This is a genomic window from Georgenia sp. M64 (genome assembly GCF_038049925.1).
Taxonomy (GTDB): Bacteria; Actinomycetota; Actinomycetes; order Actinomycetales; family Actinomycetaceae; genus Georgenia.
In genome coordinates, this window is sequence record NZ_CP145809.1 from 2985332 (window position 1) to 3099977 (window position 114646).

98 protein-coding genes (2 of these 98 cut by a window edge) are annotated in these 114646 nt (G+C 74.4%); 42 read left to right on the forward strand and 56 right to left on the reverse strand.

The genetic code is table 11. The features are described 5' to 3' along the window. The 3 genes in view from AAEM63_RS13385 to AAEM63_RS13395 are tightly spaced (at most 14 nt apart) and all read left to right on the forward strand, a layout consistent with a single transcriptional unit that may run on beyond the window. Window positions 1-1112, forward strand: the final stretch of a protein-coding gene (locus AAEM63_RS13385; protein ID WP_341358741.1) for a DMSO/selenate family reductase complex A subunit. Its footprint begins 1327 nt before the window's first position; 1112 of the gene's 2439 nt are visible here — the last part of the coding sequence; its start codon lies off the left edge, out of view; the stop codon is at window positions 1110-1112. Between the two features lie 14 nt (window positions 1113-1126). After that, complete coding sequence (locus AAEM63_RS13390; protein WP_341358742.1) at window positions 1127-1744, forward strand: DMSO/selenate family reductase complex B subunit; 618 nt, start codon at window positions 1127-1129, stop codon at window positions 1742-1744. Window position 1745: 1 nt separating this feature from the next. Next, window positions 1746-2666, forward strand: coding sequence for a DmsC/YnfH family molybdoenzyme membrane anchor subunit (locus AAEM63_RS13395; RefSeq protein ID WP_341358743.1), 921 nt, complete (start codon window positions 1746-1748; stop codon window positions 2664-2666). Window positions 2667-2796: 130 nt separating this feature from the next. Here AAEM63_RS13395 and AAEM63_RS13400 read toward each other — a convergent pair whose 3' ends face one another. Beyond that, window positions 2797-3264, reverse strand: coding sequence for a molybdenum cofactor biosynthesis protein MoaE (locus tag AAEM63_RS13400; RefSeq protein ID WP_341358744.1), 468 nt, complete (start codon window positions 3262-3264; stop codon window positions 2797-2799). Continuing rightward, window positions 3261-3551: a DUF6457 domain-containing protein gene (locus tag AAEM63_RS13405; protein ID WP_341358745.1), complete on the reverse strand. Its 291-nt coding sequence runs from the start codon at window positions 3549-3551 to the stop codon at window positions 3261-3263. Before AAEM63_RS13405 ends, AAEM63_RS13400 begins: the two co-directional genes overlap by 4 nt. Before the next feature lie 212 nt (window positions 3552-3763). Here AAEM63_RS13405 and AAEM63_RS13410 point away from each other — a divergent pair, with 212 nt between their 5' ends. Genes AAEM63_RS13410 through AAEM63_RS13420 form a run of 3 tightly spaced genes read left to right on the forward strand, consistent with a single transcriptional unit; the run spans window position 3764 to window position 6256 of the window. Further along, window positions 3764-4492, forward strand: a complete 729-nt coding sequence (locus AAEM63_RS13410; protein WP_341358746.1) for a molecular chaperone TorD family protein — start codon at window positions 3764-3766, stop codon at window positions 4490-4492. A 4-nt stretch (window positions 4493-4496) separates the two neighbouring features. Beyond that, window positions 4497-5732: a 4Fe-4S dicluster domain-containing protein gene (locus tag AAEM63_RS13415; RefSeq protein WP_341358747.1), complete on the forward strand. Its 1236-nt coding sequence runs from the start codon at window positions 4497-4499 to the stop codon at window positions 5730-5732. Further along, the gene (locus AAEM63_RS13420) at window positions 5723-6256 is read left to right on the forward strand and encodes an ester cyclase (protein ID WP_341358748.1); all 534 of its coding nucleotides are present in this window, start codon (window positions 5723-5725) and stop codon (window positions 6254-6256) included. The genes AAEM63_RS13415 and AAEM63_RS13420 overlap by 10 nt, the downstream gene beginning before the upstream one ends. 50 nt (window positions 6257-6306) lie before the next feature. Here AAEM63_RS13420 and AAEM63_RS13425 read toward each other — a convergent pair whose 3' ends face one another. The 6 genes from AAEM63_RS13425 to AAEM63_RS13450 form a co-directional block, all read right to left on the reverse strand. Next, complete coding sequence (locus tag AAEM63_RS13425) at window positions 6307-6909, reverse strand: hypothetical protein (RefSeq protein ID WP_341358749.1); 603 nt, start codon at window positions 6907-6909, stop codon at window positions 6307-6309. 44 nt (window positions 6910-6953) lie between these two features. Next, window positions 6954-7763: a DUF4097 family beta strand repeat-containing protein gene (locus AAEM63_RS13430; RefSeq protein ID WP_341358750.1), complete on the reverse strand. Its 810-nt coding sequence runs from the start codon at window positions 7761-7763 to the stop codon at window positions 6954-6956. Between the two features lie 254 nt (window positions 7764-8017). Next, window positions 8018-9010, reverse strand: a complete 993-nt coding sequence (locus AAEM63_RS13435; protein ID WP_341358751.1) for a zinc-binding dehydrogenase — start codon at window positions 9008-9010, stop codon at window positions 8018-8020. Between the two features lie 336 nt (window positions 9011-9346). Further along, window positions 9347-9667, reverse strand: a complete 321-nt coding sequence (gene rsrA, locus AAEM63_RS13440; RefSeq protein WP_341358752.1) for a mycothiol system anti-sigma-R factor — start codon at window positions 9665-9667, stop codon at window positions 9347-9349. Then, on the reverse strand, window positions 9664-10290 hold the full coding sequence (locus tag AAEM63_RS13445; RefSeq protein WP_123920030.1) for a sigma-70 family RNA polymerase sigma factor: 627 nt from the start codon (window positions 10288-10290) through the stop codon (window positions 9664-9666). Before AAEM63_RS13445 ends, rsrA begins: the two co-directional genes overlap by 4 nt. A 237-nt stretch (window positions 10291-10527) precedes the next feature. After that, window positions 10528-12033 (reverse strand): DUF222 domain-containing protein, encoded by a 1506-nt coding sequence (locus AAEM63_RS13450; RefSeq protein WP_341358753.1) that lies wholly within the window; start codon window positions 12031-12033, stop codon window positions 10528-10530. 252 nt (window positions 12034-12285) lie between these two features. On the opposite strand from AAEM63_RS13450, the gene AAEM63_RS13455 reads away from it, so the two are divergent. The 6 genes from AAEM63_RS13455 to AAEM63_RS13480 all read left to right on the forward strand — a co-directional run bounded on the left by AAEM63_RS13455 (window position 12286) and on the right by AAEM63_RS13480 (window position 20474). Then, window positions 12286-12783, forward strand: coding sequence for a DoxX family protein (locus tag AAEM63_RS13455; protein ID WP_341358754.1), 498 nt, complete (start codon window positions 12286-12288; stop codon window positions 12781-12783). Window positions 12784-12878: 95 nt separating this feature from the next. Next, entirely contained in the window at window positions 12879-14213 is a 1335-nt protein-coding gene (gene aroA, locus AAEM63_RS13460; RefSeq protein WP_341358755.1) for a 3-phosphoshikimate 1-carboxyvinyltransferase, read from the forward strand. 10 nt (window positions 14214-14223) lie between these two features. Next, window positions 14224-15255 (forward strand): ribosome small subunit-dependent GTPase A, encoded by a 1032-nt coding sequence (gene rsgA, locus AAEM63_RS13465; protein WP_341358756.1) that lies wholly within the window; start codon window positions 14224-14226, stop codon window positions 15253-15255. A gap of 36 nt (window positions 15256-15291) precedes the next feature. Further along, a complete protein-coding gene (gene hisN, locus AAEM63_RS13470) occupies window positions 15292-16095 on the forward strand; it encodes a histidinol-phosphatase (RefSeq protein ID WP_341358757.1) in 804 nt (267 codons plus the stop codon). Between the two features lie 75 nt (window positions 16096-16170). Beyond that, window positions 16171-17376 carry an exonuclease SbcCD subunit D C-terminal domain-containing protein gene (locus AAEM63_RS13475; protein WP_341358758.1) on the forward strand — a complete coding sequence of 402 codons (1206 nt, stop codon included), beginning with the start codon at window positions 16171-16173 and terminating at the stop codon, window positions 17374-17376. Next, window positions 17376-20474 (forward strand): SMC family ATPase, encoded by a 3099-nt coding sequence (locus AAEM63_RS13480; protein ID WP_341358759.1) that lies wholly within the window; start codon window positions 17376-17378, stop codon window positions 20472-20474. Before AAEM63_RS13475 ends, AAEM63_RS13480 begins: the two co-directional genes overlap by 1 nt. Here AAEM63_RS13480 and AAEM63_RS13485 read toward each other — a convergent pair. The 3 genes from AAEM63_RS13485 to AAEM63_RS13495 are packed head-to-tail and all read right to left on the reverse strand — an operon-like array spanning window position 20471 to window position 23113. Beyond that, window positions 20471-20956 (reverse strand): hypothetical protein, encoded by a 486-nt coding sequence (locus AAEM63_RS13485; RefSeq protein ID WP_341358760.1) that lies wholly within the window; start codon window positions 20954-20956, stop codon window positions 20471-20473. The two genes, AAEM63_RS13480 and AAEM63_RS13485, sit on opposite strands and share 4 nt — an antisense overlap. Before the next feature lie 25 nt (window positions 20957-20981). Beyond that, window positions 20982-22406 carry a hypothetical protein gene (locus AAEM63_RS13490; RefSeq protein ID WP_341358761.1) on the reverse strand — a complete coding sequence of 475 codons (1425 nt, stop codon included), beginning with the start codon at window positions 22404-22406 and terminating at the stop codon, window positions 20982-20984. Then, on the reverse strand, window positions 22403-23113 hold the full coding sequence (locus tag AAEM63_RS13495) for a hypothetical protein (RefSeq protein ID WP_341358762.1): 711 nt from the start codon (window positions 23111-23113) through the stop codon (window positions 22403-22405). The genes AAEM63_RS13490 and AAEM63_RS13495 overlap by 4 nt, the downstream gene beginning before the upstream one ends. Window positions 23114-23235: 122 nt before the next feature. On the opposite strand from AAEM63_RS13495, the gene AAEM63_RS13500 reads away from it, so the two are divergent. After that, a complete protein-coding gene (locus AAEM63_RS13500; RefSeq protein ID WP_341358763.1) occupies window positions 23236-23484 on the forward strand; it encodes a helix-turn-helix domain-containing protein in 249 nt (82 codons plus the stop codon). Here the strand turns inward: AAEM63_RS13500 and AAEM63_RS13505 are convergent. Then, window positions 23441-23965: a hypothetical protein gene (locus AAEM63_RS13505; RefSeq protein WP_341358764.1), complete on the reverse strand. Its 525-nt coding sequence runs from the start codon at window positions 23963-23965 to the stop codon at window positions 23441-23443. The two genes, AAEM63_RS13500 and AAEM63_RS13505, sit on opposite strands and share 44 nt — an antisense overlap. 341 nt (window positions 23966-24306) lie before the next feature. Here AAEM63_RS13505 and AAEM63_RS13510 point away from each other — a divergent pair, with 341 nt between their 5' ends. Together AAEM63_RS13510 and AAEM63_RS13515 are read left to right on the forward strand one after the other, a co-directional pair. Then, entirely contained in the window at window positions 24307-25320 is a 1014-nt protein-coding gene (locus tag AAEM63_RS13510; protein ID WP_341358765.1) for a hypothetical protein, read from the forward strand. Continuing rightward, window positions 25317-25835 (forward strand): Rv3235 family protein, encoded by a 519-nt coding sequence (locus AAEM63_RS13515; RefSeq protein ID WP_341358766.1) that lies wholly within the window; start codon window positions 25317-25319, stop codon window positions 25833-25835. Before AAEM63_RS13510 ends, AAEM63_RS13515 begins: the two co-directional genes overlap by 4 nt. A 61-nt stretch (window positions 25836-25896) precedes the next feature. Here the strand turns inward: AAEM63_RS13515 and AAEM63_RS13520 are convergent, their stop codons facing one another. The 5 genes from AAEM63_RS13520 to AAEM63_RS13540 all read right to left on the reverse strand — a co-directional run bounded on the left by AAEM63_RS13520 (window position 25897) and on the right by AAEM63_RS13540 (window position 33419). Beyond that, window positions 25897-26514 carry an FMN reductase gene (locus tag AAEM63_RS13520; protein ID WP_341358767.1) on the reverse strand — a complete coding sequence of 206 codons (618 nt, stop codon included), beginning with the start codon at window positions 26512-26514 and terminating at the stop codon, window positions 25897-25899. 28 nt (window positions 26515-26542) lie between these two features. Then, window positions 26543-27730, reverse strand: coding sequence for an LLM class flavin-dependent oxidoreductase (locus tag AAEM63_RS13525; protein ID WP_341358768.1), 1188 nt, complete (start codon window positions 27728-27730; stop codon window positions 26543-26545). Window positions 27731-27863: 133 nt separating this feature from the next. Next, on the reverse strand, window positions 27864-30716 hold the full coding sequence (gene secA, locus AAEM63_RS13530; protein WP_341358769.1) for a preprotein translocase subunit SecA: 2853 nt from the start codon (window positions 30714-30716) through the stop codon (window positions 27864-27866). Window positions 30717-30930: 214 nt separating this feature from the next. Then, window positions 30931-32295: a crosslink repair DNA glycosylase YcaQ family protein gene (locus AAEM63_RS13535; RefSeq protein ID WP_341358770.1), complete on the reverse strand. Its 1365-nt coding sequence runs from the start codon at window positions 32293-32295 to the stop codon at window positions 30931-30933. A gap of 38 nt (window positions 32296-32333) precedes the next feature. Continuing rightward, window positions 32334-33419 (reverse strand): LacI family DNA-binding transcriptional regulator, encoded by a 1086-nt coding sequence (locus AAEM63_RS13540; protein ID WP_341358771.1) that lies wholly within the window; start codon window positions 33417-33419, stop codon window positions 32334-32336. Between the two features lie 330 nt (window positions 33420-33749). On the opposite strand from AAEM63_RS13540, the gene AAEM63_RS13545 reads away from it, so the two are divergent. Continuing rightward, window positions 33750-37655, forward strand: coding sequence for a carbohydrate binding domain-containing protein (locus AAEM63_RS13545; protein WP_341358772.1), 3906 nt, complete (start codon window positions 33750-33752; stop codon window positions 37653-37655). A gap of 56 nt (window positions 37656-37711) precedes the next feature. Here the strand turns inward: AAEM63_RS13545 and AAEM63_RS13550 are convergent, their stop codons facing one another. From AAEM63_RS13550 to mtrA, 7 genes are all read right to left on the reverse strand, one after another. Further along, window positions 37712-38338 (reverse strand): UdgX family uracil-DNA binding protein, encoded by a 627-nt coding sequence (locus AAEM63_RS13550; protein WP_341358773.1) that lies wholly within the window; start codon window positions 38336-38338, stop codon window positions 37712-37714. Beyond that, a complete protein-coding gene (locus AAEM63_RS13555) occupies window positions 38335-39318 on the reverse strand; it encodes a DUF72 domain-containing protein (RefSeq protein ID WP_341358774.1) in 984 nt (327 codons plus the stop codon). The genes AAEM63_RS13550 and AAEM63_RS13555 overlap by 4 nt, the downstream gene beginning before the upstream one ends. A 187-nt stretch (window positions 39319-39505) precedes the next feature. Beyond that, the gene (raiA, locus tag AAEM63_RS13560) at window positions 39506-40165 is read right to left on the reverse strand and encodes a ribosome-associated translation inhibitor RaiA (RefSeq protein ID WP_341358775.1); all 660 of its coding nucleotides are present in this window, start codon (window positions 40163-40165) and stop codon (window positions 39506-39508) included. 166 nt (window positions 40166-40331) lie between these two features. After that, the gene (locus AAEM63_RS13565) at window positions 40332-41162 is read right to left on the reverse strand and encodes a phosphoribosyltransferase family protein (protein ID WP_341358776.1); all 831 of its coding nucleotides are present in this window, start codon (window positions 41160-41162) and stop codon (window positions 40332-40334) included. A 56-nt stretch (window positions 41163-41218) separates the two neighbouring features. Beyond that, a complete protein-coding gene (locus AAEM63_RS13570) occupies window positions 41219-42910 on the reverse strand; it encodes an LpqB family beta-propeller domain-containing protein (RefSeq protein ID WP_341358777.1) in 1692 nt (563 codons plus the stop codon). Then, complete coding sequence (gene mtrB, locus AAEM63_RS13575) at window positions 42907-44667, reverse strand: MtrAB system histidine kinase MtrB (RefSeq protein ID WP_341358778.1); 1761 nt, start codon at window positions 44665-44667, stop codon at window positions 42907-42909. Before mtrB ends, AAEM63_RS13570 begins: the two co-directional genes overlap by 4 nt. Further along, on the reverse strand, window positions 44664-45347 hold the full coding sequence (mtrA, locus tag AAEM63_RS13580) for an MtrAB system response regulator MtrA (RefSeq protein ID WP_341358779.1): 684 nt from the start codon (window positions 45345-45347) through the stop codon (window positions 44664-44666). The genes mtrB and mtrA overlap by 4 nt, the downstream gene beginning before the upstream one ends. Window positions 45348-45472: 125 nt before the next feature. Between mtrA and AAEM63_RS13585 the strand changes: the two genes are divergently transcribed. The 7 genes from AAEM63_RS13585 (at window position 45473) to AAEM63_RS13615 (ending at window position 52700) form a co-directional block, all read left to right on the forward strand. Further along, window positions 45473-46849 carry a glycerophosphoryl diester phosphodiesterase membrane domain-containing protein gene (locus AAEM63_RS13585; protein ID WP_341358780.1) on the forward strand — a complete coding sequence of 459 codons (1377 nt, stop codon included), beginning with the start codon at window positions 45473-45475 and terminating at the stop codon, window positions 46847-46849. Continuing rightward, entirely contained in the window at window positions 46846-47571 is a 726-nt protein-coding gene (locus AAEM63_RS13590; protein WP_341358781.1) for a DUF4129 domain-containing protein, read from the forward strand. Before AAEM63_RS13585 ends, AAEM63_RS13590 begins: the two co-directional genes overlap by 4 nt. Continuing rightward, on the forward strand, window positions 47568-48749 hold the full coding sequence (locus tag AAEM63_RS13595) for a DUF4350 domain-containing protein (protein WP_341358782.1): 1182 nt from the start codon (window positions 47568-47570) through the stop codon (window positions 48747-48749). Before AAEM63_RS13590 ends, AAEM63_RS13595 begins: the two co-directional genes overlap by 4 nt. Then, a complete protein-coding gene (locus AAEM63_RS13600) occupies window positions 48746-49858 on the forward strand; it encodes a MoxR family ATPase (RefSeq protein WP_341358783.1) in 1113 nt (370 codons plus the stop codon). Before AAEM63_RS13595 ends, AAEM63_RS13600 begins: the two co-directional genes overlap by 4 nt. After that, window positions 49858-51147: a DUF58 domain-containing protein gene (locus AAEM63_RS13605; RefSeq protein ID WP_341358784.1), complete on the forward strand. Its 1290-nt coding sequence runs from the start codon at window positions 49858-49860 to the stop codon at window positions 51145-51147. Before AAEM63_RS13600 ends, AAEM63_RS13605 begins: the two co-directional genes overlap by 1 nt. A 16-nt stretch (window positions 51148-51163) precedes the next feature. Continuing rightward, a complete protein-coding gene (locus AAEM63_RS13610; protein ID WP_341358785.1) occupies window positions 51164-51541 on the forward strand; it encodes an RNA-binding S4 domain-containing protein in 378 nt (125 codons plus the stop codon). 187 nt (window positions 51542-51728) lie between these two features. After that, window positions 51729-52700, forward strand: coding sequence for a polysaccharide deacetylase family protein (locus AAEM63_RS13615; RefSeq protein WP_341358786.1), 972 nt, complete (start codon window positions 51729-51731; stop codon window positions 52698-52700). Between the two features lie 4 nt (window positions 52701-52704). Here the strand turns inward: AAEM63_RS13615 and AAEM63_RS13620 are convergent, their stop codons facing one another. Next, complete coding sequence (locus tag AAEM63_RS13620) at window positions 52705-53700, reverse strand: stage II sporulation protein M (protein ID WP_341358787.1); 996 nt, start codon at window positions 53698-53700, stop codon at window positions 52705-52707. Between the two features lie 19 nt (window positions 53701-53719). Between AAEM63_RS13620 and AAEM63_RS13625 the strand changes: the two genes are divergently transcribed. Further along, window positions 53720-54589, forward strand: a complete 870-nt coding sequence (locus AAEM63_RS13625; RefSeq protein WP_341358788.1) for an RDD family protein — start codon at window positions 53720-53722, stop codon at window positions 54587-54589. A gap of 22 nt (window positions 54590-54611) precedes the next feature. On the opposite strand, the gene AAEM63_RS13630 is transcribed toward AAEM63_RS13625, so the two are convergent. Beyond that, window positions 54612-55127 (reverse strand): isochorismatase family protein, encoded by a 516-nt coding sequence (locus AAEM63_RS13630; protein ID WP_341358789.1) that lies wholly within the window; start codon window positions 55125-55127, stop codon window positions 54612-54614. A gap of 349 nt (window positions 55128-55476) precedes the next feature. Here AAEM63_RS13630 and AAEM63_RS13635 point away from each other — a divergent pair, with 349 nt between their 5' ends. After that, window positions 55477-56391, forward strand: coding sequence for a ChbG/HpnK family deacetylase (locus tag AAEM63_RS13635; protein ID WP_341358790.1), 915 nt, complete (start codon window positions 55477-55479; stop codon window positions 56389-56391). A gap of 59 nt (window positions 56392-56450) precedes the next feature. Here the strand turns inward: AAEM63_RS13635 and AAEM63_RS13640 are convergent, their stop codons facing one another. The 6 genes from AAEM63_RS13640 to aceA all read right to left on the reverse strand — a co-directional run bounded on the left by AAEM63_RS13640 (window position 56451) and on the right by aceA (window position 64012). Next, window positions 56451-57659 carry an ABC transporter permease gene (locus AAEM63_RS13640; protein WP_341358791.1) on the reverse strand — a complete coding sequence of 403 codons (1209 nt, stop codon included), beginning with the start codon at window positions 57657-57659 and terminating at the stop codon, window positions 56451-56453. Continuing rightward, window positions 57656-58570 (reverse strand): ATP-binding cassette domain-containing protein, encoded by a 915-nt coding sequence (locus AAEM63_RS13645; RefSeq protein WP_341358792.1) that lies wholly within the window; start codon window positions 58568-58570, stop codon window positions 57656-57658. Before AAEM63_RS13645 ends, AAEM63_RS13640 begins: the two co-directional genes overlap by 4 nt. Before the next feature lie 126 nt (window positions 58571-58696). Further along, window positions 58697-59407 (reverse strand): response regulator transcription factor, encoded by a 711-nt coding sequence (locus tag AAEM63_RS13650; RefSeq protein WP_341358793.1) that lies wholly within the window; start codon window positions 59405-59407, stop codon window positions 58697-58699. After that, a complete protein-coding gene (locus AAEM63_RS13655; protein WP_341358794.1) occupies window positions 59404-60825 on the reverse strand; it encodes a sensor histidine kinase in 1422 nt (473 codons plus the stop codon). The genes AAEM63_RS13650 and AAEM63_RS13655 overlap by 4 nt, the downstream gene beginning before the upstream one ends. Before the next feature lie 100 nt (window positions 60826-60925). Further along, window positions 60926-62668: a malate synthase A gene (gene aceB / locus AAEM63_RS13660; RefSeq protein WP_341358795.1), complete on the reverse strand. Its 1743-nt coding sequence runs from the start codon at window positions 62666-62668 to the stop codon at window positions 60926-60928. A 27-nt stretch (window positions 62669-62695) separates the two neighbouring features. Continuing rightward, a complete protein-coding gene (gene aceA / locus AAEM63_RS13665) occupies window positions 62696-64012 on the reverse strand; it encodes an isocitrate lyase (RefSeq protein WP_341358796.1) in 1317 nt (438 codons plus the stop codon). Window positions 64013-64140: 128 nt separating this feature from the next. Between aceA and AAEM63_RS13670 the strand changes: the two genes are divergently transcribed. Then, window positions 64141-65598, forward strand: coding sequence for a helix-turn-helix domain-containing protein (locus tag AAEM63_RS13670; protein WP_341358797.1), 1458 nt, complete (start codon window positions 64141-64143; stop codon window positions 65596-65598). A 90-nt stretch (window positions 65599-65688) separates the two neighbouring features. Here the strand turns inward: AAEM63_RS13670 and AAEM63_RS13675 are convergent, their stop codons facing one another. Continuing rightward, window positions 65689-65991: a helix-turn-helix transcriptional regulator gene (locus AAEM63_RS13675; RefSeq protein WP_341358798.1), complete on the reverse strand. Its 303-nt coding sequence runs from the start codon at window positions 65989-65991 to the stop codon at window positions 65689-65691. Window positions 65992-66466: 475 nt separating this feature from the next. Continuing rightward, on the reverse strand, window positions 66467-67747 hold the full coding sequence (locus AAEM63_RS13680) for an IS256 family transposase (RefSeq protein ID WP_341358468.1): 1281 nt from the start codon (window positions 67745-67747) through the stop codon (window positions 66467-66469). A 314-nt stretch (window positions 67748-68061) separates the two neighbouring features. Here AAEM63_RS13680 and AAEM63_RS13685 point away from each other — a divergent pair, with 314 nt between their 5' ends. Continuing rightward, window positions 68062-68646 carry a DUF1349 domain-containing protein gene (locus tag AAEM63_RS13685; protein ID WP_341358799.1) on the forward strand — a complete coding sequence of 195 codons (585 nt, stop codon included), beginning with the start codon at window positions 68062-68064 and terminating at the stop codon, window positions 68644-68646. A 53-nt stretch (window positions 68647-68699) separates the two neighbouring features. Here the strand turns inward: AAEM63_RS13685 and AAEM63_RS13690 are convergent, their stop codons facing one another. From AAEM63_RS13690 to AAEM63_RS13700, 3 genes are read right to left on the reverse strand one after another with little or no spacing between them, the layout of a single operon-like run. Then, window positions 68700-71399, reverse strand: coding sequence for a multicopper oxidase domain-containing protein (locus tag AAEM63_RS13690; protein WP_341358800.1), 2700 nt, complete (start codon window positions 71397-71399; stop codon window positions 68700-68702). Continuing rightward, window positions 71396-72571 (reverse strand): hypothetical protein, encoded by a 1176-nt coding sequence (locus AAEM63_RS13695; protein WP_341358801.1) that lies wholly within the window; start codon window positions 72569-72571, stop codon window positions 71396-71398. Before AAEM63_RS13695 ends, AAEM63_RS13690 begins: the two co-directional genes overlap by 4 nt. Next, window positions 72568-73386, reverse strand: coding sequence for a helix-turn-helix domain-containing protein (locus tag AAEM63_RS13700; protein ID WP_341358802.1), 819 nt, complete (start codon window positions 73384-73386; stop codon window positions 72568-72570). The genes AAEM63_RS13695 and AAEM63_RS13700 overlap by 4 nt, the downstream gene beginning before the upstream one ends. Before the next feature lie 509 nt (window positions 73387-73895). Here AAEM63_RS13700 and AAEM63_RS13705 point away from each other — a divergent pair. The 4 genes from AAEM63_RS13705 to AAEM63_RS13720 all read left to right on the forward strand — a co-directional run bounded on the left by AAEM63_RS13705 (window position 73896) and on the right by AAEM63_RS13720 (window position 78270). Next, window positions 73896-75092 (forward strand): glycine betaine/L-proline ABC transporter ATP-binding protein, encoded by a 1197-nt coding sequence (locus AAEM63_RS13705; protein WP_341358803.1) that lies wholly within the window; start codon window positions 73896-73898, stop codon window positions 75090-75092. Continuing rightward, on the forward strand, window positions 75089-75949 hold the full coding sequence (locus AAEM63_RS13710) for an ABC transporter permease subunit (RefSeq protein WP_341358804.1): 861 nt from the start codon (window positions 75089-75091) through the stop codon (window positions 75947-75949). Before AAEM63_RS13705 ends, AAEM63_RS13710 begins: the two co-directional genes overlap by 4 nt. Window positions 75950-76070: 121 nt before the next feature. Then, window positions 76071-76988 carry a glycine betaine ABC transporter substrate-binding protein gene (locus AAEM63_RS13715; protein WP_341358805.1) on the forward strand — a complete coding sequence of 306 codons (918 nt, stop codon included), beginning with the start codon at window positions 76071-76073 and terminating at the stop codon, window positions 76986-76988. A gap of 325 nt (window positions 76989-77313) precedes the next feature. Next, window positions 77314-78270 (forward strand): type IV toxin-antitoxin system AbiEi family antitoxin domain-containing protein, encoded by a 957-nt coding sequence (locus tag AAEM63_RS13720; protein WP_341358806.1) that lies wholly within the window; start codon window positions 77314-77316, stop codon window positions 78268-78270. Window positions 78271-78373: 103 nt separating this feature from the next. On the opposite strand, the gene AAEM63_RS13725 is transcribed toward AAEM63_RS13720, so the two are convergent. Continuing rightward, window positions 78374-78589, reverse strand: coding sequence for a hypothetical protein (locus tag AAEM63_RS13725; RefSeq protein WP_341358807.1), 216 nt, complete (start codon window positions 78587-78589; stop codon window positions 78374-78376). Between the two features lie 108 nt (window positions 78590-78697). After that, on the reverse strand, window positions 78698-79108 hold the full coding sequence (locus AAEM63_RS13730; protein ID WP_341358808.1) for a DUF3499 domain-containing protein: 411 nt from the start codon (window positions 79106-79108) through the stop codon (window positions 78698-78700). Window positions 79109-79171: 63 nt separating this feature from the next. Here AAEM63_RS13730 and AAEM63_RS13735 point away from each other — a divergent pair, with 63 nt between their 5' ends. Beyond that, window positions 79172-79633 carry a metallopeptidase family protein gene (locus tag AAEM63_RS13735; RefSeq protein WP_341358809.1) on the forward strand — a complete coding sequence of 154 codons (462 nt, stop codon included), beginning with the start codon at window positions 79172-79174 and terminating at the stop codon, window positions 79631-79633. Between the two features lie 94 nt (window positions 79634-79727). Here AAEM63_RS13735 and AAEM63_RS13740 read toward each other — a convergent pair whose 3' ends face one another. From AAEM63_RS13740 to AAEM63_RS13755, 4 genes are all read right to left on the reverse strand, one after another. Continuing rightward, a complete protein-coding gene (locus tag AAEM63_RS13740; RefSeq protein WP_341358810.1) occupies window positions 79728-80831 on the reverse strand; it encodes an iron-containing alcohol dehydrogenase in 1104 nt (367 codons plus the stop codon). Window positions 80832-80881: 50 nt separating this feature from the next. Then, a complete protein-coding gene (locus AAEM63_RS13745) occupies window positions 80882-82768 on the reverse strand; it encodes a DUF5719 family protein (RefSeq protein ID WP_341358811.1) in 1887 nt (628 codons plus the stop codon). Beyond that, complete coding sequence (locus AAEM63_RS13750) at window positions 82768-86310, reverse strand: glycosyltransferase (protein WP_341358812.1); 3543 nt, start codon at window positions 86308-86310, stop codon at window positions 82768-82770. The genes AAEM63_RS13745 and AAEM63_RS13750 overlap by 1 nt, the downstream gene beginning before the upstream one ends. A gap of 64 nt (window positions 86311-86374) precedes the next feature. After that, window positions 86375-86620 (reverse strand): WhiB family transcriptional regulator, encoded by a 246-nt coding sequence (locus AAEM63_RS13755; RefSeq protein ID WP_341361379.1) that lies wholly within the window; start codon window positions 86618-86620, stop codon window positions 86375-86377. 560 nt (window positions 86621-87180) lie between these two features. On the opposite strand from AAEM63_RS13755, the gene AAEM63_RS13760 reads away from it, so the two are divergent. Then, entirely contained in the window at window positions 87181-88065 is an 885-nt protein-coding gene (locus tag AAEM63_RS13760) for a TIGR03089 family protein (RefSeq protein WP_341358813.1), read from the forward strand. On the opposite strand, the gene AAEM63_RS13765 is transcribed toward AAEM63_RS13760, so the two are convergent. The 5 genes from AAEM63_RS13765 to AAEM63_RS13785 form a co-directional block, all read right to left on the reverse strand. Beyond that, window positions 88062-88649 carry a hypothetical protein gene (locus AAEM63_RS13765; protein WP_341358814.1) on the reverse strand — a complete coding sequence of 196 codons (588 nt, stop codon included), beginning with the start codon at window positions 88647-88649 and terminating at the stop codon, window positions 88062-88064. The genes AAEM63_RS13760 and AAEM63_RS13765 overlap by 4 nt on opposite strands. Continuing rightward, window positions 88646-89422 (reverse strand): hypothetical protein, encoded by a 777-nt coding sequence (locus AAEM63_RS13770; protein WP_341358815.1) that lies wholly within the window; start codon window positions 89420-89422, stop codon window positions 88646-88648. Before AAEM63_RS13770 ends, AAEM63_RS13765 begins: the two co-directional genes overlap by 4 nt. After that, window positions 89416-90630 carry a gamma-glutamylcyclotransferase family protein gene (locus tag AAEM63_RS13775; RefSeq protein ID WP_341358816.1) on the reverse strand — a complete coding sequence of 405 codons (1215 nt, stop codon included), beginning with the start codon at window positions 90628-90630 and terminating at the stop codon, window positions 89416-89418. Before AAEM63_RS13775 ends, AAEM63_RS13770 begins: the two co-directional genes overlap by 7 nt. A 125-nt stretch (window positions 90631-90755) precedes the next feature. Next, complete coding sequence (locus tag AAEM63_RS13780) at window positions 90756-91727, reverse strand: GDP-mannose 4,6-dehydratase (RefSeq protein ID WP_341358817.1); 972 nt, start codon at window positions 91725-91727, stop codon at window positions 90756-90758. Then, window positions 91724-92710, reverse strand: coding sequence for a GDP-mannose 4,6-dehydratase (locus tag AAEM63_RS13785; protein ID WP_341358818.1), 987 nt, complete (start codon window positions 92708-92710; stop codon window positions 91724-91726). The genes AAEM63_RS13780 and AAEM63_RS13785 overlap by 4 nt, the downstream gene beginning before the upstream one ends. A gap of 101 nt (window positions 92711-92811) precedes the next feature. Between AAEM63_RS13785 and AAEM63_RS13790 the strand changes: the two genes are divergently transcribed. After that, complete coding sequence (locus AAEM63_RS13790; RefSeq protein WP_341358819.1) at window positions 92812-93897, forward strand: glycosyltransferase family 4 protein; 1086 nt, start codon at window positions 92812-92814, stop codon at window positions 93895-93897. Between the two features lie 106 nt (window positions 93898-94003). Continuing rightward, window positions 94004-94873, forward strand: a complete 870-nt coding sequence (gene rfbA / locus AAEM63_RS13795; protein WP_341358820.1) for a glucose-1-phosphate thymidylyltransferase RfbA — start codon at window positions 94004-94006, stop codon at window positions 94871-94873. 98 nt (window positions 94874-94971) lie between these two features. Here the strand turns inward: rfbA and rfbD are convergent, their stop codons facing one another. Then, window positions 94972-95820, reverse strand: coding sequence for a dTDP-4-dehydrorhamnose reductase (rfbD, locus tag AAEM63_RS13800; protein WP_341358821.1), 849 nt, complete (start codon window positions 95818-95820; stop codon window positions 94972-94974). Between the two features lie 177 nt (window positions 95821-95997). Here rfbD and AAEM63_RS13805 point away from each other — a divergent pair, with 177 nt between their 5' ends. The 4 genes from AAEM63_RS13805 to AAEM63_RS13820 all read left to right on the forward strand — a co-directional run bounded on the left by AAEM63_RS13805 (window position 95998) and on the right by AAEM63_RS13820 (window position 101111). Then, window positions 95998-97920 carry a SpoIID/LytB domain-containing protein gene (locus tag AAEM63_RS13805; RefSeq protein ID WP_341358822.1) on the forward strand — a complete coding sequence of 641 codons (1923 nt, stop codon included), beginning with the start codon at window positions 95998-96000 and terminating at the stop codon, window positions 97918-97920. Window positions 97921-98052: 132 nt separating this feature from the next. Beyond that, a complete protein-coding gene (gene rfbC, locus AAEM63_RS13810; protein WP_341358823.1) occupies window positions 98053-98670 on the forward strand; it encodes a dTDP-4-dehydrorhamnose 3,5-epimerase in 618 nt (205 codons plus the stop codon). Continuing rightward, entirely contained in the window at window positions 98667-99599 is a 933-nt protein-coding gene (locus AAEM63_RS13815) for a glycosyltransferase family 2 protein (protein WP_341358824.1), read from the forward strand. Before rfbC ends, AAEM63_RS13815 begins: the two co-directional genes overlap by 4 nt. 120 nt (window positions 99600-99719) lie before the next feature. Further along, complete coding sequence (locus AAEM63_RS13820) at window positions 99720-101111, forward strand: polysaccharide deacetylase family protein (protein WP_341358825.1); 1392 nt, start codon at window positions 99720-99722, stop codon at window positions 101109-101111. Between the two features lie 35 nt (window positions 101112-101146). Here the strand turns inward: AAEM63_RS13820 and AAEM63_RS13825 are convergent, their stop codons facing one another. From AAEM63_RS13825 to AAEM63_RS13835, 3 genes are read right to left on the reverse strand one after another with little or no spacing between them, the layout of a single operon-like run. After that, window positions 101147-102109 carry a lysylphosphatidylglycerol synthase domain-containing protein gene (locus tag AAEM63_RS13825; protein WP_341358826.1) on the reverse strand — a complete coding sequence of 321 codons (963 nt, stop codon included), beginning with the start codon at window positions 102107-102109 and terminating at the stop codon, window positions 101147-101149. Beyond that, the gene (locus AAEM63_RS13830; RefSeq protein ID WP_341358827.1) at window positions 102109-103263 is read right to left on the reverse strand and encodes a glycosyltransferase; all 1155 of its coding nucleotides are present in this window, start codon (window positions 103261-103263) and stop codon (window positions 102109-102111) included. Before AAEM63_RS13830 ends, AAEM63_RS13825 begins: the two co-directional genes overlap by 1 nt. Next, a complete protein-coding gene (locus AAEM63_RS13835) occupies window positions 103260-104405 on the reverse strand; it encodes a glycosyltransferase family 2 protein (RefSeq protein WP_341358828.1) in 1146 nt (381 codons plus the stop codon). The genes AAEM63_RS13830 and AAEM63_RS13835 overlap by 4 nt, the downstream gene beginning before the upstream one ends. 170 nt (window positions 104406-104575) lie before the next feature. Between AAEM63_RS13835 and AAEM63_RS13840 the strand changes: the two genes are divergently transcribed. From AAEM63_RS13840 to AAEM63_RS13850, 3 genes are all read left to right on the forward strand, one after another. Then, complete coding sequence (locus AAEM63_RS13840) at window positions 104576-106201, forward strand: DUF2142 domain-containing protein (protein ID WP_341358829.1); 1626 nt, start codon at window positions 104576-104578, stop codon at window positions 106199-106201. A 135-nt stretch (window positions 106202-106336) separates the two neighbouring features. Beyond that, window positions 106337-108388, forward strand: coding sequence for an acyltransferase family protein (locus AAEM63_RS13845; protein ID WP_341358830.1), 2052 nt, complete (start codon window positions 106337-106339; stop codon window positions 108386-108388). 67 nt (window positions 108389-108455) lie between these two features. Beyond that, window positions 108456-109919, forward strand: a complete 1464-nt coding sequence (locus AAEM63_RS13850) for a hypothetical protein (RefSeq protein WP_341358831.1) — start codon at window positions 108456-108458, stop codon at window positions 109917-109919. Between the two features lie 49 nt (window positions 109920-109968). On the opposite strand, the gene AAEM63_RS13855 is transcribed toward AAEM63_RS13850, so the two are convergent. The 4 genes in view from AAEM63_RS13855 to AAEM63_RS13870 are tightly spaced (at most 12 nt apart) and all read right to left on the reverse strand, a layout consistent with a single transcriptional unit that may run on beyond the window. Further along, window positions 109969-112020, reverse strand: coding sequence for a glycoside hydrolase family 99-like domain-containing protein (locus tag AAEM63_RS13855; protein ID WP_341358832.1), 2052 nt, complete (start codon window positions 112018-112020; stop codon window positions 109969-109971). Window positions 112021-112032: 12 nt separating this feature from the next. Then, window positions 112033-112857 carry a rhamnan synthesis F family protein gene (locus AAEM63_RS13860; RefSeq protein ID WP_341358833.1) on the reverse strand — a complete coding sequence of 275 codons (825 nt, stop codon included), beginning with the start codon at window positions 112855-112857 and terminating at the stop codon, window positions 112033-112035. Beyond that, the gene (locus AAEM63_RS13865; protein WP_341358834.1) at window positions 112854-114218 is read right to left on the reverse strand and encodes a class I SAM-dependent methyltransferase; all 1365 of its coding nucleotides are present in this window, start codon (window positions 114216-114218) and stop codon (window positions 112854-112856) included. The genes AAEM63_RS13860 and AAEM63_RS13865 overlap by 4 nt, the downstream gene beginning before the upstream one ends. Beyond that, window positions 114215-114646: the 3' portion of an ABC transporter ATP-binding protein gene (locus AAEM63_RS13870; RefSeq protein WP_341358835.1), read on the reverse strand. It continues 831 nt past the right edge of the window; 432 of the gene's 1263 nt are visible here — the last part of the coding sequence; its start codon lies beyond the right edge, outside the window; it ends in the stop codon at window positions 114215-114217. The genes AAEM63_RS13865 and AAEM63_RS13870 overlap by 4 nt, the downstream gene beginning before the upstream one ends.

Genomic DNA, 114646 nt, shown 5'->3' on the forward strand with positions numbered 1-114646 from the left:
TCTCGTGGACCGATGCCATCGATCACGGCCCGGAGATGACGGCACTGAACGCCGGCGTCCGGGGCAAGGAGAAGCTCGACGTCGGCATCAAGCTTATCGTCAACAACGCGTCCAACACCCTGATCAACCAGCACTCCGACTCAAACCGGACGGCCGAGCTGCTGAAGGACGAGTCAAAGTGCGAGTTCATCGTCGTGATCGACAACCAGATGACCGCGTCCGCCAAGTTCGCGGACATCCTCTTGCCGGACACCACCAACGTGGAGCAGGCCGACGTCATCCCCAACGGCTACGCGGGTGAGATGGGCTACCTCATCATGGCCGACAAGGTCATCGAGCCCCTCTTCGACTCCCGGACCGGGTACGACATGTGCACCGACATCGCGAGGCGTCTCGGGGTCGAGGATCAGTTCACCGAGGGCCGCACCCAGGAGGAGTGGATCACCCACCTTCTTGACCTCACCCGCGTGGACGTGCCCGACCTCCCCAGCGAGCGGGAACTTTGGGAGATCGGCGTCTACAGGCAGATCAACCCGAACGGCACGACCGTTGCGATGAAGGACTTCCGTGAAGACCCAGAGGCGAACCCTCTCGGGACGCCCTCGGGGAAGATCGAGATCTTCTCGGAACCACTCTGGCAGATGGCGCAGGAGTGGGAGCTTCCCGAAGGGGACCGGATCACCGCCCTGCCCGAGCACGTTGCGACGTGGGAGGGCGCCGAGGAGGCCCGCGGCAACGCCGACCACCCGCTCCAGTGCATCGGCCACCACTACAAGTCCCGCACGCACTCCTCCTACGGCAACGTTCCCTGGCTCCAGGAGGCTCATCCCCAGGTGGTGTGGATCAACCCGGCCGACGCGAAAGCTCGAGGAATCATGAACGACGACGTCGTTCACGTCCTCAACGACCGCGGACGGATCCAGCTTCTCGCGCGTGTGACGCCGCGAATCGCACCGGGCGTCGTCTCGGTGCCACAAGGCGCCTGGTACCGCCCGGACGGCAACGGACTCGACACGGGCGGAAACGTCAACACCCTGACCAGCTGGCGCCCGTCCCCGCTCGCCAAGGGCAACGCCCAGCACACCACGCTCGTCAACATCGTCAAGGCCTGAGGAAGGAGATCATCATGGCAACCCAGCTCGGTTTCCTCTTCGACCAGACGCTGTGCACCGGCTGCAAGGCCTGCCAGATCGCGTGCAAGGACAAGAACGACCTGCCCGTCGGAGTGACCTGGCGCCGCGTCGCGGAGTACAGCGGCGGCACCTGGCAGCAGGACGGGGACACGTTCGTCCCCAACGTCTTCGCGTACTACACCTCGATCTCGTGCAACCACTGCGAGAACCCGGTGTGCGTGGAGGTCTGCCCCACCACAGCCATGCACAAGGACGAGAACGGCATCGTCACCGTCGACGAGGACAAGTGCGTCGGGTGTCGCTACTGCGAGTGGGCGTGCCCCTACTCGGCGCCGCAGTTCAACCCCGAGACCGGGCACATGTCCAAGTGCGACATGTGCGCCGACTACCGCGCGGACGGTCAGGACCCGGCGTGCGTCGCGGCCTGCCCGTCCCGGGCCCTGGCCTGGGGCCCGATCGACGAGCTGCGCGCCGAGCACGGCACCCTCGCCGGCGTCGAGCCCCTGCCCGACCCGTCGATCACCCGCCCCAACCTCGTCATCACCCCGCACCGCGACGCCCAGCCCAGCGGGGCCGGCACCGGCGCCCTGGCCAACCCCGAGGAGCTGTGACGTGAACACCCACGAGCTGCCCATGATGGTCTTCACCCTCTTCGCCCAGATGAGCGTCGGCGCCTTCGTCGTCCTCGGCGTCGTCCAGATGGTCGCCGCCCGCCGCTACGGCCGCGAAGCCGTCGACAGGATCACCGACCCCGTCCTCTACGCCATCGGACCGGTGATGGTCCTCGGGCTCGTGGCGTCCATGTTCCACATGAACGACGTCGGCAACACGCTCAACGTCCTGCGGCACGTCGCCACCTCGTGGCTCAGCCGGGAGATCATCTTCGGGGCGGGCTTCGCGGCCCTGGGGTTCCTCTTCGCCGCGGCGCAGTGGTTCAAGTGGGGCACCTTCCGCCAGCGCCAGGGCCTCGCGGCCCTCACCGCCCTCGTCGGCCTGGTGCTGGTGTGGTCGATGTCGATGATCTACTACTCGCTCGTCGCCGTCCCGGCGTGGCACTCCTGGACCACCCCGGCGCAGTTCTTCACGACGGCTCTGCTCCTCGGGGCGCTGGCCGTCGGTGCCGCCCTCATGGGCACGCTCATGGTGCGACGCCGCCGGAGCGGAGCGACCAGGGCCGACCTCGCCGACAGCTCCCTCATCGCCGGGACGCTCAAGGGCATCGGGATCGCTGCGGTCGTCCTGCTCGGGGCGGAGTTCCTCATCATCCCGCTGCACATCGCCAACCTCGCCGGGGCCGGCGGGGCCGCGGGCACCTCGGCCGAGGTGTTCACCGGTGCATGGTTCGTCGCGCGCCTCGTGCTGGTCTTCCTCGGGGCGGGCCTGCTCGCGGTCCTGCTCTTCCGCTACGCCTCCCCCGACGCCCGACCCCGCACGCTCGCGGTGCTGGCCACCGCCGCGTTCGCGCTCGTGCTCGCCGGCGAGCTCATCGGCCGGTCGCAGTTCTACGACTCCATGACCCGCATCGGCATGTAGGCGAGAGGTACCGGGGCGCCGTGACGACGCCCCGGTACGCGGCACTCCGCGTCCTGGGTGCGGACGCGCGTACCCGACTGCTCGGGTGCCGGCACCGGGCCCGCGTGCCCGCCAGCGTGCGGGGGCGCCGTCAGGCGCTGCCCGTCCACTCGTGCTCGCCGCCGTCGAAGACCTGCCGCTTCCACACCGGGAGCCGCCGCTTGACCTCCTCGACCAGCTCCGCCGTGGCCGCGAACGCCTCCGCGCGGTGGGCCGCGGAGACGGCGGCCGCGAGCGCGACGTCACCCACGCGCAGCACCCCGACCCGGTGCACGACGGCGACCGCGTCGACGGGGAACCGGGTCGCCACGTCGGCGGCGACCTCGGCCACGAGGGCGGCTGCGCTGGGGTGCGCGACGTACTCGATCTCGGTGACCGCACGACCGCCGTCGTGGTTGCGCACGACCCCGCCGAAGGTGACCACGGCCCCCGCCGCGGCGTCCTCGACGGCGTCGGCGCACTCGGCCACGGTCGTCAGCCCCTCGCGCACGTCCGCGAGGGCGACGCGGTGACCGGGCTCGGTCAGGCGGTCCGGGACCGCCGCACCCTCGAAGGTCACGCCGGCGCCCCGGCGTCCGGCCAGGACTCGACGAGCCGGCTCACCGCCGCGATGCGCTCGCCGACGGCCGGCGCGGCCGGTCCCGGCGCGCTCGCCCCGGCGAGGCCGACGAGGAACGCCGTCAGCGGCGCCCCCGGGCGGCTGGGGCCGTGCGCCACGTCGCTGATGAGCCGGAGCAGCGCGGCGGAGTTGGCGTCCATCACCGACCGGTCGACCTCGAGCTCGGCGCACACGGCGTCGAGCCAGCGGTTCATCGCGGCCATCTTCTCGGTCTCGTCGCCCCTCAAGGTGCTCCTCCCACGGGTCCGTCCGCGCCGTCGCGACGGGCGTGCGGCCATGGTGGCACACCCGTCGTGGGCCCTTCGTCACCCCGCGACGGAGACCCACGCCTCGCCTCGCGGGAGCGCCGCTGGGGCGAAAGGCCCACAGGGCGTCCGAAGGTCCGGGGCACCATGAGGAGTGCGCCCGGTTCCGGACGCAGCCACCGGAGGGAATGGTCATGACCGCCGCCATCGAGCCCGTGCAGCCGCTGCCACCCGCGAGCCCCGACACCACGGTCGAGACGAGCGTCGACCGCCTCCTCGAGGACCGGAGCCTCCTCGCCGTCACGCTCGACCACTACGCCGCGGCGTTCACCACCCTCTCCCGGCTGCTGCTCACCGCACCGACGGCGTACGTCCTCGCCCGGGTGCGCGACCCCGAGCTGCTCGATGAGTGGCCGCTGCTCATGGACCCGGACTGCCGCCGGGGTACCGCACTGCTCGCCGAGTCGGCCCTGGCCGGGGAGAAGCAGGACATCGTCCACCGGGACTACAACCGGCTCTTCGTCGGCCCCGAGCGCATGAAGGCCCCGCCCTACGAGTCGGTGCACCGCTCCGAGGAGCACCTGCTCTTCGAGGCCGAGACCATGGAGGTCCGGGCCGCCTACGCCGCGTTCGGGCTCGCGGCGCCGCGCCTGAACAAGGAGCCGGACGACCACATCGGCCTCGAGCTCAGCTTCGCCGCCGCCCTGTGCGAACGCGCGATGGACGCGCTGGAGTCCCGGCGCGACGACCAGCTCCGCCGTCTGCTGGGCGGCCTCGTGTCGTTCCTCTCGGACCACCTGCTCGTGTGGGCCCCGCGGTGCCTCACCCAGGTGGCGAACGCGTCCACCACCTTCTTCTACCAGGGCGTCGCCGCCCTCGGGCTCGGCACCCTGACCTCCGCCCGGGCGACGTTCCTCGCCTGAGCCGGTGACGCTCCGGTCGCTCCAGGTCTGGCTCTCCCACCAGCCCGAGCCCGTCGACCTCGTCCTGGTGTGCGCCGAGCACCCGGGACGAGACGTACCTGGGGATACGGGCGCGGCCGGCCGGCCCGACGCGGCTGCCGGGGCGGGGGCCCTCGTGCGGCTGCCGGGGTGTGCCGCCACCGTGGCGCCGTACGAGCTCGTCGAGCTGCTCGACCTCGGGGCGCGCCGGGTGCGGGTCTGCCTCGACGGCTGCGCCGACCCCGCCCGCGCGCTCGAGCACCTCGGACCCGTCGTCGCCGTCGTCGCCGCCGGGACGCCGGGACGCCTCGTCCTCACGGGCGCCCGCACGTCTGACGACCCGGTCGACACCTCGGCCGGGGACCGGGACGCCCAGACCGACACGTCGAACCAGGACGAACACGCCGTCACGCCAAGGGGCACCGCCACGGTCGTGCCCGGGCGGGCGACCCTGGATCTGCCCGACCGTCCTGGCACCAGAGGTCGTCCCGTCCGACCGTCCCGCGGCAGGCACCCACGCCGGGTCCTCGACGCCGCGCACATGCCGGTCTCCCGTCGCGGGCTCCTCGGACTGGGACCCGGCGCCGGGCGGGGGCTCCCCCCGGACACCGTCGCGCCGGGACGGCTCGCCGCGGCGGTGGCAGCCGTCGTCCCCACCGGCACCGACGGTCTGGAGGGGTACCCGGCGCCGGCGAGCCGACTGAGCGCGCGCGGGTGCACGGCCTGCGGCGTCTGCGTCCAGGCCTGCCAGGCCGGGGCGCTGGCGTGGCGTGAGTCCGGCACCGAACCCGTCCTGGGCACGCTCGAGCAGCTCACGGCGGCGTGCGACGGGTGCCTGCGCTGCGTCACCCTGTGCCCGGCCGGTGCCCTGACGGAGGCGGGGCACCGGAGCTGGGCGGATGTCCTGTCGGGCGTGCCCGTGCCGGTCGTCACCCTCGCCACCGCGCGGTGCCGACGCTGCGGCTCCCGCTTCCCCACGACGTCGGGTGGCGCCTGGTGCCCGGTGTGCGACTTCCGGCGGCGCCACCCCTTCGGGAGCGTGCCGGCCCCCGGGCGCCCGGCGGCCGCCGGCGGCCCGGGCGACGGCCTGCCGCCTGACCCGTCTGAGCAGGCCGGCGCCGGAGGACCTGCGTCCCTTGCCCGCGCCGGACCGTGGGGCGAGCCTTCTGTGAGGGCCGCGCTCCGCCCGCGGCCGGGACGGGAGGGTCTGCCATGCCGCTGAGCGAGGCCGATCTGCGGAGCACCGCCCTGGCGGTCTTCCGGGCCTGGAACGACCACGACGTCGACGCCGTCCTCGGGTACCTGGCCGGTGACGTCCTGTGGGACTGGCCGGTCAACGTGGGCCTGTACGGCAAGGACGCGGTGCGTGAGGAGCTCACCGACACCTTCACCGGCTTCCCCGACATCCACTTCCCGGTCGAGGACATCGAGCTCTTCACCCGGCTCGAGCCACCGGCCGTGATGGCGACATGGACGGCGACCGGCACGCTGAGCGGCCACCTCGAGATGGGTCTGCCGGTCACCGGCCGGTCCTTCCACATCCGCGGCACCACGCTCATGCGGCTCCGTGACGAGGCCGTGGGCGAGTGGACGACGACGTTCGACACCTTCGCCCTGCTCCAGCAGCTGGGCGTGATGCCCGAGACCGACGAGCTGCGTTTCCGCGCCGGTGTGCTCACGACGATCCTCACCGACCGGGCGCGCACGATCATCACCGCCCGGGTCAGGAGGGCACGTCGGCGCTGAGCCCGGACGATCGCCGGGGCCTCACACGAGGCCGGCCGGCCCCTGCGACGTCACGCGTCGGGACCGAGGACGGCGCGCTGGTAGTCCCGTCCGCTCTCGACGGAGAGCACGGCCAGGACCAGGCTGCCGAGGGCCCGCGTGACCACCGACGCACCGTCGCGAGCGAGCCGTCCTGCGGCGTCGGGAAGGGCGGGGAGCAGACGGCCGGCGATGAGCTCCTGCTCGCGCGCTCTCAGCGACCGCCCGCCGGCGGTGTCGCCTGCCGCCCAGGCGGCCGCCTCGTCGTGACAGGTCGCGGCGATCTGCCGGGCGCCCGCAGCGAGGCCGGGCACGTCGTCACCGAGCAGGTGGTGGTCGTCGGTGAGCGTCGCCAGGTCGGAGTCCAGGGACCGTCGTCGCGCCCCGCGGGCGTGCACGTCCAGGCGCATGAGGTCGCCGGCGAAGATCTCGGCGTCACCACCGAGCCAGCGTGCGGCGAGGCGGAGCTCGGTCGCGAGCTCTCCTGAGCGCAACCGTTCCGCCAGCCTCACCCCGGGGGGGTCGAGGATCTCGGCGACGACGTCCCAGGAGCCGGCCCGGTCGCGCGCCGCCTGCGCCACCTGCGCGTGGAAGGAGGCGACGGTGTCATCACCGATGCCCTCCACCGGAGCCACACGCCCGTCCGCGCCCGCGCCCGTCGGCCCCGTCACGCCGCCACTCACGCGGAGGTCCCCAGGGCGCCACGGACGACGTCGAGCGAACCGGCGACGGAGCGCGTGGTAAGGAAGCACACCGCGCCGTCGCCCCGGTCCTCGACCGTCGTGGGAGTGAGCCCGCCGGGCCTGCGGTCGACGCCGTCGACCCGCACCTGACCCGTGACCGTCCGCGCCGTCATCGACAGCCCCGTCCCGGCCGGGAGCTGCACCCGCATGGCGCCCGAGACCGTGGCGAGATCGGCCATTGCCGAGTGCGCCGTCGTCGTGACGGAGATGTTGCCCGCCACCGAGGTGATCTCGGTGCGCGGGAGCTCCCCGGTGACGTCGGTGCGCGCGGCGGCCGTCGAGACGCGGACCGGGCCGACGTGGTCGCTGACCTCCATGGTGCCCGACGCCGAGCGGAGGGTGGCGGCCCCGCGGCACCGGAGCACCCGGAGGGCGGCGGAGGCGGTCATGAGCGTGAGGTCCTCGGCGACGTCGGAGACCGTCGCGTCGGCGGTGGCCGTCGCCACGTGGACGGTGGTTCCGCGCGGGACGTGCACGGTGAGGCGGGCGACGTCGGAGGAGCTGTACGAGCCCAGGCGTCGGGCCCAGCCGTCCCACCCGAGAGTGGGGTAGCCGATGCTCAGGCGGGTCCCCTCCACCGAGATCTCGAGCGGGTTGCCGGTCACCTCGGCGACCTCGACGTGCACGTGGTCACTGTCGTGGCCGTGGACCGACACGCTTCCGGCGACGAGCTGGACCCGTAGTGCGTCCACCCCCTCGACGTCGTGCCGTGCCGGTCCGGGGACGATCCACGAGCGCGTAGCCATGGCGCCACGGTAACGCGCTCCGAGGCTGCCCGGAGCGGCACACAGAGGTCCCGGAGCGGCATGCAGTGGTCCCGTGGGGGCATGCAGTGGTCCCGTGGCGGCATGCAGCGGTCGCGGGCGGCTCGGAGCCACCGAGGGTGCGGGTACCGCCGAACACGGCGCCCCCGCGCCCCGGCGGGCCGCCGGGGCGCGGGGGCGTCGGGGGCGACGCCCTCGATCCGCGGCAAGGAGCCGGGGAGTCAGGGCCGCGCTGATCAGGGCTGCGGCTCGGACTCGCCGACGACGTCCACGACCAGCTTGCCGCTGACCTCACCCGAGGCCATCCGGTGGAGTGCGGCGCCGGTCTCGGCGAGGGGGAAGACGGTGTCGATGAGTGGCCGGGTGCCGCTGGCGACGAGGAGCTGCTGGAGGTCGAGCAGCTGCCGGCGGGTGCCCATCGTCGTCCCGATGATCCGCAGCGAGCGGAAGAACACGCGGCTGAGCTCTGCCGGAGGCATGGCCCCGGAGGTCGCGCCGGCGACCGCGACGGTGCCGCCGGGCCGCAGCGCCCGGAGGCTGTGCCCCCAGGTGGCCTCCCCGACCGTCTCGAGCACGGCGTCGACCTGGTCGGGCAGTCGCGCTCCCGTGGGGAAGGCCGCGTGCGCGCCGATGTCCAGGGCACGCTCGCGCTTGGCCTCGCTGCGGGAGGTGGCCCACACCCGCAGCCCGGCGGCGCGTGCCAGGACGATCGCGGCGGTGGCGACCCCGCCTCCCGCGCCCTGGACGAGCACCGTGCGGCCGGGGCTGAGATCCGCAGCGTCGAAGAGCATCCGGTAGGCGGTGAGGTATGCCGTCGGCAGGCAGGCCGCCTCGGCCCACGTCAGCTCGGGAGCCTTGGGGACCACGTTGCGGCTGGGCACCCAGACCCGCTCGGCGAGAGTCCCCTGGTGGAGCTCGGAGAGGAGCGTGCGCCGCGGGTCGAGCGTCTCGTCCCCGGTCCAGGACGCTGAGGGGATGACCGAGTGGACGAGGACCTCGGTGCCGTCCTCCAGCGTCCCTGCGGCGTCGGTGCCGAGGATCATGGGGAGCCGCTCGGCCGGCAGGCCGACACCCCGCAGCGACCACAGGTCGTGGTGGTTGAGTGCGGCCGTGCGCACCGTGACGGGTATCCAGTCATCCGCCGGCGCCCCACCATCGGGCAGGTCGCCCACCACGAGCCCGGACAGCGGGTCGTCGGTGCTCTGGGTCCTCACGTAGGCGCATCGCATGACCATCACGATAGGTCCGGGGACGACGACGGGCCGGTCACCTCTGTGGTGACCGGCCCGTCGTTGGAGGACGAGTCCTCAGGCGTTGGGACGCTTGCCGTGGTTGGCGGCGCTCCCCTTGCGGGAACGGCGCTTGCGACCGCGCTTGCTCATGGTTGTCTCCTGCTGCTCGGCTCATCGTCCGCCGGGCGACGGGCGAAATCTCGCCGATCATGATCCCACACTTCGCGCTCGGCGCGCTTCACCGGGTCCGGTTGGCGCTGGGGATCGGTGCGGACGTCACCCGGACGTGTGGAGGTCATCGGACCGTGCGGACCTCTCTCGGACGTGCGGACCTCACTCGAAGGTTCGGACGCTCGTCACCCTCAGCACGCTGAGCTGGGAGGCGACCCGTACGCGAAGCGAGCTGGGCGCAACCTCGGAGCAGGACCGTCGCAGCAGGGCCCGGATGTGTTGCTCGGCGTCAGCTGCCTCGTGGCAGGTGGGGCAGTTGTCGGCATGGGCGCGGAACCGCGCGCACTGGTCCTCGTCGAGCTCGGAGTCGAGGAACTCCATGAGGTTGTCGAGGAGCTCCTCGCACGTGCAGCGACCGTCTCCGGAGCGCTCACGCACCGCTCGCTCGGCGCGGTCGATCAGGTCGGGATTGTCCTCGGTCATGCCTTGGCCTCCGTCCGAAGTCCGAGCTCGTGGGCATGGTCGACGAGCAGCTCCCGCAGCTGCCGTCGTCCCCGGTGGAGCCGGGACATCACCGTCCCGATCGGGGTGGCCATGATCTCGGCGATCTCCTTGTACGCGAAGCCCTCGACGTCAGCGAGGTAGACGGCGAGGCGGAAGTCCTCCGGAAGCTGGTTGAGTGCGTCCTTGATCTCCGAGTCGGGCAGGAGGTCGAGCGCCTCCGCCTCGGCCGAACGCAGACCGGTCGAGGTGTGTGAGGCCGCCCGGTGGATCTGCCAGTCCTCGACGGAGTCGGCGTCGGACTGCAGGGGCTCGCGCTGCTTCTTGCGGTACGAGTTGATGAACGTGTTGGTGAGGATCCGGTAGAGCCAGGCCTTGAGGTTGGTGCCGGGCCGGTACTGGTGGAAGGCGGCGAACGCCTTGGCGAAGGTCTCCTGGACCAGGTCCTCCGCATCGGCGGGGTTGCGGGTCATCCGCATCGCCGCGCCGTAGAGCTGGTCGAGGTAGGGCAGGGCGTCCTGCTCGAAGCGGAGCGACCGCTCGGCGTCGGTCTCGCCGTCGGAGGTGCGGTCGAGGTCACCCTCGTGGCTCTCGGTCATCGACATCCAGGTTAGCCCGGCCTGCAAGCCGGTGGCGCTCCCAGCCGGCTCGGTCAGCGGGAAACCGGCTGCCGCCGCCTCCGAACGGACGGGCGACGGGTCGACCGAGCTCGAGTGGTCCGTCAGGGCGAAGGGTTGGACCGGCGAGAGGTTCGGGGCCAGGGCCTGGAGCATCGCGGTCATGTCTCCTACAACCGAGCCGCGTGCCGGGGCATTCCGAGAAGCGTGCCTGCTCGGTCTTCGTCAGGCGGCGAGGTGGTGGGTGGTGGGGAGGATCTCGGTGTTGTCGTGGCGGTGGAATCGCCATCGGTGGTGTTCGCGGGTGATGGTGATGCGGCGGGCGTGGACGTGGTCGTGGTGGTGCCAGCAGAGCAGGATGCCTTTGTTGGTGTCGGTGGGGCCGTGGTGGGCGTACCACCACAGGGAGTGGTGGATCTCGCCCTCGCCGGGTGGTGCGGTGCAGTCGGGGTACTGGCAGTGGCGGTCCCGGGCGATGATCGCCCGGGTCTGGGCGGTGGTGTAGAGGCGTTCCTCGCGGCCGACGTCCAGGGGTTGGGAGTCGGGCCCGAACACGACGCGGTGGATGCCGGAGGAGCAGGCCAGACGGGCCAGGAGGGCGTGCGGGAGCGGGGTGCCGTCGGCCAGGGTCGCCGGGTCCGCGCCGATCATGGCGGTGGTGTCGTAGTCGGTGGAGATCACCGTCCCGCACCCGCCCTGCCCGCACCCGCACCCGGCCAGGCCGGCCAGGCCGGCCAGGGCGGTCGGGGCGGTCGGGGCGAAGAACGCGCTGCCCGCGCCCTCGGCACCGCCGGCGCAGCGGGGGTCGGGGGAGGTCGCGAGGCGGTGGAGGGTGTCGAAGGGCACCGTCACGGCCAGGTGGGGGCGGGTGCGGGCATGGGGGCGCAGGGTCCCGGAGTCCAGGGCCAGGCGGGCGATGCCGGTCAGGGCCCCGGCGCGGCGCTGGGCCGGGGTGGCCGGGTCGCTCTGGGCCGGGGTGCCGGTCCGGGCGGTCAGGGCGGTGTTGAGGACCTCGCCGCTGGTCTCGCTGAGCCAGCCCTTGATCGACCACCCGCCGGTGGTGCGGGAGAGGTAGAGCTCTTCCCGGTCGGTCTCGGCGCGGTAGCGGTGGTCCGCCGCGGCCGGGTCGGCCCGGATCGCCCAGGCCCTGACCAGGTGGGTGAAGGCGGAGGCGTCCATGTCCTGGGCGTGGGCCAGGAGGAAGTCCTCACCGGTGTCGGGGTCGGCCAACCGCTCCCGCAGGGTCGCGGTGGTCAGGGCGTGACGGACCAGGGCCGCGGCGTGGTCCGGGCCGACCCGCCCGGCGGCCAGCGCCGCCGCGGTCGCGGGCAGGTGATCGCGCAGCGCCCGGGTCCGGGCGACCTCGACCCGGGCGGTGACATCGGTGCGGCCGGTCCGGGCCCGGTACCACGCGGGCAGCGACCGGGCCCCGTCCGTCGCCCACAGCCCGTGCGCGTCCACCGCCGACAGGACCCGCCCCGCCAGGGCCTCGACCTGACGGCGCAGCCCCTCCACGGCGGTGACCGCGTCCAGGACCTCCTGACCCGCCGCACCCAGCACATCGACCTCGAGGACCGCCGCGACCTCGGCCACGACCCGCGCCAACCCCACCGACAACGACAACACCGGCACCGACGCCGCCGACGACGCCGCCGACGACGGCGACGTGCCGGGACCGGTGGACGCGGCCCCCGGGCGGGACGGGACGGACGCAGCGCCGTCGGTGCTCATCCACCTCACCCCTTCTCCGGGTCGAGTCCATCTCCTTCCCAGCACGCTATCGAACGCCCGTTCGGCCACACAAGAGGTCCGACTTGTGTATTTCAAATTGTGGAAAACCACGCGAATCCACAGGGCATTCGCCATGCCGTCGCCCCGCCACCACCGCTCGCCGTCCCCCTCCCCTGTCGCCTCCCGTTCTGGGTGGATGATCGAACGGCCGATCAGGTCGCCGGTCGGCCGCTGGTGCGGTAGCAATGTGTTATGAGCCTCAAACGTCTGGTCGCCCGGCCCCTGCTCGCCTCCGCCTTCATCGTCGACGGCTTCGACGCCGCGATCCGTCCGGCAGGCCACGTGGCGAGGTTCAAGAAGGTCGCCCCGGCGATGGAGAGGGCCGGCCTGCCCCCGGTCCTCACCGCGGACGCCACCATGCTCACGCGCGCCGTCGGCGTCATCAGCGCGCTATCAGGCCTCATGCTCGCCACCGGCCGGAACCCGCGGTCTGCCGCGCTGACCCTGGCGGTCATCAACATCCCGCTGACTGTCGTGAACAACCCCGCCTGGACCGCCCGCTCGGGCGCCGAGCGCAAGGAACAGCTCTCCGGGCTCCTGCGCGGAGCCGGGATCGCAGGCGGCCTCCTGCTCGCGGCCGCCGACCTCGCGGGCAAGCCCTCCCTCTCCTGGCGTTACGCCAACGCCAAGGATCATCGCGCCGAGCTCCGTGAGGTCAGGACCACGCTCAAGCAGCGGTACAAGAGCTGACCGCTGCTGCCTACCGGGCCCCGGGGAGTCGGGCGTCCACCCGGCCTCGGGAGACGGCACCGCCCACGTCCGTGCCGCGCACTACCCTCGCAACCATGACGACGCCTGTGGATCCCTGGCCCGCCCCCGTCGCCACGGGACCGCTCGACGCCGTCGTCGACGTCCCCGGCTCCAAGTCCCTCACGAACCGCTACCTGATCCTCGCAGCGCTCGCCGACGGGCCCACGGAGCTGGTGGCCCCTCTCCACTCCCGTGACTCGGCACTCATGGTGGGAGCGCTCCGGGCGCTCGGCGTCTCGGTCGAGGAGACCGGCGCAGACCTGCACGTCACCCCCGCCCGTCTGCACGGCCCCGCCGACGTCGACTGCGGGCTGGCAGGCACCGTCATGCGTTTCGTCCCCGCGCTCGCCGTCCTCGCCGACGGCGACGTCCGACTCGATGGTGACCCGCGGGCCCGACAGCGCCCCATGGGGCCCGTCGTCAGGGCGCTGCGCGATCTCGGAGCGCGTGTCGACAGCGCGACGGACTCGAGCGGAGACGCCGTCCTGCCGATGACCGTTCACGGCGCAGGTTCCCTGCCAGGGGGCGCGGTCGACGTCGACGCCTCGGGGTCAAGCCAGTTCGTCTCGGCCCTCCTCCTCGCCGCACCCGCCTACGACGCCGGCATCGACCTCCGGCACACCGGTGCCACACTGCCGTCCCTGCCGCACGTCGCCATGACGGTGGCGGTGCTGCGCGAGCGCGGCGTGCGCGTCGACGAGCTCACCGAGGAGGGCTCCCCGGCCGGCGGGACGACCGAGTGGGCACCCACGCGGTGGCGGGTCCATCCCGGACCGGTCTCGGGAGGGCGCATCGTCGTCGAGCCCGACCTGTCCAACGCCGGTCCGTTCCTCGCAGCCGCCCTGGCGGCCGGTGGCACCGTGCGGGTGCCTCGTTGGCCTTCCACCACCACCCAGGCGGGCGACGGGCTCCGCGACCTCCTGGCCCGGATGGGCGCCCGGGTGCACCTCGAGAACGGGACGCTGAGCGTGACCGGCCCCGCCGACGGACGGATCCTGGGCCTGGACGCCGACCTGCACGACGTCGGCGAGCTCGCGCCCACGATCGCGGCCCTGTGCGCCCTCGCCGTCACGCCGTCACGGCTGCGCGGCATCGCGCACCTGCGGGGCCACGAGACCGACCGCCTCGCGGCGATCGTCGCGGAGATCGGCCGGCTGGGCGGTCGGGCCCGTGAGACGGCGGACGGCGTCGAGATCGACCCGTCGCCGTTGCACGGCGCCGAGCTGGAGACCTACGCCGACCACCGCATGGCGACCTTTGCGGCGATCATCGGGTTGCGGGTGCCGGGCGTGCGGGTCCGTGACGTCGCCACGACCGCCAAGACGCTGCCCGACTTCACCGGCATGTGGCACGGGATGCTTCTCGGATGAGGACCCGCTGATGGCCCGGGACACCGGCACGGACGACGATCGCGTCCGGGTACGGCCGAACCCCCGCGGGAACCGGCCCCGTACCAAGAACCGTCCGGACCACGCCGACGCCGTGGGCGCGATGGTGCTCGGCGTCGACCGGGGTCGTTACCACCTCCTCACGGACGACGGCACACGCGTCACGGGCATGAAGGCGCGCGAGCTCGGCCGCGGCGCCCGGACCGCCGTCGTCGTCGGCGACCGGGTGGGCGTGGTCGGAGACGTCTCCGGCCGCAAGGACTCGCTCGCGCGCATCGTCCGGGTCGAGGAGCGGACATCGGTGCTGCGCCGGTCGGCGGAGGACGGCGACGCCCCCGGGGTGGAGCGCGTCATCGTCGCGAACGCGGACCAGCTGGTCATCGTCACGGCACTCGCCGACCCCGAACCACGCCCGCGCATGGTCGACCGGACGCTCGTCGCCGCCTACGACGCGGGGATGGAGCCGGTCCTGTGCCTGACCAAGGCAGACCTGGCCGACCCCGGCCCCTTCCTCGCCCAGTACGAGGCCCTCGACGTCACCGCGCTGGTCACCTCGATCGTCGGGGACGAGATCTGCGGACTCGACGCCCTGCGCGAGCGCCTCACGGGACGGGTCTCCGTGCTCATCGGGCACTCCGGGGTGGGCAAGTCCACCCTGGTCAACGCCCTGGTGCCCGACGCCTTCCGTGCCACTGGCGTGGTGAACGTCGTCACGGGCCGCGGCCGGCACACCTCCTCGTCCGCCGTCGCACTTCCCCTGCCCGGTGGCGGCTGGGCGATCGACACCCCGGGGGTCCGCTCGTTCGGCCTGAGCCACGTCGGCGCCGACGACCTCCTGCGGGGTTTCGCCGACCTCGCCGAGGTCGCCGCGCAGTGCCCGCGCGGTTGCAGCCATGCCGAGGACGCCCCGGACTGCGCCCTGGACGAGTGGGTGGCGAGCGGCTCGGCCGGGGACGCGGGCCGGGCCAGGCTGGACTCGTTCCGCCGTCTGCTCGCCGCACGCTCCGGCGCCGCGGAGGCCTGACCGGCCGAACCGCGCGGGCGCGGTACCGTGCCAGCCATGCAGCAAGCCGCCAGCCGCTACACCGACGACCTGCGCCTCGCGCACGTCGTCGCCGACCAGGTCGACGGGCAGACCATGTCCCGGTTCGGCGCGCAGGACCTCCGGGTGGAGTCCAAGCCCGACCTCACCCCCGTCTCGGACGCCGACCGCAGCGCCGAGGAGATCGTCCGGGCGCAGCTCGCCCGGACCCGGCCGCGTGACTCCGTGCTCGGGGAGGAGTTCGGCACCACCGGCCACTCACCGAGACAGTGGGTCATCGACCCCATCGACGGGACGAAGAACTTCGTCCGGGGGGTGCCCGTCTGGGCCACGCTCATCGGGCTGGTCGAGAACGGCGAGGTCGTCCTCGGCGTCGTCTCCGCACCGGCGCTGAACCGGCGCTGGTGGGCGGCCCGCGGCTCCGGCGCCTGGACCGGCCGGTCGCTCTCGGCGGCGCGTCAGCTGCACGTCTCCGCCGTCGGCGACCTGGCCGACGCCTCCCTCAGCTACTCCTCGCTCGACGGGTGGGCGGACCGGGGCAGCCTGCGGGCGTTCCTGGGCCTGGCCCAGAACGTGTGGCGCACCCGCGCCTACGGCGACTTCTGGTCCTACATGCTCGTGGCCGAGGGGGCGGTCGACATCGCCTGCGAGCCGGACCTCGAGCTGTACGACATGGCGGCGCTCGTCCCGATCGTCACCGAGGCGGGCGGGCGGTTCACCAGCCTCGAGGGCGTGGACGGACCCTGGGGCGGCAGCGCGGTCGTGACGAACTCCCTCCTGCACGAGGCGGTCCTCGCCGAGCTGGCCTCCCAGGAGGACTGACCCGCCCGAGGACCGGAGTGCCCCTCGCCGTGTCACTCGGCGTCGATGTCGGTGGGCCGGGTTAGCGTCACGGACATGCGGATCCTCCACACCTCCGACTGGCACCTGGGCCGCACCCTGCACGGGGTGGACCTCGGCGTCCACCACGAGGCGTTCCTCGAGCACCTCGTCCAGGTGGTGCGCGACGAGGCGGTCGACGCCGTCGTCGTCGCCGGTGACGTGTACGACCGTGCCGTCCCCCCGGTCGGGTCGGTGGAGCTGCTCTCCGAGACCCTCGCCCGGCTGACGGAGGCCGCCCACGTCGTCCTCACCCCCGGCAACCACGACTCCGCCGCCCGGCTCGGGTTCGGCGCGGCGATGTTCCGCGACCGCCTGTCCGTGCGGTCGCGCGTGGCGGAGATCGGCACCCCGGTCACCCTGCCCGACCGTGACGGCGACGCCGGCGCGTACGTCTACCCCCTGCCCTACCTCGACCCCTACATGGCCCGCGACGACCTCGCCGACGACGGACCTGACGGTCGGACCGTCCGGCCGGCACGGTCCCACGAGGCGGTGACCTCCGCCGCCGTGCGGCGCGTCCAGAAGGACCTCAGCCCGCGCCGCGCCTCGGACGAGCGGCGGGTCCCGGCCATCCTCCTGGCGCACGCGTTCGTCACCGGCGGGGACGTGAGCGAGTCGGAGCGCGACATCCGGGTGGGCGGGGTGGACAGTGTCCCCTCGGGGGTCTACGGGCCGCTCGGCGGCCTGGACTACGTCGCCCTGGGCCACCTCCACGGCGCTCAGCGCGTGGGCCGTGAGGGGACCGACCCGGTCATGCGCTACGCCGGGTCGCCGCTGGCGTTCTCCTTCTCCGAGCAGCACCACCGCAAGTCGACGACGCTGGTCGACCTCGGTCCCGACGGTGTCCGCGACGTCCGGCTCCTCGAGGCGCCGGTCCCGCGCCGGCTCGGTGACGTCACGGGCACGATGAGCGAGCTGCTCTCCCGCGCCTACGACGACCGTGCGGACCACTGGCTGCGGGTCACCGTGACCGACGACGCCCGGCCGGAGCACCTGTGGGCGACGGTCACCCGGCGGTTCCCCCACGCCCTCGTGGTCCAGCACCGGCCCGCGCGGCTCCTGGAGGCCTCGGGCCCGAGCGCCGTCACCGCCGCGCAGGACCCGCTCGAGGTCGCCGCACAGTTCCTCCTCACCGCCGGGGGCCGCGCCCCGGAGGAGGCCGAGCTGGAGGTCCTGCGCCGGGCCTACGAGTCCGTCCTGGCCGGGGATCGGAGCGCCTGATGCGCATCCACCGCCTCGTCCTGGAGGCCGTCGGCCCCTTCCCCGGCCGTCACGAGATCGACTTCGACGCCCTGGCCACCTCCGGGCTGTTCCTCCTCGAGGGGCCGACCGGTGCCGGCAAGTCCACCGTGATCGACGCCGTCGTCTTCGCCCTCTACGGCAAGGTCGCGGGCGCCGAGGCCTCCGACGACCGGCTCCACTCCGACTTCGCCGGTCCCGAGGCGGAGCCGTCCGTCGAGCTGACCTTCTCGACGGCCGCCGGCATCTTCCGGATCTGGCGCTCACCCACCTTCCGTCGGCCCAAGAAGCGCGGCGGCGGCTTCACGCAGCAGAACGCCCGGGCTCGGCTCTGGCGGCTCGCGGCGGTGGGCGACGAGGGTGAGCCGGTCTCCGCCCACGTCCAGGAGGTCGGGACGGAGCTGAGCCGGATCGTCGTCCTCGACCGGGCACAGTTCACCCAGACCGTGGTCCTCCCCCAGGGCCAGTTCGCGTCGTTCCTGCGGGCACGTCCGGAGGACCGCCGCACCGTCCTGCAGGACGTCTTCGGCACCGAGATCTACGAGCGGCTCCAGCGCACGCTCGCCGAGATGGCCCGCGACACGCGGGCGGCGGTCGAGCGGGCTCGCGCCGAGGTCACGGGCTCGGCCCGCTCCTTCGCCGAGGCCGCCCAGCGCCTCACCGCGGCGGGTCAGGAGGCGGGTGCCGGCCGGGACGACGCAGCGGTCCAGGACGAGGCAGCGCGTCAGGACGGCGCAGCGGTCCAGGACGATGCAGCGGTCCAGGACGAGTCGACCCGGCGGGTCCTGGACGCCGCCGCCGCGATGGACCACCGGGCGCTGTGCCGGATCACCGCGGAGACACGCTCGGCCGCCCGGAGAGTCGTGGACGCCGCGGCGGCGCTGCGCGAGGAGACACGGGTCGCCGAGGAGCGCGCGCGGACGCGGCTCCACGCGGAGGAGCAGCTCGCCGACCTCGTGGAGCGCCGGCGCATCCTCCTGGCCGAGCAGGAGACGCTCGCCGCGCGGGACGGCGCCGTGGCTGCCGAGGTGGCCAGGCTCGATCTCGCCCGGCGGGCCGCGTCCGTCGCGCCCGTGCTGGTTCTGCTCGACCGGGCACGCCGCAGCCTCGTGGAGGCAGACGAGACGTGCGAGCGGCTCGACCTGGGCCCCGACGCCGACCTGGCCTCGCTTGACGACGTCGACGACCTCCGCGCCGCCCACGACGCCGCCACCGCGGAGCTGGGCTCGCTGTCGGCCCTGGTGACGCTGGAGGACGGGCTCGCTGCCCGTGGAACGGGCCTGTCCGCGGCCCGCGCGCAGCACGAGGCCGACACGGTCGCCTACGCCCTCGCGCAGAACCTGCTCGACGAGCGCCCTGCGGCACGCGAGCTGCTCGTCGAGACCATGAGCGCCTTCCGGGACGCGGGAGCGGCCCACGCCGAGGCCCAGGCCGCCGCGACGAACGCACGCGCCCGGGTCAACGCCGCGACGGAGGCGGCCCACCGGTCCCGCGACCTCGCCGCGGCGGAGGTGGAGATGGCCGACCGGGCGGCCGCCGCAGTCCGAGCCGCCGATGCGGAGCACGCGGCACGACGACGATGGGTGGCCGGCATGGCGGGCGCGCTGGCGGGCGAGCTCGTGCCGGACGCCGCCTGCCCGGTGTGCGGGTCGGTCGAGCACCCCGCCCCGGCGGAGCTCTCCCCCGAGCACGCCACCGAGGACGAGGTCGCTGCGGCCACGGCGGTCCGGGAAGCCGCTGACGAGGTCCTCGTCCGTGCGCGGACACGCGTGGCCGGTCTGCGAGAGCAGCTGGCCGGGTTGCACCACCTCGCGGGAGGCCTGGACGTCGCAGCCGCACGGGCCGCGCTCGAGGATGCCGAGCGGGCCGTGGCGGACGCGAAGGCCGCCATCTACCGCTCGGCCGAGCTCGACCAGGAGCTGGCAGACCACGACGCGGAGACTGCCCGGCTCACCGCAGAGCTGGGCAGGGCGCAGTCGGCGCTCGCCGTCGAGACCGAGCGGCTCGAGCAGCTCGCCGCCCGCCTGCGCGAGGACCAGGCACGGTGCGCTCTCGCCTGCGGTCCCGCCGGTTCGGTCGCTGAACGAGCGAGGGCGCTCGAGCGCCGCGCCACGACCGCGCTGGCCCTCCTCGACGCCATCCTCGAGCGGCGCAGCGCCACCCTGGCGCGCGACGACGCCCTCGCCCAGCTCGAGAGGGCACTGTCGGAGACCGGGCTCCGCGACGCCGAGACAGCGCACCGCGGTGCGCTCCCGCCCGACGAGCGGACCCGGCTCGAGCAGTCGGTGCGACGCCACGAGAGCGCCGTCGAGCGGGTGACCGCCGAGCTCGCCGAGCCGGCCGTGAGCAGCCTCGCGGGCGACGAGCAGCCGGACGTCGAGGCTGCGGCAGCAGCCCACGCCGCGGCGATGGCGGACCTCACCGACGCCGCGGCCGCCGCCCGCGAGGCCGAGCTCACCGCCACCCATGTCACCGACGCCGCGCACCGGCTCGAGACCGACCTCGCCGCCCACACGCGCGACGTGGAGCAGGCCGCCCCCCTCCTGCGCGCGGCGGCGCTGACGAACGCCACCGACATGACCGACATGACGCTGGCCACCTATGTGCTGGTGCGCCGGTTCGAGGACGTCGTCGCCGCGGCCAACGACCGCCTGGCGGAGATGTCGGACGGCCGATACTCGCTCGAACGCATCGACGAGCGCGAGGGCGGACAGCGCTCACGCCGCGCCGGCCTGGGCCTGCAGGTGCAGGACCACGTCACCGAGACGCCCCGCGACCCGCGCACCCTCTCGGGCGGCGAGACGTTCTACGTCTCGCTGTGCCTGGCCCTCGGTCTCGCCGACGTCGTGCGGGCCGAGGCGGGCGGCGTCGAGCTCGGGACGCTGTTCGTCGACGAGGGGTTCGGCTCGCTCGACCCGGCCACCCTCGACGCCGTCATGGCCGAGCTGGGCCGTCTCCGGGAAGGCGGCCGTGCCGTCGGGATCGTCTCGCACGTCGCCGAGCTCAAGGACCGGATCCCCGAGCGCATCGAGGTCCGGCGCACCCGGGACGGGGCGTCGACGCTGCGGGTGCGCTGCTAGGCGGAGAGCTCACGGCGGAGGTCCGCCAGCTCGACCACGTCGAACCACAGGAGGTCGCGCTCGGCGGCCCGCTCGAGCGCCTCCTCGTCACCACCCGCCGCAGCCAGGACGTCCTGCTCGGCCTCCGGCTCGTCGACGAGGATCGCGACCACCTCGGACCAGTCGACCGGCTCGACGACCTCGACCGCCGTGGGGAGCTGCTCCTCGCCGAGCACCTCCGGCACGAGGACGGCGGAGTCCGGCATGTCGGCGACGATCACCACCCTGCGCGGCGCGACGTGCCCGCCCGCCGCCGCGGGGGCTGTGCCGGACCCGAGCAGCGTGACGGACTCGTCGGCGGCGGCGAGGGTCGCCACCATCTCCAGGCCCTCGTCGTCCTCCTCCGGGAGCTCGGCTCGTAACCCGGTCGTGACGGCGTGGGCCCATCGCGGCGTGAGGCCGGACCGCAGGTCGGCAGAGGTGGCGGGCAGGTACAGGCGCATGGTCACAGTGTGGCGCGATCGGCGCTCAGCGGCTCCGCGCCATGCGGAGCAGCCCGAACCGGGCGCGAGGACGTGGACGGCTCTCCCCCGCCAGCCGGCGGGCCAGCTGCTCGAGGGCGAGCCGGGCGGCCGAGGTCGGGGCGACCTCGGCCAAGGTCCTGCCCTGGAGGAGCGCCCGGTCCGTCGCCGGCCGGTCGTCAGGGACGATGACCGCGTCGGTGACCCCACCGAACCGGGCGAGCGCCTCCTGGACGGCCTCCTCCGGGGCCGGTCCCGCTGCGGAGGCCCGCAGCCGGTTCACCAGGACGACCCGTTCGGGCGGCTGCACACCGGCCTCGGTCAGCTGGCCGAGGGCCATGACGAGCCGCCGCATCCCCACCGGCTCACCGGAGCCGACCACGACGACGACGTCCGCGGCCCCGAGTGCCGATGTGGCGGCCTGGTGGCGGCGCGGCCCGTAGGCCTGGTCCGCGCCGGCGGCCTCGTCCAGCCCCGGCCCCAGGTCGACCACGGTGACGTCGGCGACCTCGCGGGCCACCTCCCAGAGCACGTCGAGAGCGGCCGCGGGAAGCTCGCGCCACCTGTCCGCCCGCGTCAGGCCCGTGAGCACGCGCATCCCGGGCTCGACCCTGGGACACAGGGCCCGGAGCGTCGGTGCGTCGAGTCGCCCGTGGGAGGCGTGCCGCGCCGCGGCGGCCACCGCCGACGAGTCGTCGAGGAGGCCCAGCGTCTGGGTGACCGAGGGGGCGTCGGTGTCGGCGTCGACGAGGAGCGCCGACCTGCCGAGCAGCGCGATCTCCGCGGCCAGGGAGACCGCGACCGTCGTGCGCCCGGGCGCACCGGGCGGGCCCCACACGGCGACGAGGCGTCCCGGCGGGCGCAGGTCCGAAACCGCCGGCCCACTGTCGACGGACGCCGGGGAAGCCCGACCGCGGGCACGGACCTCGGCCCCACCCGCATCGTCCGGCTCGAGGTCCGGCTCGCATCGCGACCGGGCGCCCGTCACGTCGACGGTCCGGCCGCCGGGCTGGGCGCCGCCTGGTGCACCCCCGGTCCCGGTCTCGGTGTCGGTGTCGGTCCCGAGACCGTCCGGGCCCTCTCCGGAGGCTCGAGCACGCACCGTCCGGGCGAGGACCGCGTCGACGAGCGCGTCGGCGCTCGTCACGACCTCCGTGGCGCCGAGCGCGGCGCAGCGCTCGAGCTCCTCCGGCGCCGCCACGAGGACGCAGTCGACCCCCGCCGTGCGCAGCCCCATCACGGCCGGTCGGTCGACCCCGGGCAGGTCGGCCGCCAGGACGGCGAGCTCGCCGAGACCGGCCACCGCCGCGGCCAGCACCTCCGGGACGTCGGCGCAGCGCCGGACCACCCGGGTCCCGCTGCCCGGCGCGTCCAGGCGGCGGACCACGTCGGTCTCCTCCGGGCCGGTCAGGGCGACGAGGACCCCGATCACGCGTCGCCGTCCGTCCCCGCCGGTCCGGTCGCCGCGTCGGTGGGTGCCGCGACGTCCGGCAGATCGCCGCCGAACGTCGGGACGACGACGAGGTGGCCGTCTCCGGGCAGCGCAGCGAGCACCTGAGGCAGGTCGAGCCGTGGGACGAGCAGCTCCACCGACACGCCGGTTCCCCCGGTGAACATGGACTCGTCCTCGACGACGTCGGAGACCACGAGGTCGGCCGCCAGCAGCGACGGCTCCGCGGGCCCGTCCTCGCCCAGGCCGCTCACCGGCGGCGGTGGGGCCAGCCAGAGATCGACCACGGAGCCGGCCGCGAGGTCCGCCGGGACGGACGCGTCCAGCGGGACGACGACCGGGCGCGCATCCACGTCGTCGGCGAGCCCGAGCGCGCTTCGCGGCACGAGCTCGCCGGCCCCAACGGTCCGGACCGCGACTGCTCCCTCGGGCAGGTCGGCGTCCGCCCGGAGGTAGAGGCTCTCCTGCGCCCCCAGCCGCACCTCCTGCACGACGAGCGCCGATGCGTCCAGGGACTGCCCAGGAGTGACGGCCTCGCGGGTCGCGTAGACCTCGACCGTGTCGGCCGCGTCCCGTACCGCCCAGGTTCCCAGAGCCACCGAGCCGGCGACGAGCAGCACCCCCACCCCGAGCCGCGGGTCACGCCAGGTGGGCCGGCGCAGTCGCCGCACCGCGTCATCGTGCACCATCGTGGTCCCCCTCGTCGTCGGCCACGGCCCATCGTGCCCGTTGATGCCCGGTGGTGCCGTCAGATGTCCACAGCTGCCCCGCGATGCACCGGGATGCGCGGTGACGGTGGGATGATGTGGACATGGCGCAACGCTTCCTCACCCTCGCCGACGTCGCCGAGGAGCTCGCCGTCTCCGTGGCGCAGGTCCGGGTGCTCGTCCGCTCCGGCGAGCTCCCCGCGATCCAGGTGGGTGGCCGCAACCAGTGGCGGGTGGAGATCTCCTCGTTGGAGGAGTACATCCAGCAGCAGTACGCCCGCACCCGCGAGCGGATCGAGAGCGGGCGCGTCATGGATGACTCACCGACAGCAACGACCTCAGGCTCAGACTGACCAGGTCCTCCCCGCGCACGGAGGGGCGCTGCGGGCGCAGGTCGACGTGGTCGGCCCCGACGCGCTCGAGCCAGCCCGTGTAGCGGCCGGCGTCGCTGCTGACCTGCACGAGGACCTCCGATCGCGCCAGACCCCGCAGCACGTGGGTGATCCGCAGGCGCGACTCCGCCACACCGGCCTCGGGCGCGACCCGGCCCAGCGGCCATGCCATCGCGACCGCGTCCACCGGGACCACGGTGCGCCGATCGCCCTCCGCGAGCAGGAACCACTGCGGGGCGGCATCCAGCACCCGTCCGTGCAGACCGTCGCCGGACCGTAACCGCACCCGCAGGTCGGAGCCGGTCCTCGCACGGATCCGGTCGGACAGGTGGACCGTCCCGACCTCGGCCTCCGTGAGCTCGGCGACCTGGTGGTCCTGCTCCTCGCGCGCGGCGGCGTCGTACTGGCTCTGAAGGTCCTGGAAGAGCGTTTCCCACCGCACGTTGTGCACCGTAGGGCACTTCGGACGCCGGATGGTCCGATTTCGGCGCACACGTCGTCGCAGATCAGAGCGCTGATGTCCACAGATCACAGGAGGTGCTTTACCCCGAGGCCTCCTTGCTGTAGACCTAATGTCATCAAAGTGCATCAAACGTCATCATCACTGATCCAGGGCGACCCATCGACACGGAGGCAGGACGCATGGGTACGGCAGAAGCGGGATCCGTTGGGAGCGGTACCGCAAGGGCGGCAGAAGCGGGATCCGTCCGGAGCGGTGCCGCCCGCGGCGGCGCTGCAGCGGTCACCGTGCCCGTCGTCCTCGTGGGGTCCACGTTCGCAACCTTGGGCCTCACCCTCCATGCTCGCGAGCTGGCGGCCGCGCTCGTCGAGACCATGCCGCTGCGGAGCTCCGACCTGCCGGACGTGGTCGCCCTCGCCCTGGTCCTCGTCGGAGCGGCGGTCGCCGGCTGGTACCTCCTCAGCGCGCTGACCGCGGCCGCGCTGCTGCTCGCGCGGGGCGGCGGTGGCACGACCACGCGGCTCCAGGCTTGGCTCACGCGCTGGGGCGCACCAGCGCTGCGTCGAGCTTTCGCCACCACAGCAGTGGCGTCCATGGGGCTGGGCGTGGCCGTCAGCACGAGCGCCATGGCGGCCCCCACCGACGGGCCGTCGACCACGGTCGAGGCACCATCCCTCTCGGCGGAACAGGTCGACCCGGTGCCGGCCGATCTGGGCTGGGGAGCACCGTCGCCGTCCGAGCGCCCGGACGAGCGCGTCCCCGCCCCGCCCAGCACCGCGGCCGTCCCGGCCGGGACCCCCGGCGCACCGTCGGGAGGCACACCGAGGGCGACCAGCGCCGCGGCGGCGACCGGCGCGGCACCGAGAAAGTCCGACCCCGGACGGCCGGACCAGCTCGCCGGCCCGGCCCCGACGTCCGCTCCCCGACCGGACGAGGCGCGGGGGGCGACGACGGAGACCCCCTCCGTGGGCTCACCTCTGCCTCCCGACCCCACCGCTCCGTCCACCGGAGCACCGGTCGCACGAACCGCGACCGCGCCCCCGGCCACGCCGGGTGCACCGACCAGCGCCGACCGGGCCCCCTCCCCCTCTGTGCCGGGCCCCGCCGACACCAGCGGGTCGGAGGTCACCCGTGACGGCGAGGCCGCGCACCTGGTGCGCGCCGGCGAGTCCCTGTGGAGCGTCGCCGCCGGACACCTCGGGTCGGGCGCGAGCGACGCTGAGGTGGCCGCCGCCTGGCCGCGCTGGTACCGCGAGAACGTCGTGACCATCGGTCCCGACCCCGACCTCATCCATCCCGGCCAGCTGCTCCAGGCCCCGAGCGAGGAGATCCCATGAGTACACCGACCGTCACCCGGCCACCGACGGCGGGCGAGCCGCACCGCGCGGTGCGACGGCCCCCGCACGGCCTGGCCGCCACGGACGTGCCACGGACGTCCTCCGCCCGCCCGTGGGACCGGGTCCGGTTCACCGGCCCGGCAGCGGCCCGGGCGTCGCAGGACCCGCCTGGGGAGCCGGGTGAGCTTCCCGATCCTCAGCAGTGGGCGGGGGCGCTCGTGCGGTCCGCCGTCGAGGCCCTGCTGGGTGTCCGTCCGACGGCGCAGCTGGCTCGTTGGCTCAGCTCCGAGCTGTACGACTCCCTCGCCCGCCGGGCAGGTCTGGCGGTGCGGGTGCTGGGGCGGCCGGCGGTCGCACGCCGGGCCATGGTGCGGCGGGTCCACGTGTGCGAGGTGGGACCCGGGGCCGTCGAGGCCTCCGTGGTGGTCCACGACGGTGAACGCGTGCGAGCGGCCGCGGTGCGCCTCGAGGCGCACCGCGGCCGCTGGCGGGCCACCGCCCTGGAGATCGGCTGATTCGACTGACCGGCTGACCGGCTGACCGGCTGACCGGCTGACCGGCTGACCGGCTGACCGGCTACAGGTTCCGGAACATCTGGTCGAACGACGGCACGTCGCCGTAGAGGTCCGCCGGTCCGGCGTTCTCGCGGGCCGCCACCATCTCCGCGAGCTCACGACCGGCCCGGGCGATCCGGTTCGGCAGGGGGTTGACGGTGTCCGTCTCCCCGGCCCAGTCCTCGGTGGCGGCGAAGACCGATGTCGTCGCGACGTCGGCGCGCAGGTAGGTCAGCAGCGGCCGGACCGAGTACTCCAGCGCCAGGGAGTGCCGCGCGGTTCCCCCGGTGGCGCCGAGGAGGACAGGCATCCCGACGAGGGCGTCCTTGTCGATCACGTCGACGAACGACTTGAACAGGCCCGAGTACGTCGTGGTGAAGATCGGCGTGACCGCGACGAGACCGTCCGCGCGGGTCACCTTGTCCATCACCTCCGCCAGGGCTCCGGTCGCGAAGCCGGTGAGCATGGTGTTGACGATTTCGTGCGCGACGTCCCGCAGCTCGACGGTCTCGACGGTGGCGGTGACCCCGCGCGCGTCGAGCTCGGTGACGGTGGCGCCGGCCAGACGGTCCGCCAGCAACCGGGTGGAGGACGGCCGGCCCAGGCCCGCCGAGACGACGACGATGGTGCGCTCGCTCATGAGTGATCCTGCTTCCTGGTCGGTGCTCTCACAGCCCGAAGGCGGCGCCGGCGCGGTCAGCGGCGGCGGTGTCGTCCTCGGCGGTCCGGCCGGTCCACGTGTCCTCGCCGGCGACGTGGCCACCGGCGGCGGTGCCCGCCTGACGCGCCTTCGCGACGCGTTCGGCGTGGGTCGGGGGACCCGACGGGACGTCGGCCGGCCGGGTTGCCTCGTTCTCCTTGCGCAGCGCCGGGACGATCTCCTCGGCGAGGAGGTCGATCTGCTCGAGCACGGTCTTCAGCGGCAGCCCGGCGTGGTCGATGAGGAAGAGCTGACGCTGGTAGTGCCCGACCACGTCCTTCATCGCCGCGTAGCGGTCGATGATCTCCTGCGGTGAGCCCACCGTCAGCGGGGTCTCGGCGGAGAAGTCCTCCATCGAGGGCCCGTGGCCGTAGACCGGGGCGTTGTCGAAGTACGGCCGGAACTCGGCCTTGGCGTCCTGGGAGTTCTTCCGGGCGAAGAACTGGCCGCCCAGCCCCACGATCGCCTGGTTCGCCGGCCCGTGGCCGTAGTGCTCGAACCGCTCCCGGTAGTACTGGACCATCCGGCGCGTGTGCGACAGGGGCCAGAAGATGTTGTTGTGGAAGAAGCCATCACCGTAGTAGGCGGCCTGCTCGGCGATCTCCGGGGACCGGATCGAGCCGTGCCAGACGAACGGCGGCACGCCGTCCAGCGGGCGGGGGGTGGCGGTGAAGCCCTGGAGCGGGGTCCGGAACTTCCCCTGCCAGTCCACGACCTCCTCCTCCCAGAGGCGCCGCAGGAGGGCATAGTTCTCGATGGCGAGGTTGATGCCCTGGCGGATGTCCTTGCCGAACCAGGGGTACACCGGCCCGGTGTTGCCCCGGCCCATCATGAGGTCCATGCGCCCGTCCGAGATCACCTGCAGCATGGCGTAGTCCTCGGCGATCTTCACCGGGTCGTTCGTCGTGATGAGGGTCGTCGCGGTGGACAGGACGATGTTCTTCGTCGTCCCGGCGAGGTAGCCGAGCATCGTCGTCGGCGAGGACGCCACGAACGGCGGGTTGTGGTGCTCGCCGGTCGCGAAGACGTCCAGCCCCGCCTGGTCCGCGTGCTGCGCGATCCGCAGCATGGCCCGGACGCGCTCGGTGTCGTCGGGGGTGCGCCCCGTGGTGGGGTCGGTGGTGACGTCACTGACCGTGAAGATTCCGAACTGCATGACCGCGCCTCTCATTTCGATGCATCTGCATGTACATGTCCGTCAACCACGACCCCTGTGCGGCTATTCCCGCCCCGGGACGACGACGGCCCGCACCTGCGCGGGCAGGTGCGGGCCTCGTCGGTCATCCTCCTCAGTGGCGCTTCTTGGCCGCCTTGGCGGCCGCGCGGCGGGCCTCACGGTTCGCGCCGCCGCTCTCGCTGCCGGCACCGTCGCCCTGCGGGTCGCCGTCGAGCGCGGACGCCGTGTACGTGAGGTTGGCCGGCCGCTCCGGGGGCTCGAGTCCGAGCAGGTCCGGCGCGGCGGCCGGCGCGGCGGCGGCCGGGGTCTGCTCCGGGCCCGGCGCCCCGGCTGCCGGGGCGGCGGCGCCACCGGTCTGCGCACCGGGTGCGACCACCGGGCGGGCGGCGGGCTGACCCGGCGCCGACGTCGCCGTCGCCGCGGCCGACGTCGCGGTGACGACGGGGCCACCCTCGCCGGTCGCCTCCGGACGCTTGACCTCGAGGTTGAACAGGTACTGGACCGACTCCTCCTTGATGGCCTCGTTCATGGCCTGGAAGAGCTGGAAGCCCTCGCGCTGGTACTCCACGAGCGGGTCGCGCTGGGCCATGGCCCGCAGCCCGATGCCCTCCTTGAGGTAGTCCATCTCGTAGAGGTGCTCGCGCCACTTGCGGTCGAGGACCGACAGCACGACGCGCCGCTCCAGCTGGCGCATGACCTCCTCGCCGAGCTCGGCCTCGCGGGCCTCGTAGGCGAGGTGGATGTCGGAGCGCAGCTCCTCCACCAGCATCTCGGGGGTGACGCGGGTGGCGTTGCCCGCCTCCTCGACGACGTCCTCCGGGGTGATCGAGACCGGGTAGACGTTCTTCAGCTCGGTCCACAGCGCGTCCAGGTCCCAGCTCTCCGGGTTCCCGCCGGCGGTGTGCTCCTCGACGAGCCCGGTGACGACGTCGTCGAGGAAGCCCACGACCTGGTCCTCGAGGTCCTCCCCGTGCAGGACACGGCGGCGCTCCTCGTAGACGACCTCGCGCTGACGGGACATGACGTCGTCGTACTTGAGGACGTTCTTGCGGATCTCGAAGTTGCGTGCCTCGATCTGGGCCTGCGCCGACGCGATGCCCTTGGAGACGAACTTGTGCTCGAGCGGCATGTCGTCGGGGTAGGAGGCGCCGTCCATGACGCGCATCGCCAGCCCGGAGTTGAACAGGCGCATGAGGTCGTCCTCGAGCGAGAGGTAGAACCGCGACTCGCCGGGGTCGCCCTGGCGGCCCGAGCGGCCGCGGAGCTGGTTGTCGATCCGTCGCGACTCGTGCCGCTCGGTGCCCAGGACGTAGAGCCCGCCCAGCGCCACCACCTCGTCGTGCTCCGCGGCGACGGCCTTCTTGGCCGTCTCCAGCGCGTCCGGCCAGGCCGCTTCGTACTCCTCCGGCGTCTCGGCCGGGTCGAGACCCTTGGCCTTGAGCGCCTGGACCGCGATGAACTCCGCGTTGCCGCCGAGCATGATGTCCGTGCCTCGGCCGGCCATGTTGGTGGCCACCGTGACGGCGCCCTTGCGTCCGGCCATGGCGACGACGGCGGCCTCACGAGCGTGCTGCTTGGCGTTGAGCACCTCGTGACCGATGCCGCGCTCCTTGAGCTGGGCGGAGAGGAGCTCGGACTTCTCCACGCTCGTCGTGCCGAGGAGCACCGGCTGCCCCTTGGCGTGACGCTCGGCGACGTCCTCGACGATGGCCGTGTACTTCTGGGTGACGCCCTTGTAGACCAGGTCGGACTGGTCCTTGCGCACCATCGGCCGGTTGGTCGGGATGGGCACCACACCGATCTTGTAGGTGCTGGAGAACTCCGCGGCCTCGGTCTCCGCGGTACCGGTCATGCCCGAGAGCTTGCCGTAGAGGCGGAAGTAGTTCTGCAGGGTGATCGTGGCGAGCGTCTGGTTCTCGGCCTTGATGACCACCCCCTCCTTCGCCTCGATGGCCTGGTGCATGCCCTCGTTGTAGCGGCGGCCGGCCAGGACGCGGCCGGTGTGCTCGTCGACGATGAGGACCTCGCCGCGGTCGACGATGTAGTCCTTGTCCCGCTTGAACAGCTCCTGGGCCTTGATGGCGTTGTTGAGGAACCCGATGAGGGGGGTGTTGAGGGACTCGTAGAGGTTCTCGATGCCGAGGTAGTCCTCGACCTTCTCGATCCCCGGCTCCAGCACACCGACGGTGCGCTTCTTCTCGTCGACCTCGTAGTCCTTCTCCCGTTCGAGCCGCCGCACAAGACGGGCGAACTCGGCGTACCACTTGTTCGCGTCCCCGGAGGCCGGCCCGGAGATGATGAGCGGCGTCCTGGCCTCGTCGATGAGGATGGAGTCCACCTCGTCGACGATGGCGAAGTTGTGGCCGCGCTGGACGAGCTCGGCGGTCGACCAGGCCATGTTGTCGCGCAGGTAGTCGAAGCCGAACTCGTTGTTCGTGCCGTAGGTGATGTCGGCGGCGTACTCCTCGCGCCGCTGGTCCGGGGTCTGCCCGGACAGGATCGTGCCGGTGCTCATCCCGAGGAAGCGGTGCACACGGCCCATGAGCTCGCTCTGGTAGCCGGCGAGGTAGTCGTTGACGGTGACGACGTGCACGCCCCTGCCCGTGAGGGCGTTGAGGTAGCTGGGCAGGGTCGCGACGAGGGTCTTGCCCTCGCCGGTCTTCATCTCGGCGATGTTGCCCAGGTGCAGGGCGGCACCGCCCATGATCTGCACCCGGTAGTGACGCTGGCCCAGCGTGCGGCTCGCGGCCTCGCGCACCGTCGCGAAAGCCTCGGGGAGCAGCTCGTCGAGGGTCTCGCCCGCAGCCAGACGCTCCTTGAACTTGTCGGTCTCCTCGCGCAGCTCCGCATCGGTGAGGGCGGCGAAGGACTCCTCCAGGGCGTCCACCTGGTCGGCGATGGCGGTCAGCTTCTTGAGGACACGGCCCTCGCCGGCTCGAAGGATCTTGTCGAGGATCGTCGGCACGCGCGAGCTCCCGGTGAGTGTTCCAGGCGCCGGCCGGACGGCACGGCGCGGGCGGCCCCGGCGGGCGCGCCCGTCCCCATCGTAGGCGTAGCACCGCCGCGGGCGACCGCGGGTCAGCCGCGGGCGAACCGGACACGCCCAGGCGGCGCGGGCGACGAGGCGCTACGGCCCGTCCGCGGACCGCAGGGAACGCTCCGGCGTCCCGCCCGGGCACCTACCCGGGAGCGGCTGTCGTGGGGCTCCGGGCGAGGTGCCCCGCGACGTCGCGACCGAGAGGTCCGGCGAGGTCATGGGCGCCCGTGACCTCGCCGGCGAGGTGTCCGACGAGGTCGCGGGCGAGGCTGCCGCCCGCGTCGCCGTCGACCACGACGGCCCCCAGCCCGAGCCACTGCGCCGTCACGGCGAGCTCGGCGGCCAGCTCAGCCACGACCTCGGCGGCGCCGGGCCACACCCCCGCCCCGGTGGCCGGCAGGCCCGGCACCCCGGCCGGGTCCTCCGCGTGCGCGGCCCGCACCCGCAGGACGCCCGCGGCGCGGTCCGCCTTGAGGTCCACCCGAGCCACCAGGTGCTCACCGAGGAGGAACGGCAGGACGTAGTAGCCGTGGGTGCGCTGCGCCACCGGGGTGTAGATGCCGATCCGGTAGTGCATCCCCCAGATCTCGCGCAGGCGCCGGCGCTCGAACACCAGGGGGTCGAACGGCGCGAGCAGGGCCCGGGCGTGGGTGCTCCGGGGCAGCCTGGCCGAGGTGTGCAGGAACGCCGGGCGGGACCACCCGGCCACCCGGACCTCCTCGAGCGTGCCGTCGGCCACGAGCGCCGCGACGGCCCGGGCGGTCAGGGCCGCGGGGAGGCGGAAGTAGTCCGCGAGGCCCCGCAGCGTGGCGACCCCGTGCGCGGCGGCGGCGATCGCCACGAGCTCGCGCACGGCGTCGGCCTCCGCCGGGACGGGACGCGCGAGCACCTCAGCGGGCAGCACCCGCTCGGTGAGGTCGTACGCGCGCTCGAACTGGGGCGTGCGACGGGCGGTGGCGATCTCCCCGATGTTGAACAGGTGCTCCAGGGCGTGCTTGGCCGGCGTCCAGTGCCAGCCCCACCCCTCCTGAGGGCCGCGTCGGTGGCCGAGCAGGTCGTGCACCTGGGAGGCGGTGACGGGCCCGCGGTCCGCGACCAGGTCACGGACGGCGTCGACGACGCCCGGGTGGAGGGCGAGCTCCCGACCCCAGTGGTTGCGCTCCCGGTGGCGCTCCATCCGCCACCGGAGCAGCTGGTAGGTCGCGGGCGGCACGTAGGACGCCTCGTGCGCCCAGTACTCCACCAGCCGCCTCGGCCGGCGTCCGGCGAGACGGTCGAGCAGGCCGACGTCGTACGGGCCCAGACGGGAGAAGACGGGCAGCAGGTGGGCGCGGGCGAGGACGTTGACGGAGTCGATCTGCAGCAGTCCGATCCGCTCGACCAGCCTCGTCACGTGCCCGACCCCGACCGGTCCCACCGGCCGGGCCCGGTCGAGCCGCTGGGCTGCGACGGCGACCCGCCGCGCCTGGCCGGGGGTGAGCACGCGTGACGGCGTCGGTCCGGTCATCGCCCCATCCTGCCGCGGCCCACCGACACCGGCCCCCGCTACGACGGTGCCGACGGCGCCGGTGCCGGTGCCGGTGGCACCGTCGACGCACGGACGACGAGCTCGACGGGCAGCACGAGGTGGTCGACGCCGCGTGCGTCCGGGATGCCGTCGCCGCCGTCGACCGCCCGGTCGGGCCGGATGCGTGCGAGCAGGAGGCGCACCATGGCACGGCCCTGCAGGACGGTGCGCTGCCGGACGGTCGTCAGCGGCGGCGACGAGAAGGCGGCGACCTCGATGTCGTCGAACCCGACCAGGGCCACGTCGTCGGGCACGCGCCGTCCGGCGTCGTGGAGTGCCTTGAGAGCGCCCAGCGCGGTGAGGTCCGACGCCGCGAAGAGGCCGTCGAGGTCCGGCGCGCGGGCAAGGAGACGGGCCGTGGCGGCCTCGCCACCCGCCTGGCTGAAGTCACCGGGCTCGACGAGGTCGGGGTCGAACGCCGGGCCGAGCCCGGCGCGGAAACCGTCGAGCCGGTCGAGCCCGGCGGTCATGTCCTGGGGTCCGGCCACCGTGCCGACCACGGTGCGCCCGAGCCCGCGCAGGTGCTCGGCCGCCATGCGGGCCCCACCGACGTTGTCGTTGTCCACGTACGGCACCGAGACACCCGGCTGCATCGGACGGCCGCCGATGACCAGCGGGACGGCTGCCGCCTGGAGGGTGGGAGGCAGCGGGTCGACGCTCTCGTGCTCGGAGATCATCAGGACGCCGTCGACCGCCCCGGACGTGAGGTACCGGGACACGCGCCGGATCTCCTCCGGCGACTGGGTCATCATGATGACGAGCTGCAGCCCCGCAGTGCCCGCCTCCGCCGTGACCCCCCGGACGATGCCGCTGAAGAACGGGTCGCCGAACACGCGCACGTCCGGCTCGGACGCGACGAGGGCGATGGTGTCGGTGCGCCGGGTGACGAGGGTTCGTGCCGCGAGGTTCGGCTGGTAGCCCAGCGCCCTGATGGACTCCTCGACGCGGCGGCGGAGCTCGGGCGCCACGGTGGGGACGTCGTTGACCACCCGCGAGACCGTCGCGCGTGAGACGCCCGCGTGGGCGGCCACCTGCTCGAGGCCGGCTCGACCGCTGGCGGGCATGAATCTCCCTCGGGGACGTCCCGCCGTGCGGCCGGGTCACCCGAATCCTACGGGGACGCGCCCCCGCCGCCCTTGTGATCGCGCCGACCCTCGTGCCATGCTCACCCGTGAGAGAGCGCTCTCTCACCGCCTGACCCCCACACACCACTCGGCAACGTCCGGAAACGCGCTCAGCGATGAGAGCGCTCTCACCATCAGACGGGGCCGCCCACATCGTCATCGGCCCACGGGCGGGTCGCCGACGAACGGGACGCCTGGACGCGTACCAGTCCCGGCCGGCCGTGGACGTCCGGCACCGCACACGAAGGACCCATCGAGAGGACCCACGCCATGACCGCTTCGAAACATCCCCCGTCACGCCTCCGGCGCGGGGCCGCGCTGGCCACCGCGGCCGCGCTCTCCCTCACGGCGGTCGGCGTGGCCGGCGCCGCAGGCGCCGAGCCGCCCGTGCTCGTCGTGGAGGACTTCGAGTCCCTGCCGTCCGGCACCGACCCGGACGGCGTCCCGGTCGGGTTCACCACCTTCCAGGGCGCCGGCAGCACGGTGACGATCGACAGCGCCTCGCCGCCCGCGACCGCCGACGGGGTCGACGGTCATGCGCTCCGGATGGAGGTCGACGTGACCTCCTACGCCGGTGTCGTCGACGCGTTCACGAACGAGGCGGTGAACCAGTGGGTCCCGCAGGACTGGAGCGCGTACAAGGGGTTCACCATGTGGCTCCACGGCCTCGGGACCGGGAACACGCTGTTCGTCGACCTGCTCGAGAACCGCAACCCGGGCTCGACGAGCGACGACGCCGAGCGGTGGTCGGTGGACGTCGTGGACGACTTCACCGGCTGGCGCGAGATCTCGATCCCCTTCTCCGAGCTGACCCGCAAGGGCGTGGGCAACAACGCGCCGGACGACGGCTTCGAGGGCACCGAGGTGCACGGCTGGGCCCTCGGCGCCCTCGGCACCGGCGGAGCGCGCACCTACTGGGTGGACAACGTCGGCGTCTACGGCGTCGCGGAGGTCCCGGACCTGGCGGTGGGCCTTGCCACCCGGAACGTCGACGTCCCGGAGGGAACGACCGGTGACGTCACGGTCAGGCTGAACCGGACCATGAGGGAGGAGGACCCGGACCAGGTGACGGTCGACTACGCCGTCGAGCCGGGCACCGCGCAGGCGGGTCGCGACTACACGCCCGTCGCCGGCACCCTCACCTTCACCAAGGACGGGCCGCGCGAGCTCACCTTCCCCCTCGAGACGGCCGACAACGGCAAGGACGACGGCGACCGACGCGTCATCCTGCGCCTCTCCGACCCGGTCGGCGCCGCGGCGGGCATCATGCAGGCGGCCGGCACGATCCTCGACGACGAACCGTACGACCCCCTGCTCCTCGACGACTTCGAGCGCACGCCCGACCTGTGGGACGGCGGCGACGCCGTCACGCTGGACAACCCCGAGATCGCGGCCGGGGACGCCGACGCGCTGCCCGGTCAGGGCGCGCAGGAGCGTGTCCTCGCGGCGACCGTGGGCGGGCCCGTCGGCGTCGACATCGCGGTGGAGGGACAGCTCTGCAACGCCGGCAACGGCGTCGTCACCGTGAGCCTGCTCAGCACCCCCGGCTTCGACGCGACGAGCGTGGACCACACCACGGTCACCCTCGGGGACGCGCACGAGACGCACGTCGACCGCACGGGCCAGGCGCGGCGCCACGAGACCGACACCGACGGCGACGGGCGCACCGACCTCGTGCTCCACCTCCGCGCGAAGGAGACGGGCCTGGCGTGCGACGACCAGGCGCTCCCCCTCGCCGGTGAGACCTTCGACGGCCGGGCTATCACGAACCGGCCCACCCAGGAGCGCTTCGGTCGCGACTTCGCGCTGGGCCAGGACTGGTCCGCGACCGAGGGGATGTCGTTCTGGTACCGCGGGCAGGGCACCGGCGACGAGATCAGCGTCGAGGTCCTCGACAACCGTGCCCCCGACCCGGGTCCGCAGGGGTGGGACCTCGTCTGGTCGGACGAGTTCGACGAGGCCGCCGGCACCCGACCGAACCCCGACAACTGGGGCTACGAGCTCGGTGACGGCACCGTCAACGGCATCCCCGGGTGGGGCAACAGCGAGCCGCAGTACTACACGGACAGCCCGGACAACGCCGCGACCGACGGCGAGGGCAACCTCGTCATCACCGCGCGCGAGGCGGACGGCGAGCAGTGCTACTACGGCGAGTGCGAGTACACCTCGGCGCGCCTGCTGTCCAAGCACAAGGCGGAGTTCGCGTACGGCCGCATCGAGGCCCGCATCCAGGTGCCCGACGGCGGCGCCGGCCTCTGGCCGGCCTTCTGGAGCCTCGGCACGGACATCGAGCAGGTGGGCTGGCCCCAGACCGGTGAGATCGACTTCATGGAGTACGTCAGCCGCATCCCCGGCGAGGTCTTCGGCACCGTCCACGGCCCCGGCTACTCCGGCGGCGAGGCCTACGGGGACATCATGACCGTCGAGGGCGACGTGCCCGGGGCGTTCCGCACCACCACCATCGTGTGGGGGCCCGACCGCATCGAGTGGTACCTGGACGGCACGCTCTACCACACCGCCACCCCGGCGGACGTGGCACCGGACGAGTGGGTCTTCAACGACCCGGTCTTCCTGCTCCTCAACATGGCGGTCGGCGGGAGCTTCGGCGGGGCCGTCGACCCGACCGTGGCCTTCCCCCAGGAGATGAAGGTGGACTACGTCCGGGTCTTCCAGGGTCCGGACACGGCCGAGCGCTTCGAGGCCTCCTTCGTCGACGACTCCACGGGCTGGCGACAGGTCTCGCTCCCCTTCACCGACTTCGAGCGCAGCGCGGACCAGCCGGCGGGTGCCCCCGACGACGGGTTCGGGCTCGACGAGGTCTGGGGCTACGGGTTCGGTGTCCCCAGCGGGTCCGGGACCGTGCTGCTCGACCAGGTGCGCCTGAGCGACACCACCGCGCCGGAGGTGACCATCACCGACGACGTCGCGGCCGAGACCGCGACCGGTGACGTGACCTTCACCTTCACCTTCTCGGAGGACGTGGGCACGAGCTTCACCGCCTCCGACGTCGTCCTGACCGGCGGCACGAAGGGCGCGTTCACGCGGGTCGACGCGACGCACGCCACGGTCGTGGCGCGTCCGCCGGCCGACAGCACCGGGACGCTCGAGGTCGCGGTCGCCGCGGGGGCCGTCAGCGACATCGCCGGCAACACGAACGCCGCGGGCGCGAGCGCCCGGCAGGCCTACGACACCCCGCCCGCCCCGTCGGGCGGCGTCGTCATCACCTTCGACGAGAAGCCGGCGCCGGGGCTGACCGGCTTCGGTGGCGCCGTCGGCACCGTCGTCGCGAACCCGACCGACGCCGGCAACCAGGTCGCGCAGATCGTCAGGTCGGCACCGTCGGAGCTCTGGGCGGGCGTCACGGTCTCGACCGGACCGGGACTCACCGTCCCGGCCATCCCGCTCGACGTCGCGACGACGATGACCGCGCGGGTGTGGTCACCCGAGGCGGGCGTCCCGGTCCGCCTCAAGGTGGAGGACGCCAGCGACGGCGCCGTCTCGGTCGAGACCGAGGCCACCACGACGACGGCCCGCGCCTGGGAGACCCTGACGTTCGACCTCGCCGAGCACGTGCCGGGCACCCCCGCGCTCGACCCGGCGGCGACCTACGACAAGGTCTCGGCGTTCTTCGACTTCGGGACCGCGTACTCGGCCGAGGACACCGCCGCGACCTTCTACCTCGACGACCTGGGGTACCCGGTCGCGCCCGGGCTGGTCATCTCGTTCGACCCGGCGCCGACCCTGCTCGGCTTCGGCGGTGCCGAGGACTCCACCGTCGTCACCGACCCGGCCGACCCCGCCAACGCGGTGCTGCGGGTCGTGAAGAACCCGCCCGAGGTGTGGGCGGGGACGATCGTCGCGACCGAGGACGACCTGCGGGTCCCGGTGATCCCGTTCAGCGACGGGAGCACATCGATCACCGTGCGGGTGTGGTCGCCCGAGGCGGGCGTCCCCGTCCGCCTCAAGGTCGAGGGCACCGACCCCGCCGTCAACGTCGAGACGGAGGCGACCACCACCGTCGCCGGCGCCTGGGAGACCTTGACGTTCGACTTCGCGAACGCCGTCGCGACGCCGCTGGACCTGGCCGCCGAGTACGACCGGGTGGTCATCTTCTTCGACTTCGGGACGGTGGGTTCGGGGACGACGTACTACGCGGACGACATCACCTTCCCGTAGGGCGTCGGGGCGGGCAGTGCGGTGACGTGCCGCGCTGCCCGCCCACGGCCGCCGGCTCAGCCGGCGGCCGTGCGCAGGTCGGCCACGAGCGCGGCGAAGGCCTCGTCGTAGCCGGACCTGCCGCGCAGGCGGAGCACCGCGGAGGGGTGCGACGTCACCAGGACCCGCGGCTGCGCGGGCAGGCCGGGCGCGCTCAGCCACGTGCCGCGCTCGGCCCCGATCCGGACGTCGCGCCCCAGCACCGCGCGGGCGGCGGTGGCGCCGAGGGCGACGACGACGTCCGGCCGGACCGCCGCGACCTCGGCCTCCAGCCACGGGTGGCACGCCTCGACGTGGGCGACGCCGGGCTTGGCGTGGATGCGCCGCTTCCCCTGCGCGCGGAACCGGAAGTGCTTGACCGCGTTGGTGAGGTAGACCTCCGCACGGTCGATCCCGGCCGCCGCGAGCGCCTCGTCGAGCAGGCGCCCGGCCGGTCCCACGAACGGCTCCCCCGCCCGGTCCTCCGCGTCGCCGGGCTGCTCCCCCACGAGGACCACCCGTGCCCGCTCGCCGCCGGCCGAGAAGACGACCTGGGTCGCATCGGCCCAGAGCTCGCAGCCGCGGCACCCCGGAGCGGCGGCCCGCAGGCTCTCGACGTCACCCTCCGGCGGAACCCACCGGTCCGCGCCGGGCCGGCCGGTCATCGGCCCGCCCCGCCGAGCCGCCAGCGGCTGTCGGCGCCGAGCGCGGGCAGCCCGGCCGGCGCCCCCGCTCGGCCCGCCGGACCCGAGCCGTCCGGCGCAACCTCGCCGACCGCCCGCCGCGCCCGGACGGGCCCGACCGGCGGCTGGACCCCGGTGGGCTCCGCCGCGATGCCCGCCAGCCGGCCCGCGAGCGCCATGGCGTCGAACGGGGCCCGGACCTTGACGTCGTTGTCGAAGTACACGACGACGTCGCGGCCGTCGGCGTGCCACCGGCGGACCCGCTCCGCCCACCGGTCCAGCGCGGCGTCGTCGTACCCGCTGACGTAGAGCTCCTCGTCGCCGTGCAGACGGACGTAGACGAGGTCGGCGGTGACCTCCTCGAGCAGCGGCCACCGCCCGGCGGTGTCCGCGACGACGAGCGCAACACCTCGCTCACGCAGCAGCCGGGTGAACTCGGGGTCCCGGTAGCTCTCGTGCCGCACCTCCATGGCGTGGCGGAGCGGCCGGTCGGCCGGCACCTGTGTCAGGGGGTCCTTCACCCGGGCGTCGTGCCCGCGGGCCAGCGCCGCGGCGGCCGCCGTCGTCGTCGGGAGCTGGTCGAGGAACCGCTCCACGCGGCCGGCGTCGAACCGCAGCTGGGGTGGGAGCTGCCACAGGACCGGACCGAGCTTCTCGCCCAGGGCGAGGACCCCCGAGGCGAAGAAGTTCGCCAGGGGCCCCGCCACGTCGTCGAGCTTCTTCATGTGGGTGATGAACCGGCCACCCTTGACCGCGAAGAGGAAGTCCGCCGGCGTCTGCGCCGACCACGCCCGGTAGCTCGACGGTGACTGGAGGGAGTAGAACGACCCGTTGATCTCCACCGTGGACAGACGGCTGGCGACGAGCTCCAGCTCCCGGCGCTGGGCCAGGCCGGGCGGGTAGAAGGTGCCCCGCCACGGCGCGTACCGCCAGCCCGAGATGCCGACGTGGACGGTGGCCATGGCCCGACCCTAGATCGGGGTGGCCGGTGCGGCGAGCGGGTGCGGCACGGCGAGGGGGTGCTACGCGACGACCGGTGCGGCGAGCGGGTGCACCGCGACGTCGGGTGCGGCGAGAGCCGCGGACAGGGCCGGGGCCCGTCGCCGGCGCGCGACGGGCCCCGGGCAGGTCAGGGGTGTGACCCGGCGGTCAGGCGGGCCGCCCGGCGTGGTCGAGGACGTGGTTCGACGCGGTCACGACGGTGTCGAGCCGGATCACGCCGTAGGTCCAGCCGTGGCGGTGGTAGACGGCGCACGGCTGGCCGGTCTCCTCGTCGATGAAGAGGTAGAACGGGTGCCCGACGAGCTCCATCTCGTACAGGGCCTGGTCGACCGTCATCGGGGTGGCCTCGTGGAGCTTCTGGCGCACGATCACCGGGGAGTCGCCCAGCTGGGCCTCGACGCTCTCCCCCGGCCGCGTCGGCGGGTGGGGTCGCTCCTCCTGCTCGACCTCGGGCTCCTGCTCGACGCTGGGCGCCTGCCCGGGTGGCGGGGGTGAGTAGCGGTGGTGGTCCTTGCGGCGGTCACGGACCCGGCGGAGCCGCTCGACGAGCTTGCCGACGGCGAGGTCCAGCGCGCCGTACCGGTCGGAGGCACTGGCCTCGGCACGGATCACGGGCCCCTTGTCGCGCACGGTGATCTCGATCTTCTCGGCCTGGTCGCTCTGGCGCGGGTTGCGCTCGTGGGTGAGCTCGACGTCCACGCGCTGCGCCCGGGGGGCCAGCTGCTCGATCTTCCCGAGCTTCTCCTCGACCTGCTCGCGGAAGCGGTCGGCGATCTCGGTGTTGCGGCCCTTGACGACGATCTCCATGGTGACCTCCATAGGTGGGGGCTCTGCCGGCCCCGGACGTGACGATCTCGCGCCGGTTGGTTCACGGGCGAGCGAGGGGGGTGCGGACCACCTCCTCCCGGCCCTGGCCGGGTCGCGCTTCCCTGCGCGGCGCCTGCGGCCTCGGGCTGTGCTCCATGCACCAACGTTAGTCGCAATTGGCGGCCGCGGGCATGTCCGCGCGGACACTCCCGCCGGGAACGCGCAGGGTCCGGGCGGGAGCGGGGGTGCTGGCGAGGGCGAGGCCCGCGACGACGTGCGCGCCGGCGTCCGACAGTGCGCTGACGCACGCGGCCAGGGTCGCCCCGGTGGTCACGACGTCGTCCACGACCACGACCACCGCGCCCGGGGGGAGAAGGGCCGCGACGACCACCCCGCCACGGCGGTTGCGCGCCCTCGACCGCGCGCCACGGCCCGCCTGGTGGGCGCCGCCACCCCGACGACGGAGCGCGTCGACGACGAGCACCCGGTCCACCGCGGAGGGGTGGTCGGCGAGGCCGGACGCGAGGCCGCGCGCCACGGCGTCGGCGAGCTCCCCCACGACGAACCGGTGGGCCAGCCGCCGGCGCAGGCCCGACGGCGCGGGCATGACGAGGACCGTGCGGGAGGCGTCGGCAGCCGGTCCCAGCGCCGCTCGCAGGGCCGGGTCGAGGGCCCACGCCCGGGCGGCCGCCGCGACGGCGCGCAGCAGTGCCGCGGAGATGTCCCGGCGCCGGTGGTTCTTCCACGCCAGGACCACCGAGCGCACCGGGCCGGCGTAGGCGCCCACCGACCACACCGGTGGGCCGTCCCCGGCGATCATCGGTGCGTCCTGCTCGCACCGCCGCGGGGTCGCTGCGAGCAGGTCACGGCACCGCGCGCACAGGGCCACGTCCCACCGGCCGCACCCGGCGCACTCCACCGGCAGGACGAGCCGCCCGGCGGACCGCAGGGCGCCGAGCAACCGGACCCTCCCGTCGTGTCCGCCGGCGACCCGCACACCGGCGAGCGTGGCCGGGCCGGGCCCGCGGCGGCGGCCAGGCTGTGGACGGCGGGCTACCCGGGGAGGGTGGGGAAGAACGCCTCGGTCAGCACCGGTCGCCACGATGCGCCGTTGCGCTCGTAGATCCGCCCGCTCTCGGTGCCCACCACCAGGGAGCGGTCGCCCCGGCCCGCGGTGATCGTCACGGCACCGTCGACGGCGGGCAGCCGCGTGGTGGGACCGCCGATGGGCAGCAGGTGGACCACGGGCGCCGCGTCCCCGCCGGAGGTGCCCAGGACGGCGACCGTCTGCTCGTCCACCCAGGCGGCGTCGGTGGCGGTGGTCATCCGCTCGCCGATGCGCACCGGCTCGGCGAGGGCGCGCGGGACCCCGTCCAGGCCGCGCACGACGGCGGCGACGTCGATCAGGGTGCGTCCGCCGGACTCCCACACCACGACGGCGCGGGCGCCCTCGCGCGAGATCCGCAGGGCGTGGACCCGGCCCCCCGCGAGCCACGGCACGTCCACCGCGACCCGGGTGCCGGAGTCCTGGACGGCGACGACGTCGCCCGCCGACTCCTGCGGGGACGTCCACACCCACCCGTCGATGTCGACCGAGGGCGCCACCAGCGCCGAGCCCTGCGCCAGGAGGAAGGACTGGGACTGGGCGGACGGGGCGGTGACGAGCCGGTCCGCGCCGTCGAGGAGGACGAGCGTGGGCTGCTCGGTCTCGTACCCGAGGGCGGGCGAGCGGGCGTCCAGCCCCGCGAGGCTGCCACCGGCCAGCGGGACCACCTCGCCGGCCACGACCTCGGCCAGCGCGCCGTCGGCGACGACCACCAGGGAGCCGGTGGTGTAGGGGTAGGAGGAGAGCTCGGGGATCGGCTCGGTGACCTCGTACGGTGCGCCGGCCGCCGTGATCTGGATGAGCTGGACGCCGGGGACGCCGAGCAGCGTGCGCTCGACCTGGGCGTACAGCGCGGCCCGCTCCTCCGGGTCGGCCGAGAGGGCGTCGGCGGAGAGGTCGACCCGCGCGACGCCGTCGGCGACCGTGACCGCCTCGACGGTCATGCGGGTGCCGGCCGGCACCATGGTGACGACGCCGGGCGAGAGCCACTGCGAGGGACCGTCGAGCAGGCCGCGGACCAGCGCCGTCGCCTGGTTCTCCCGCGGGTACCACCGCACGTCGGGGACGAGCGCGTCCTGCTCGGGCGTGAGGAAGTACACCGCACCCTGGGCGTAGAGCGAGCGGAAGTTCGCGGCCGGCAGCAGGACCCCGTCGTCGAGCTCGACGATGCGCCACTCCCCCGCGGCGTTGCGCACGAGGGTGAAGCCGGCCTCGATCGTCGTCTCGGGCGGCGACTCGGTGTAGTGCCCGGCGGAGTCCACCGAGGCCTCCGCGGCGACCGTGAGGCGCACGCCGCCGTCGTCGGTGCGCCCGAACGACGGCGCCGGGTTGTCGGCGTAGATCCGCACCTGCTCGAGCGGCTGCCACGCCTGGACCGCGGGCCCGGCGAGGAACTGCCGGGCGACGAGGAACTCGTCGGAGTACCCCGCGGCCGAGGCGGTGAGGAACCCCTCGACGATCTCCTGGGGGGAGGCGCCCTCACGCGGGCCGGCCGCGAACAGGCCGATGCCCTCCGACGGCGGGAGCTCGGGCTGGGAGGCGGAGACCGGACCCGACCGGGGCAGGCTCACACAGCCCGCCAGCGCCACGAGCGCGGCGAGGAGGACGGCCAGCAGCCGGACGCTGCGACGCGACGTCACGAGCCCTCCTCCGCCAGCTCCGACCACGACTCCGGCCCCGCGGCGCTCGAGACCTCCTGGGTGATCGTCGCCGGCTCCTCGTGGGGGTTCAGCGGCACGGGCGAGACCCCGAGCACCGCGCCGGCGTGGCGGGGCACGGTGAGCCGGAAGGACGCGCCGACGCCGATCTCCCCCCACGCCTCGAGGAGGCCGCCGTGCAGCCGGGCGTCCTCCTGGGAGATCGCCAGGCCCAGGCCGGTCCCGCCGGTGGTCCGCGCGCGGGCGGGGTCGGCGCGCCAGAAGCGGTCGAACACGTGCAGGGCCTCCTCGGCAGTCATGCCCACGCCGTGGTCGAGGACGCGCACCGCCACCGTCGTCGCGGACCCGGCGACGGTGAGGTCGATGGGGCGGCCCTCGCCGTGCTCGATCGCGTTGGCCAGGAGGTTGCGCAGGACCCGCTCCACGCGGCGGGAGTCCACCTCCACCGTGCACGGCCCGGCGGGCAGCTGGAGCCGGATCTCGGAACCCTTGCGCTCGGCGAGGATGGCGGTGAGCTCGACCACCCGCTGGACGATGTCACGCATGTCGCGCTCCTCGACCTCGAGGGCGGCGGCGCCGGCGTCGAACCGGGAGATCTCCAACAGGTCGGCGAGCATCGACTCGAACCGGTCGAGCTGGGTGTGCAGCAGCTCGGCGGAGCGGCGGACCGCCGGGTCGAAGGAGTCCCGGGCGTCGTGGATGAGCTCGCCCGCCATGCGGATGGTGGTCAGCGGGGTCCGCAGCTCGTGGGAGACGTCCGAGACGAACCGCTGCTGGAGGCGGGAGAGCTCCTCCATGCGCTCGATCTGTCGCTGGAGCGACTCCGCCATCTCGTTGAAGGAGTCCCCCAGCACGGCGAGCTCGTCGTGGCCGCGGACCGGGACCCGCTCGGCGAGGAGCCCGTCGGCGATCCGCTCGGCCGCGCGCGCCGCCTCCTGGACGGGGCGCAGCACCCAGCGGGTGATGACCCACACCATGGCGCCGAGGACGACGACGAGGGCGAGGGCCCCGACCGACAGCACCCGCAGGACGAGCCGGATCGTCTCCTCCTCCGGGGCGAGGGTGTAGATCGTGTAGAGCTCGTACGTGCCGGCGGCGGGCAGGGTGACGGTGGCGCCGACGACGATCCCGGGCTCCTCGCCGTCCTCGGCGGGCAGGCCCACCGCCTGCCAGTGCTGCCCGCCCTCGGCGGCGAGGGCGGCGCGCATCTGGTCCGAGACGACCTCGCGGGGGGCGTTGTTCGTGGCCGGCTCGGCGATGGTCACCGCCGAGGACTCGTTGGGCGAGCGCATGAGGACCGTGCCGAGCGCGCCGGAGGAGGAGGACTCCAGCGCGTCGATCCAGTCGTTGGCCACCTGCTGGACCTGCTGGCCGGTCGTCGCCGTCGCCGAGTCGAACGTCTCCTGCGCGTCACGCGAACGCAGGGCGGCGTCGGCGAGGATCTGCTCGACCCGGGCGTCGTAGAGGCCGTCACGGACCTGGTTGCCGATGACGCCGCCGAGCAGGGCCAGCGCGACGGCTCCGCCGACGACGGTGATGGTCACCACCCGGACGCTCAGCGAGGTGCGCCACCGGCCGGCGGCCGTGAGGATCTTGCGGCGCGCGCGCAGGCGCAGCGGCTCGGTGGCGCGCGGCCGGTAGGTCGTGGCCGGTCCCGCACGGTGGGGGACCGAGCCGCGCGGGAGCGCGGGCGCGGCCGGGAGGCTCGCGCCGCGGCTCTCGGCGACGTCCCGGCTCACCCCTGCGGTGCCCCCGCCCGGTACCCCACCCCACGGACGGTGACGATGACCTCGGGGTGCTCGGGGTCCTTCTCGACCTTGGCCCGCAGGCGCTGGACGTGGACGTTGACCAGGCGCGTGTCGGCGGCGTGGCGGTAGCCCCAGACCTGCTCCAGCAGCACCTCCCGGCTGAAGACCTGCCACGGCTTGCGCGCGAGGGCGACGATGAGGTCGAACTCGAGCGGCGTGAGGGAGATGGGCACGCCGTCCCGGGTCACCTCGTGGCCGGCGACGTCGAGCTCGAGGTCGCCGATCCGCAGGCGCTCGGGCTCCGGGTCCTCCTGGCGCCGCAGCCGGGCGCGGACCCGCGCCACGAGCTCCTTGGGCTTGAACGGCTTGGCCACGTAGTCGTCCGCGCCCGCCTCGAGCCCGGTGACGACGTCGAGGGTGTCGGACCTCGCCGTCAGCATGACGATGGGCACGTCGGACTCCGCGCGGATGATCCGGCACACCGCGATGCCGTCGAGGCCCGGGAGCATGAGGTCGAGCAGGACGAGGTCGGGCTGCTCGGCGCGGAAGATCTCGGGCGCCTGGGCGCCGTCGGCGCAGAAGACGACCTCGAAGCCCTCGGCCTCGAGCACGATGCCGATCATCTCGGCGAGCGCGGTGTCGTCGTCGACCACGAGGAGGCGTGCATTCATGTCCACATGGTGTCATCCCGCGACCACGGTTCGTGCCCGGCCCGCCGTGGACGGCCACCGGCGTGGGGGGCCCGTGGCACCATGAACCCAGACGAGGCGGGGTGCGCCCCCAGGGGAGGCAGGGCATGACGATCGAGGACGACGGCCGGGACGAGAGACCCGGTCCCCCCGGCGCGTCCGCGGACCCCGACCGGTACGGCCGCTACGGGCAGTACGGCGCGGACCGCGCCGGCCCGGCCGAGACCCCCGACCCGCGCCCGCAGCCGCGATACGGCCAGTACGCCCCCGTCGGCGGCCGGCCGGACCCCGCGGTGCTGCCGGACCCGGCGGCCTGGCAGGACCCCGCCGCCCGGCCGGGCCCCGCGGCCTGGCAGGACCCGGCGGCCCGGCCGGGACCCGTGGCCTGGCAGGACCCCGCGGCCGACCTCCGGCCGCCCGCTCCCGCGCGCTGGGCGGACGCCGCGCAGCGCCCGCCCGCCTACGGCCAGTACGGCCCGCAGCCGGGACCGGCCGGGCCGGGCATCGCCCGCCCCTACGGCCCCGCCGGCTTCGCCGGACCGGTCCAGCCCGGGATCATCCCGCTGCGCCCGCTCAACCTCGGGGAGATCCTCGACGGCGGGTTCCGGGCGATCCGGGCCAACCCCAAGGTCATGTTCGGCCTCTCCCTCCTCGTCCTGGGCATCGCCTCGGTCATCGAGGCCGTCGTCCTCGTGGTCTTCCTCGGCCAGGCGGTGCCCGTGCTGGACCCGGCCCTCCTCGAGGGCAGTGCCACCGCGAGCGAGGCGCTGGGCGTCGGCCCGGGCAGCGTGCTCGGCCTCCTCGCGGCCGCCGTGGCCGTCTTCCTCGCCACGATCATCCTCACCGGCCTGCTCATCATCTCCGTGAGCCAGTCCGTCCTCGGCCGGGTGGTGAGCATCGGCGAGGTCTGGACCCGGGCCAGAGGACGCCTCGGCGCCCTGGTCGGCCTCACGGTGCTCATCGGCGTGGCCGCGACGATCGCGATCACGCTCGTCGTCGTGGTCTCCGCCCTGCTCATCGGCGCTCTCGCCACGGCCCTCGGCGACAGCGCCGGCGTGCTCGTCCTCCTCGGCCTGCTGATCTTCGCCGCCGCGGTCGTCGCGACCGCCTGGCTGTCGATCAAGCTCGCGCTCGCCGCCCCCGTCCTCGTGCTGGAGCGCGCCTCGGTCATGACGTCGTTGCGCCGCTCGTGGTCCCTGACCGCCGGGCACTTCTGGCGCATCTTCGGCTCCCTCGTGCTGTCGTCGATCATCGTCTCGGTGATCTCCTACGCCCTCATGGTGGTGCCCACCCTCATCACCGCCCTGGTGGCGACGAGCCCCGACGCGATCGTGACAGCGACCGTCGTCACGACCGTCCTGTCGGTCCTCATCTCCGCCGCCACGACGCCGTTCCTCGCCGCCGTGCTGGCCCTGGTCTACATCGACGTGCGGATGCGCAAGGAGGGCCTCGACGTCGAGCTGGCCCGCGCCGCGGGGGCATGAGCCCGGCGCCCGCCGTCATCCTCCCCGTCGGCGTCCCGGTCCGCCCGGACGCCGAGGAGGCGCGCCGCTGGGCGCAGGAGGAGCTGGCGAAGGCGGCGTACTCCGACTCCCCCGGGCTCGTCGAACGCTTCCTCGACTGGCTCGGCCGGATCCTGGGCCGCGTGGGCGATCTCGACACGCTCACCCCGCCCGAGCTCGTGCCGGTGCTGCTGGTGGTGGGCCTCGTCGTCGTCCTCGTCCTCGCCCGGGTCCTCGGCGGGCGGGTGCGCCGCGGCCGGGCGCGGGACGTCGCGGCCGGGACGGCGCTGTTCGAGGACGACCGCAGCAGCGCCGACCTCCGCGCCGCCGCCGACGCCGCGGCACGTCGCGGCGACCACGCCGCCGCCGTCCTGGACCGCTTCCGCGCGATCATCCGCGGTCTGGACGAGCGCGGCGCCCTGGACGACCGCGCGGGGCTCACCGCGCACGAGGCCGCGGCCCTGGCGGCCGGTGCGCTGCCGGGCCTCGCCGGGCCGCTCGGCTGGGCGGGGCACCTCTTCGACGACGTCCGGTACGGTCACGCGTCGGCCGGTCCTGCGGAGGACGAGGCCATGCGCTCCCTCGCCGCCCGGGTCTCCGCCGAGCACCCGCGGGTGACCGCCGGGGCGGGCGCCAGTCCGCACGGCGCCGGCACCGGCACCGGCACGAGCACCGGCACGAGCACCGGCCCGGCGGCACGGTGAACGCACCCGCCGCCGCGCCGGTGGTCGAGCGCCGCCCCACCTGGTGGTCGCGCAACCGGTTCCCCGTTCTCGCCTCTCTCGCGTTCGCCGTCCTCATGCTCGCCGCCGTCGCGCTGACGGTGCGGAGCTCCGACCGGCCGCTCGCACCCGACAACCCGCGCCCGGGCGGGGCGCAGGCCGCCGCCGAGATCCTGCGGAGCCAGGGCGTGGAGGTGCGGCCGGCCTCCTCGCTCGCCGACGTCGGCGCGCTCGCCGGACCGGGCTCGACCGTCCTCGTCGTCGACCCCGGCCTGCTCTCGGTCGACCAGCGCGCCGAGATCGTGGCCACCGGGGCGGACCTCGTCATCGCCGGCGACCCCTTCACCGACCTCGAGGGCTTCGGCGTCCCGCTCCTCACCTCCGGCGCCGGGTCCGCCGACCCCGTCGACGCCGCCTGCGCCGATCCCGACGCCGTGGCCGCCGGACGCGTCGGCTTCACCCGCGGCTCCGTCGGTCCGACGGACGGCGGCGGCACCGGAGCCGGCGGCGGCGGCGGCGGCGGCGAGACGGTCGTCTGCTTCCCCGTGGGCGACGGTGACGGCGGGTACGCCGTCTGGTCGGACGGCGCGCGGACCGTGCGCTACCTCGCCGACGAGCGACTCATGACCAACGAGTTCCTCGCCGCCGAGGGCAACGCCGCCCTGACCCTGCGGGCGCTCGGCGGGCACGACGTCCTCGTGTGGTTCCTGCCCGGCGCCGTCGACACCACGAGCACCGGGGCCTCGGTGCCCCTCGTGCCCCCGGGGGCCACCACCGCCCTCACCGTCCTCGCCGCGGCCGCCCTGGTCCTCGCGCTCGCCCACGGGCGTGCGCTCGGGCCCGTCGTCACCGAGGTCATGCCCGTGGTGGTCCGCTCCGCCGAGACGACCCGCGGCCGTGGCCGCCTCTACCGCCGCTCCGGTGCCCACGACCACGCGGCCGCGAGCCTGCGCGCCGGGACCGCGGACCGGCTCGCCCGCACCCTCGGCCTGCCGCGGTCGGCGGGCCCCGACGCGCTCCTCGGTGCCCTGGCACGCGCCACCGGTCGCCCCGACCCGGGCCTGCGGCAGCTGCTGTACGGCCCACCCCCCACCAGCGACGCCGCCCTCCTGGCGCTGTCCGCCGAGCTCGACGCCCTGGAAAGCGAGGTCCACCAGTGACGACCCCTCCGTACGGCCCTCCGCCCGCGACCCCGGCCGCCCCCGCCGCCCCGGCGGAGCCGCCGGCCGCCGGGCCGGACGCGCGCGCCCCGCACGCCGGGGACGCCCACGCCGCCGGGTCTCCCGCCGGCCCCGACCGTGCCGGCTCCCGCCACGCCGGCTCGCAGGCGCGCGAGCGGCTCGGCGGCCTGCGCGCCGAGATCGGCAAGGCGGTCGTGGGGCAGGACCCGGCGGTCACCGGGCTGGTCATCGCCCTGCTGTGCGGCGGGCACGTCCTGCTCGAGGGCGTCCCGGGGGTGGCCAAGACGCTCCTCGTGCGGACCCTCGCGGCGAGCCTGGCCCTGGGCACCAAGCGGATCCAGTTCACCCCCGACCTCATGCCCGGCGACGTCACCGGCTCGCTGGTCTACGACGCCCGCACCGCCGAGTTCTCCTTCCGGGAGGGCCCGGTCTTCACCAACCTCCTCCTCGCCGACGAGATCAACCGGACCCCGCCCAAGACCCAGGCCTCCCTCCTCGAGGCCATGGAGGAGCGCCAGGTCTCCGTCGACGGCGAGCCGCGGGCACTGCCGCAGCCCTTCATGGTCGTGGCCACGCAGAACCCGGTCGAGTACGAGGGCACCTACCCCCTCCCGGAGGCGCAGCTCGACCGGTTCCTCCTCAAGCTGGTCCTGCCCCTGCCCGAACGCGGGCACGAGGTGGAGGTCCTGCGCCGGCACGCCCACTCCTTCGACCCCCGCGACCTCGCCGGCGCCGGCGTGCGGGCCGTGGCCGGCCCGGGCGACATCGCCGCCGCCCGCACGGAGGTCGGCCACGTCGAGGTCGGCCCCGAGGTGCTCGGCTACATCGTCGACCTCGTCCGGGCGACCCGGACCTCGCCGTCGCTGTCCCTGGGTGTCTCCCCGCGCGGGGCGACGGCCCTGCTGGCGACGTCGCGGGCCTGGGCGTGGCTGAGCGGCCGGTCGTACGTCACCCCCGACGACGTCAAGGCGCTCGCGCACCCGACGCTGCGGCACCGGGTGCAGCTGCGGGCCGAGGCCGAGCTCGAGGGCGTCACCGCCGAGACCGTCCTGGACGGGGTCCTGGCCACGGTGCCGGTGCCGCGCTGATGGTCCCCACCGCGCGCGCGGCCGCCGTCACCGCGCTTGGCGCCCTCCCGGCGGCGGTGTGGCCCACGACGACCACGGTGGCGCTCTGGGTGGGGCTCGTGGTCCTCGCGTGCCTCGTCGACGCCGCGCTGGCCGCCTCCCCGCGGGCGGTGACCGTCGAGCGGTCGGTCGGGACGTCGGTGCGCCTCGGGGAGGCCGCGACGTCGGTGGTGACCCTCACGAGCACCGGCACCCGCCGTCTGCGCGGGAGCCTGCGGGACGCCTGGCCGCCCTCGGCGGGCGCCACGGCCGACCGGCACCGCCTCGACCTCCCCGCCGGTGAGCGGCGCCGCGTGCGCACGGCCCTGCGCCCCACCCGGCGCGGGGACCGGCCCGCCGACCTCGTCACGGTCCGCACCGTGGGCCCCCTCGGCCTCGCGGGCCGGCAGGCCTCCCACCCGGCCCCCGCCACGCTGCGGGTGCTGCCGGCCTTCACCTCACGCCGTCACCTCCCCTCCCGCCTGGCCCGCCTGCGCGAGATGGACGGACGCACCGCCGTCCTCGTCCGCGGTCAGGGGACGGAGTTCGACTCCCTGCGCGAGTACGTCATCGGCGACGACGTGCGCGCCATCGACTGGCGCGCCACCGCCCGCCGGGCCGACGTCGTCGTGCGCACGTGGCGGCCCGAGCGCGACCGCCGCGTCCTGCTCGTCCTGGACGTCGCCCGCCTGTCCGCCGCCCGGCTCGGCGAGGCGCCCCGCCTGGACGCCCAGATCGAGGCCGCCCTCCTGCTCGCCGCCCTCGCCTCACGGGCCGGCGACCGGGTCGACCTCGTCGCCGTCGACTCCGAGGTGCGCGCCCGGGTGGCGGGCGAGACCGGTCCGCGGCTCCTCGGCGCGCTGGCGTCGGCCCTGGCGCCGCTCGAGCCGTCCCTCGTCGAGACGAGCTGGACCCGCGTCACCCAGGTCGTGCGCGACCTGCCCCACCGCACGCTCGTCGTCCTGCTCACCGCCCTCGAGCCGACGGCCGTCGCGGCGGGCCTGCTACCCGTGGCGTCCGCCCTGGCGCGGGACCACGCGGTGGTGCTGGCCTCCGCGTCGGACCCCGAGGTGGAGGCGCTGCGCCGGGACCGCTCCGACACCGACGCCGTCTTCGACGCCGCGGCCGCCGAGCGGGCGGAGCTCGAGCGCCGGGCGGCCGCGCTGCGGCTGCGCCGACGGGGCGTGGAGGTCGTCGAGGCCGCCGCGGACGACCTCGCGCCCGCACTGGCGGACACCTACCTCGCGCTCAAGGCGGCAGGGCGGCTGTGAGACGTAGGCTCGCCGGATGAGCCCGGCGCAGGCCCCCACGACGGCCCGGGTCGACGTGTGGCTGTGGTCGGTACGGCTCTTCCGCACCCGGTCCCTCGCGACGGCGGCGTGCAAGGCCGGGCACGTCCGCATCAACGGCGAGCGGGCCAAGCCCGCGGCGCCCGTCGGCCCCGGGGACCGGGTGGTCGTGCGCGGCGGCGAGCGCGAGCGCGACGTCGAGGTCGTCCAGGTCCTGCTCAAGCGGGTCGGCGCGCCCGCGGCGGCCGCAGCCATGGTCGACCACAGCCCCGCCCCGCTGCCGCGCGAGGTGTTCGCTGTCCCGCGGCGCGAGCGGGGTGCCGGCCGGCCGACGAAGCGGGAGCGGCGCGACATCACCCGGCTGCGCGGCCACTGAGGCCGGGGCGACCGTGACCGGTGCCGGGTGGCACCAGGTGGTGCCCGGGACGCACCCCGTGGTGCACGCCAGCGGCACGGGGAGGCGCCGTCCCGGCGCCGTGACGCGGCGCCGGGACGGCGCCGATCGTGACCGGAACGCAACGAAAGTCCCAGGTCCGGACCGTGGCGACGCGCCAGAATGAGGCATGGACGCCGGCAGGCAGCTCGCCGACCGGGGATCCGGGAGGGACGTGGTGCGGGCCGTGCTCGCCACGGTCGCCGCCATGGCCCTGACCCTGGTCACAGTCGCGTGTCTGCCGGCCGACGGCCCGGGGCCGTCCGACCCGACCACCCAGACCCCCTCGGGGCCGGCGACCACCGGCCCGGAGCCCACGTCCGCCACCACCGGGCCCGCACCGTCCACCACCGAGCCCGCACCGTCCACGACCGAGCCGGCACCCGCCACCACCGAACCCGCACCCGCCACGACCCCGCCCGCACCCGCCACGACCCAGCCGCCACCCGCCCTCACCGAGCTGCCGGCCGCGTGGCGCGGCGTCGACGTCGAGGTGCTCCCCGGCGCCGGGCCGGTGGTGGCGCTGACCTTCGACGGCGGGGCGTCGGACGCGGCCGTCGCGCCGATCCTCGCCACCCTGGACCGGTACGACGTCCCGGCGACGTTCTTCGTCACCGGTGCCTTCGCGCGCACCTACCCGGGCGCCGTGCGGGCCATGGCGACGGCCGGGCACCCGGTGGGCAACCACTCCGACACCCACCCCTCGTTCGCCGACTCGACGAACGAGGTCATCCGCGCCGAGCTGGCCCGGGCCGAGGCGGCCATCTCGGCGCTGACCGGCCGGACCACCCGGCCGCTGTTCCGCTTCCCGTTCGGTGCACGGACCGACCTCGACGTCACCGTCGTCAACGGCGAGGGGTACGTGCCGTTCCGGTGGAGCACCGACACGCTCGGGTGGCAGGGCACGGAGGGCGGGATCACCGCCGCCGTCGTCGCCGACCGGGTGCTCGGCACCGCCCGGGACGGTCAGATCGTCCTCATGCACGTCGGGGCGAACCCCGACGACGGCACCACCTTCGACGCCGACGCGCTCCCGGCGATCATCGAGGGGCTGCGCGCACGGGGGTACGGCTTCGTCCACCTCGGCGGCGTCGTCCGCTGACGCCTCAGCCGGCCTCGGCGAGGGTGTGCCCGGCGAGGTCGTCGGCGAGGTCACCGGTGTGCCCCTGCCGGACCGCGCGACGGCCGAGCACGAGGGTGTAGGCCCAGTACGCGGCCAGGACGAGGGCACCGACGGCGATCTTCACCCCGGTCGGCAGCGGCGAGGGCGTCACGAAGCCCTCGACGAGCCCGGACACGGCCAGGACCACCACGAGGCCCATCGCGACGGTCACCAGCGCCCGGCCCTCCTGCGCCAGGGCGCGTGAGCGGCTGCGCCGGCCGGGCGCGAGCGCCGTCCAGAACAGCTTCAGCCCGGTGCCGCCCGCGATGAAGATCGCCGTGAGCTCCATGAGCCCGTGGGGGAGGATCAGGCCGAAGAACACCCCGAGGTCGCCGTGGACGGCCATGATGGCCCCGGCGTGCCCCACCCCCACGGCGTTGGCGTAGAGCACGTAGAGCGGGAAGACGCCGGTGATACCGAGCCCGATCACCTGCGCGGCGATCCAGGCGTTGTTCGTCCACACCTGCGCGGCGAAGTCCGGCGCCGGGTTGTCGGAGTAGTAGGCCTCGAACGCCTCCCGCGCGTACCTCTCGAGCTCCGCGGGGGTCCCCAGCTGCGCCATGACGGCCGGCGTCCCCGCGGCCCAGGCACCCACGACGACGGCGAGGCCGACCCACGCCACCATCACGGCCACCGTCCACCAGCGGACCCGGAAGAACGCCGCCGGCAGGGTCGTGGTGAAGAAGCGACCGACGTCGGCGAGCCTGAGCTCGTGGGCGCCGGCGATCCGGGCGCGGGCCTGGCCCAGCAGGGTCGAGAGCCGGCCCACGAGGTAGGGGTCCGGTGCCGAGGTCCGCAGCGCGGAGAGGTGCCCGGCGGTGGCCTGGTAGAGGCGGACCAGCTCGTCGACCTCCTGGCCGGTGAGGCGCCGGCCGCGGCTGAGCTCCTCGAGCCGGCGCCACTGCGGCTCGTGCACCGCGGCGAAGGCATCGGTGTCCACGAGCGTTACCCTGCCACACGTGAGCAGGACCACCGGGCCCCAGGCTGCGCTCGCCCGAGCCCGGCTCCAGGACGACCTCGTCGTCACCGGTGAGGCCGTGGCGCTCGACGTGCGCCCGGCGTCGGTGGGGGTGCGGATCCTCGGCGGCCTCGTGGACGCGCTCGTCTACGGCGGCGTCGCCGTCCTGCTCCTCGTCGCGGCCGGACGGGTGCTCACCGAGCTCAACCCCGCCCAGCTCGGCATCGTCCAGGTGGCCACCTTCGCCGGCGTGCAGGTGCTCGCCCCCACGGTCGTGGAGACCCTCTCCCGCGGCCGGTCCCTCGGCAGGCTCGCCGCCGGGACCTCGATCGTGCGGGACGACGGCGGTCCGGTGCGCCTGCGTCACGCCCTCGTCCGGGCGCTGGCCGGCGTGGGTGAGCTGTGGCTCACCGCGGGGTCCGTGGCCATCGTCGTCGCCGGTCTCAACCGCCGCGGGAAGCGCCTCGGCGACCTCCTCGCCGGCACCTACGCCGTCCGGGTCCGCGGCGGTGAGCGCCGCCCCGCACCCCTGCACATGCCCCCCGAGCTCGCCGGCTGGGCGGCCGGTGCCGACATCCGCTCCCTGCCCGACGGCCTCGGCCTCGCGGCGCGGTCCTACCTCACCAGGTTCGCCACGATGACGCCGGACGCCCGGGCCCGGATGGGGGCCGCGCTGGCGGCGGAGGTGGAGCCCTTCGTCGCCCCGCCACCGCCGTGGGGCACCCCGCCGGAGCGCTTCCTCGCCGCCGTCCTCGTCTCCCGGCGGGACCGTGAGCACGCGGCGGGCCTGCGGGCGCGCGAGCGCGAGACCGCGGAGTCCGCAGCGGTCGCCCGCCTGCCCCACGGGGTGCCCGACTCGCGCCGCGGCTGAGCCGCACCGGCACCGCGCCCGGTCAGAACCTCACCTCCGGCGCGGGCACCACGGCGACGCCGTCCGCGGCGAGCTCCTCCTCCACCTCGCGGGACAGGACCGCGGCGGAGGCGTCGTCGTCGTGGGTGGCGTGCGCACCGCTGGCCAGGACCACCGCGAAACCCGCCTGCAGCGCCGACCGGCTCGTGGCCCGGACGCAGAAGTCGGACTGCATCCCGGCCACGACGACGGTGCCGACGTCCTCCTCACGCAGGCGCGCGGCAAGGCCGGGGTTCGCCGCGAAGGCGTCGGAGACGTCCTTGTGCAGCACCAGCTCGCCCTGCGCCGGCGCGACGGCCAGCTCCCACCCGGGGGTCCCGGGCTCGTCGGGGTACCCGCGCGGGCCGTCGTTCTGGACGTGGACGACGACCGCGCCGGCCACGCGCGCGGCGGCCAGGAGCCGGTCGACCGCCGTCCGGACGCTCTGCGCCGTCGGGACCGCACCGTCACCCTCGAGCATGTTGCGCTGGGCGCCGAGGACGAGCAGGGCACTTCTCATGGAGCCAGTGTGCCGACGCCGGGCCACGAGGGGAACGGACCTCGGTCGCGGCGTATCCTCGAGACGTCACCTCCACGGCGGCGTCGCCGCGGCGGTGCTGCGACGACGCGCAGCGGGAGGGATCGGCATGGTCACCGGCGAGACGCGAGCCACCGGCCCGGTGAGCACCACGCCGGCCGGCCCGGCCCCGCGGACCCCGGGCCGCCGGACCCTCATACCCCCGGCGACGACCCCCCGGGCGCTGGTGCCCAGGACGCTCGTCCCCCGGGCGCTGGTTCCTCGCGCGCCCGCGCCCAGGGCGCTGGTTCCTCGCGCGCTCGTCCCCCGGGCCGTGGGCCCGCGTGCTCTCGTGCCCCGGACGCTCGCCACGCACGTCGAGGCCGCCCGCGACCGGCTGCCGGGGCGGCGGCTCGAGACGCGGCGGGCGCTGGGGCGGCGCCTGGTCATCACGGCGGACGACCTGGGGATCGACCCCGAGACCAACGCCGCCATCGTCGACCTCCTCGCCGCCGGGCACGCCTCCGCGGCCACCCTCATGCCGGTGGCGCCCGCGGCCCGTGACGCCGTCCGCCAGGTGCTCGCCCGGGCGGTGCCCCACCCGCGCCTGCACGTGACCCTCACCGGCGCCCGCGAGTTCGCCCCGTGGCACCCGCTCGCGGGCTCCGCCGTCCACAGCCTCACCGACGACGCCGGCGCCTTCCACGTCTCCGCCGCCCGGGTCGAGCGGGAGGGCGACCCGGACCACGTCGTCCACGAGATGACCGCCCAGCTGGGGTGGATGCACGACGAGGGGCTCGCGCCGGAGGCCGTCGACTCCCACTCCGGGACCCTGTACGGCATGCACGGACGGTCCTTCGCCGAGGAGGCCGTGCGCTTCGCCGCCCGCCACGGGCTCGCCCTGCGGGTCCCCCGGCGGCTGGGGACAGCCGCGGTGCTGGGGCCGCGCTTCCGCCGTGACCACGCCCGGGCCGTGACCCTGGCCGACGCCTCCGGCGTGCCGCTGCCCGAGGCGATGGTCAGCTGCTGGCTGCCCGGACGCCTGGTCCTGTCCTACGCCCAGCTCCGCGCCTCGGTCCTCGCCCAGCTGCGGCACCTGCCCCCCGGCACCTCCGAGCTGGTGGTGCACCCGGCGCCCCCGGGAGGGGCGGGCCGGCTCGTCCCGGCCGAGGGGCGCAAGCGGGTGTGGGAGCTGCGCCTGCTGCGCGACCCGGTCCTGCACCGCGAGCTGCGGCGCGAGGGCATCGAGGTGGTGCCGTCCTGGTAGCCGGCTCGGTGGGCGCCCGACGTCGTGGGGCGCGCCCGACGCGCGGTCGGACCGGCCCGTCAGGCCTCGAGCCGCAACGCCTGCCGCCAGGTCAGCGCGGTCCCGCCCTGCATGACGGCCCGCTGGTAGATGCGCTCGCCGACCCGCAGGAGCCCGTAGGCGGTGACGGCGGTGATCAGCACCGAGACCGCCGGCTCCCACAGGGCGACGTCGTCGCCGAGCATCCGCACCGGCATCGCCACCGAGGAGACGACCGGCACGTAGGAGGCGACGGTGAGCCAGACGTCCTCGGCGAACAGTCCGGCGAAGAACGCGACCATGATGACGCCCATGACCGGACCGGTGTTGCTCTGCAGGTCCTCGCTGCGCGAGGCGAGCGAGCCGAGCACCGCCCACACCGAGGCCAGCGCGGCGAAGCCCGCGAGGAAGAAGACGATGAACCAGCCCGAGACGCTGACGAGCCCGCCGAGGTCGGAGGCGAGGCCGGCGACGTTGACCGCCACCAGGGCGACGACGCCGTAGAGCAGGATCTGGGCGAAGGCGAGGAGCGAGTTGCCCAGCACCTTGCCGTACAGCAGCTGCCGGACGGGGATCGCGGCGGCGAGGATCTCGACCACGCGGTTCTGCTTCTCCTCCAGGACCGACTGGGCGATCGTCATCCCGAACATGATGGCCGCCATGTAGAACAGGAACGCGAAGACGAACGTCGCCGCGTAGATCGTGCCCTCCGGCAGCGCGCCGGGGTCCAGCAGCTCGGTGGTGAGCCCGGCGCCGGCGGCGAGCTCGTCCAGGCTCGTCCCGGCGGCCTCGGCGTTGACGGAGACGACGTAGGTCCGCACCCCCTCGGTGAGCACCGCGGTCAGGGACTCCCCGACGCCGTCCCGGCCCACCAGCACCCAGCCGCCGTCCTCGGCCAGGAGGGCGGCGTCGGCCTCCTCCGCCTCGACGGCCGCCCGGGCCTCGGCGGGCGACCCGACCTCGACGGCGGTGAGCGTGTCGCCCCCGGCCGCGGCCGTCTCGACCGCGCCGCGGCCCTCCGACGACGCGACGGCGACCCGGTGCTCCTCGGCCCGGCCCTCCATGAAGACGCTCAGGGCGACGCCGCCGGCGATGAGGGCGAGCGTGACGGCGGTCGAGACGAGGAAGTTGCGGTCGGTGAGCTTGACCATGATCTCCCGGACCGTCACCACGACCCACGGCCGCCGCGGGGGTCTGGTGGTCCCGGGCCCGGCGGTGGCGGGAGGTGCGTCGGTCGTGGTGGTGGTCATCGCAGTGCCTCGCGGTAGATCTCGGACAGGGAGGGGACGATCGGGCTGAACTCGCGCAGACCGCGCTCGACCGCGGCGCGCAGGAGCGTCTCGCGGGCGGCGTCGTCGGCGAGCTCGACGACCGCCGTGGCGCCCTCGACGTCGAGGACCCGGACACCTGGGGCGCCGCGGACCCAGCCGGCGTCGACGGTGGCCGTGAGCCGGAACCGCAGGGGACCGCCCGAGCGCAGCTGCTCCGCGGGGCCGGCGGCCATGACCCTGCCGTCGGAGAAGATGACGAGGGAGTCGCACAGGCGGTCGACGAGGTCGAGCTGGTGGCTGGAGAACAGCACCGGCACGCCGTCGGCGAGCCGGTCGCGCAGGAGGTCGACCATCGAGTCGACGGCGACGGGGTCGAGACCGGAGAACGGCTCGTCCAGGACCAGCGCGACGGGTCGGTGCAGCAGCGCGGCGGCGATCTGGACCCGCTGCTGGTTGCCGAGGGAGAGCGACTCCAGCTTGTCGTGCCCGCGGCCGCCCAGCCCGAACCTGTCGAGCAGCCGTGCGGACTCGGCCTGCGCGTCGCGGCGGGTCATGCCCCGCAGCTGGCCGAGGTAGGTGAGCTGGTCGGTCACCGGCTGCTTGGGGTAGAGGCCGCGCTCCTCGGGCATGTACCCGAACCTCGCCCGGTCCGCCGCGGTCAGCGCTCGCCCGGCCCACCGCACCTCGCCGCCGTGGACGGCCAGGACCCCCATGACCATGCGCATCGTCGTGGTCTTGCCGGCACCGTTGGCCCCCACGAAGCCGGTCATGCGGCCGGGCTCGACGGTGAACGTCACGTCGTCGACGACCGTCCGCTCGCCGAAGCGGCGGGTGAGGTGCCGTATCTCGAGCGCGGGCGCCGGGCCGGGTGCTGTGGCTGAACCGTTCATGGTGCTCCTCCAGGTGTGGACCTGTTCTCAGGCTAGGGAGCGGACCGACGGTCGCGGATCCCTCCTTGGACGGGGATCGTGGCGCCGGCGCTCCCCCGCGCGGCGGGGCCCGCCGCCGGACGGGGCTCAGCCGGCCAGACCGGTGCGGTAGGCGAAGACGACGGCCTGGACGCGGTCGCGCGAGGCGGTCTTGGCCAGGACGTTGGAGACGTAGGTCTTGACCGTCGACTCCCCGAGGTAGAGCTCGACGGCGATCTCGGCGTTGGACAGCCCGCGGGCGAGCAGCCCGAGCACCTCCCGCTCCCGGGGGGTGAGCGCCTCGATCGCCCGGCGGTCGGCCGGGGCGGGCCCGGGTGCGGCGGTCGGCGCGTCGGTCGGAGCGGCCGGTGCACCCGGCTCCCGCCGCGACGCCGGGTGGTCGCCCACGAGCCGGGCGATGACCCGCAGGGTCGCCTCCGGGGCCAGCAGGGCGTGCCCGCCGGCGACGGCATGGACGGCGTCGACGAGGTCGTCGGGGTCGGCGTTCTTGAGCAGGAACCCGCTCGCACCCGCCGCGAGGGCGTCGAAGAGGTAGTCCTCGCGGTCGAACGTGGTGAGGATGACGACCTTGCCGAGCCCCCGCGCGACGATCTCCGCCGTCGCGGCGATGCCGTCCATGACGGGCATCTGGACGTCCATGAGCACGACGTCGGCGGGGGTCCGGGCGAGCACCGCGAGGGCCTCGGCGCCGTCCGCCGCCTGCCCGACGACCTCGATGTCGTCCTCGACGGAGAGGACCATGGCGAAGCCCGAGCGCACGAGGGACTGGTCGTCGACGAGGACGACCCGCACGCTCACGAGGCGCTCCGCAGGGGCAGCCGGGCGCGCACCCGCCAGCCGCGCGCGCCCTCCCGGGGGCCGATCTCGGCCTCGCCGGAGTGGAGCTGCACCCGCTCGCGCAGGCCGCGGAGCCCGTACCCGGAGCCGGCGGTGCCGGACCGCGGGGCTCCGTCGTCGACGACCTCGACCTCGACCCACCGCGCCGCCGCTGCGGTCGTGCCGGTGCGGACCGTGACGCTCACGCGGGCCGCGGTGGAGTGCCGCCGCACGTTCGCGAGCGCCTCCTGCGCCACCCGGTAGACGCACAGGGCCAACGGTCCGGACAGCCCCAGGAGGTCGCCCTCCCGCTCCTCCACCACCGTCAGCGTGACGGCGAGGCCGGCGGCCCGGTGGGTGTCGGCGAGCTCGGCCAGCTCCCGCAGCCCCGGCTCGGGTGCGCGACCGTCCTCCCGTCCGGCACCGGTCTCGCTACGTAGCACGCCGAGCAGCGAGCGCATCTCCGCCACGGCGTCACGGCTGCTGGACTCGATCGTCCGCAGGGCCTGCGCCGTCTCCCCGGGGTCGCGCGGCAGGACCCGCCGGGCGGCAGCGGCCTGGATGCCGATGACCGAGACGTGGTGCGCGACGACGTCGTGGAGCTCGCGCGCGATCCGCAGCCGCTCGTCGACGACGGCCCGCCGGGCCAGCTCGGCCGCCTGCTCGCGGATCTGCGCCGCCTGCGCGGCCAGGCGCTCGCGCTGGAGGGCGCCGCGCCAGGACGAGCGCCCCACGAGGATCGCCCCGCCGAAGTAGGCGAGGTTGACCACGGCGCTGTAGAGCACGGCCGCCGTCAGCTGCGGCAGCGGGCCGTCGGGCTCGCCGTAGTTGGCCGCCGCCTCCTCGAAGCCGGCGGTCACGGTGAAGTAGGCGACCACCCACAGCGTCATCGCGAGCAGGACCAGGCCCATCGCGATCCACAGCGGGCGCCGGTCACGCGCCCAGGCCACCGCGGTGTACAGGGCCGTGAAGTAGGCGACCTGGAAGGCGATCTGGAAGGCGGCTTCGGGGCTGAGGTACGACAGACCCACGAACAGGCCCGAGGACGCCAGGAGCACCGCGAGGGGGTAGCGCCGGCGCGCGGCCAGCGGCAGGATCATCGCGGCGGTCGCGACGTACGCCCGCCAGGTCTCCTCACTCTCGTAGCGCATGCCCATGGACTTGGCCACGGCCACCATCGCCAGCGCCACCACGAGGAACGCCAGGGCCCCGGCGACGTCGTTGCGCAGCTGGGCGGGCGTGGGGCCGGGCCGCTCCCACCACGGGTCCGCCGGGTCGTTGAGCCAGGCGTTGAGGCGGGCGCCGCGCGGGGTCCCCGCGGGGTCGCCGAGCCCCTCGTCCCCGGCGAGGGCGGACCCGGTGTCCGGGTCCGGCCGCCGACCGGTCAGCGTGCTGGGCATGGAGCCCACCCTAGTTCGCGGCTCCCACGCTCCCCCTCCGCCGTCGGAGGGACCGAGAGCGGCCCCTCCTCCGCCGCGAGGGGGAGCGAGCGGGCCGGGATCAGTCCACCCGCAGCGTGTACGCCGGCACCGTGAGGAAGGTGGGGAACTCCTCCCCGAGGGCGACCTCGGCGAAGAGCTCGGCGGCCTGCGCGACCCGCCCGCGGCGCACGGGATCGCCGGCTGCCTCCGCCGTGAGGGTCGCGGTCTCCTCGTCGAGGACCGTCCGGACGAGCCCGCCGGTGACCGTGACGCCCTCGGCGGTGCGGGTGCCGTTGCGGATCCACTGCCACACCTGGGACCGGGAGATCTCCGCCGTCGCGGCGTCCTCCATGAGGCCGCCGATGGCCACGGCACCACGACCGCCGAGCCACGCCTCGAGGTAGCGCAGGGCGACGGCGACGTTGGTCCGGACGCCGGCGAGGGTGACGTGGCCGGGGGTGGCGGCGACGTCGAGGAGGTTCCGGGCGGTGACGTGGACCTCCTCCCGGGTGCGCCACAGCTGGTTCGGGCACCGGCCCAGGGCGTCGTCGAACACGTCGCGCACGTAGCCGACCATGCCCGGGTGCGCGACCCACGACCCGTCGAACCCGGCCTCGGCCTCCCGCCGTTTGTCGGCGCGCACGAGGGACTCGACCTCGGCGTCGCGCACCGGGTCCCTGCTCGGGATGAAGGCGGACATGCCGCCGATCGCGTGCGCGCCCCGCTTGTGGCACGTCCGCACGAGCAGCTCGGTGTAGGCGTGCATGAAGGGGGCGGTCATCGTGACGTCCGCCCGGTCGGGCAGGACGTAGGCGGGGCCGGAGTCCCGGAACTTCTTGATCACCGAGAACAGGTAGTCCCAGCGCCCGGCGTTGAGGCCGGCGGAGTACTCGCGCAGCTCGTAGAGGATCTCCTCCATCTCGAACGCGGCCATGATCGTCTCGATGAGCACCGTGGCCCGCACGGTGCCGCGGGCGATCCCGAGGTCCTCCTCGGCGAAGGCGAAGACGTCGTGCCAGAGCCTGGCCTCGAGGTGGTTCTCGAGCTTGGGGAGGTAGAAGTACGGCCCCGTGCCGCGGGTGACGAGCTCGGCCGCGTTGTGGAACAGGTACAGCCCGACGTCGACCAGACCGGCGACCATCGGCTCACCCCCGACGCGCAGGTGCTTCTCGAGCAGGTGCCAGCCGCGGGGACGCACGACGATCGTGGGCAGGTCCCCCTCCCGCAGGCGGTACTCGCGGCCCTCCGGCGAGGTCCAGGAGATCTCCCGCCGGACGGCGTCGCGGAGGTTGACCTGCCCGTCGACGACGTTGGCGAAGTGCGGGGTGTTGGCGTCCTCGAGGTCTGCGAGCCACACCTTCGCCCCCGAGTTGAGGGCGTTGACGGTCATCTTGCGCTCGGTGGGGCCGGTGATCTCGACCCGCCGGTCGACCAGGCCGGGCGCCGGCGGGGCCACCTGCCACGAGCGGTCGTCGCGGATGTGCCGGGTCTCGGGCAGGAAGTCGGGCAGCCGGCCGACGACGAGCTGCTGCCGCCGCTCGTGGCGGGCGGTGAGAAGCTCGGCGCGACGGGCGGCGAAGCGGGTGTGGAGCCGGGCGAGGAAGGCCAGGGCCTCCCCGGTCAGCACCGTCGTCGCTCCGGGGACGTCGGTGAGGACCTCCACCGCGGGCCCCGGGCGTGGCGCCGGGCGTGGCGTCCGGACCGGAGCGGACGCCGGGGTGGACGCGCTGGGGGCGACCACCCGCAGCGGGGCCGGGTCGGCGGTGCGCCGGGGCGGGGCGACGACGAGGCGGGTGGGGGTGGTGCCGGCGGTGGTGGTCATCTCGGTGTCCTTCCGTGCTCGTCGTGCCTAGTGGAACTGCTGCTCCTCGGTGGAGCCCCGCAGCGCGAGGGTCTCGCTGTCGGGGTTGATCGCCGTGGCGACGAGGTCGAAGTACCCGGCGCCGACCTCGCGCTGGTGCTTCGTGGCGGTGTACCCGTGCTCCTCCGCCGCGAACTCCTTCTCCTGGAGCTCGACGTAGGCGCTCATCCCCCGCTCGGCGTAGCCGCGGGCCAGCTCGTACATGCCGTAGTTGAGCTGGTGGAAGCCGGCGAGGGTGATGAACTGGAACTTGTACCCGAGCGCCCCGAGGTCCTGCTGGAACGTCGCGATCTGCTCGTCGGTGAGGTTGGCCCGCCAGTTGAACGACGGCGAGCAGTTGTACGCGAGCAGCTTGCCCGGGTGGTGCTCGTGCACGGCCTCCGCGATCCGGCGGGCCAGGCCGATGTCGGGCGTCGCGGTCTCGACCCAGATGAGGTCGGCGTACGGGGCGTAGGCCAGCGCCCGGGCGATGACGGGGTCCGGGCCGGGCTCCGTGCGGTAGAAGCCCTCCGGGGTGCGCTCCCCGGTGAGGAACGGCTGGTCGGTGGGGTCGACGTCGGAGGTGATGAGGTTCGCGCCGAGGGAGTCGGTCCGGGCGACGATGACCGTCGGGACGTCCAGGACGTCGGCAGCCAGGCGGGCCGCGTTGAGGGTGCGCACGTGCTGGGAGGTCGGGACGAGGACCTTCCCGCCGAGGTGGCCGCACTTCTTCTCCGCCGCGAGCTGGTCCTCGTAGTGGATGCCCGAGGCGCCGGCGTCGATCATGGCCCGGGCGAGCTCGTAGGCGTTGAGGGCCCCACCGAAGCCGGCCTCGGCGTCGGCGACGATCGGGGCGAACCAGTCGGTGCCGTCCTGCTCCTCGGACCAGCTGATCTGGTCCGCACGGCGCAGCGCGTTGTTGATCCGGCGCACGACGGTGGGGACGGAGTTGACGGGGTAGAGGGACTGGTCGGGGTAGGTCTCGCCCGCGGTGTTGCCGTCACCGGCCACCTGCCAGCCGGACAGGTAGATGGCCTGGAGGCCGGCGCGCACCATCTGGACGGCCTGGTTGCCGGTGATCGCCCCGAGGGCGTGGACGTAGTCCTCGGTGTGCAGGAGCTCCCACAGTCGCTCGGCGCCCCGACGGGCGAGGGTGTGGTCCTCGCGCAGCGTCCCCCGCAGCCGCACGACGTCCTCGGCGGTGTAGCTGCGCCGGACCCCCGCCCAGCGCGGGTCGCTCGCCCAGCGACGCTCGAGCCCCGCGGCCTCGGTGCGGATGCGCTCGGCGGTCGTGGTGGCGGTGGTCGGCTCCAGGGTGGTCGTCATCGTGTGCTCCTCGATCGGGGCTCGCGGCCCGTGAACTTCTGCGTGCCTCCACTGTGGCGACGTGACCTGGCTCACAGACAGCGGTAGATTGCGTGAAGTTCGACCGATCTTCACCGAGGGAGAAGAAAGTGCTGGAGGAGCCTGAGGTCGACCTGCCAACGCTCGGACGCCGGGTCCGGCACGCGCGGCAGCAGGCAGGTCTGACGCTGGCGGACCTGGCGGCGCGCGTGGAGCGGGCTCCGTCCCTGCTCTCGCAGATCGAGAACGGCCGCCGCGAGCCGCGGCTCGCCCTGCTCTCCCACGTCGCCCGCGAGCTGGGGGTCACGGTCGCGGACCTCATGCGCCCGGAGGCTCCTTCCCGTCGCGCGGCGCTGGAGCTGGCGCTCGACCAGGCCCAGTCGCGACCGCAGTACGCGGCGCTGGGCCTGCCGCGGGTGCGGGCCGGCGCGAAGGTGCCCGACGAGGCGCTCGAGGCGCTCGTCGGCCTCCACGAGGAGCTGCAGCGCCGGGCCGAGATCCGCGCGGCCACACCCGAGGAGGCCCGGCGCGCCAACGCCGCACTGCGGCACAAGATGCGTGCGCGGCACAACTACTTCGCCCACATCGAGTCGCTCGCGTCGGCGATCTCCGCCGCCGTCGACCACACCGCGGGCCCACTTACCGAGCGCGGTGTCGCCGCGGTGACCTCCCACCTCGGATTCACGCTCCACCGGGTCACCGACCTGCCCCGCTCGACGCGCTCCATCTCCGACCTGCGCAACCGCCGGATCTACCTGCCCGTCGAGGTCCGCGGCGGGCACGACCCGCGGCTGATCGTCCTGCAGACGCTGGGCCACTTCGCCCTGGAGCACTCCGACCCCACGGGCTACGCCGACTTCCTGCGCCAACGTGTCGAGGCGAACTACTTCGCGGCCGCGCTGCTCATGCCCGAACGACCTGCCGTGGACTTCCTCGCCGCGGCGAAGGCGGAGCGGTCCCTGGCGATCGACGACCTCCGGGACACCTTCGCCGTCTCCTACGAGACCGCCGCACACCGGTTCACCAACCTCGCCACCGAGCACCTCGAGCTGCCCGTGCACTTCATGCGCGTCGGTGAGGACGGTGTCATCTACAAGGCGTACGAGAACGACCGGGTGACGTTCCCCACCGACGTCACCGGGGCGATCGAGGGGCAGATCGTGTGCCGGTACTGGGCCTCCCGGCAGGTCTTCCACAACCCCGACCGCTACGCCACGCACTACCAGTACACCGACATGGGGCGGGGCACGTACTGGTGCACCACCCACGTCGAGCGCACGACCGACGGCGACTTCGCGATCGACGTCGGTGTGCCGTTCGAGCACGTCAGGTGGTTCCAGGGCCGAGAGACGACGCTGCGGGCGCAATCGTCCTGCCCGGACCCGGCCTGCTGCCGCCGGCCACCGGCGGACCTCGCCGACCGGTGGTCCACGCACGCCTGGCCGAGCGCCCGGGCCCACAGCCACCTCCTCGCCGCCATCCCACCGGGGACGTTTCCCGGTGTCGACGACACCGAGGTCTACGAGTTCCTCGACCGGCACAGCGTCACCGACGCGCGGGTGCGGTGAGGCGCCCCACGTGCCGGTGGGTGCGCCACGACGCGGGGCGCGCGTCGGGGCGGAGTGCGCGTCGGGGCGGAGTGCGCGTCGGGGCTGGGGTCACCACCCACGCCTGTCCGACCGCACCCGTGCCCTCTCGGGCACGACGAGCAGGTCCCCGGGACGCATGCCCAGGGCAGGGGCGAGCCGGCCGACGTCGTCGAGCGACCAGGGCACCTTCCCGGTGGCCCGCTGGGAGATGGCGGGCCGTGACCGTCCGACGATCTCCCCGAGGTCCTGCTGGGTCAGGCCGCGACGTGCGGCCTCGTAGCGGATGTTGGCGGCGACCACAGCACCCAGACCCTGGGCCCGGAGATCCGGCAGGTCGTCGAACAGGCCCTCGTAGGCCATGTGCTCGTACATCCTTCCTCCGATCCTCCCACTTTGCTCCATGTCAGCATCGCCGAGACCGGCGTGCCGTGACGCCGCCGTCCCCAGCCTCCGTGATCGACGACCACCCACAGGCTGGTGAGGCATGGGTGAGTGCCCGGACCCCGCCGCCTCGGGCTGACGTGGGTCATCCGCGGGGAGCCCCGCCGCCACTCGCCCATGGCTAGCGAGGCGGACGGGTGGGGGGACGTTGTTCAGAGCCATGTCGGCGATCCGGACTTCGCGCTCGCCCAGACGTCACAGACGTCCGATTTGTGCTCACCCGTCGGCAGATCGAGCATGCTCAGCCGAACACATCGCGGCACGCTCGTCCGGCCCTCAGGCCACCCTCGAGCATGCTCAGCCCGCCCTCGAGCCCGATCAGCGGGAACGGACGCCTGCGACGAGGATAGAGCCCCGTGGTGTGGTGTAACTGAGCCGGCTGCGTGAGCGGCTCTGCTGGGTTTGACTATGCCGTCTTCAGGGCGGGCGCGTCGACCTCCTCGTCGGTGTGTCGGCCGGTGGTGATCGCGGTGGGTGCGGTCGGGTGCAGCTTGGTCATGGAGGCCTCGGAGAGGTAGCGGCGGTCGGCGGCCTGCCACTCGTCGTGGGCCTCGATCAGGACCGCGCCGACGAGGCGGTCCAGGGCGGGGACGTTGGGGAAGATCCCGACGACGTCGGTGCGGCGCTTGACCTCGCGGTTGAGCCGTTCGATGGGGTTGTTGGACCAGATCTTGGTCCAATGGGCCTCGGGGAAGTCGGCGAAGGCGGTGATGTCGGCCTTGGCGCCGAGGAGCATGTCCGCCACGGCGGGGAAGCGGCCGGCGAGCATGTCGGCGACGGCGTCGACCTGCTCGCGCACCGCCTTCGCGCCGGGCTGGGCGAAGATGGTGCGGATGGTCGCGGCGACCATCTCGGCGTTGCCCCGGGTGACCCTGGCCAGCACGTTGCGCATGAAGTGGACCCGGCACCGCTGCCACGCGGCTCCGGGCAGCACGGTGGCGATCGCGTTCGTCAGGCCGCGGTGGGCGTCGGAGATGACGAGCTGGACCCCGGCCGGGGAGGCCTCGGTGGTCACGGCCAGGCCCCGGTCGCGCAGGGAGCGGAGGAACTCGGCCCAGAACGCCTCGGTCTCGCTGTCACCGACCGCGTGGCCGAGGATCTCCCGGCGCCCGTCGATCGTGACCCCGGTGGCGATGACCACCGCCTGGGTGACCACCCGCCCGCCGATCCTGACCTTGCAGTGCGTGGCGTCGAGGAAGACGTAGGGGAACCAGGTGTGGTCCAACGGCCGGTCCCGCCAGGTGGCCACCTCCTCGTCCAGGGCGGCGCAGATCCTCGAGACCTCGGACTTGGAGATCCCGGACTCGATGCCCAGGGCGGTGACGAGGTCGTCGACCTTCCTCGTGCTCACCCCGTGGACGTAGGCCTCGCAGATCACCGCGTGCAGGGCCCGGTCGACCCGCCGGCGCGGGGCGAGCAGGGAGGGGAAGAACGACCCGGTGCGGGTCTTGGGGATCTTCACCGTGATGTCCCCGGTCGCGGTCGAGACGAGCTTCTCGCGGGTGCCGTTGCGCCGGGTCGTGCGCTCTGGCGTGCGCTCGTGCGGCTGGGCGCCGATGTGCGCGCTCGCCTCGGCGTCGATCAGGTCCTGCAGCGCCGAGCCGAGCAGCCGGCGCATCACCTCACCCTCCTCGGCGTGCAGAAGTGTGTCGAGCAGGGCAAGCAGGGCAGACTGGTTCTTGGCCATCGTGTGATGCCTCTCTACGAGTTCTTGGTCGTTCTCGCAGAGCCTCACGCGGTGGCCCCTCCATGTGTAGGACCGACACGACCGCCGTGTCCCGAAGGGCCCGAGGGGCCACCAGGCCAGTTACACCACTCGATGGGACTTACCCGCGACGAGATCGAGCGTGGGTGCCAGGAACGAACTTGGCGTCCGCTTCGGCGCACACGGTTCTCGATCATCCGACAGGCGCTGAACCAACACCTCGACGGGAGGCCTGCTGCCGGGCGCAGCCCCGTGGTCCCTGGCGCGGCGCTGCCTCGGCTGGGACCATCGAAGCCATGCGTGGCACCCGCGAATGGCTCAACCCGCCCGCCGACGTCGTCCAGCACGACGACGCGCTGACCGTCACGGCCGAGCACGGCTCGGACTTCTGGCGCGAGACCCTTTACGGGTTCACGCGCGACTCCGGGCACGCGCTGCTGGTCCCCGTCGAGCCCTCCGGCTCGCTCGAGGTCAGCTTCTTCGTGAGCTTCGACGGCCGGTACGACCAGGCCGGGCTCATGCTTCGCAACGACGCCGCACACTGGATCAAGGCCGGGGTGGAGATCACCGACGGCGCCCCGCACGTCGGCGCCGTCGTCACCCACGGCCGCTCGGACTGGTCGCTCGCGCCCGTCCCGGAGTGGGCGGGCCGCGAGGTGACGGTACGCGCAAGCTGGGCGGCCGGTGCCGTCACGCTTCGTGCCCGACCGGACGGTGAGGCCTGGCGGACGATCCGGGTCGCCCCCTTCGAGGTCGGGGCCGCGACGGGCGCCGGTCTGTACCTGTGCGCGCCCGAGCGCGCGGGGACGGTGGTGACCTTCACCCGGGTGCGCCACGGCAAGTCGGACACCGACCTGCACGAGGACCCGCCCACCGCCTGAGCTGAGCCCGGCGGGCCGGCGGGCGGTGGGGCACCGGCCGGGCCGCGACCGTCCTACGGCGCCACGGCGAAGACGCCGTGCGCGCCACGCTCGGCGTCGACCATCGCGTGCGAGACGAACGGGTACGTGCCGGCCTCCGGGAACGTCAGCTCGACGAACCCGCCCTGGGCCGCGACGAGCGGCAGCACCTGTGCGCCACCGGTGGGCTCGCCCGCCGCCCCCGGGCCCCCGAGCAGGTAGGCACCCTCGGTGTAGACGGTGTCGAACTGACCACCGACCACGTGGAAGGCGCTGCCGCGTGAGGGTCCGGCGTCGAGGACCCACACGCGGACGCGCTCACCCACCCGGGCGGCCAGCGGCTCGTGGTCGTACTGGTTCGCGTAGCCGTTGAAGACGACCAGGTCCGGCTGCTCGGCACCGATCTTGGTGGCGTCGGCGGGCCCGCCGACCGACCCGAGGTAGACCTCGGACTGGACGAGGACGTACTCACGGTCCACCGGTGCCAGTCCGGGCGGGTCGACGATCACCGCACCGAACATGCCGTTGGCGATGTGCATCGACATCGGCATGGTCGAGCAGTGGTACATCCAGATCCCGCTGCGGGTCGCAGTGAACCGGTAGGTGAGGGACTCCCCGGGTGCGATGGTGCGCATGGGCCGGTCCGGTGCGAGGGCGCCGGCGTGGAAGTCGATCGAGTGCCCGATGGTCCCGTCGTTGACGAGGGTGATGTCGAAGACGTCCCCGACCGATCCCCGCAGCGTCGGACCCGGTGCCGTGCCGCCGAACGTCCACCGTTCCTGCTCGACGCCCGGAGCCACCTCGACCGTGGTCTCGGAGACGGTGAGCGTGACCTCGTGCACGGTCGCTCCCGGTGCCGGCGCCAGGGCGGCGTCGTGGGCGGAGAAGCCGGCACCGGGGGTGGCCATGAGGTCGAGGAGGTCCGCCGCGGCCGGGCCGTCGGCCGGGCCGGCGGGGTGGTCACCAGAGGCGGCGTGGTCGCCGGACGTGGCCTGATCGTCGGCGTCGGCAACGTCGCCGGGGGCGGCGTCATCTCCGGCGGTCGCCCGCTCGCTCGGGACGCCGGAACCGGTGACGACGACGTCGAGGGTCATCCCCATCTGCCGGTGCCCCGCCACGGAGCACCACCCCTCGAGGTCGGCGCCGACCACCCCCGCCTCGAGCGTCGCCCGCTCCCCCACCCCGAGGCGTCCGGTCGTCGCACCGCTGGCCAGGACGAGGTCGTGCACATCGGCGCCCGTGTTGGTGAGCTCGATGACGAGCTCGTCGCCGGCGGGGACCTCGACGACGTCGGGGACGAACCGCATGCCCTCCACGCGCACCTCGACGGTCGTGGTGCGGCCGGTCGCCGCGACACCGGCCGCGGCCGAGGCCGTGCCGAGGCCGGCCGCGGCGGGGTCGCCCGCGACCCCGAGGACGACCGCGAGGGCCACCGCCGCGGCACCCCACACCCCGCCGAGCCGGCGCGGCTGCGCCGGCGGGCCCAGCGGCAGGTTCGTGGCGAGCAGGTCGCCGTCCCGGCGGCGCGCAGCGCGGCGGCGCTCGAGGCCCGCGCGGGCGAGGAGGACGAGGAACGACGCCAGCGCGGCGAGCCCCAGCAGGGAGGTGGTCACCCGCACGAGCGAGGGCAGGGGCAGGACGAAGAGGACGAGGCAGGCGTTGGTCACGACGACCCGGGCGCCCGCGGCCCGGTCCATCTCCCGGTTCACGGCCCGCACCACCGACGGTCCGCCACCGAGCATCACCGGCGCGAGGTAGCTGAGGGCGCCGAGGAGCACCTGCGCGGCGAAGCCCACCGCGAACGGAGCCACCAGCGCGCCCAGGCGGTCCGGGACGTCGGCCGGCGCCGGAGCTGTGGCGACGATGACGCCCAGCGCGGCGGCGGTCCCGGCGAGCCACGCCACCGCCGCGGCCGCGGAGAGGGGCGCGAAGGACCGCGGCGGACTCACCCGGGCGACGGTCACCATCGGCCGGACGAGGACGCCCAGCCCTGTGAGGTAGACCGCGATGCCCGCCGGCACGGCGAGGGCCAGGCCCGCGAGCGACCCGGCGGCCGCGACGGCGACGCCGGCCAGGAGCAGCCACAGGGCGCGTCCCGCGGCGAGCGGCGCGCTCTCGACCATCTTCGTGCGCAGCATCGTCGGCCACAGCACCACGAGGGTGCCGAGGACGGTGAGCCCGACGAACCCGAGCAGCATCACGCTGACGTGCGCCCCGTACAGGCCCGCGTGGGTGGCGGCGTCGGCGCCCGGCCGGGCGAGGAGCACGCCCAGCACGGCACCGGTCGCGAGCGCCCCGGCGGCGGCGAGGTAGTAGCGCGACAGGGCTCCGAAGCGGGCCATGAGGGCCCCGCGACGCTGGCGGGCGATGACCGCGCCGTGCACGAGCGCGGTGGTGGCGACGAGGAGGCCACCGGACGTCGTCAGCGTCTCGTGGCCCGCCGACAGCCCGGCGACGACGCCCAGGGCGCCCGCGTTGTGGGCGGCGAGGCGCACCACCATGAACCGCTGGCCACCGGGGGCGGGCCGGCCGAGGAGGGTGTCGGCGAAGTGGGCGGACCAGATGAGGATCGCCGAGCCGACCGCCCCGAGAAGCAGGAGGTGGGTCATGAGCCACTCCGCGCCCGGCACCCAGCGGTGGACGACCGCGACCACGACCGCGGCGACGAGCCAGGCGACGACGACGGCGTTGACGCGCACGTGCCAGGTGCGCCTGTCCAGCCCGGGCGCGCTCATGCCCGGCGCTCCGTGCCGCGCACGGCCGACCACGCGGCCACGGCGACGAAGGCCAGCACGGCGACGATGTTCACGACGCCACCCACCTGCACCGCCCAGGTCAGTCCCCGCGCGTCGCCCACCGCCAGGCGCAGGACGAGGGAGGCGTGCAGGAGGACGACCGGCGCGTACATGAACCGGTGGTAGGGCAGCGGCCGGCGCAGCACCGCGGGGAGGATGACGGGGGCGTGGGCCATGATCATCGGCAGGACGAACCCGAGCATGACGGCGTGGAGGACGGCGTCGTAGGCCGGTCCCTCGACGACCTCCCCGCCCAGCGCCCAGATCGCCCCGGCCACCGCGAGCCACGCGTACCCGGCGAGCAGGCTGACGGCGACGAAGCGCGGCAGACCGGCTCCGGTGACCGTGCGTCGCGCGACGTCGCGCCGGGCCAGCCAGCCGGCCACCCCCAGGAGGGCGAGGCCGGTGAGGGTGTGCCCGACGTCGGGCGCGAGGAGGGACAGCGCGGCGGCCGCCAGCACGAGGATCGCGAGCGCCGTCGCCGACCGCCCGGCCCCGGGACTGAGCACGGCGACGCGAGCGAGCTCGAGCCGCTCGCCGAAGATGGTCAGGACGAGGTAGCCGGTCAGCCACGGGACGAGCGAGGGCACCGGGACCCCGCCGGCCCACAGGATCGCCGCGCCGAGCGCCATGACGGCGCCGAGCACCTCGATGGTGACGGCCGGGGCGGGCTGGCGGGCGTGGAGGCGGCCGTACACGGCGAGGGTGAGCACCTGGGCGAGGACCAGCAGGCCCTGGCCCACCCCGAGGGGAAGGGGGGAGACCAGGGCGAGGACGGCGAGCCCGGACACGGCGGGCGCGGCGTAGCCCCACGGCAGGCCGAGCGCGACCGCCCGCTCCAACGCGATGACGGTGCCGACGAAGCCGAGCACCATGAGCGGGCCGTGGACGGCAGGGAGCCGCTCGAGCCCGAGGGTCGGGCCGATGAGCTGCGGGAGGCCCAGCAGCCCGAGCGCGGCGTCGAGGCCGAGGATGAGGGCGATCCCGCCGGGGACGAGCAGTGCTCCGCGGAAGGCCGGCCGGCTTCGCCAGGGTCGCACGACCGGACGGGCGGCCGTGCGCACGGCCGTCGCCGCCACGGTGCCCGTCGCTCCCGTCACGGTGCCGGTCATGCCGGCCCGACCCGCAGGCCCGAGGCGCCGGCGTCGGCCCCGACGTGCAGGAGGCAGGCGCCCGGTTCGACGAAGGCCGCCAGGCTCACCTGGCCGGGCTCGACCCCGGACGAGGAGAGGATCTCCCGCGCCATGCCGAGATGGGCGTTGCACACGACCTCCGGCCGCTCCCGGGCCAGCTCGAGCACGGGGCAGCGTCCCAGCCGGACCGTGCTCACGGCGCCGTCGTGGTGGGTGCCGGAGTCGAACCCGGCGCGGTCGAGCATCGCGGCGAGGCGGTCGACGGCGTCACGGCGCACGCGGGCGGAGGGGACACGGGCCGCCGGCGTGGCACCTCCGCCGGCCGCTGCGGCACCTCCCCCCGGGGCACGGCCACCGGTGCCGTTCGCCGTCCGGTCGCCGGCCAGCTCCAGGTCCCGCTCGACGATGGCACGGCCCCAGGAGCGGCCGGCCTCGAGCGCGTGGTCGCGCAGCACCGGGCCGTCGGGGACGGTGCGGGTGAGGTAGGAGACGAGCACCCGGGCCAGGACCGCGTACTCCGGACTCGTGAACGACGCCTCCGGCGCGTAGGTGTACACCGACGCCGGGCGGCCGCGGCCGGCCGGCGGCAGGTGGTCGCGGCGCGCGAGGCCCGCCCGGGTCAGCGCCTCGAGGTGCTCGCGGACGGTGTTGGGGTGCTGACCGAGGATCTGCGCAACCCGGGTGACGGTGAGCGGCTCGTCCTGCTCGACCAGCTGGTCGAGGACCGCGCGACGCGGCTCGGAGAGCTGTGCCCGACGGTCGGCGCGGGACGGACGGGGACCTAATTTCTCCACGGTTCGACCGTACAAATTTCATTCCGCCCGGTCCAGGACCTTCGTCCCGCGCGACCGTGACGAACACCTCGTTCCGGACGCCTTGGCCCCGCAAAGGGTAACGATGGCGTAACGATCCCCCCGAGGCGTCGTCCAGGCGCCAGCCGCGCGCTCGCAACGAAAAAGCCCTGTTAGCACGGTCTCGGGGGCCGGGCGAGGGGGATGCGATCGCCGGCCGGAGATGTCACGGTGGGACGTCCCGGCGTGCTGCCGTGTCGAACTTCGAGGGCGGCCCGGGACGTCTCGTGCGGTGGCCGGTCGCCTCGTCCTCCGGACGCCGCTGCGCGGCCGACGGGTCGCGGTGGCTGTGGCCGATGGGTCGCGGTGGCTGTGGCCGATGGGTCGCGACCCGCCCGCCGGACGGTCGGGACAGCACGCAGGACAGCAACGACGGCGCCCGGTCCGGGCGCCGTCATCACGCGTGGACGACGCTCAGGCGCCGTCCACGCCGGAGGAAGAACGAGGTGAGCGTGAGCGCCATCCACGCCGAGCACGTCTACAAGGTCTTCGGCCGACGGCCCACCGAGGCCGTCCGACGGCTGGAGGAGGGACACAGCCGCGAGGACGTCCGCCCCCTGGGCACGGCCGCCGTCGTCGACGCCAGCTTCGAGGTCCGCCGCGGCGAGACGTTCGTCGTCATGGGGCTGTCCGGGTCGGGCAAGTCGACCCTCATCCGGATGCTCAACGGGCTCCTCGCCCCCACGGCGGGCACGATCTCCGTCGACGGCCGCGACATCTCCGGCATCGCCCCCGCCGAGCTGCGCGAGATCCGCCGGCGAAAGGTGTCGATGGTCTTCCAGCACTTCGCGCTGCTGCCCCACCGCACCGTGCTGGACAACGCCGCCTACCCCCTGGAGATCCAGGGCGTGGACCGGGCGAGCCGGCGAGAGAAGGCCGCCGAGGCGCTCGCCATGACGGGCCTGGCCGGCTGGGAGGACTCCCTGCCGTCCCAGCTCTCCGGCGGCATGCGCCAGCGCGTCGGCCTCGCCCGGGCCCTGGCCGCCGACACCGACATCCTCCTCATGGACGAGGCGTTCTCCGCCCTCGACCCGCTCATCCGCCGCGAGATGCAGGACCAGCTCGTCGAGCTCCAGGCGAACCTGGGCAAGACGATCGTCTTCATCACGCACGACCTCAACGAGGCCATGTACCTCGGTGACCGGATCGCCGTCATGCGGGACGGCCGCATCGTCCAGATCGGCACCGCGGAGGCGATCCTCAACTCTCCCGCCGACGAGTACGTCGCGCAGTTCGTCGCCGACGTCGACCGCTCCCGCGTCCTGACCGCCAGCTCGCTCATGACCCGGCCGGTCGTCACGGTCCCGCTGTCGGGCGGACCGTCCGTGGCGCTGCGGGCACTGCGCGAGGCGCAGGTCTCCGCCGCCTACGTCCTCGACCGGCGCCGGGTCCTGCACGGGTCGGTCTACGACGACGAGCTGCTCGTCGCCCACCGGGAGGGCCGGGAGAGCCTCGACGGGCTCGTCCACCCGGACTCCTCCGCCGTGGGGCCCGACGCCCCGCTGGCGGAGATGTTCGCCCCGGCGGCCGAGGCGCGGCTGCCCCTGGCCGTCGTCGACGAGCAGAACCGGCTCCAGGGCGTGGTGCCTCGCGTGGCGCTGCTCGAGGCGATGGCACCGTCCCCCGCGACCGAAGGAGCCACCCGATGACCTACCGCATCCCGCTCGGCGACTGGGCCGACTCCTTCGTCGGCTGGCTGACCTCCGCCCTCGGCGCCGTCTTCGACCTGCTCGGCGCCCTCCTGCGGGGGTCTTACGACCTCGTCTTCCCCGTCCTGGCCACACCCCCGTTCCTGGTGGTGGCCGTCGTCCTCGCCGCGGCGGCGTTCGCCGCGAAGGGCTGGCGCCTCGCCGTCGGCAGCCTCCTCGGGTTCGCCGTGATCCGCGGGGTGGACCAGTGGGACAACGCCATGGCGTCGCTGGCCCTGGTGCTCGTCGCCAGCGTCATCGCCCTCGCCGTCGGCATCCCGGTGGGGATCTGGGCCGCACGCAACGCGCGGGTCTCTGCCGCCGTGCGCCCCGTGCTGGACTTCATGCAGACCATGCCGGCATTCGTCTACCTCATCCCCGCCGTGGTGCTCTTCCGCGTCGGGGTGGTCCCCGGCCTGGTGGCCACGATCATCTTCGCCCTCGCGCCGGGCGTGCGGTTCACCGAGCTCGGCATCCGGCAGGTCGACGGCGAGGTGGTCGAGGCCGGCCACGCCTTCGGCGCGACGCCGGGGCGCATCCTGCGCCAGGTCCAGCTCCCGCTCGCCCTGCCGACCATCATGGCCGGCGTCAACCAGGTGATCATGCTGGCGCTGTCGATGGTCGTCATCTCCGGGATGGTCGGCGCGGCAGGGCTGGGCCAGGACGTCGTCCAGGCCCTCCAGCGGGTCGACATCGGCCTGGGCTTCGAGGCCGGGCTGTCCGTCGTCGTCCTGGCCATGTACCTCGACCGCGTCACCGCCGCCCTGGGCGACCGCTCCCCCGTCGCGCGGGCCCTCAAGGTCCGCGCCGCCGCCTGACCGCGCGAGCCGCCCGGGCTGCAGGCCCGCAGGCCGGCACGCCGCACACCTCGCGGATCCTCCCCGGACCCGCCCACGAGACCCCCACTCGAGCGCACCAGCGCTCAAGGAAGGAAACACGATGATGACCATGACCACGCGCCGTCGCGGCGCCGCCATCGCGACCGGCACCGCCCTCGCGCTCACCCTCGCCGCATGCGGCGGGGCCGACGCGGGGACCGCCGCCGACGACGCCACCGGGAGCGGGTCGGACGCCGGCCCCATCACCATCGGGGTCCACTCCGGCTGGGACGAGGGCATCGCCGTCTCCCACCTGTGGAAGAACATCCTCGAGAGCGAGGGCCACGAGGTCACCCTCGAGACCGCCGACGCCGGCGTGGTGTTCACCGCCCTCGCCGAGGGCGACTACGACCTCAACTTCGACACCTGGCTGCCCCTGACGCACGCCTCCTACATGGAGCAGTACGGCGACCAGCTCGAGGAGCTCGGCACCTGGTACGACGACGCCAAGCTCACCATCGCGGTGAACGAGGACGCCCCGGTCGACTCCCTCGACCAGCTCGCCGAGAACGCCGACGCGTTCGACAACCGGCTCGTGGGCATCGAGGCGGGCGCCGGTCTGACCAAGACCACCCAGGAGGCCGTCATCCCGACCTACGGCCTGGAGGACATGGAGTACCTCATCTCCTCGACCCCGGCCATGCTGGCCGAGCTCGACTCCGCCACCGCGGCCGGCGAGAACATCGCCGTCACGCTGTGGCGTCCGCACTGGGCGTACGACGCCTACCCGATCCGCGACCTCGAGGACCCCGAGGGCACCCTCGGCGACGCCGAGGAGATCAAGGTCATGGGGACCTCGGGCTTCTCCGAGGACCACCCCGACGTCGCGGACTGGATCGAGGGCTTCACCCTCACCGACGAGCAGCTGTTCTCCCTCGAGAACCTCATGTTCAACGAGATGGGCGGCGAGGACAACGACGCCGCGGTCGAGGCCTGGCTCGAGGAGAACCCCGACCTCGTCGAGGGCATCACCGGCTGACGACGCTGCCCGGGCACCGGCCCGGCCTGGCCCCGGTCCGGCGCGCCCTGGCCGTTCCGGCGCGCCCTGGCTCTGGCTCCGGCCGCGGCCCGGTCCCGACCTGGCTCTGGCCTGGCTCGGGGCCCGGTCCGGCACGACGCAGAAAGTTCTGTACGGATTATCCGTACAGAACTTTCTGCGTCGTGGCCACCGACGGGTCGCACCACGACCGAGGCGGACCAACCAGCGATGCCAGGCCCTCCACCGCCGGCACCTGAAGGCACCGATATCCCCAGCCGCGCCCCGGCCGCCCTGGTGGGCACCCCCACCACGGGATGGTTACCCCGTGAACGCCGACCTCGACGCCATCGATCGTCTCGCCCGACGCCAGGACGCCGTGCTCTCCAGGCGCCAGCTCATCGAGCTCGGCGCCACCCCCGACTGGATGAGCCGGCGCGTCACCTCCGGCCGCTGGCTCCGGATCCATCCCGGGGTGTACCTCGTCCACACCGGTGCCGTGCCCTGGCGGTCGCGCGCGCGTGCCGCGCTGCTCTACGCGGGCAACGGTGCAGCGCTGAGCCACGTGTCGGCGGCGTTCCACCACCAGCTGCTCCCTGAGCCTGGCAGCACGGTCCACGTCAGTGTTCCCTCGACGCGGCGAGTCCGTCGCCAGCCCGGCCTGAGCATCCACCACCGGGACGATCCGCCACAGTCGTGGGGTCGCCTGCGCGTGACCTCACCGATCTCCACCGTCCTGGACCTCGTCGCGGAGACCACGAGCCGGCCCGACGACGTCGTGGCCCTGGTCTGTGCGGCCGCTCAGCACAACGTCGACCTCGCGGAGCTCCGCCGGGCGGCGCGCGCCCGCGGACGACTCCGACACCGAGCGCTCGTCGAGGAGCTCGTCCCGCTGGTGGACGCCGGGATCGAGTCCCCGCTCGAGTACCGCTATCACGCTCTCGCCCGGCGCCACGGGCTGCCCCGCGCGGTACTGCAGGTCCGCGAGGTCCTCGACGGGCTCTGGCTCCGGGCGGACTGCCGCTACGTCGGTCTCGGCCTCCGGGTCGAGCTGGACGGGCGCCTGGCTCATCCGCACGGACGGACGGACACAGACGTCTGGCGGGACAACGCCGTCGTCGTCGCCACCCGCGAGATCACGCTGAGGTACCGGTGGAGGCACGTCGTGCTGGCACCGTGCGCGGTCGCGCGCCAGGTTGCCCTCGCGCTGATCTCGCTGGGCTGGGCCGACCGACCACGGCCGTGCTCTCCCGTCTGCGCGATGGTCGGCGAGCAGCGCGTCTAGCCGAAAGGTCCGTCAGGCAGGGCCTGACGGACTCTTCGGCTTCTCGCGGCCCGGCCGCCCGCAACGTGCTCGCCGGGCCGCCGCCTGGTCGACGACGACCTCGTCAGTCGGCCTGGTCCGTGAGGGGACTGACCGCCCTGGCCTCGGACTCGAGCAGGATCGGGACGCCGTCGCGGACCGGGTAGGCCAGCGTGTTGATCTCCGAGGTCGAGACGAGCTCGGGCTCGCCGTCGGGGCCGACCGCGTCGACCAGCTCGGCCCCGGTCACCGGGCAGCGCAGGAGCTGACGCACCCAGGGGTCGATCGTCGCGTGGGTCATGCCGGGAGCTCCTTCGTCGGGCGGTCGGTCCAGGATACGGCCGGGCGGCACGGCGCGGGCCGGAGCCGTCCGGGGCCGCGGGTGGTGCGCTGAGAGGTGGCGCGACGCCTACTCGCCGTCGCCCTGGAGGACACGGAGATGGCCGCGGCGACCGATCTCGTGGTCGGCGGGCTGGGGCAGGTGGTGCGTCACGGGCGCGGGGACCGCCGACCCGGGGCGCTGCGCAGGCCTGGTGTGGTGCGGGCCCGTCCTCGACGCCTCGCGGACCGCGTCCGCGAGCGCCACGAGGTCGTCCTCGGAGGGGGCGGCGGGCACGAAGTCGCTCGCGAGCCGGACCACCTGCCACCCGCGCGGCACGGTCAGGCGCCCGGCGTGCGCGTCGCACAGGTCGTAGGCGTGCGGCTCCGCGCTCGTGGACAGCGGCCCGAGGACGGCGGTGGAGTCCGCGTAGACGTACGTGAGGGTGGCGACCGCCGAACGGTCGCACGCGGACCTGGTGCACTGGCGGACGGCTCTCACAGCAGGCGACGTTACCGCCTCACGACGGCGGGCCGAACCGTCCACGCCGTTACGCTCGTCCGTGTGAGCTCACTGGTCCCGGTGCCCGGCATCCCCCCGCGCCGCGGCGCCCACCGGCGGGACCGGCACGGACGCGGCCTGCGGGGGCCGCTCATGCCCCCCACGCTGCCCGCCTGGCGGACCCGCGCGGACCGTTTCGACGACGTCGTCATCCGCAACGTGGAGCGGCTCGAGCGCCGCTGGGCCAAGCAGCTCAAGGGCGTGGAGTTCGCCGTCGAGGAGGTTCCGCCGTCCGACCCGGCACCGTGGGAGCACCGCACCGTGGCGCTGGGACGGTACTTCCCGGCGGACCCCGCAGCCGGGCTGAGCCACCGCGTCGTGGTCTACCGTCGCCCCGTTCTCGGCCGCTGCGAGGACACCGAGGAGCTCGACCAGCTCGTCCGGGTCGTCCTCGTCGAGCAGGTGGCCGGGATGCTGGGCCGGGCACCGGAGGAGATCGACCCGGAGTACCCACGAGAGGACTGAGCCAGCGCCGTCCGATCGCCGCGGACGAGGTGCTCTCGAGCCGCGTCGCGGTCACGAGCACGGCGGCGCGCCTGGAGCGCCGCTCCGGCCCGGGCTACCCGCCGTAGGCCGCGGTGAGCAGCTCACGCACGTCGGCCGTGCCCACCGGCCGCGGGTTGGGGAGCGGGAGGGCGGCGCAGAGCCGGATGATCGCCTCCTCCAGCTGGTCGCGGCGCATGCCCAGCTCCACCAGCCCACGGGGCGCACCGACCTCCGCGCACAGGCCCCGCAGGCCCAGCACCGGGTGGTCGGCGCCGAGCGCCCGCGCCACCCGCGCAGCCGCCGCGGGGACCGCCGGGGCGTTGAACGCCAGGACGTGCGGCAGGACGACGGCGTGGAGCTGCTCCGGCGGGAGGTCGAACGTGCCCGCCAGCAGGTGGCAGATCCGGTGGTGCAGTCCCGTGCCGGTCACCGACCTCACCGTCGCCGCGACGAACGTGCCGTAGAGGAGCTGCTCCCCCGCCTCCTGGGACGTCCCGGCCCACGTGCCGACCGGGTCGGCCACCTCGTCCTCCGGCTCCCGGCCGTGCGGGGCCGCGGCCCGTCCCCGCAGCCCGGCGGCGAGCGCGGAGACCGCCTCGTCGGCCAGGACCGAGCTCACGGGGTTGGCGCCCGGCGCCCAGTGCGCCTCGACGGCCTGCGCCACGGCGGTCAGCCCCGCCCCGACCGCCGCCGTCCACGGCTGGGCGTCGGTGAGGTCGGGGTCGAGCACCACGGAGCGGGGCAGCACACCTGGGTCGGTGCCGCTCTCCCGGCGGCCCGCCGACGTCGTCACCCACACCGGCGTCAGCTCGGTGGCGGGGTAGCCGGTGGGCACGGCGAGGATCGGCAGCCGGGTCTCCCGGGCCACGATCTTGCCCGTGCCGGTCGCGGCGCCGTCACCGAGGGTGAGGACGCCGTCGGCGCGCAGGTCCCGGGCCAGGGTGACCGCGCGCATCGCGACGGCGAGCGGCACGTGCGGCTCGGCCCCGGCGAACCGGCCGACGACGGCGTCGGCGAAACCGGCGGTGACCTCGCGCGCGGTCGCCTCGTGGGCCCGGTCGGTGACCACGAGCACGCGCTGCACGCCCAGGTGCTCGATCTCGCCGACGAGCGCGGTGCGCACGGCGCCCCGGCCGAACACGACCCGGGCGGGCCTGGTCTCGTACCGGAACCGCACAGCTCACCCCCGACGTCCGGGCCCGCGGGCCGGGGCCCTCCCGACCGACGTTAGCGCACGTCGACGCGCACCGAGCGGGCCGTGTGCGGGTCCGGCGAGGCGGGCAGCACGGTGATGAGCTCACCGTCGGCGGACTCCGCCGTGAGGACCACCGCGGCGGCGACGCCCGCGTCCGCCGACATGACCACCGCGACGCCGTCGTCGAGCTCGGTCGCGGTCGTGGACCGGGCCGGCACCGTCACCTCGCGCACCTCGCCGTCGTCACCGCCGACCGGTCTCAGCTCGACGTCGACGTCGTCCTCGCCGGGGTTGGTGAGGGTGACCGTGGCCGGCCCGGCCAGGCTGCTCAGGCCCGGCAGCGGCAGCACCGCGGAGGTGAGGAGCTCCGACGACGCCGTCCACGCGCGGTCCACGGGTGCGGTGTCGGGGTCGAGGTCCCCGGCCGTGCCGGTCCGGGCGAGCACGACAGCCCCGGTGACGGGAACGTCGGAGTCGATCTCGACGGCGTAGACCCCGCCCTCGATGCCGTCGAGGGAGAGGTCGAGCACCGCACCCGGGTCGAGCACCACCGCGTCGGCGCCGGGCACCTGGAGGGCGCCGTCCTCGCCGAGGAGCAGGACGCTCGCGGTCGCGGTCTCGTCGCCGGGGTTGACCAGGCGGACCGCGGACGTCGCGGCCGCCCCGGGGGCGGCACCGTCGAGGACCACGCCGGGGACGACCGTCCGCAGGGCGGGCGCCGCACCCGGGGTGACGGTGTCGATGCCGGCGGGGATGATCCCGTCGAGACGGAGGTCCTGGACGCTCGCGGTCACCTCGCCGCCGGCGGCCTCGACCCGCAGCGCGAGGGCCGGGTCGGCCGACGCGACGCCCTCGAGCAGGATCGTGGTGCGCTCCCCGGGGGCGACCGTGACGCCGCGCAGGCGCGGCGCGTCCGCCAGACCCAGGGACGTCCAGAGCGTGGCGTCGACCGTGGCCGGCGTCTCGCCGCTGTTGGTGAGGACGAGCGCCGAGCTCTGCCCCAGCTCGGTCGCGCCGCCGACGAGCCACGACGTGGTGGCGGGAGCGAGACAGGGCGTCGCGACGAGGCCGCGCAGGTCGCCGGCGTCGGTGCGGGTGAGCGTGGCCCCGGCCACCAGCGCGGTGGTGGTTCCGGCCGGGCGGGCGCGGAGCACCCCCGAGCCCGGCGGGTCGGTGACCTCGAGGCGGCGGACCGCTCCGGTGCGTTCCAGGCCAACCTCCTCCCCGTCCAGGGGCGCGTAGGTCGCCTCGCCGGCCGCAGTGTCGCCGCGCGGGAGCGACAGGACGTCCAGCACGGTCTCGGGCACGACGTCGGAGGGGTCGACGTCGGGGTCGACGGCCATGCCCTCGCCCGTGGTCAGCTCCGGCGGCCCGGCGCACACCTGGGTGACCGTGCCCGGCGGTACGGCGACGACCGGCACGTCGACGGCGGCCGTCGGCGCCCCGTCGGCACGGTCACCGAGGACGACGATCCCGGCGGCCGCGCCCACGAGCGCGAGGGCGGAGGCCGTCAGCCCGACCACCCGCAGCACCCGCGGCGCGGAGAACCTCGGGGCCGGCTTCGCGGCCGAGGCCTCCGAGGGGCCGGCCTCCGCGGAGCCCTGTGCGAGACCGACATCCTCGGAACCCTGTGCGGGACCGACGTCGTCGGCGCTCTGCGAGGTGTCGACGGCAGCGGGTGCCGGGGCGGCACCGGCCGGCTCGTCGTCGGTCTGCTCGGCAGGTGTCCGCTCGGCGTCGGTCACCTGGGCGTCGACCTCCTGGGCGTCGACCTCCTGGGCATCGGTCTTCTCGGCGGACCTCCCGGTGGCCGTGGACCGCTCGGGCGTCCCCGGCCCGGTCGTCACCTCGGAGTCGTCGCGCGACGTCGCGGCCTCCTCGGGCTGCTGCCGCTCCTGGTCACGCTCGTCGCCGGCCATCAGTCGAACTCCCCTCGTCGCCGTCGCACGGGCAGCGCGAGCAGGGCGGTCAGCCCGATCACGATGCCCTGGGCCCAGGTCCAGAACCCGCCGAGGGGGGTGACGTACCCGACCGTGAGCGTGCCGGTGTGCGCGGGCAGCTCGAACGCCTGGCGCCAGCCGTCCGTCGTCGCGCGCAGCGGCCGTCCGTCGTACCAGGCCTGCCAGCCGGTGTCGGCCCGCTCGGCCAGCACGAGACGGCGGCCCTCGGGGCCCGAGGGCAGCTCGGCCCCGACCTTGACCACCCCGGCGTCGACGTCCTGGACCCAGGCGCCGTCGGCATCGACGACCCGCGCGCGGGCCACGGACTCGGCGGCGCCCGAGCGCGCCGCGTCGGTCGAGACGCGCCACACCACACCGGCGGCGTTCTCGGTCACCCGTTCCAGGCCTGCGGTGGCGTCCAGCCGCGCGACCAGCTCGGTCCGCGCCGCGGCCGTGGGCTCGGTGCCAGGAGGGACGTAGCTTGCCTCCGGCGGGACGACGACGACGCCGACGGCGTGCTCACCGAGGGCCGGACCGATGTCGTCGGCGGCCCCGGCCGCGAGTGCGGCGACGGCCGCGGCGAGGGCGGTGTCAGCAGCGTCGGGGCCCGACGCTGCGTCGGCGGCGGACCCGGCGTCGGTCCGGACCGCGGCGAGCTCGCGCAGGTCCGCGGCGGAGGAGGTCTCGACGAGCTGGGGCCCAGGTCCGCGCCACAGCTCGGCCCGCAAGCCGCCGTCGGCGGTCGGGACGAGGGCCAGGACCCGTGAACGCTGCCCGGAGCGCTGCATCTCCGCGGCGACGGCGGGAACGGGGTCCGCGGTACGGGCCGTCACCGCGAGGAGGGTGGTGGGCTCGCCGAGACCGGCTCGGACGGCCACCAGCCAGCCGCCGACCGTGGCCAGCGGACCGAGGACGGCCAGCACGGTGAGGGCCGCGGCGGCGACCTGGCGCCAGCCGAAGCTCCGCCCGGCCAGCGTGGTGCGCAGGCCGTCCGCGCCCGCCACCGCGGCGAGCAGCATCCCGAGGACCACGAGGGACAGGCCCGTGCCCGGCCACCCCGTCACGATCTCGGCGGAGCCGTCGAGGGAGGCGCCGACCGCGACGTCGGTGCGCGCCGAGAGCACCGCGACACCGAGCCCGGCGACGACGAGGAGCCAGCCGGCCCGCACGGCGCGCGCGCGGGCCGTGCCACGGACGAGCGCGACCAGGGCCAGGACGGCGAGGACCGCGCCGCCGGCGAGCAGCCCCCACGCGGCGAGGAAGCCTGCGACGCCGTCGTCGCCGAGACCGGGGAACGCCGGTGGGCGCACGGGCCAGCCGAGCACCCCGAGCCAGGCCGGCGCCGGCCCGGCGGACCAGGCAGGGCCCGGGTCCGAGACGAGCAGCCGCCAGGAGCCACCGGTGACGTCGGACAGCGCCGCCACGACGGTGGGGGCCAGGAGCACGAGCGCCGGCAGCGGGACCGCGAGGACCAGGAGGCGGCGCCGTGGGACGACCACGGCGACCACGGCCAGCGCGAGGAGGGACGTGGGCAGCAGGACCGGGGCACCGGCGGCCGCGACCGCCAGGGCGAGCGACGCGCCGGCGGCGGCCGCGACCGAGCCCGCGGCCGAGCGTCGGGCGACGACGCCGGCCTCGGGCGGTCCGGCCAGGACGCGCGGCTCGGGCTCGTCGCCCGTCGCCCGCGCCGCGACCGGCACCACCCGGCGCGCGCCGACGAGGCCGGGCAGGACGACGTCGCGCCGGTTGACCCCCACGGCGCGGGCGACGCCGAGCGCCACCCAGGGCAGGGCGAGGTGGGCCAGCAGGGCACCCACCCGGCCCTGGCCGACCGCGAGGAGCAGGGGCGGGGCGAGCGCCCAGCCGGCGGCGGCCCACGCCCGCAGGGCGACGGCGCGGGTGGCGGCCCCGGCGGCGAACCACGCCCCCGCACCGGCGAGCGGCAGCGCCAGGAGCACGAGGACGGAGAGGAGGACCGACGTGGTGGCGCCGAACGCGGCGAACGGGAGCTGGAGGACGGCGAGGACCTGCCACAGCGGGTCCGGCGGCCCGGGCGTACCGTTCCCGCCCGGGACCCAGCCGTTGCGGGCCGCGCCCCACAGGTCGCCGAGCCGGGCGTCGGCCGGCAGGAGCGCCCCGCCGGTGAGCGCCCCGCCCTGCACGACCGGCAGGAACGTGACGATCGCGACCACGGCGAGCAGGGCGGCGACGACGCCGCCGACCACGCGGCGCCGACGGGCCAGGGCCGCCCGTTCGGCGATCTCCAGCTCGCTCGGCGCCTGGGCGGCGCGGCGCGCGGCCGTCGCCTGCCGGCGCACGTCCCGCTTGGTCCGGCGGATGTCCGCGCCGGTGGCCTGCAGCGGCGCGAGGGCCCGGGGGGACAGGCGCCGGGTCCGGGCGGCGTTGCGGCGCGCACGCCACAGCGCGCCGGGCGCGGCGAGGACGGCGAGCGCGGCGCCGATCTCGGCGGCTGCCAGCCCGAGCTCCTTCGTCGCGATGCGCCACAGCGCGCGCAGCGGGGCGAGGGTGACGAGGCCGAGGAGGAGGAACGGCACCGCGGGCCCCGGCGCGGCGACGAGGGCGTTGTGGAGCTGGGCCCGGCGGCGGGCCAGGAACGAGCGTCGCGGGTCGGGCCGGTCAGGAGACGTCGGACCGCCGTCACCGCGCAGGCCGAGGAACGACGCCCGCGCGTGGTGGACCACCGCCGTCGGGACCACCACGACGCGATGGCGGGCCAGGCGCGCGCGGCGCGAGAGGTCCAGGCCGTCCCCGAAGGGACCGAGCACCGGGTCGGGGCCGCCGAGCTCCTCCCACACGTCCGACCGCACGAGTGCGCCGGCGAGGCCCACCGCCAGGACGTCCTCCCGGTCGTCGTGCTGGCCCTGGTCGATCTCCCCGGGCTCGATGTCCGAGACGCGCCGGGCGGTGCGGGTGGCGCGCACGCCCACCTCGAGGAGCCGGTCGGGCTCGGCCCAGTCGCGCTGCTTGGCGCCGGCGATGGCGACCGAGCGCCCGGACTCGGCGGCGTGCAGGAGCTGGTCCAGCGCGGCCGGCTCGGGCGCGGAGTCGTCGTGGAGGAGCCAGAGCCAGTCGGCGGCCGCCGCGGTGTCGGCCCGGCCCTCCCCCACCGCCCGGATCTCACCGGTGGTGACGGGGTTGAGCTCGCCGGTCACGCCGGCCCACGGACCGCCGGGAGCGAGGGTGCCCTGCCCGCTCAGGCCGCCGTCCCAGCCCCTTCGACGGGCGCGGCGAGCCGCGCGCTCGACGAGCTCGCGGTAGGCGACGAGCCCCAGGCGGACCGCCTCGCCGAACGTCGTCGCCTCCGGGGCGCGCACCACGCGGACCCGCGTGACGGCCTCCAGCCCGGCGTCGGTGACCGCCTCGTGCACGGGGATCCCGGTGCCGAGGTCACGCCCCGGGGCGCCCACGTCGACGACGAGGACGACGTCGGGGGCATGGGTCTGCCCCGCGACCGCGGCGAGCGTGCGGGGCAGGTAGACGGAGACGCCGGCGCTGACCACCACGGCGAGGGTGGCGGGTCGACGGGCCTGGTGGTGCGGTACCGCCACGGATCAGGCGGCCGGGTCAGACGGCACGGCGCTTGAGCCTGCGACGCTCCCGCTCGGACAGCCCGCCCCAGATGCCGAAGCGCTCGTCGTTGGCCAGCGCGTACTCCAGGCACTCGGCCCGGACGTCGCAGGACGTGCACACCCGCTTGGCCTCCCGGGTGGAGCCACCCTTCTCGGGGAAGAACGCCTCGGGGTCGGTCTGCGCGCACAGCGCCCGGTCCTGCCAGGCGAGTGCACCCTCGTCGGGGGCGTCGTCGACCAGGAGGTGGAGGACGTCGCCGTCCGTCCGCTCCTCAGCTGCGATACCCGAGGTCAGCGGACCATCACCGAGAATGTTCCACACGGCCGTTCCCCCTTCTCGCCAGCGGATGTTGTACCCCGAATTACACGCGTGTCATCCCCTGAAGTCAAGCGAAAAAGTGCTATTGATCGCGGCTGCGGGTCCCCAGAAATCGTGGTAACGGCGTGTCGCGCGGCGTGTCGTGGGACCGAGGGCCCGGCCGCATGGGGTGAACCCGGCTGCGAGTGCTCCCTTCGTCACCGAACGATCCCTTCGTCACCGAACGATCACTCCGTCGTCGAATGATCACTGCACACCACTCTCACTCGGCTACCGAGGGATCGTTCGCTCGATGCGGCGCACCGGGTCCTCGCACGCAACCGGCACACCGGGTGATCGCTCGCTCCTGGCCGCGAGAAGACTCGCGTCGGTGCAGGGCAGGTGGGGCCCGAGCACACCCCGTGATCGCGCGCACCCGGTCGGCGCACGACCACGCCCGCCAAGGCCTGCCCCGGCCACGGTCCTGGCCCTAGGCTCGGACCATGAGCCACCCCGACACCCTCCCCGGTCAGTTGCTCACCGCCCTGCTCGGCCCCGGCGCCACCGGCCCTCGCCTCACCTGGTACGGCGTCGACGGCGAGCGCACGGAGCTGTCGGGCCGGGTGCTGGGGAACTGGGTGACCAAGGCGGCGAACCTCCTCGTCGAGGAGGCCGACGCCGGCCCTGGCACGGTGGTCGTGCTCGACCTGCCGGTGCACTGGCGCACGCTCGTGTGGGCGCTGGGCAGCTGGGTGGCCGGCGCGCAGGTCACACTGCCGTCCGAGGACCTCCTCGAGGAGGACGAGGACGCCGACGCCCCGGACGTCGTCGTGACCTCACGACCCGGCGAGTCCCCGGGCGAGGACGACGCGGAGCTGGTGCTCGCCGTCGCGCTCCCGGCGCTCGCGATGCGGTGGGACGGCGACCCGCTCGGCGCCAACGTCGTGGACGCCGCGGCCGAGCTGATGACCTTCGGCGACCAGCTGGGCTACGTCAGCGAGCCCGAGTCCACCGACCTCGCGCTCGTGACCGAGAACCTCGAGGTGACCTACGGCGACCTCGCCGGGTGGGCCACCGGCGCCGCCGAGGACGACGAGATCGACGCCGACGACGTCGACCTCGAGCCGGGGTACGAGGACGAGCTCGACTCGATCGGCGGCCCGGACGACGACGCGGCGGTGGTGCCCGCCGAGGAGGACGACGTCGACGAGCCCGCGTCGGCCGCGCCGGTCCGGGCCCTGCTCGCGCCCGACGACGTCGCGGACCTCCTGGAGCAGGCCGTGCGCACCTGGCACGGCGGCGGCTCGGTGGTGCTCGTCGAGCCCGGGGTGCCGGCGGACGTGCGGCGCCGGGTCGCCGAGGACGAGCGGGTGGACAGCCGCCTCTAGAACTCCCACGCCGCCCGGGGGTCGGCGGCGTGGACGACGCGGCCGTGCGCGGTCGCCGAGTCCAGGACGACCAGGCCGCTGACCTCCTGACCGTCCTCGACGAAGGGCGGGAGGAGCTGCTCCGCGTCGAAGCACGCGAACGACGACGCGGTCGCGACGAGCTGCTGGGTACGCCCGTCGGGCGCACGGATGACGAAGCTGCCGGCGTCGACACGGGCCGCGTCCTCGTCACTGCCGCCTGCGGCGAACAGCGCCGTCACCTCGGCGACGACGAAGTGGGCGAGCTCGGGCTCGGCCGTGGCGCCGCCCCGGGCGGGGCAGCTGGCCGCCACGGTGAGCGAGTCCACGGTGAGGGTGAGGACACCACCGTCCGGCGCGGCGACGTCGACCGGGGTGCCGAGGGGGACCGAAGGGGGCGAGGGCTGGTCGGTGGGCGGCGCGGTGGCCGTCGGCGGCGCGGCCGACCCGGACGTCGTGCCCGTCGGGGTGGCCGGGGGTCGCCCCTCGGGGCGTGCCGACAGGAGGACGACGACCACCACGAGCACGACGACGAGGGCGCCGAGCCCGACGGGCGTGCGTCTCACCCGCCGAACTCCCACTCCCACCCGTCCGCGCCGAGCGGCCGGTAGACGAGCGTGCCCGAGGTGTGGGCCGTGTCGAGGACGACCTTGCCGGCCCCGTGCTCCGCGGGCCCGACGAACGGGGGAAGCAGCTGGGACATCTCGAAGCACCCCCACGACGCCGTCGTCGCCGTCCCGGCCTCGGTGACGCCGTCCGGCCCCACGATGCCGAACGCCTCCGCCCCGAGCGGCATGAAGCCCTCGCGGCCCTCGGCCACGGCGGCGAGGACGTCCACGACGAGGAAGTGCCCGTTCTCGGGCGGGACGGAGACCCCGCGGCCCGGGCACGAGCCGACGACAGCGATCTCGGTGACGGTGAGCTCGAACGCGGGGACGCCGTCGGGGCCCGTGAGCCCGGCGGGCTCGCCCACGGCCTTGACGACGTTGCCGCGCCCGGAGAGGACGACCCGGTCGCCGGCGGGCTCCTCGGCGGCGGCGGGCAGGTCCGGTGCCGCCACCTCGGCCGCCCCGGGACCCGGGTCCGCCGTGGCCGGGGCGTCGGTGCGCTCAGGCGCCGCCGGGGCCGTCGCGGCCGGGGCGTCGGTGCGCTCAGGGGCCGCCGGGGCCGTGGCCGAGGCGTCGGTGGGCCGAGGGGCCGCCGGGGTCTCCGAGGACTGCGCGACCGCTGGGGCGTCCGTGGCCTCCGACGACTGCGTGGCGCCCTGGGCCGTCGCGCCCAGGGACGCGCCCAGCACCGCTGCGGCCGCGATCCCTGCCAGGACCCTGGTGGTCACCATCGCGTGAAGTCCCCCGTCGTGATGAGTGTGCCGCTGCTGCGGGCGTAGTCCTGCCACCGCTGGGTGGCCACGTACACCCACGCGGACGGCGCGTGGAGGGTGGGCCGCTGCGTGCGGTAGTAGTAGCGCTGGCTGTCCGGGGGCAGGGAGGGGTCGTAGAGCTCGTAGCGGTCCAGGCGGGCGATCATGTCCCAGTACGACGCGGACGGGAAGTCCATCAGCTCACCGACCGCGCCGTACTCCCCGGCGCTCGGGACCGCCCACGGGAAGGTGTAGCCGGGGATCATGTACAGGTCCATGTACGGCATCCGGGTGAGCTGCTCCCAGCTCGTGCGGCCCTCCACGAGGTAGTGGGCGCTCTGTCCGCTGCGCAGCGTCCCGTAGGTGAAGACGGGTGGCTGCGGGTCCGGTGCCGGGGCCGGCTCCGGCGCGGGTGGCGGTCGACGCACCCCGAGGCCGGTGCCGCCGGCCGCGTCGAGACCGCCCGAGAAGGCGTGGTCGGAGTCCCGGCCGTAGGTCACCACCTTCTCGGCGATCGCCCCGCTGAAGGTGTTCTTGAGGTGGAACCGGTTCCCCCGGCGCACCGCCAGGGTGTCCACCCCGTCCCCGTCCCAGTCCCCCACCAGCACCTCGTCGTCCACGGTGCCGTACGACTGGGAGAAGTTCGCGATCGCCCCCGAGAACGTGTTCTTGAAGTGGTACCGGTTCCCCCGGCGCACCGCCAGGGTGTCCACCCCGTCCCCGTCCCAGTCCCCCACCAGCACCTCGTCGTCCACGGTGCCGTACGACTGGGAGAAGTTCGCGATCGCCCCCGAGAACGTGTTCTTGAAGTGGTACCGGTTCCCCCGGCGCACCGCCAGGGTGTCCACCCCGTCCCCGTCCCAGTCCCCCACCAGCACCTCGTCGTCCACGGTGCCGTACGACTGGGAGAAGTTCGCGATCGCCCCCGAGAACGTGTTCTTGAAGTGGTACCGGTTCCCCCGGCGCACCGCCAGGGTGTCCACCCCGTCCCCGTCCCAGTCGCCGACGAGCGCACCGTCGTCGGTCAGCCCGAAGGTCTGGTGGACGGTCGTCGGGGCGCCTGCCGGGTCGCTGCGGAAGTACTCGTTCCCGCTGCCGCCGATCTCCCCGCCCTTCGCCGCCGCCGGTCCTGCGCCCACGGACAGCACCAGGGTGAGGGCCGCGACGGCGACCAGACCGGTGCGCACAGAGCTCTCCGTTCGGTGGTACGGCCGGCGGGCAGCCGGCCACGGCCAGGGTCGCAGACGAGGCGCCACCCCTCGGGCCCCCACGCCGACGTCGCTCGCGAGCCCGCGGCGCGCGACGGGTGATCTCAGCCGGCCGTGCCGAGGTCGTGGTCGACCATCGCGTGGACGATGTCGGTGAAGGTGGTGGTGGGGGTCCAGCCCAGGAGGTCGCGGGCCCGCGTGGCATCGCCGCACTGCTCGGCCGCGTCCGCCGGCCGGATCAGCTCGGGCGCGCTGACGGTGTGCGCCTGCCAGTCCTCGATCCCCACGTGCGCGAAGGCGGTCCGCACGAAGTCGGCGACCGAGTGCGTCTGGCCGGTGGCCAGGACGAGGTCCTCCGCGACGTCGTGCCGGACCGCCCGCACCATGGCGTCGACGTAGTCCGGTGCCCACCCCCAGTCGCGGCGCGCCTCGAGGTTGCCCAGGGTCAGGGTCCCGCCCCCGCTGCGGGCGATCTCGGCGACCGTCGTGCTGATCTTCCGCGCGACGAAGGTCGGCGGCCGGCGCGGCGACTCGTGGGTGTAGAGGATGACGGCGACGGCGTGCAGCCCACGGGCCCGGTAGATCCCCGTCATCCGGTGCGCGTAGGCCTTGGCCGCGCCGTAGGGGGAGACGGGCGCCAGCGGGAACGTCTCGTCCTGAGGGGCGCGGTCCGCCTGGCCGAAGATCTCCGAGGAGGAGGCCTGGAGGAACCGCACGCCGCGCCCGGTGTCCTCCTGCACCGCCAGGGCGGCGTCGAGCAGCGCCGCGACCGACACACCGCTCACGACACCGGTGAGGGCGGGCTCCTCCCAGGACCGGGCCACCGAGGAGATCCCCCCGAGGTTGTAGATCTCATCAGGAGCGACCTCGCGCACGAGCCCGGCGAGGCCGTCGAGGTCGGCCAGGTCGAGCCGGTGCGTCACGAGAGCGTCCGCGCCCGCCAGGGGCGCCTCGAGCAGTCCGTGGTCGGGGTGGAGGAGACCGTGGACCACGGTCCCCTCGGCCGCGAGGCGCTCGAACAGGTACGACCCGTCCTGACCCGCGACGCCCGTGACCAGGGCGACCCGCGGCGTCATACCCGGGCCAGCTGCGCCTGTTCGCGCAGGTCGTTCTCGACCATCATCTGCACGAGCTCGGTGAAGCGGACCTTCGGCTCCCAGCCCAGCTCCGCACGCGCCTTGGACGGGTCGCCGATGAGCAGGTCGACCTCCGCCGGGCGCATGAAGCGCGGGTCCTGCCTGACGTAGGGCGCCCAGTCCCCGAGCCCGGCGGCCTCGAAGGCGGCGTCGAGCAGCTCCTTGATGGAGTGGGTCTCCCCCGTGGCGATGACGTAGTCGTCGGCCTCCTCCTGCTGCAGCATCCGCCACATGGCCTCGACGTAGTCCCCGGCGAAGCCCCAGTCGCGCTTCGCGTCGAGGTTGCCCATGACGAGGTCGTCCTGCAGGCCCAGCTTGATGCGGGCGGCGGCGATGGAGACCTTGCGGGTGACGAACTCCGGGCCGCGGCGCGGGGACTCGTGGTTGAACAGGATCCCGGACGAGGCGTGCAGCCCGTAGGACTCCCGGTAGTTGATCGTCATGTAGTGCCCGAAGACCTTCGCGACGCCGTAGGGCGAGCGTGGCCACAGCAGCGTGCTCTCGCGCTGGGGCACCTCCTGGACCTTGCCGAACATCTCCGAGCTCGACGCCTGGTAGAACCGGATCCCGCTCATGTCGCCGCGCGAGTGCAGGCGGATCGCCTCGAGCATGTTCAGCACACCCTGGCCGGTCACGTCGGCGGTGACCTTGGCGTTCTCCCACGAGTACGCCACGTAGGAGATGGCCCCGAGGTTGTACACCTCGTCCGGACGCGAGTCCGAGAGCGCGCGCACCAGGGAGGACATGTCCGTCAGGTCACCGGTGAGCAGCCTCACACCCGGGACGGTCCGCTCGACGAGCTCCCGCTTGGGGTTGTTCTGCCCACGGATGAGGCCGAAGACCTCATAACCCTTGGCCAGCAGGAGCTCGGACAGGTACAACCCGTCCTGACCGGTGATCCCGGTGATCAGCGCGCGCGTCATGCGTATTCCTCGAATCGTCGGCGACGGACGCCCCAGCCTATCGGCCCGGCGACCTGGCCCCGCCTGCAGGTCCCGGGCCTGGAGCCGTACGATGCGCTGTCGTGGCAGGCACCGTCTTCATCACCCGGAAGTTCCCGCCCTCGGTGGGCGGGATGGAGACCCTCGCGAGCGACGTCTGGGCGACGCTCAGCGCGGGCGCCGCCACCCCGACCCACCTCATCGCCCACGGCGGCGCCAACCGGCTGCTGCCGCTGTGGCTGCCCGGCGCGACGATCCGGCTGGTCGCCCTCGTCCTGCGCCGCAAGGTCGACCTCGTCCTGACCGGCGACGTCGTCCTCCACCTCCTCCTCGCCCCCCTCCTGCGCCTGCTGGGGGTGCGGCACGCGACCATGGCGATGGGCAAGGACGTCGTCTGGAGCCCCGCGTGGTACCAGCGCGTCATCGCCCGGGTGCTCCCCCGCGCTCCCCACGTCCTCGCGATCAGCTCGGCGACCGCGGCGGCCGCCGTCGCCGCCGGCGCGCCCCCGGAACGGGTCGACGTCGTGCGCCTCGGGGTGGAGGACCCCGGCCTCGACGCAGCGGCCTCGCTGGCCGCGGCGGCGGAGCTGCGGGCCGCGACGGGGATCGGCGACGACGAGCTCGTCGTGCTCACCCTCGGTCGCCTCGTCCGGCGCAAGGGCGTGGTGTGGTTCCTGCGCTCGGTCGTCCCGCACCTGCCGGCGAACGTGGTCTACCTCGTCGCCGGCGACGGTGTGGACGCCCCGCGCGCCCGGGCCGCCGTCGACGAGCTGGGCCTGGGTGACCGGGTCCGCCTCCTCGGCGCCGTGCCGGACGCCGAGCGGGAGCGGCTCATGCGCGGGGCCGACGTCTTCGTCCAGCCCAACATCCCCGTCGACGGCGACATGGAGGGCTTCGGGCTCGTCGCCGTCGAGGCGGCGATGCGCGGGTCGCTCGTCGTCGCCGCGAGCCTCGAGGGGCTGCGCGACGCCGTCGTCGACGGCGAGACCGGCCTGCTCCTGCCGCCGGGGGACCCCGCAGCGTGGAGCGAGCGGCTGAGCGCCCTCGCCGCCGACCGCACCGCGACCCGCGAGCTGGCCGCCCGGTTCCAGGTCCAGTGCCGCCGGCGCTACGCCCGGGAGAACATGGGCCGCGAGCTGTGCCAGGTGCTGGGCATCCCCGTTCGCTGACCCCTCGGCGTCCGCCGGGCGCCGGGTCACCCCTGGCCCGGGAGCCTGACGGCGCCGGGGACACGTCGGGGCGCCGCCGCGGCCGGAGTTGCGACAGACTGTGCGGATGCGAGGAATCATTCTGGCCGGCGGGTCCGGCACGCGTCTGCACCCGATCACCCTCGGCGTGAGCAAGCAGCTCGTGCCGGTCTACGACAAGCCGATGATCTACTACCCCCTCACGACCCTCATGCTCGCGGGGATCCGGGACGTGCTCGTCATCACCACCCCGCACGACGCCGAGTCGTTCCACCGCCTGCTCGGCGACGGCTCGCAGTTCGGCATCAACATCTCCTACACCGTCCAGGAGGTGCCCAACGGCCTGGCTCAGGCCTTCGTGCTCGGCGCCGACTTCGTCGGGGACGACAGCGCCGCCCTGGTCCTCGGGGACAACATCTTCTACGGCCCCGGCATGGGCCACACCCTCAACCGGTTCGGCGACATCGACGGCGGCGCCGTCTTCGCCTACCACGTCGCCGACCCCACCGCCTACGGCGTCGTGGAGTTCGACGAGAGCTTCACCGCGGTCTCGCTCGAGGAGAAGCCGGCACGACCGAAGAGCTCCTACGCCGTGCCCGGCCTGTACTTCTACGACAACGACGTCATCGAGATCGCCCGTGACCTCCAGCCCTCCGCACGGGGCGAGTACGAGATCACCGACGTCAACCGCGTCTACCTCGAGCAGGGCCGCCTCAAGGTCGAGGTCCTCCCCCGCGGCACCGCGTGGCTCGACACCGGCACCTTCGACTCCCTGGCCGACGCCACCGCGTTCGTGCGCACCGTGGAGGCCCGGCAGGGGCTCAAGATCGGCTGTCCCGAGGAGGTCGCCTGGCGCCGGGGCTTCCTCGACGACGACGAGCTGCGCGAGCGGGCCGAGCCGCTGCGCAAGTCCGGCTACGGCGAGTACCTCATCGCACTGCTCGAGCACCGCATCTGACCGAGCGCCCGGGGGCACATCCCTCGAGGCGCTGGGAGCCGGACCATCGGCAGCCGACGGCTCGATGGGCGGTCGGCTGCCCGTGCTCGTCGCTGACCTCAGGGAGCGAGCACCGTCGGCGCCGCCGCGGCCCAGCGCTCCTCCCACGGCCCGATCGGGGCCACGCCCGCCGCGGTGAGGGCGTCGTGGCCGAGCACCGAGTAGGCGGGCCGGGGCGCGGGACGGACGAACGCGTCCGACGTCGTCTCCCTCACCATCGCCGGGTCCTTGCCGAGGGCCGCGACGATCGCCCGGGTGAACCCGTGCCAGGACACCTCCCCCGCGGACGTGCCGTGGTAGGTGCCCGACGGCGCCCCGGCCTCGACCAGGCGCACGACGAGGTCGGCGACGTCGGCGGTCCACGTCGGCTGGCCGACCTGGTCGGCGACGACCTGGAGCTCGTCGCGGTCCGCGGCGAGCCGGGCCATGGTCTTGGGGAAGCAGCCGCCGTGGGCGCCGTAGAGCCACGCCGTGCGGACGATGAGGTGGTCGGGGTTCTCCGCGCGGACGGCCCACTCGCCGGCCGCCTTGGTCCGCCCGTACGCCGAGCGCGGCGCCAGGGGGGCGTCCTCGGCGTACGGAGAGCTCGCCGCGCCGTCGAAGACGTAGTCGGTGGAGACCTGGACCATCCTCGACCCGGCCACGCGGGCCGCCCGCGCGAGCAGCTGCGGCGCGACCGCGTTGAGGGTGAAGGCCGGGGCCTCGGTGGTCTCGGCGTCGTCGACGGCGGTCCACGCGGCGCAGTTGACGACGACGTCGATGTCGCGCACCGTCGCCTCCACCGCCGCCGGGTCGGTCACGTCGAGCTCGTCGCGGTCCGCCGCGCGCACCTCGTGACCGGCCTGCCCGAGCCGGGCCACCACGTCCGTGCCGAGCATGCCGCCCGCCCCTGTCACCAACCAGCGCATCGTCTCTCCCTCGTCGTCGGTCGTCCGCGAGGGTATCCGGTCGGCCGGTCCCGCCCCGAACCGGTGGCCGCGCTGCCAGGATGAGCCCGCCTGTCCCGATCACGCCCGCCGTCCTCCGCTGCCCTCATCTGTGGGGGTAGTCTCGGGCCGCACCCCTGCCGCTCACCGGAGACACCCATGCGCGCACCCCTTGCCCGGCTCGTCCTCGCGCTGCTGGTCGCGGCCGCGACGCTGCTCCCGGCACCCACCGCCGGCGCCGCCACCGAGCGCTACCCCGTGCCCGCGTCCGGCGAGTGGGCGGTCGACGGCCGGGGCTGGGGCCACGGCCGGGGCATGTCCCAGTGGGGCGCCAAGGGCGCCGCCGAGGCGGGGCTGACCCACGCCCAGATCCTCGACTTCTACTACCCGGGCACCACCCTGTCCGCCCTGGGCAGCTTCCCGGGCACGACGGCGAACCCGACCATCGGCGTGGGGCTGACCTCCCTCGGCCTGCTCAGGACCACCACGGTGACGCTGTGGACCCCGGCCGGCCAGGGGTCGGTGCGCGTCGAGGTCGTCGGCGGGGCGGGGGTGACGCTGGGCGCCGGCCGGCTCACCGTCACCAGGTCGGGTGACGACTTCACCGTCGTGCACGCCGCCACCGGCGCCCGGCACACCCTCACCGGCGCCGCTGTGCGCGTCTCCACCGCCGACGGCGTCGTCGTGGCCCGCAGCTCGACGACCGGCACCTGGTACCGCGGCTCCGTGCGGCTGGCGGACGTGTCGAGCGGCGACGACGCGTTCGACGTCGTCAACGACGTCCCGCTCGAGGAGTACCTGCGCGGCGTGGTCCCCCAGGAGATGCCCGCGTCGTGGAGTGCCCAGGCGGTGCGCGCCCAGGCGGTCGCCGCGCGCAGCTACATGCTCGCCGAGGGGCGGCGCACGGCCCGCTACGACACCTGCGACACCACGGCCTGCCAGGTCTACGGCGGGCGGGCGACGGTGGACACCGACGGCCGCGTGATCACCCCCCGCGAGCACGCCCTCTCCGACGACGCCATCCGGGTGACCGCCGGTCAGGTGCGCACGTACGGCAGCGCCGTGGCCCTGACGCAGTTCTCCTCGACCAACGGCGGCTGGTCGGTCGCGGGCGGGGCGAGCACCCCCTACCTCGTCTCCCGCGCCGACCCCTACACGGGCACCGCGGCCGGGGACACCCGCACGGTCTGGTCGACCACGCTCAGCGCGACGACGGCGGCCCGCTACTGCCCGTCCGGCCAGACGCTCTCCGCCCTCCTCGTCACCGGCCGCGACGGCAACGGCGCGCTCGGCGGGCGCATCACCGGACTGTCCGTGGAGTGCAGCGGCGGCGTGCACGCCGTCCCCCGCGCGTCGTGGTCCCTGGGGATGCTCTCCCCCTGGTGGCGACCGCAGGACCCGCCGCACACGTTCTACCTCTCCACGACCTTCTCCTCCACCGCGGACATCGTCTTCGACGCCGGCTACGGCGACGACGCCGCCCTCGTCGGCGACTGGGACGGCGACGGCACCGACACCGTCGCGCTGCGCCGGGGCTCGACGTTCCTCGTCCGCAACTCCAACGACGCCGGCCCGCCCGACGTCACCTTCACCTACGGCCGCGCCGACGACGTGGTCCTCGTGGGCGACTGGGACGGCGACGGCGTCGACACCCTCGCGGTGCGCCGCGGCGGCGAGTACCACGTGAAGAACTCGGTGACCTCCGGCGTCGCCGACGTCGTCGTGCGGTACGGCCGCGCCGACGACGAGGTGCACGTCGGCGACTGGGACGGCGACGGCGTCGACACCCTCACCGTGCGGCGCGAGGCGGTCTACTACGTCAAGAACTCCCTCGAGGGCGGCCCGGCGGACGTCGAGGTGCGCTACGGGCGCCCCGACGACGTCGTGCTCACCGGCGACTGGGACGGCGACGGGGACGACACCCTCGCGGTGCGCCGCGCCAACGTCTACTACCTCGCCAACGCGCTCGAGGGCGGCGCGGCCGACGTCGTGGTGTCCTACGGGCGGGCCACCGACACCGTCCTCGTCGGGGACTGGGACGCCGACGGCGACGACACCCTCGGGGTGCACCGCAGACCCTGAGCGCCGCGGCTCGGGGTCCGCACCGCGTCAGGCGCCCCGCACCGCGCGGACGTGCCGGCCCCGCCCCGAACCGCCCGCCGGGCCGCAGTAGGGTGGGGGCCGTCGTCCGCCGCGTCCGAGAGGGAGTCCCCCGTGCAGTTCCGCGAGTTGAAGGTAGAGGGGTCCTGGGAGATCACCCCCAGGCAGTTCGCCGACCCCCGCGGGGTCTTCCTCGAGGTGTTCAAGGAGACCGCGTTCACCGAGGCGGTCGGGCACCCGCTGGACCTCAGGCAGGCGAACTCCTCCATCTCGGCCGCGGGCGTGGTGCGCGGCATCCACTTCGCCGACGTCCCGCCCTCGCAGGCGAAGTACGTCATGTGCCCCCGCGGCGCCGTCCTCGACGTCGTCATCGACATCCGCGTCGGCTCGCCGACCTTCGGCCAGTGGGACTCGGTCCTCCTCGACGACGTCGACCGGCGCGCCATCTACATCTCCGAGGGCCTGGGCCACGCGTTCTGCGCCCTCGAGGACGGCTCGACCGTGGTGTACCTGTGCTCGGAGCCCTACGCGCCCGGACGCGAGCACGGCATCAACCCCCTCGACCCGGCCGTCGGGATCGACTGGCCCACGACGGCGCGTGACGGCTCCCCGCTGACCCTGCAGCTCTCGGAGAAGGACGAGGAGGCCCCCGGCCTGGAGGAGGCCCGTGACACCGGTCTCCTGCCGACCTACGCGGCCGTCCAGGACTACCTCGCCTCCCTGCGCGGGTGAGCTCCCCGGGCGCGTCGGCGCCGGGCGCCGCCGGGGTCGTGGCGGTCGTCGTCACCTACCGCCCCGACGTCGCCCGGACCCGGTCCCTGCTCGCGGCGCTGGCCGCCCAGTGCGAGCACGTCGTCGTCGTCGACAACGGCTCGGCGGCGGGTGACCTGGCCGAGGCGTGCTCCTCGACGGGGGCGGAGCTGATCGCCCTGCCCCGTAACGAGGGCATCGCCCACGCCCAGAACGTCGGGATCGAGCAGGCGCTGGTCCTCGGCGCGCGGTTCGTGCTGCTGTCCGACCAGGACTCCATGCCGGCGCCCGACATGGTCGGCCGTCTCCTCGACGGTTTCCGGCGGGCCACCGCCGCCGGGCGCCGGGTCGGCGCCGTGGGCCCGGTCTCCTCCGACACCCGCTCGACGAGCGAGCAGATGGTCTACGTCACCCGCCGGTGGGGACCGCGCCGGGCCCGGCCCGAGGACGCGCGGGACGGGCTGGTCGAGGCGGCGTTCCTCATCGCCTCCGGGTGCCTCGTCACGGCGGAGGCCCTGGCGGCCGTCGGACCGATGAACGAGGCGTGGTTCATCGACCACGTCGACCTCGAGTGGGGGCTGCGCGCCCGCCGCCGGGGCTACGCGCTCCTCGCGGTGACCGACGCGCGGCTCGACCACGAGCTCGGCGACCGTCTCGCCCGGGTGCCGGGGCGGGCCCAGGAGGTCCACGTCCACGCACCTGTCCGCAACTACTACCTCGCGCGCAACACCGTCCTGCTCATCCGCTCCGGCCTCATGCCGCTCGCGTGGAGCGTCGGGTACGTGGTCTGGCTGGCGAAGTACGCCGCGTTCAACGTGGTGGCGGTCGCCCCGCGTCGCAGGCGCGCGGCGATGCTCGCCCGTGGCCTTCGTGACGGACTCCTCGGCCGGACGGGGCCCCTGGGCGCCTGACCGGCGCCGGCACACGCGAGCGGCCACGCCGTCCGCGGCGTCCCGGACCGGTGACCTCAGCCCCTTGTCCCGGTGACCACCGCGGCGGATCATGGTGGCACCGGGACGAAGGAGTCCGCCATGGCCGCCGTGGCAAGGTCGATGCGAGGGGTGTTCGCCGGCGTCGTCGCGGGGGTGCTCCTGATGTTGCCGGGGATGACCGGCGCGGCGGCCGAGCCCGACCGTCAGGTCGTCACCCGCGGCGCCCAGTGGTTCGTCGCGGGCGGACCGAGCTTCACGTACGGGCGCAGCGCGGACGTGCAGGTCATGGGCGACTGGAACGACGACGGCGTGCGCACCCCCGGGGTCTTCCGGGCCGGGACCTGGTACCTGCGCAACACCCTCGGCTCCGGCGCGGCGGATCTCGTCGTCGCGTTCGGCCGGGCCGGTGACCGCCCGGTCGTGGGCGACTGGGACGGCGACGGGCGCACCGGGATCGGCGTCGTGCGCGGCAGCACGTGGTTCCTGCGGGGCACCCCGACGAGCGGGGTCGCCGAGTCCAGCTTCCGCTTCGGCCGACCCGGGGACACCGCCGTCACCGGGGACTGGGACGGCTTCGGCGGGGCCGGGATCGGCGTCGTCCGGGCCGGCGGGTGGTACCTGCGCAACACCCCCGACGGCGGCGGCGCGAGCATCTCCTTCGGCTACGGCATCCCCGGTGACGTGCCGGTCACCGGGGACTGGGACGACGACGGTCGCACGGGGATCGGCGTGGTTCGCGGGGCCACCTGGCACCTGCGCAACGTCGCCTCCACCGGTCCCGCGGACCTCGTGTCCATCTACGGCCGGTGCGGGGACGGCGTGCTGAGCACCCACGCCGCCCGGACGGAGGCGGGTGTGCCGCCCTCCCTCCGGGGCACGGAGTGGTCCGTCCTGCCCACGACCGAGCGCGTCGTCGCGCTGACCTTCGACGCGGGCGCGAACGCCGACGGGATCCCCTCGATCCTGTCCACGCTCCGGGCCACGGGGACGCCGGCCACCTTCTTCCTCACCGGCGCGTGGACGCAGTCCTTCCCCTCGTTCGCCGCCGAGGTCGGCCAGGCCTACCCGGTGGGCAACCACACCCAGAGCCACCCGGACCTCACCACGCTTCCCGACGCCGACGTGCGGGGCCAGGTCACCTCGGCCGACACGGCGATCCGCGCGTTCGCCGGCACCGATCCCCGCCCGTGGTTCCGCTTCCCGTTCGGGGCGCGGGACGCCCGGACGATCTCGCTGGTGAACTGCCTGGACTACGGCTCGGTCCGCTGGACCGTGGACACCCTGGGCTGGCAGGGCACGTCCGGCGGGCAGAGCGCCTCGACGGTGGTCAGCCGGGTGCTGGCGAACCTGCGTCCGGGCGAGATCGTCCTCCTGCACGTCGGGTCGCACCCCACCGACGGCAGCACCCTCGACGCCGACGCCCTGCCGGCGATCATCCGTGAGGTCGAGGCGCGCGGGTACCGCTTCGTCGACCTCGACGACTACCGCTGAGGTGGCGACCGGCCACCTCGGAACCGTTCGCCCCGCTACGGCTGGGCGGCACTCCCCGTCTTCTCGGGGTCCGCGACGGGGACCGCCCCGCCCCGGGCGAGGAGCAGCCCGACGGCGCCCAGGAGCAGGTCCGCGCCGGTGAGCAGCACCCGGCTGAGGAGGACGACGAGGACGACGGCACCGGTCCCGAGCTGGGTGGTGAGGACCGCCCCCAGGACCGCCTCGCGGATGCCCACCCCCGCCGGGACGACGAGCACGAGGAAGCCGACGGTCCACGCGAGGGCGTAGCCCCCGGCGGCGAGGGCGTACGTCGCGGCCGTGAGGTCCATGCCGAGCGGGACCGCCAGGAGGCTCACCTGGACGCCGGCGGTGAGCCAGGACAGCACCGACCAGAGGGCGGCGAGGGCGACGCCGCGGGCGCTGACGGGCTTCTCCAGCGGCGGCCGCCGGGTCAGGCGCAGCGCCAGGCCGAGGACCCGGTTGAGCACGGGCGGGGCGAGCAGGACGAGGAACGCCGGGAACGCCCAGCCCACCCAGCTGTACGCGGCCGCGTCCTCTCCGGGCGCGACGGCGATCGCGGCGAGGGCGAGCGCGCTGCCGGTGACGACGGAGACGAGCAGGGACACCGCCATGACGGAGACGGAGCGGCGGCGCGGGATGGCGTGGTCGGCGCCCATCTCCGCGGCGGCGAGGATGTTCCACACCCCGCCCGGGAGGTACTTGGCCACCTGGGAGACGAAGAACAGGGCGGCCGCAGACCGCAGGGACAGGGGCGAGCCCATGTCGGCGAGCACCACACGCCACGACAGCATCGTCATGACGACGAAGACGACGCTGACGGCCAGCGAGGCGGCGAGGGTCGCCGGGCCCAGCCGGACGGCCGCCGAGCTCACCTCCTCCCACTGGCTCGCCACCGCCCACACGGCAGCGGCGAGAGCCAGGAGCACGAAGCCCCGCCGCACCCAGCGCGAGCGCAGTGCCTCCACGACGCGTCCCATCAGCGACCTCCCCCGGCGCGCGGCCGGACGGCCTGGAGCGCCTCGACGACCGGGGCGGCGACGGCCGCCGGTGTGAACGCGCGCGCTGCGAGGTCCGCCGCCGCCCGGCGCCGTGCCGCGAGCTCCCCGGGGTCCGCCGCCAGCCGCGCGAGCGCGTCCGCGAGCGCCGTGGCGCTGCCCGGGGGCACGAGGACGGCGGCGTCGCCGAGGACCCGGCGCTGCGGGGCGGTGTCCGCCGTCACCACCGCGGTGCCGGCCGCGGCCCCCTGGTAGACCTTGTTGGGCACGACCCGCAGCGCCTTGCCGGAGGCGCCGAAGATCCCCAGGCAGACGTCGTGCGCGGCGACGACGGCCGGCAGCTCCGGCGGGTCGACCCAGGGCAGCCAGCGGACCTCGTCCAGGCCGGCCACGAGGTCGCGCACCTCGGCGGCGTCCTGACCGTCACCGACGAGGGTCGCGCGCACGGCCACGCCCCGCTCGTGCAGCAGGCGCAGGGCACGGCCGATGACGGGCGCACCCTGGAGCGGGGTGAACAGGCCGTAGAAGATGACCGTGAGGCGCCCGTCGGCCCCCTCCGGGGTGTCGACCCCGACCGCCCGGCCGGACGCCTGCGCGGCGGCGGCCGTGAACCACGCCGACGGCGCCCCCACGGGAGCGACGACCGTGTCGGACCGCCGGCCGGCCGGCACCAGTGCGCGGTGCTCGTCGGTGTCCACGACGACGACGTCGGCGGCGGCGATCGCGGCGCGGTCGAGCAGGCCCAGCAGCCAGGTACGCACCCCGGTCGGGGTGCCGCGGTCGGTCGCGGTGGTCGCGGCGAAGACGAGGTGGTCCAGGACGACCACCGAGCGGGGGAAGAGGAGACGTGCGAGGAGGACGTCGAAGTGCCCGAGGTACCCGACGACGACGACGTCGGGCCGCGGCCACCGGCGCCGTGCCGCGACGGCCAGCCGGGCCCACCGGGACAGGACCCGCGCGCCCAGGCCCGCGACCCGCCAGGGCTGCTGGAGCATGCGCACACGCTCGGCGGTGGACAGGCCGAGCGGGCGGACGAGCTCCGAGACGTCCAGGCCGTGCGCACGCATCCCGTCGAGGAGCACCTCGATCCTGGGGTGGCGCTGGGCGTCGTAGGTGCCGAAGCCCAGCACCCTCACCGTCGGTGGACCGCTTCTCCCGCGGTCACGTGCGGCGCGGCGTCGCTCTCCCCGCCGGGGACGACGGTCTCCCCGGTGGCGGTGGTCGCGGGCCGGGCGCCGCGCACCGCGTCGGCGGGCGCCGCGGGAGCGTCCGCCGTCGCGGGCAGCGCGTGGCCGCCCGCGGGCCACAGGGCGGTGACGTCGGCGAGGACCTCGGCCGGCGGGCGGTACTGCATCTCCTTGAGCCTCTCGAGCGACTCCTCGAGCAGGACCCGGTTGGTGCGCTGGAGGTCGGCGATGACGAGCAGCGCGTAGCTGAGCAGGGCGCCGACGAGCATGGCCGTGCCGAAGATGAGCGACTGGACGTGACCGCCGGCGTCACCCATGAGCAGCAGGACCAGGTACCGCACGAACGGGATGAGCGCGGCCACGAGCATGATGGTGCCCAGGCCGCCCAGGACGATGTGCGGCTTGAACATGAGGTAGGAGCGGCTGATCGCCGTGCCCGACTTGAACATGTGCTGCCAGATGTTCTTGAACAGCCGCGACTCGCGGGTCTTGGCGTTGGTCGTCACCGGCACCGACGCGATCCGCAGCCGCTTGTTCCCCGCCTGGATGATCGTCTCCATGCAGTAGGAGAACTGCGTGACGACGTTGAGCCGGATGAGCGAGGCCTTGGAGTAGGCGCGGAACCCGCTCGCGGCGTCGGGCAGGTCCGTGCCCGCGGCGACGTTGACCACCTCGGACCCGATCTTCTGCATCGCCTTCTTGAACGGGGAGAAGTGGGCGATCTTCGAGGTCTGCCGGTCCGCGATGACGATGTCGGCCTCGCCCCGCACGATGGGCTGGACGAGGTCGGTGATCCGGGACTGCGGGTACTGGTTGTCGCCGTCGGTGTTGACGACGATGTCGGCGCCGTGGGCGAGGGCGTAGTCCACGCCGTCGCGGAACGAGCGCGCCAGACCCATGTTGCGGGCGTGCTGGACGATGTGCGTCACGCCGTGGGCCCGGGCGACCTCGACGGTGCGGTCGGTGGAGCCGTCGTCGATGATGAGGATCTCCACCGCGTCGATGCCGGGGATCTCCCGCGGGATCGTCTCGAGGACCGACGGGAGGGTCTCCTCCTCGTTCAGGCACGGAACCTGGACGAACAGCTTCATGGACTCCTCGAATCGCTCGGTCGGCTCGTCGCGAGGGGCGCGACGACGGTGCCGGACGATCCGGACCGTCGCACCGACACAGCGAATCCTACCGACTCGGCCCCGCCCGGCTCAGTCACGTCGCTCACACTCCGGCCGGCGGCGCCCGCTCGGCCGTTACCCTCGAGGGTGTGTCGCAGACTTCCTACCGCCGGACCGTCGCTGCGCTGACGGTGCTCCTGGGAGCGGTCATGGCGCTCTGGGCGGTCCTCACGCCCGGGTTCCGCGCGCCCGACGAGCCGCAGCACTACAACTCGGTCATGCGGGTCGCGACCGGCGGCGGCTGGCCCGCGCCGGGCACCGCGATGATCTCCGACGCCACCCTCATCGCCACCCGGGAGGCGGGTTTCAGCCGGCAGGACCAGGGCATCGGCATGTTCACCGCCTCGCTGCTGCCCCGGGGAACGCTCCAGGGCTGGGGTGCGGACTTCGTCGAGCTGCAGCCCTCCGACCCGGCCCAGCGGTCGGTGCTGGACCACACCGCGAACCTCCAGGACGAGATCGCGCCCAGCCACGACCAGATGACTCAGCACCCGCCCCTCTACTACGGCCTCATGGGCGGGCTCGTCGCACTGCTCGGCGGTGACGGGTGGCGCTGGGACGTCCAGCTCCTCTTCATGCGTCTCGTCGACGCGTTCATCGCCATGTGGTCGGTGCCCCTCGTGGCAGCCACCGCCCGCCGCGTCGTCGGCTCGGCCACCGCCGGGGTCGTGGCCGGCGCCGGGGTCGTCGGGATCGGCCAGTTCGCGCACATCAACGCCGCCGTGACGAACGACTCGCTCACCACGGTCCTCGGGCTGGGGGTGACCTACCTCGCCGCCCGCGCCCTCACCGGCCGGCACACCACCGGGCTCGTGGTGGTCACGGGCGTGACGCTCGGGCTGGGCCTGCTCACCAAGGGCTTCCTCCTCGCCGCGATCCCCGTGGTCGCCCTCGCGTTCGTCCTGGGCAGGGCGGGCAACCCGCGGACGGGGCGGCGCTGGCTGTCGGCATTCGCGGCCCTCGCCGTGGCGTTCGTCGTCGGCGGCTGGTGGTGGGCGCGCAACCTCCTCGTCCACGGCACGCTCCAGCCGTCGGGCATGCCCACCCCCCGGATGGACTGGGGCGACCAGACCCCCACCGCGGTGGAGTTCGTGCCGGAGGCCTTCGAACGCCTCAACCGGTCGATCTGGGGCAACTTCGGCTGGCTCGAGGTGCCGCTGCCGTTCTGGCTCGAGATGACCCTCGGGATCCTCCTCGTCGTCCTCGTCGTCGCGGCCGTCGTGGTCCCCTCCCCCGAGCGTCGGCCCATGGCGGTCCTGCTCGTCCTGCCGGTCGGCACGCTCGCGGTCGTCATGGCCGGCTCGGTCGCCCACTACTCCTCCACCGGACTGTTCGGCGGCCTGCAGGGCCGCTACCTCTTCTCCGGTCTCGCGGCGATGCTCACCGCCGTGGCCTGGAGCCTCACCCGGGGGACGCGGCGGATCGCCCCGCGGTTCGTGCGCTGGCTGCCGCTGGCGTCGGTCGTGACGGCGCTGGCCCTGGCGGCCTTCTCGGTGGTGTGGGCGTTCCAGGCCTTCTACCAGCCCTATGACGGCTCCGTCTCCGACGCGGTCGTCCGGTGGGGGTCGTGGAGCCTGCTGACGACGCCGTGGCTCGCCGTGACCGTCGTCGCGCCGGCCGTCCTCGGCGTCGCTGCCCTCGTGCTCGCCCGGCCCGGGGCACGGGCGGACGAGCCGCGCCCGGCGGGCGAGCTCGCCCTGCACCAGCGCGGCTGACAGCGCTCGCGGCCCGGCGACGCTCCGTCTGCGGGCGGGCTCACGACCCGGCGACGCTCCGTCTGCGGGCGGGCTCACGACCCGGCGAGACCGCGCCCGGATGCCGGTCCACGCGGACCGCCGTAGGATCCCGGGGTGCCCGTGGACGTCGACCTCGCCCGTCCGGCGCACCCCCGTCCGGACCTCCCCGCCGCGCGCGCCGCGGTCTACCGTGCCGACATCCAGGGGCTGCGCTCCCTGGCGGTCCTCCTGGTGGTCGTCTACCACGTCTGGCTCGGAAGGGTCTCCGGGGGCGTCGACGTCTTCCTCATGATCTCGGCGTTCCTCCTCACCGAGTCCTTCGTCCGCAAGGTGGAGGCGGGGCGGCCGCTGGAGCTCCTGGGCCACTGGGCGCACCGCTTCCGGCGCCTGCTGCCGGCCGCCGTCGTGACGATCCTCGGCACGGTCGCCGCCGTGCGGCTGCTCGCCCCGGCCTCCCGGTGGGAGGAGACGATCGACCAGGCGTGGGCGTCGCTGCTGTACGTCCAGAACTGGCTGCTGGCCTCCCGGTCGGTCGACTACTACGCCGCCGAGCACGCCACGGCCAGCCCGTTGCAGCACTTCTGGTCGTTGTCGATCCAGGGTCAGGTCTTCATCCTGTGGCCGATCCTCCTCGCGCTCGGCGCATGGGTCAGCCGGCGCACCGGGTGGTCCTACCGCGGGGTCCTGGCGGTGACGTTCGGGACCGTCTTCGCCGCCTCGCTCGCGTGGTCGGTGGTCGAGACCGCCGCGAACCAGCCCTTCGCCTACTTCGACTCCAGGGCCCGCCTGTGGGAGTTCGCCGCCGGCTCCCTGCTGGCGCTGGCGCTGCCGCTCGTCCGTCTGCCACGCGGGCTCAAGGTGGTGCTCGGGTGGGCCGGCCTGGCCGCACTGGTGGCCGTCGGGCTGGTGCTTCCCGTCGAACGGGCCTTCCCGGGCTACGTCGCGCTGTGGCCCATCCTCGCCGCTGGGTCCGTGCTCGCCGCCGGCGGCACCGGCACCGCGCTCGGCGCCGACCGGTTCCTCTCCTTCCGCCCGCTCGTCGCGCTCGGGAACAGCTCGTACGCCCTGTACCTCGTCCACTGGCCGATCCTCGTCCTCTACCTCGTCGCCACCGGCCGGGAGTCCGCCGGCCTGCTCGACGGGCTCGCGATCGTCGCGTCGTCGATCCTCCTGGCCGAGCTCGTCACCCGCGTCGTGGAGACGCCGCTGCGCCGGCTGTCCTGGGCGGAGCGCAGCCCCCTGCGCGGCGCCGTCGTCATCCTCGTGAGCCTGGCGCTCGTCGCTGCCCCGCTGACGTGGTGGCGCAGCGCCCTGGCGCAGGAGGCGGCGGAGGCCGCGGCCGCCGGCGCGCAGGACAACCCCGGCGCGGCCGCGCTCGCCGCCGACTACGAGCCGGCCGGCGACCCGGACGCCCCGACCGTCCCCCTGCCGGCCGACCAGCCCGACTGGTTCGACCTCGAGCAGGAGTGCGAGGGGCGGTTCCGCCCGGACGAGGAGGCCCTGTCCGGCCGGTGCACCCAGAGCCCCGCCGTGGACGACCCGGAGCGGGTGGTCGTCGCCCTCGGCGACTCGCACACGCAGCAGTGGACGGCGGCGGTCGCACCGCTCGCCCGGGAGCGGGGCTGGCAGATCGTGTCCCTGCTCAACGCCGGCTGCAACTTCGGCGACCCCACCCACTCCTCGCAGCCCGACCACTGCGCCGACTGGCTGCCGATGGCGTACGACTTCGTCGAGCAGCTCGGGCCGGACGCCGTGCTCACGATCGCGACCAACACCTACCCCAACGGCACCCCCGAGCGGGTCGTCCCGGGGTACGAGGAGACCGCGGCGCGCTTCACCGACGCCGGCATCGAGGTCATCGCCCTCCGGGACAACCCGCGCTTCACGTTCGACCCCTACGAGTGCGCCCTCGAGGAGGAGGACCCGACGGCCTGCTCGATCCCCCTCGAGGCCTCGATGGCGACGACGAACCCGGCCGCCTCGCTCGCCCGCACCCCCGGCGTGCACGTCCTCGACCTCACTGACCTCGTGTGCCCGGACGGCACCTGTCCCGCCGTCATCGGGAACGTCTACGCGTACTTCGACAGCAACCACCTCACGACGACGTACCTCACCTCGCTCGCCCCCTCGCTCGAGGAACGGCTCCTCGCCTCCACGGGGTGGTGACCAACCCCGCGGGGCACGACGAGCGGGTCGGTGTGGGGGTGCGACCTCGCCTCACTAGGGTGGGCGGGTGAGACCGTCACCGACGCTGCCGGCCGACCCACGGCTGGCCCGGGGCGTCGTCGCCGTCCTCCTCGCGACCGCCGCGTCCGCCACCGCCGTCGCCCTCGCGACCCCCCTGTTCTCCTCGGCGGACGAGGCCGTCCACTTCGACCACGCCTATCAGGTGTGGCGAGGCACCCTGCCGGTCTTCGAGGACGGCGCGGTCGTGGACCCGCCCTTCGGGTTCGTAGCGCCGTGGCAGTGGACCGCCCAGCACCCGCCCCTCTACTACGCCCTGCTCGCGCCGGTCGTGGGACCGGTGACCGGGGCCGCCGGGTACCTGCTTGCCGGGTACGGTGCCCGGGCGCTCAACGTGGGCATCGCCGTGCTCCTGGTCGCTGCGGTCATGTGGGCGACGGCGCAGGTCCTGCCCCGCCGGCCGCGCCTCGTCCTCGCCACCGGGGTCGTGGCCGCGTCGAGCACGTGGCTCATGCGTACCGGCGCGGAGATCTACAACGACAACTTCGCCGCCCTGTGGGCCACCGCACTCCTCGGCGTCACCGCGCGGGTGCTGCGCCTCGGGATGACGCCGGGGCGCACCGCCGCCCTCGCGGCCGTCGGCAGCGCCGGGATGCTCAGTCGTGCCGCGGTCGCCACCGTGCTCGCCGCGTGCCTGATCGCCGTCGTCCTGTCCGCCCTGCCCGGCGGGCGACGGGGCCGCTGGACGCGACTCCTCCGGTCCGCCGGCTGGGCGACCGGGATCGGAGCGACGGTCCTCGCGGCGGCACTGTGGTTCTACGTGCGCAACTACCGGCTGACGGGACGTTTCACCGGCGGTCAGCCGGAGTGGGGCCAGGAGGTCATGGGCCGGACCGAGCGCAGCCTGGCCGAGCTCGTCACCGACCCCGCCGGCTGGGTGCGGCTGGGGAAGCTCTTCGGTCACGGCCGGGCGTTCGACGCCGAGCTCCTCACGGTCGCCACGGTTGTCCTGCCCCTGCTGGTCGGCGTCGTGGTGCTGGTGCGGCGGCGGCGCGAGCACCCGCCCGGGCGAGGCGACGCCGGACCGCTGGCGCTCGTCGGTGCGACCACGGCGCTGGTCGTCCTCCAGCAGCTGCTCTACGCCACGGAGGGCGGGCAGCTCCACGCCCGCTACCTGCTGCCCGTCGCGGTGCCGGTCTTCCTCGTCCTGGCCGCCGGGCTCGCCGGTCTGCCCCGCGTGGGCGCGGCGGCCCTTGCGGTCTGGGCCCTGGTGGTCCAGGGCCAGCTCGGGACCTGGATGGTCGCGGCCGTCACCCGGGTGCCGGAGCCGGGGGACGCACCGACGTTCCCCGTCGCCGCGGTCGCCGTCCTGCTGCTCGGCTACGTCGCCGTCACCTTCGCGGTCCTCTCGGTGCGCGCGACCCCGTGGGTGGCGCCGGGACCGCCCAGGCACGTCCGGGCCGGGCGGTCAGCGCTGCCCTCACGCTCGCCGGAGCGGGTGCTCGCCACCTGATGCAGGGCGAGCGGCGAGGCCGTGCGCCCGCGGGTTGCCGTCCCGGTCGTCAGCCGAAGGCGACGTCCCGGACGGCCTGGAGGTAGGTGCGCCCGGCCCGGTCGGTCGGCTCGAGGATCGCTCCCTCGGCCCACTCGTTCCACGCGTTGATGAACACCAGCCGCTCCTCCGGCGGCCGGTGCATGACGGCCGCGGCCGCCTGCGCCACCCAGCGCCGGAACGTGTAGGGGTTGGAGCCGTACCAGACGTCGGGCCGCCACTGGCGCCGCGCCGTGTTGTCGAAGTTGACCATGACGCCGGGGTTGACGCCGTCGGCGAGGGTGCGCAGCCGGGTCCGCGCCGCCTCGGCCAGCGCGCCGTAGCTCATGAGGTTGCCCCGGAACTGGGGCTGGAGGGCGAGCTTCTCCGCCGGTCCGGGCGCCCAGGGGAGGTTGTGCGGGGGGAAGCCCAGGGTGCCGTCGAGGCCGTGCTCGCGGAAGTTCGCGCCGATGCCGTCGAACTCCTCGGCCACGGCGACCGCCAGCACGAGGAGCTCGCCGACGCCCTCCTCGCGCGCCCGGCGCCGCCACGTCTCGAGCACGGCGTCGAAGTCGTCCATCTGTGCCGGCCGGTACACCGCCAGCACCGGACGGCCGCCGACGCGCAGGTAGCGGGGGTCCTTGAGGAAGGGCATGACGTCGTCGATGAAGGACTCGGCGGGGACGAGGTCGTAGTCCTGCCCGATGAGGATGTCGGAGGAGCGGCCGTCCCACCGGCGGGTCCAGTTCTCGTTGGCCCACATGATGCAGAACGGCATCGGCGTGTCGGACGCGAGGAGCCGCTCGATGGGCTCGGAGAGCAGTCGCTGGCCGGCGAACCAGTAGTAGTAGTACATGAACGCGGCGATGCCGTGCTCCCGCGCGAGGCGCGCCTGGGCCTCCCGGATCTCGTCGAGCCGCAGGTCGTAGAAGCCCAGCTCGCTGGGCAGCTTGGGCTGGTGGTGGCCACGGTAGACCGGCCGTGCCGCCGTCACGTTGGTCCACTCGGTGAAGCCCTTGCCCCACCACACGTCGTTCTCCGGCGTCGGGTGGAACTGGCCCAGGTAGAACGGGACGAACCTCACGCCCGGGGTGCGGGGGGCGGCGAAGCGGTAGCGCTCCCAGCCCCCGGTGGGCGCGGCCGGGAGGGTGTCGGTCTCGGTGAGGGTCAGCCCCGCCTCCTCGGTGAGGATGCCGATGGAGCGCTCGATCGCGTGGGCGGTCGTGCCGTCGATCTGGCCGGCCTCGTCGTCGAAGTCGTCCGCGGTGAGGTTGAGCGCACGCAGCCCCTGCAGGACGAAGGCGCGGACCCAGTACATCGACCCGGCGGCGAAGCGGAGGGCGTCGTGGTCGACGTCGAGCTCGAGGCGGCGCAGCAGCTCGCGGGTGATCTGCTCGTCGGCGCCCCAGAACTCCTTGCCGACGATGTTTCCCGGGGCGGTGACCAGCCCCAGGTTCGGGTCGTCGGCGAAGGCGTCCAGGATGGCCGTGACCTCGTCCTGCCCGCCCACCAGGGAGGAGAGGAACTGGTCCTTCCACTCCCCGCCCGAGCCGCTGAGCTCGGCGTGCTCCTCGCGCCAGGCGCTCTTCTTGGTGTGCAGCTTCAGGACCAGCTCGTAGGGGTCGAGGATGCCGGCGTTGACCACCTGGACCAGGGGGAAGATGTCGCGGCCGCGGTTCTCGACGTCGAAGAGGACGACGTTGCGCAGCCGGGGCAGGCCGTCGCGCGGGACGGTGACCGTCTCGCCGGAGGCGTTGGTGACCACGAGGTCGAACTCGACCGGCAGCGCCGCGAGGCTCGCGAGGAGCTCGGGGAGGAGGTCGGCGTAGAAGACGTGGACGACGACGGCGATCTTCGCCGGGCTCTCCAGCGGCAGCTGGGGGTCCACCCGCCAGCTGTCCGGGTGGCCCGACGCCTTGCGGCCGGCCCCGCGGCGCAGCCAGGCGCCGAAGTCGACCGGGGAGACCGAGCGCGACCGGCCGGGGAGGGTGCCGTCCTCGAGGTAGGTGATGACGCCGGACTTGGCGATCATCGAGTAGCGGGCCGCGCGCCGGCGCACGCCGGCGACCGTGATCTTGCGCATACGTCTTCTCTCCTACAGCCAGTCGGACAGCTCGACGCCGAACCGGCGACGAACGACCTGGGCCGCGTTCTCGGCGCCGGGGGCGGTGGACGGGTCGTTGATGAGGGTGCGCTTGACGAACGGGAAGCCCACCGCGAGGAGCTGCTGCCAACCCGCCAGGGTGGGGTTCTCGGCGCCGACCCCGAGGTCGTTGGACCGGAACTGGGTGGACATGGAGTACCCGCCGCCGAAGCAGGTCCGGGTCAGGCCCACCTCGTAGCGGTGGACGACGTCCATCTTCTCCTTCTCCACCCGGACCTTGCGGAAGAAGGTGCGGAAGGGCGGCTCGGCCAGCACGCCGTCACGGAAGCCCACGAAGAAGCTCTGGATGTGGCGGCCGAGCTGGTAGGAGTCGGTGAGCGACCACACGTCGGTATGCCCGGTGTCGAACGCCTCGAGCAGGGGCGCGATCGGCGCGAACGGACCGGCCATGGAGTCGTTGGTGAGGATGACCCGCGGCAGGGCGGCCACCGCCGGGTAGCGGTCCAGGGCGACGGCCCACGAGCCGAAGTCGTAGCCGAGGTTCGGCCGGCGCAGGACCACCGTCGCCGCGGGCAGCTCACCCGGCCAGACGAGCGGCTCGGGCGACTCGCACGTGGAGACGACGACGCAGCGGTACCCGCCGTCGTCGAGCTGGCGCACGAGCTCGAGGAGCGAGCGGGACATGACGTTCCCGCGCGAGTACTGGGCGACGAGCGCGGCCCGGCCGGTGGCGGTGACGTCCACGTCCGCGCCGTGCTCGACCGTGACCCGGTCGCCCACGACGTCCAGGACGAGCGGGCGGTCGGCCTTCCTCACTTCATCATCCCGCGCACCGCCCGCAGGGGGGCGGTCAGGCGCCAGGAGACCGACTTGCGCATGAGGTGGATCTGCTCCCAGCTCTCCAGGAGCCGGCCGTTGGTGCTGGCCACCTCGCTCTGCAGGGTGGACAGCGCGGTGCCGGTCTCCGCCAGCTGGGACTGGACCTGGCGCAACGCGGATCGGGTGCGGCGCAGCTCCTCGGCGGTCGGGTCGGCGGCCGCGACGGGAATCCCCGCCCCGGCGAGCTCGGCGAGCTCGGCCTCCAGCGCCTCGACCTCGGCGCGGGCGGCGTCGCGGGCGGCGATGAGGTCGAGCAGGTGGCCCTCCGCGGGACGGTCCACGCGCAGGTAGGCCGACGTCCCGGCCATCTCGCTGAAGGGCCGGAACCGCTCCTTCTTGTCCAGCACGACGAGGGAGTCGTGCACGTGCACGGCGTCGAGGTGGGTGGCCCAGACGGTGGTGGCGTCCGCGCCGTCGGTGTGGTTGGCGTGGAGGTCGTCGAGGCGGTCCTTGACCCACTCGACGAACGTGCCGGCCCGCCCGCGTCCGCCCTCGTACTCGGGCCAGTAGGAGGTGTGGCAGTCCTCGACGAGCAGGACGCCGTCCTCGGCGAGGAGGGGGAACAGGGTCTCGACGGTGGTGCGCTGCTGGACCATGGTGTGGCCGCCGTCGTCGATGACGACGTCGAACGGGCCGTACCGGCCGTGGAGGCGGCGCAGGACCTCGGGGTCGGCCTGGTCGCCGAGCTCGACCGTGAAGCCCGGGCCCGCGGCCTCCTTGGCGGCCGGGTCGACGTCGAGACCGACGACGGTGGCGTCCGGGCCGAGGTAGTGCTGCCACATGGCCAGCCCGCCGCCGCGGTAGACGCCGATCTCGAGGACGCGCACGGGACGGTCGCGGAACCGCTCGAGGTGGCGGTGGTAGGCGGGGAAGTAGTGGACCCACTTGTCGAGCGCCCCGCCCGAGCGGTGCGCCAGGAAGTAGGCGTACAGGGGGTTCGCGGAGAGCTCCTCGCTGCGGCCCGAGAGGTAGAACGCCGCCCGGTAGGCCTCGTTCACGAGGTCGTGGCCGAGGCCCTGGCTGCGCAGGGCCTCGCCGAGCTCCTGGGCGGCCTCGGCGTCGGTGCCGACGCCCTGCAGCGGTGCGGTCAGCTCCCGCCGTGCGTTCTCGTCGAGGTCGGCGGCGGCGAGTACCGCCTCGGCGGCGGCGCGGTCACCGGTGGCAAGCGCCTCGAGCGCCCGCTGGAGGGTGGGCAGGTCCAGCGCCCTGCTCGCGGGCGCGGTCCCGCCGCCGGCGGGGCTGGTCCCGCCGGTGGTGGCGGGCGTGGTCGCGCCGCCGGTGGTGGTCTCCTCGGTCATGCTCGGCTCCCCTTCGCTGCGATCGACGGTTCGGGGCTCCATCGCCCGACGATACGGGTGAGGCCGGGCTCGGTCACCGCCCGGTCGGCCCGCACGATGAAGTCCTTCTCGCGGTCCGCGTAGTCGTAGGTGTGTCCCTTGGTGATGAGCGACGTGCTCACGGCGAACGTCCCGGGCTGGATGGGCAGGGTGTCGAGGTGGAAGTCGACGAAGCTGGGACCCTGCGGGAAGTCGTACGTGCGCCGCTCCTGCCCGGAGTTCGGGCCGGCGAGGGTCATGCCCGACTCGTGCACGAACGCCAGGCCGACCTCGACGTCGTGGACCGCCTCGCGGGCGTGGACGTGGACGCGGACGGTGCAGGCCTCGCCGGGGCTGACGATGGGCACCTCGGTGCCGTCAGGCCCGAGGATCTCGATGCTCTTCATCCG

What these genes read in the sequence shown, in the direction of transcription:
- AAEM63_RS13390 (WP_341358742.1), top strand. Translation starts at nt 1,127, where the DNA reads ATGGCAACCCAGCTCGGTTTCCTCTTCGACCAGACGCTGTGCACCGGC.
- AAEM63_RS13410 (WP_341358746.1), top strand. Translation starts at nt 3,764, where the DNA reads ATGACCGCCGCCATCGAGCCCGTGCAGCCGCTGCCACCCGCGAGCCCC.
- AAEM63_RS13420 (WP_341358748.1), top strand. Translation starts at nt 5,723, where the DNA reads ATGCCGCTGAGCGAGGCCGATCTGCGGAGCACCGCCCTGGCGGTCTTC.
- AAEM63_RS13430 (WP_341358750.1), bottom strand. Translation starts at nt 7,763, where the DNA reads ATGGCTACGCGCTCGTGGATCGTCCCCGGACCGGCACGGCACGACGTC.
- AAEM63_RS13435 (WP_341358751.1), bottom strand. Translation starts at nt 9,010, where the DNA reads ATGCGATGCGCCTACGTGAGGACCCAGAGCACCGACGACCCGCTGTCC.
- rsrA (WP_341358752.1), bottom strand. Translation starts at nt 9,667, where the DNA reads ATGACCGAGGACAATCCCGACCTGATCGACCGCGCCGAGCGAGCGGTG.
- AAEM63_RS13445 (WP_123920030.1), bottom strand. Translation starts at nt 10,290, where the DNA reads ATGTCGATGACCGAGAGCCACGAGGGTGACCTCGACCGCACCTCCGAC.
- AAEM63_RS13450 (WP_341358753.1), bottom strand. Translation starts at nt 12,033, where the DNA reads ATGAGCACCGACGGCGCTGCGTCCGTCCCGTCCCGCCCGGGGGCCGCG.
- AAEM63_RS13455 (WP_341358754.1), top strand. Translation starts at nt 12,286, where the DNA reads ATGAGCCTCAAACGTCTGGTCGCCCGGCCCCTGCTCGCCTCCGCCTTC.
- aroA (WP_341358755.1), top strand. Translation starts at nt 12,879, where the DNA reads ATGACGACGCCTGTGGATCCCTGGCCCGCCCCCGTCGCCACGGGACCG.
- rsgA (WP_341358756.1), top strand. Translation starts at nt 14,224, where the DNA reads ATGGCCCGGGACACCGGCACGGACGACGATCGCGTCCGGGTACGGCCG.
- hisN (WP_341358757.1), top strand. Translation starts at nt 15,292, where the DNA reads ATGCAGCAAGCCGCCAGCCGCTACACCGACGACCTGCGCCTCGCGCAC.
- AAEM63_RS13475 (WP_341358758.1), top strand. Translation starts at nt 16,171, where the DNA reads ATGCGGATCCTCCACACCTCCGACTGGCACCTGGGCCGCACCCTGCAC.
- AAEM63_RS13480 (WP_341358759.1), top strand. Translation starts at nt 17,376, where the DNA reads ATGCGCATCCACCGCCTCGTCCTGGAGGCCGTCGGCCCCTTCCCCGGC.
- AAEM63_RS13485 (WP_341358760.1), bottom strand. Translation starts at nt 20,956, where the DNA reads ATGCGCCTGTACCTGCCCGCCACCTCTGCCGACCTGCGGTCCGGCCTC.
- AAEM63_RS13495 (WP_341358762.1), bottom strand. Translation starts at nt 23,113, where the DNA reads ATGGTGCACGATGACGCGGTGCGGCGACTGCGCCGGCCCACCTGGCGT.
- AAEM63_RS13500 (WP_341358763.1), top strand. Translation starts at nt 23,236, where the DNA reads ATGGCGCAACGCTTCCTCACCCTCGCCGACGTCGCCGAGGAGCTCGCC.
- AAEM63_RS13515 (WP_341358766.1), top strand. Translation starts at nt 25,317, where the DNA reads ATGAGTACACCGACCGTCACCCGGCCACCGACGGCGGGCGAGCCGCAC.
- AAEM63_RS13520 (WP_341358767.1), bottom strand. Translation starts at nt 26,514, where the DNA reads ATGAGCGAGCGCACCATCGTCGTCGTCTCGGCGGGCCTGGGCCGGCCG.
- AAEM63_RS13525 (WP_341358768.1), bottom strand. Translation starts at nt 27,730, where the DNA reads ATGCAGTTCGGAATCTTCACGGTCAGTGACGTCACCACCGACCCCACC.
- AAEM63_RS13535 (WP_341358770.1), bottom strand. Translation starts at nt 32,295, where the DNA reads ATGACCGGACCGACGCCGTCACGCGTGCTCACCCCCGGCCAGGCGCGG.
- AAEM63_RS13540 (WP_341358771.1), bottom strand. Translation starts at nt 33,419, where the DNA reads ATGCCCGCCAGCGGTCGAGCCGGCCTCGAGCAGGTGGCCGCCCACGCG.
- AAEM63_RS13545 (WP_341358772.1), top strand. Translation starts at nt 33,750, where the DNA reads ATGACCGCTTCGAAACATCCCCCGTCACGCCTCCGGCGCGGGGCCGCG.
- AAEM63_RS13550 (WP_341358773.1), bottom strand. Translation starts at nt 38,338, where the DNA reads ATGACCGGCCGGCCCGGCGCGGACCGGTGGGTTCCGCCGGAGGGTGAC.
- AAEM63_RS13555 (WP_341358774.1), bottom strand. Translation starts at nt 39,318, where the DNA reads ATGGCCACCGTCCACGTCGGCATCTCGGGCTGGCGGTACGCGCCGTGG.
- raiA (WP_341358775.1), bottom strand. Translation starts at nt 40,165, where the DNA reads ATGGAGATCGTCGTCAAGGGCCGCAACACCGAGATCGCCGACCGCTTC.
- mtrA (WP_341358779.1), bottom strand. Translation starts at nt 45,347, where the DNA reads ATGAATGCACGCCTCCTCGTGGTCGACGACGACACCGCGCTCGCCGAG.
- AAEM63_RS13585 (WP_341358780.1), top strand. Translation starts at nt 45,473, where the DNA reads ATGACGATCGAGGACGACGGCCGGGACGAGAGACCCGGTCCCCCCGGC.
- AAEM63_RS13590 (WP_341358781.1), top strand. Translation starts at nt 46,846, where the DNA reads ATGAGCCCGGCGCCCGCCGTCATCCTCCCCGTCGGCGTCCCGGTCCGC.
- AAEM63_RS13605 (WP_341358784.1), top strand. Translation starts at nt 49,858, where the DNA reads ATGGTCCCCACCGCGCGCGCGGCCGCCGTCACCGCGCTTGGCGCCCTC.
- AAEM63_RS13610 (WP_341358785.1), top strand. Translation starts at nt 51,164, where the DNA reads ATGAGCCCGGCGCAGGCCCCCACGACGGCCCGGGTCGACGTGTGGCTG.
- AAEM63_RS13615 (WP_341358786.1), top strand. Translation starts at nt 51,729, where the DNA reads ATGGACGCCGGCAGGCAGCTCGCCGACCGGGGATCCGGGAGGGACGTG.
- AAEM63_RS13630 (WP_341358789.1), bottom strand. Translation starts at nt 55,127, where the DNA reads ATGAGAAGTGCCCTGCTCGTCCTCGGCGCCCAGCGCAACATGCTCGAG.
- AAEM63_RS13640 (WP_341358791.1), bottom strand. Translation starts at nt 57,659, where the DNA reads ATGACCACCACCACGACCGACGCACCTCCCGCCACCGCCGGGCCCGGG.
- AAEM63_RS13645 (WP_341358792.1), bottom strand. Translation starts at nt 58,570, where the DNA reads ATGAACGGTTCAGCCACAGCACCCGGCCCGGCGCCCGCGCTCGAGATA.
- AAEM63_RS13655 (WP_341358794.1), bottom strand. Translation starts at nt 60,825, where the DNA reads ATGCCCAGCACGCTGACCGGTCGGCGGCCGGACCCGGACACCGGGTCC.
- aceB (WP_341358795.1), bottom strand. Translation starts at nt 62,668, where the DNA reads ATGACCACCACCGCCGGCACCACCCCCACCCGCCTCGTCGTCGCCCCG.
- aceA (WP_341358796.1), bottom strand. Translation starts at nt 64,012, where the DNA reads ATGACGACCACCCTGGAGCCGACCACCGCCACCACGACCGCCGAGCGC.
- AAEM63_RS13675 (WP_341358798.1), bottom strand. Translation starts at nt 65,991, where the DNA reads ATGTACGAGCACATGGCCTACGAGGGCCTGTTCGACGACCTGCCGGAT.
- AAEM63_RS13680 (WP_341358468.1), bottom strand. Translation starts at nt 67,747, where the DNA reads ATGGCCAAGAACCAGTCTGCCCTGCTTGCCCTGCTCGACACACTTCTG.
- AAEM63_RS13685 (WP_341358799.1), top strand. Translation starts at nt 68,062, where the DNA reads ATGCGTGGCACCCGCGAATGGCTCAACCCGCCCGCCGACGTCGTCCAG.
- AAEM63_RS13690 (WP_341358800.1), bottom strand. Translation starts at nt 71,399, where the DNA reads ATGAGCGCGCCCGGGCTGGACAGGCGCACCTGGCACGTGCGCGTCAAC.
- AAEM63_RS13695 (WP_341358801.1), bottom strand. Translation starts at nt 72,571, where the DNA reads ATGACCGGCACCGTGACGGGAGCGACGGGCACCGTGGCGGCGACGGCC.
- AAEM63_RS13710 (WP_341358804.1), top strand. Translation starts at nt 75,089, where the DNA reads ATGACCTACCGCATCCCGCTCGGCGACTGGGCCGACTCCTTCGTCGGC.
- AAEM63_RS13715 (WP_341358805.1), top strand. Translation starts at nt 76,071, where the DNA reads ATGATGACCATGACCACGCGCCGTCGCGGCGCCGCCATCGCGACCGGC.
- AAEM63_RS13725 (WP_341358807.1), bottom strand. Translation starts at nt 78,589, where the DNA reads ATGACCCACGCGACGATCGACCCCTGGGTGCGTCAGCTCCTGCGCTGC.
- AAEM63_RS13745 (WP_341358811.1), bottom strand. Translation starts at nt 82,768, where the DNA reads ATGGCCGGCGACGAGCGTGACCAGGAGCGGCAGCAGCCCGAGGAGGCC.
- AAEM63_RS13760 (WP_341358813.1), top strand. Translation starts at nt 87,181, where the DNA reads ATGAGCCACCCCGACACCCTCCCCGGTCAGTTGCTCACCGCCCTGCTC.
- AAEM63_RS13770 (WP_341358815.1), bottom strand. Translation starts at nt 89,422, where the DNA reads ATGGTGACCACCAGGGTCCTGGCAGGGATCGCGGCCGCAGCGGTGCTG.
- AAEM63_RS13780 (WP_341358817.1), bottom strand. Translation starts at nt 91,727, where the DNA reads ATGACGCCGCGGGTCGCCCTGGTCACGGGCGTCGCGGGTCAGGACGGG.
- AAEM63_RS13785 (WP_341358818.1), bottom strand. Translation starts at nt 92,710, where the DNA reads ATGACGCGCGCGCTGATCACCGGGATCACCGGTCAGGACGGGTTGTAC.
- rfbA (WP_341358820.1), top strand. Translation starts at nt 94,004, where the DNA reads ATGCGAGGAATCATTCTGGCCGGCGGGTCCGGCACGCGTCTGCACCCG.
- rfbD (WP_341358821.1), bottom strand. Translation starts at nt 95,820, where the DNA reads ATGCGCTGGTTGGTGACAGGGGCGGGCGGCATGCTCGGCACGGACGTG.
- AAEM63_RS13805 (WP_341358822.1), top strand. Translation starts at nt 95,998, where the DNA reads ATGCGCGCACCCCTTGCCCGGCTCGTCCTCGCGCTGCTGGTCGCGGCC.
- AAEM63_RS13820 (WP_341358825.1), top strand. Translation starts at nt 99,720, where the DNA reads ATGGCCGCCGTGGCAAGGTCGATGCGAGGGGTGTTCGCCGGCGTCGTC.
- AAEM63_RS13825 (WP_341358826.1), bottom strand. Translation starts at nt 102,109, where the DNA reads ATGGGACGCGTCGTGGAGGCACTGCGCTCGCGCTGGGTGCGGCGGGGC.
- AAEM63_RS13835 (WP_341358828.1), bottom strand. Translation starts at nt 104,405, where the DNA reads ATGAAGCTGTTCGTCCAGGTTCCGTGCCTGAACGAGGAGGAGACCCTC.
- AAEM63_RS13855 (WP_341358832.1), bottom strand. Translation starts at nt 112,020, where the DNA reads ATGCGCAAGATCACGGTCGCCGGCGTGCGCCGGCGCGCGGCCCGCTAC.
- AAEM63_RS13865 (WP_341358834.1), bottom strand. Translation starts at nt 114,218, where the DNA reads ATGACCGAGGAGACCACCACCGGCGGCGCGACCACGCCCGCCACCACC.